Here is a 111,523-nt window from a genome sequence, read left to right on the forward strand (position 1 = left end):
GGGCAGAGCGGGGGGAACAGCAGCCTACGGCCATTGACGGCAGCTCTGATGGAAGCCATCCCCGCTCCGCCTGCACACCCGGAGCCAACACCAGCTCCGGCCGCACCTCTGAAGGTAGGGCGTGATGGCTCGCACGACGCCGCCTGCGTCGCCCTCGCGGACGTCGACCACTTCAAGGACGTCAACGACACCCACGGTCACGCGGTCGGCGACGAAGTGCTCCGGCGCCTCGTCGACCTCATGAGCGAGGGGCTGCCCCGGGACGGGTTCTGCGCCCGCTACGGCGGGGAGGAGTTCGCGCTCGTCCTGCCCGGGGTCGCGCCCGCCGAGGCGGTCCGGGTGTGCGAGGAGGCCCGCGTACGCGTCGACGCCCACCCATGGCACGAGATCGCCGACGATCTGCGGGTGACGGTCAGCGTCGGGGTCGCGTGCCTCGACGGTGGCGACGGCGGGAGCCCGCGGTCGCCGGGCCTGGACGCCGCCGACGCCCTGCTCTACGTCGCCAAGCGCGCCGGCCGGAACGCGGTGGCGTACCGCGACGCCGACGGCGAGGTGCGCCTGGCCGGCGCCGCCGGTGGTCGGCGCGGCATCGGCGCCGCCGCGCGCCGGGCGTTCCCGTCCGCGTGACGGTCTGAGCCGAACCTGAGCAATCGGAGGTCACACGCGTCCCCCGGTCGTGTGGTGCCCGTTGTGTCCGGGTGTCTGCGTGGCGTAGTGGGGCCCGCGCCGAACTCACCGGTACGCGCCGTAGTATCCGCCTGCTGACTTCCCGGCCCGTGGATCCTCGAGGAGTTGCGTGACCGACGACCGCGCCGGTGACCCGGTGCGGGGCTCCCGCCCCGCGACGGCCGGTTCCGACGCGGTTCGCCCGTCCGCCCTCACGGGGCCGGCGTCGGCGCCCTTCCGGATCCCGGTCGCGATGCCCACCGCGTCCCGCCGGCCGACGATGGTGCGCCTGACGCGCCGAACCGGCCCTCGCTTCGGTCTGCGCCCACCGAGCGCGGCGCTCGTGACGGCACCGACCTCGGCCTCGCCGGACGGGGCGACTCCGGGCACGCCGTCCTCGGGCACGCCGTCCTCGGGCACGCCGTCCTCGGGCATCCCGTCGCCCGCGGCCCGGGCGGCGCCGTCGACCCGGGCGCCCGTCGACGCGGTCACCCTCCCGGCGGGTCGGGTGCCGAAGCCGGCGGCCGCCGCGGGACCGGGCGCCCCGGACCCCCCGGCCGGCGCGGTCCGCGAGCCGGCCGGCACGCGTCCGCCGCCCCCGGCGCCGCGGATCGAGCGCCGTCCCGACTGCGACCCGCCGCCGGCCCGCCCGCGCGCCGGGGGGCCGAGCGGGCCTCCGACCGGGGCGTCCCCCGGCGGCCCGACGGCAGGCCCGGATGCTGGAACCCCGGTGGTCGGCCCGGCCGGTCCCGCTCCCGGCCCCGGCGGGAAGCCCGGTCCCGAGCCCACCGTGCGCGCCGCCGTGCCGCCCCTCGTACGCCCGCCCGACCAGCGACCCGCCGGTCCCGCCGCGGCATCGGCCCCGCCCGCTTCGGCGAAGGCCGAGTCACCCGCCGCGTCACCCGCCGCGTCGCCCGCCGCCCGGCAGGTGCTCGCCCTCGCGGTGACGTCCGTTCCCGCGGGAGCGCCCGCTCCGGAGGACGCGGAGGCGTCGCCGGCCTCCGAGCGTTCGAGCACGGGAATCGACCCGCCATCGGGGGACCGTCGTCGACCGGCGGCCGAGGCACGGGAGGGCGAGGCCGACTACGCCGCGACGTCCGCGGTACTCGCGTCGGCGGGCGCCCGCCTCGCGGCCTGGCGCCGGGGCTGGACCGGTCCGCGCGTGCTGCGGCTGATGACCGCGACGTGCGCGGTGCTCGTGGTCGTCGTGTGCGGGCTGGGGTGGGGCGCCGCGTCGTGGGTCGAGGCGGCGGTGCGTCAGATCGGCGCGCTCGACCCGAACTCGCCCGCCATCCAGAACGCCGCCGCGCAGGCCGGCGACCAGAACTTCCTCGTCGTCGGCTCGGACAGCCGGGCCGGCGCGCCGCCCTCGGAGGACGCCGGCGACACCGCCGACGTCCCGGGCGCCCGCACCGACACGATCATGATCGTGCACGTCCCCGAGGACCGCTCGGGCGTCACCGTCGTCTCCTTCCCCCGCGATCTGGAGATCACCCGACCTGCCTGCGAGCGCTGGGACCCCGTGAGCGGGGCGTACTCCCCCGAGATGCTGCCGCCGACCCCGCGGGTCAAGCTCAACTCCGCGTACGCGGCCGGCGGCCCGCGCTGCGTGACGCGCGCGGTCCAGGAGCTCTCCGGGCTGGCGATCAACCGCTTCCTGGGCGTCGACTTCCAGGGCTTCCAGGGCATGGTCGACTCGGTGCGCGGCGTGCCGATCTGCGTCGAGCGGCCGGTGCGGGACTCGATCCTCGGGCCGATCGTCACGCAGGCCGGCCCCACGGTGCTCACCGGGCAGCAGGCCCTCGACTACGTCCGCGCCCGCCACGTCGAGGGCGACCCGTCCAGCGACTACGGCCGCATCCAGCGCCAGCAGCGCTTCCTGGGGGCCCTGCTCCGCTCGGTGCTGTCGGCGGGCACGCTCCTCGACCCGGGCCGGCTCAACGCGCTCGTCGAGGCGATCTCCCGCTCGACGTTCGGGGAGAACATCGGGTCGGATCAGCTGCTCACCCTGGCGCAGTCGCTGGGCAGCCTCGACCCGCGCGCGGTCACCTTCGTCACCGTCCCCACGACGGGCATCGCCAACGACCGGGGCAACGAGGTCCTGCGCCCCGTCGAGGACAGGGCGTTGTTCAGCGCGATCATCGAGGGTCGCCCGCTGCCGGGTGCTCCGGGTGTTCCGGGGGCTCCGGGCGCTCCGGCGGCGCCCGCCGCGCCGGCCGCGGCACCCGTCGACGTCCGCCTGCTCGACGGTCGCTCCCCCGTCGACGAGGGCTCCGACGACGGTTCCGGCGAGGACGACTCGGGGAACGGCGGCTCGGACGGCAGCTCGGACGGCAGCGGCTCCTCGTCCGGCCCGTCCGCCTCGTCGATCGCGGAGCGGCTGCGCTCCGCGGGCTTCGGGGTCGTCACCGACGACAGCGGCTCGCCCGCCGGCGCCCGCGGCACGACGGTCCGCTACTCGCCGGACCAGGCGGTGGCCGCGCAGGCGCTCGCCGCCGCGGTCCCCGGGGCGACGCTCGAGCCGACGTCGTCGGGGACCGGCACGCTGACCCTCGTCCTCGGCGACGACTTCGACGGCCGCGTCCGCTCGGGCCCCGGGCCCTCGGGCGCCACCCCCTCGGCACCCGTCAACCCGACGATCACGGCCGCCGACGCCTCCTGCGCCTGACGCCCCGAGTCAGCGGTCGGGCCATCGCAGGCGTTGATGGCCCGTAACTCCCCACGCTCGACGCTCGCGGAGTGTCAGCGGCGTGGCGTCGCTGACGTTGAGTGTCCGTATCGCCACGCGCTCGCCGGCGCCGAGGAGATGGCCAGGGCTCGGAACCGTGACCGTTTCGGGCCTGCGCTCGGAGGCTGAGCTGGGTTCCGCCCGGCGAAGAGTTCCTAACGGATGTCGAGCGGTTCGCGGCTTCTGGTCCTGCTGCTGGACAGGCCGGTCGATGGAGCGCTGTGCGACTCCTTGCTTGGCCGGCCCGTCCCCTGATGGTGGTGTTGCGCGCTGCCTGCCCCTCGCTGTTGACTTGCTGCACAGCTCACGGCCTTGCGCGTCGGTGATCTCGTGTCCGTCGAGGTCGCGCAAGGTGTAGTGCTCGCCGCGGCGCCAGCGGGCAGCGATGCGGCTCACCAGCACCGCGGCGAGGGTGCACAGCGCGCTGTTGCGGTGTTTGCCGCGGTCACGCAGGCGTTGGTAGCGCGCGGCGAGAGTGGGGTCGGTCTTGCGGGCATGGTCGGCGGCGGCGAACAGCGCGAAGCGCAGCACGTGGTCGCCGGCCTTGGTCGGGCCGTCGTGGCGATCGACGGTGCCGGATTGGTTGATCTTGGGGACGAGGCCGGTGTAGCTGCGCACCGCGGCCAGATCGCGAAAGCGGGTGGGATCGCCGAGGCGGCCGAGGATCATCGCTGCCAGCACCGCACCGAGTCCGGGCGCTGAGACGACGATGCCGTCGGGTCGGCGGCGTGGTAGTGCGCGGCGATGCGGTCGTCGAGCTGGTCGATCTCGCCGCTGAGCTGGGTTACCAGGCGGGCCTCGATGCCGAGTCCTCGGCGAGCTCGGCGACCTCGATGGCGCGGGCGGGCCACGGCGCGAGCGTGCCGCGGGCGTCGACGAGCAGGGCGTCGGCCTTGTCCTCGCACCATGCCCCGCGGCTGGTGCGGATCAGCAAGCGCGCCAGCCGGGCCCGGCCCAGCCAGGTCAGGGCGTGCGGGTCGGCCGTGCGGGTCGGCATAGCGATCGCGCACGGCCAGGGCGGCCTTGCCGTAGTCGGTGCCCAGCACCGCGCTCCATGCCGGACCGAGCAGCTCCAGCAGAGCGTCGAGCCGGCGCAGGGCCGCGGTACGACGACCGCACCATCGCGCTGCTGCTCGCCGCGGAGTACCACGCCGACAACGCCCCGCCCGACGACCAGCAACCCCACGACGGCCCGACCACGACGGACCGGATGAGGTGCCCGACCGCGGGCTCGATGATCAGTGTGCCGGGCCGGAGGACGGCTCGCCGCGCGAGGACGAGCCGACCGAGAACCATGACGATCACGACACCGCCCGCGACGATCGCCCCGCGCCCAGACCGGCGGTGCCGGGTTCGGTGGAGCAGGGCCTGCTCGAGCAGCTCGGCCTCCCCGAGACCGGCGCCGCGTTCGATCTGCCCGACGGGTGCGGACCGGAGTGGCTGTTCGACCCCGAGGACGACGAGCGGCGCCTGCCCGGGCCCGACGGGCACCTCGAGCTCGAGGGCGGCGAGCAGCGTCGTCGGGGCCTGGAGCTCGACGATCGCTGCGGGGCGCACCGATCTGCGGGTGCGGCGCCACCGCCCCCTCGTGACCGTGCGACCGTTGAGCCGGGCGCGGCGTCGGGCGAGCTCGCGGGGCGCGGCGTCGACACCGGCGTGGGGCCCGGGTGGCTCCAGGGCGTCGACACCGTCGGGGCCGTCCAGGGCGGACGGGCGCTGACGGAGCTCGGTCAGCAGTCCGGCAGTGCGGCACCCTCTGCGTGCAGGGCCGCGAAGCGCGCTGCGCCGCAAGGTAAGCGCCTGCCTACACACCGGGCGGGCCCTGTGGGCCCGGTGGGCCCGAGAGCGTTCTCGGGGTCACGGCAGGAACGACGTCGACTTGTGTGCGCGTCATCCGCGCGGCCCCCGCGTGGGTAGGGCCGCCACGTACGGGGTGTCCACACCGAGCTCGCCCAGACTCGCGGCGCCGCCGGGGTGACCGAGGGGCTCTGCGCGACCGGGCAGCCGCTGCGCGAAGAACGCGAGCGAGTCCTCGACGTAGGCCCGCTCGGCGTCGTCGAGCGCGGCGTCCTCGACGAAGATCGCATCAACCGGGCACTCCGGCTCGCAGGCGCCGCAGTCGATGCACTCGCCGGCGTTGATATAGCACTTCCGGTCGCCGACATAGATGCAGTCGACCGGGCACACGTCCAGGCAGGCGCGATCGGTGACGTCGACGCAGCCTGCGCCGATCACGAAGGCCATCAGCTGCTCCGGACCCGCAGGGCTGAGAGGGCCCGGAAGACGAAGTGCGGCGTGTGGGCCGGGGTGGCCTCGAGGCGCAGGTCCGGGCGGCGGGCGACCAGCTCCTCGAAGGCGATCCGGGTCTCGAGCCGCGCCAGTGGCGCGCCGAGGCAGAAGTGCGCGCCCTTACCGAAGGACAGGTGCGGCGCCGGATCGCGCGCGGGGTCGAACTCGTCGGGGCGGGAGACCTTGTCGGGGTCGTGACCGGCGGCGGCGAAGTGCACGAACACCAGGTCCCCGGCGGGGACGTCGACGTCGCCGATCCGGACGTCGACCGTGACGCGGCGCGGCAGGCCGAAGATGGAGGTGTCGAAGCGGAGCATCTCCTCGACCATGGCGGGGATGTCGTACTCCCCGGCCACCAGGCGCTGCCAGCGCTCCGGCACCGCGAGCAGGTGCGCGAGCCCGTTGGCGATGAGGTTCGCCGTGGTCTCGTGGCCGGCGCTGATCAGGCCGGGGAAGAGCGAGAGCATCTCCAGGTCGGTGAGCGCGACGTCGCCCTTCTTGCGCACCGCCCACACCGCGGAGATCAGGTCGTCCTGCGGGTCGTGCTCGCGCGCGGCGATGAGGTCGGCGACGTACTGGTGGTACTCGAGCGCCGCGTCCGCGTAGCGCAGCTGCTCCTCGACGGGCATGCCCCGCTCCTCGGCGCCGAGCAGGCGGTTCCACTCCTCGGAGAGGTCGTGACACCGCTGGACGGCGTCGGCGGGGATCCCGACGAGGCGGGTGATCACGGTGAGCGCCAGCGGGTAGGAGAACCCCGAGACCACGTCGAACGGCTCGTCGGTGGGGAGCGCGTCGATCAGCTCGCCAGCGAGGGCACGGATGTCGTCCTCCATCCGCGCCACGCGACCGGGGGTGAAAGCGGCGTTGACGATGCGCCGCAGGCGCGTGTGGTCGGGCCGGTCCATCCCGATGAGGGTCGCCGTGAGCGGGACCTTGCCCGCGAAGCGCTCCATGACCGCGGGGTTGTAGCGGCCGGTGATGGCGTTCTCGTTGGAGAACACCTCGGGGCGGCGCAGGACGAACTCCGCGTCGTCCTGGCGCGTGACCACCCACATGCCGATGGCGGGGGCGAAGAACACCGGGTCCTGCGCCCGCTGCTCGCGCAGCCAGGGGTACGGGTTCTCGAGCATTGCCGGGTCGAAGGGGTCATACGCGGCGCTGACCGGACAGCGGGCGGGCGCGGCGGACTCGGTGGCGGATCCGGTGGCGGTGTCGGCGGTCATGGCGGTTCCCTTCGCAGGTGCGACGTGATCTGATGCACTTCTCAGCTCTTTGGATACACTTCGGGAGCAAGTCTGGACAAGACGAGCGGAGGTGGAGATGCGCCGGAGATGCCGGTCAGCGCAGCGCGGCCTCGACGAGCCGGAAGCGCTGGATCTTGCCGACCGCGGTGCGCGGCAGCTCGTCGACGACGTGGATGCCGCGTGGGCGGCGGGGACCGGAGAGCCGCGCGGCGAGCCAGCGCTCGAGGTCGCCGGCCAACGCGGGCGAGGCGTCCCGCGCGGGGACGACGAACGCGACCGGCACCTCGTCGCGCAGCGGGTCGCGCACCCCGACCACGGCGGCGTCGAGCACCCCGGGGTGCTCGAGCAGCACCGACTCCAGCTCGACCACCGAGACGTTCTCCCCGGCAACCTTGATCATGTCGCCGTCGCGGCCCACGAACACGACCTCGCCGTCCGCGTCGAGACGTCCGAGGTCGCCGGTGGTGAGCCACGCGACGCCGGACGGATCGGGCGCGGAGAGCGCCGCCGCCGTCGCCTGCGCGTCGCCCCGGTAGCCCGCGAACAGCGACAGGCCCGGGCGGCCACCGACCTGGATGCGCCCGATCTCCCCCGGCCCCGCGGGCCGGTCCGCCACCCGGTCGCGCAACCGCACGTGACAGCCGGGGGTGGGAACCCCGACCGTCCTCGGTACGGGGTCGAGCCGGCGGCTCATCAGCACCGCCGGCGCGGTCTCGGTCATTCCGTAGATCTGGCGGGGCCGGCACCCGACCAGGGCCGCGAACCGCTCGTACTCGTCGTCGGTGAGGTTCTGGGAGAACCACAGGTTCTCCAGCGGCCGCCGCAGCGGGGTCACCGTCGCCCGAGCGAGGACCATCCGGATCGGCGCCGCGAACAGCGAGGCGTGCGTCGCACGCGCCGCCTCGGCCTGTTCGAGGAAGCGCGACGCCGAGAAGCCGTCGACGAGCACGACGGCGCCGCCGACCGAGACCGAGGCGGCGATCGAGTAGTACTGGGCGTTGGCGTGGAAGAGGGGCAGCACCACCAGGAACCGCGAGTCGCGGCGCAGGCCCGCCGCGGCGGCCATGACGTCACCCGCGAACGCGTAGTTCGCCTGCGTCACCTCGACGATCTTCGGCGCGGACGTGGTGCCCGAGGTGAACATCAGCGCCAGGACGTCGCGTGGGGCCACCGGGACGGCGGGGGGCTCCGGCGCCCCGGACGTCGGGTCGGTGAGCGCCGTGAACGCCGGATCACCGGGGTCCACCTCGACCACGGGGGCCACCGCCCCGGACTCGCGGTGGATCGCCGCCTGGTCGCGCCCGCAGATCGCGAGCACCGGGCCGACCCGCTCCTCCTGTCGGGCGATCTCCACCGCGGTGCTGCGAGGGTCGCAGGGCAGCAGGATCCAGCCGGCGCGGGCACCGGCGAGCATCACCGCGACGAAGGCCGGACAGTTCGGGAGCAACAGCGCGATCCGGTCCCCCTGCCGCACCCCTCGGGCGTGGATCGCCCCGCGGACCGCCTCGACCACCGCGTCGAACTCGCCGTAGGTCCACGACGCCGCCGCTCCGGCCGAGGGCGCCCACTCCAGGAACGTCGCGTCCCTCGCACCGTTCACCGCGCGGTCCCAGCGCCGGGAGAGCGTCGAGAAGTCCGAGAGCACGTCCACGACCACAGTGTCGGCAGGCGAATGTGGCCCGGACCACGTCTCCACGGGCGGAAGCGGGGCGCGCAGACTCGTCCCCACGGGACAGGAGCCGGCTCGTGACGCTGCCGACGCTGCCGTTCGACGTGCTGGGCACGCTGGTGGAGCTCGGCACGGAGCTCGCGGCCGAGGAGGTCGACCTTCCCCGGGTGCTCGACCTCACAACCCGCAGTGCCGCGCGGCTGGTGGGCAGCGACATCGCCTGGCTCTCGCTGTTCGACGAGGCCACGGGGGCGATGCGGGTCGCGGTGACCCACGGCGTGGTCGAGGCCACGTTCGCCGAGATGCGCGTGGCCCGGGGCGAGGGCCTCGGCGGCGCGGCGCTCGCCCGGGGCGGGCCCCTCGTCGTCACCGACTACCCCGCCTGGGCCCCCCGCGGCCCGGTGCGGGAGGCGATGCTCGCCGAGGGGGTGGCCTCCGTCGTCTGCGCGCCGATGATCCGCCAGGACGAGACCGTCGGGGTGCTCTACGCCGCCAACCGCAGCCCCACCGACTTCGCGTCCACCGACGAGGCCGTCGTCGCCGCCCTCGCCGCCCAGGCCTCGGTTGCCATCGCCAACGCGCGCCTCTACCGCGCGCTGCTCGACAGGACCGCCACGCTCGAGGCGACCGTCGACATCCACCGCGCCCTCGGCGACGCCGCCGTCTCGGGCGCGGGGATCGACCGGGTCGTCCATGCCCTCGGCGAGCTGACCGGCCGGCAGCTGCTCCTCGAACAGGAGATCGTCGCGCCGCACGCGCTGCGGCAGGGCCCGTCCGGCGCGGGTGCCACCACCGGCCGGGTCGCCGCCACCGTGCCGATCCGGCGCCACGGGACCGACCTCGGGCGGCTCACCGTCTTCGGCGACGCCCCGCTGCGTGTGCTGGAGCGCAACGCGTTCGCCCACGGCGCGACCGTGCTGGCCCTGGAGCTGATGCGCCACGAGGCCGCCCGGGACGTCGAGCTGCGGTTGCGCGGGGAGCTGCTCGAGCAGCTGCTGGAGGCCCCCGGCGAGGCCGACCCCGAGCTCGCGGCGCGCGCCGCACGGTCCGGGTTGACGCTCGGCGCGCCGTGCGCGGTCCTCGTCGTCGAGTCAGCTGGCCCGTTCCGGCGGCCCCGGGTGCCGCGCGATCCCGGCGTGCTGTGCGGCCGGCGGGGTGACCGCTTCGTCGTCGCCCTCCTGGGTGAGGGGCACGACGTCGCCGCCCACGCCGAGCGCCTTCTGCGTCCCGACCTCCCGCCCCCCGCCGACGACCGGCGCGGCGAGACCCCCACCTGGGTCGGGACCAGCGTGGGGCGCACGAGCGTCGCGGCCGGCTTCCGGGAGGCCTCGGCGTGCGCGGCGCTCGCGCGCCGGGCCAGCCCGCGCCGCTCACGGGCGGTGCACTCGAGCGCGCTCGGTCCGCTGCGGTTCATGCTCGACATCGCGGACCTGACGAACGTGCAGGCCTTCGTCCACGGCACGCTCGGCCCCGTCGCCGCGCACGAGGAGGCCGGCGGGGCCCAGCTGCTGACGACGCTGCGCGCCTACGTCGAGGAGGACGGACACCTGCAGCGCATCGCCGCCCGGTGTCACGTGCACGTCAGCACGGTCAAGTACCGGCTCGCCCGGATCGGCGAGCTCCTCGACCGCCCGCTGCGGCACTGGGAGACACGATTCGACCTGACGCTGGCCTTCCGGCTGGCGGATCTCCTCCCCGACGCGGAGGTGAAAGAACCATGAGCTCGAGAGGTACGGTCCCGAAGGTGGAGCCCGGGGAGAAGCAGTCCAGCGTCGCGATGCGGGATGTGCACCACGCCCTGCGACGCATGATTCTCGACGGCGAGCTGGAGCCCGGCCTCGAGATCTCGCAGACCGAGCTCGCCGCGCGGCTGCGGTGCAGCCGGACCCCGCTGCGCGAGAGCCTGCGGCTGCTCGAGCGCGAGGGGCTGGTGGTGAGCAACCCGGCCTACCGCCTGGTGACGATCAGCTCGCTGTCGATGGTCGACGTCGACGATCTCTATGCGCTGCGCGTCATGGGTGAGGGGCTCGCGATCTGGCTGACCGTGCCCACCCTCGTCGCCGCCGACTTCGAGGCCCTCGAGCGGGACATCGCGCTCGTCGAGGACGAGCGCGACCTGGAGGCCCACCGGCGGTTCCACGCCCGGATGCGCCGGGCCGCCGGGACCCGGCTGACGGAGCACCTGGACATGCTGTTCGAGCACGCCGAGCGCTACCAGCGCGAGTTCCGGGCGAGCTTCGAGGACGAGCGCGTCTTCGAAGCCAAGTGCAAGGAGCACCGCGGGATCCTCGACGCCTGCCGCGACCGCGACCGCGACCTCGCGCGCGACCTGCTGATCGACCACATCGCCGACACCGCGACCCGGCTGATGACCTCCCGCCGCCACGCTCCGTTCGCCCTGGTGGAGGCGGTCGCGATGGCCCGAGGCACGCGCGCCTGAGCGCTACTTCGCGAGCATCCCGGCGTCGACGGGCAGGCTCACCCCGGTGACGTAGCGGGCCTCGTCGGAGAGCAGCCAGGCCACGGCGTGCGCGACGTCCTCGGGCTCCAGCCACGCCACCGGCAGCAGGTGGCGCTCGGCGTAGACGTCGCGCAGGGCGGCCATCCCCGCCGGCCCGCGCATCCCGGTCCGGCGCTCCGCCTGGTCCTCGTTGTCGATCATCGGCGTCCGCACCGCGGTGGGGTGCACGGTGTTGACCCGGATCGACCGCGGCCCGAGCTCGTGCGCCAGGGCCCTCATCAGCCCGACGACGGCGTGCTTGGCCGTCACGTAGCCGGCGAAGCCGCTCGTGCCCTTCGCCCCGGCGACCGAGCTGGTGAGCACGATCCCGCCGCCGGAGGCCCGGACGTGCGGCAGTACCGCCCGCACCGTGTTCCAGGTGCCGGTGGCGTTGACGTCGAGGGACTCCCGCCACGCCGCGGGTTCCAGGTCCTCGGCGCTCCCGCTCCGCAACAGCCCCGCGTTGGCGAAGAGCCCGCTCACCGGGCCGAGTTCGGCGACCATGGTGGCGACCGCCCCGTCGAGCGCGTCCGGGTCGCGCACGTCCGCCGCCACTGCGACGGCCGCCCCGCCGGCGGCCCGGACCGCCTCGGCCACCGGCGCCGCGAGGGGACGACCGTCGTCGTCGCCGACGTCCAGCGCGGCGATCCGCGCACCGCGCGCGGCGAGGACCCGGCAGGCGGCGCTGCCGATGCCCCCCGCCGCGCCGGTGACGACGACGGTGCCGTGCCCGCTCGTTGGCTCAGTACCTGTCGGCACCCGTGGCCCCGGGGAACTCGGGCTGCCGGCCCTCGCGGAACGCGGCGAACCCCGCCTCGGCGTCCGGAAGCGTCGCGCTGAGGGCCTCGACGTAGAGCGAGTGCTCGAAGATGCTGACGTTCTGGGTGTACCAGTCGTTGAACGCCGCCTTCGTGCCCTGGATCGCGAACTGCGGGCCCCGCGCGAGACGCACGGCGACGTCCTCGGCGGTCGCCATCAGCTCCTCGTGCGGGACGCAGCGCGCCACCAGCCCGATCGCCGCCGCCTCGGCGCCGGTGATCCGGTCGCACATCAGCGCGTGGTACTTCGCGCGGGCCATGCCCATCGACAGCGGCCACACCAGCGCGGCGTGGTCCCCGGCCGCCAGACCGATCTTGAGGTGGCCGTCCATGAGCACCGCCTTCTCGCTGGCGATGCTGATGTCGGCGAGCAGCGCGATCGCGAGCCCGCCGCCGACGGCCGCCCCGTTGATCGCCGAGACGATCGGTTTCCGACAGGCGATCATGTTGCGCACGAGCGCGCGGCCGTCGCGCATGTCCACCTCGAGCGGGCCGTTGCCCGCCTCGAGGTCCCCGCCGGCGCTGAACGCGCGCCCGGCCCCGGTGATCAGGGCGACGTTCATGTCGGGGTCGGCGTCGAAGTCCCGCCAGATCCGGCCCTGCTCACCATGCCCCCGCTCGCCGGAGGCGTTGAGCTTTTCCGGCCGGTTCATCGTGATGCGCAGGACGCGGTCGGCGCCCGGCGCGACCGTCAGGAACTCGTAATCGCCGTACACCCGGTGACCTCCACCTTCCGCCGCGGGCCCTGGCCCTTGTGCCCGACATGGTTGCGCAGGACCCCGATCCCCTCGGCCTCGAGCTCGACGACACCGCCCTGTGGAATCCAGCGGTCGAGCTCCACCCCGCAGCCCTTCCCGACCGTCCCGCTCCCGAGCAGGTCACCGGACCGCAGCGTCTGTTCCTGGCTGGTCCACGCGATGAGCTCGGCGAAGGAGAAGTGCATCGTCCCGAGCGTCCCGGTGGACCACACCTCGCCGTCGACCCTGGCCTCCAGACGCGCCGAGCCCGGGTCGAACTCGTCGGGCGTGGCGATGCACGGCCCGAGGGAGGTGGCGAAGTCCTTGCTAACCCCGGGGCCGATGCCGATGCTCATCTCCCGCGGCTGGATGTCGCGCGCGCTCCAGTCGTTGTAGAGCGTGTAGCCGACGATGTGCCGGTCGGCGTCCTCCGCCCGGATGCGTCGTCCCGGGACGCCGATCACCGCGCAGACCTCGAGTTCGTAGTCGAGCTTGTCGGTGTATGCGGGCCAGGGCACGGTGTCGTCCGGACCGTAGATCTCGTCGACATTCCCCTTGTAATGCGCCGGGATCCGGTACCACTCGTCGGGGATCGCCGTCATGACGCCGGCGGCGATCACCCCGCGGAGGTGCTCCTCCACGACCAGGTAGTCGCGCAGGCTGTTCGGGCGCGGCAGCGGCGACAGGAGCTGCACCTCGCCGGCGGGGTACAGGATGCGGGCACCCTCCGGGCCGGGCTCGCCGGCCGCGCTCGCGCGGGCCGCGGCGTCGCGCGTGGCGTCGAGCGCCCGCTCACCGCCGCGGAGCAGCGTCAGCAGGTCCGAGGACGTCCCGGGCTCCGGGCGCCCGCCGGCGACGGGCTCGTGTCCCCGACCGGCGAGCGCCCGGTCGACGTCCACGACGACACGACCGGGGACGTCCCCGGCCAGCACGCCCGCCCGGGCGACGTGGCCCGACGAACCGGGGATCGCGAAGGTGATCAGCTTCATGCCGACACGGCCGCGGGGAGGAGGGCCGCCGCGACCTGCTCGACGAGCGCGTCCAGCTCGGCGGGGCCGCCCGCGGCGCCCACCAGGTAGCGGTCGGGCCGGACGAGCACCGCGGTGGCGCCCTCGCCGACGATCCACGACCGGACGTCGCCGGTGAAGTCCTCGACGATCCGGGCATCCAGGGCGGCCAGCAGGCTCCGGGACCGCTCGCTGAGCCCGGCGACCGTCGCGGGGTCGCCCACGACCGCGAAGCGGTAGCCGACGGCGTCGTCGAGCAGGCGCCCGTCGGACAGGCGCGGCTGCTCGGAGAGCCGGCCGCCGTGCTCGCCCGCCGCGTCCCACACGCCGGGCCCGAGCCGGGGACGCAGGGCCTCGGCCTGGAAGACCGGTGGCTCCTCCTCGGTCGCCTCGAGGGTCTCGATGGTGTTCGCGAGCTGGGCGGAGAGCTTCGTGTAGGTCGACACGTGCGGTCGGCGCTCGGACTCGTAGGTGTCGAGGAGTCCTTCGTCGGACTCCCCGCGCACCACGCGGGCGAGCTTCCAGGCGAGGTTCTGGGCGTCTCGGATGCCCGAGCACATGCCCTGACCGAGGTGGGGCGGCATGGTGTGGGCGGCGTCGCCGGCGATGAACAGCCGGCCCACGCGCCACGGGTCGGCGGTGATCGAGTGCCACTTGTAGACATCGCAGCGCAGCAGCCGGTACTCGTCGGGGGTCAGCCAGGGCGAGAGGATCTCGTAGGCCTTCTCGGTGCGCTCGAACTCGGCGTCGACGTCCTCGGGGCGCAGCATCAGCTCGAAGCGCACCCGCGGTGCCGCGATCGGCACGAACGTCAGCGGGTTGCGGATGCCGGCCTGGATGAAGGAGTCGCGCCCGGAGAGGGCCTCCTTCGTGACGAACGGGATGATGTCGACGATCAGCTGGCGGTGCGTGGCCTCGTGGTCCTCGAGCCGGCAGCCCATGATCTCGCGGACGTGGGAGTTGGCCCCGTCGCAGCCCACCAGGTAGGAGGCGACGACCGGACGCTCGTCGCCGGTGGCGGTCTCGCGCAGCGTGAGCCGGACCTCGTCGCCGGTGTCCTCGACGCCGGTGACCTCCCACCCGAACCAGGTGTCGGTCCTCGGGTCGTTGTGGGCGTAACCGCGCAGAACCGACTCGAAGTCGGGCTGGTGGAACATGTAGTCCGACTGCCAGCCCTGTTCGGTGAGGCCGCGGTTCATGGCCATCTGCATCACGACGCGCCACTGGGCGTCGTAGTGGCGGTAGGTGCCCACCAGTGAGAAGTCCTTCTCGAGGTGCGCGAGACCGAGCGTCTGGAACGCCCGCATCGTCTCGTCGTCGACGTGCGTCGCGCGGGGTCGGGCCATCGGCAGGCGGCTGCGGTCGATCACGGCGGTCCGCAGCCCCTCGAGCGCCAACAGACGCGTGAGCGCGAGACCCGTCGTCCCGCACCCGATGACGGCCACGTCGACGCGGTCGGTGTCGGTGTTCATGGTCATCCTCGATTCGGCTGGTGGGGGGTGAAGCGGGTGACGCGCGCCCGCGTGCGCTGCTGGTGGGCGGCCTCCATCACCGACAGGTCCGGGTCGAGGCTCGTCCCGGACGTGCCGTAGAGGGCGCGGCCGTCGTCGCCCGGCCAGCAGGCGATCGCGAACCCGTCGACGTCGATGCGCTCCACGACCTCTCCGTTCGCACCGCCGCGGAGCCGGACGAACGTCTGCGCGGTCGTCGCGGCCACCCAGACGGAGTCGTCGCCCGCGGCGCAGATGCCGTCGGGACGGTAGGTCTCCCCGAGGCGCTCCCCCAGGTCGAACCACGGCCGACGGTCGGTGAGGGCACCGTCAGCGCCGACGGTGAAGGCGGTCAGCCGCGCGGCGAAGGTCTCAGCGACGACGAGGGTGGCGCCGCCGTTGACGAGCGCGAGGCCGTTGGGGAAGGCCAGGTCCTCGGCGGCCACGCCCGCCCGGCCGTCGGGGTCGAGGCGCAGGAGACGTCCGGGGAGGTCGGGGGTGTGCACCTCGTCGACGTAGACCGAGCCGTCGGGCAGGGCGATCAGGTCACCGAGCCGCCCCTCGACCAGACCGGTCAGGTCGGCGTGGACCGACCAGGTCGTCCCGTCGAAGCGGTCGACCCGCCCGGCGAACATCCGGGCCCCGACGAGGTCGTCCCCGGGCAGGAACCCGGTGCCGTTGACGGCGGTGTCCAGGGTGTGCGTCGTCGTCCCGTCCGGCCCGAGGACGACGAGGCGGCTGCCTTGGGTGTCGGAGACCCAGAGCCGCCCGTCGTGCAGGCGCGGCGACTCCGCCCAGACGAGGTCGTCGGCCAGGACGACCCCCGCGGGCACGGCGGCGGTGCTCACGGCTCCCACCGCGCCGGGGGCAGCCCGTGCTCGGCGAAGTCGTCGGGGGTCAGGTGCGGCCCCCAGAGGCTGACCCACTTGTGCCCGTCGAAGGTCCACTCCCCCGGCACGTGGCCGGCGTCGTCGTAGATCCGCTCCATGTCGGCGTAGAACTCGACGACCAGGCCGCTGGGCTCCTGCACGTAGGTCGCGATGTTGCGGCCCATGCCGTGGCGCAACGGTCCCCACAGCACGGAGTCGCCGCGCGCGTCGACGAGGTCGGCGATCGCGCCGATCTCGACGATGGTCGGGTACTCCCACGCGGCGTGGTGGATGCGGTTCTGCGCGCCGGGAAAGATCCCGACGCCGTGGTGGTCGACGTTGCAGCGCAGGAAGACGCCGTCCTCGCACCGGTCGGAGACCCGGAAGTCGAAGAGCTCGACGAGCATCCGCTCGGTGCGGCGGGGGTCGGGCACGAAGAAGTTGACGTGCCCGAGGCGCGTCGGGCGCAGCACCCCGGCGGTGCGCGTCACCGGCGCCGGGCTCATGCCGCGGTAGATCTCGAAGACGAAGCCGGCCTCGTCGCGGAACGCGAACCCGTCCTGGACCGCCCGGCACAGGGGACGGTCACCGACGATCGTCAGGCCGGCCTCCTTCACCCGCCGCGCGGCCTCGGCGACCGCCTCGGCGTCGGCGGCGACGAGCCCGACGTGGTCGAGGGCGTCCTCGTCGGCGGCCGTGTAGTGGAGGCTGTGGTGGGGGCCGCCGTGGGTGAACCAGAGCTCGTCGTCGGTGCGCTCGGTGAGGTGCAGCCCGAGGATGCCGGTGGCGAACTCCTGCGCGGCGTCGAGGTCGGTGACCCGCTGGGAGACGTGACCGACGTCGACGATGACGTGCCCGCGCATCAGACGGCCACACCCGCGACCTTGTCGGCGACGCAGTGGTTCGTCTGCGTGCCGAGCCCCGCGATGGTGGCGCTGACGACCGAGCCGTCCACGAGGTAGGCGGGCGGCGAGGCGACGTGACCGACCCCGGAGGGCGTCCCGGTGGCGATGAGGTCGCCGGGCACGAGCGTGATGATCGTGCTGATGTAGGAGACGATCTGCGCGACCGAGAAGGCCAGGTGGTCGGTGGAGGAGCTCTGCCGGGCGACGCCGTCCACCGTCAGCTCCATCGGCAACGACAGGGCGTGCCCCACCTCGTCGGGGGTCACGAGGTACGGGCCGACCGGCGTGGACGCCTCGAACGTCTTGCCCTGGAGGAACTGCGAGGTCCGCAGCTGCCAGTCGCGCATCGAGATGTCGTTGACGATGGTGTAGCCGGCCACCGAGGACAGCGCGTCGTCCACGCCCACGTGCCGGGTGGGCTGGCCGATGACGACCCCGAGCTCGATCTCCCAGTCGACCTTGTCCGAGACCGCCGGGAGCGCGACGTCGTCGTTCGCGCCGATCAGCGCGCGGGCGTACTTCGCGAAGAGCACGGGGTGGTCGGGGAGCTGCAGGTCGGCCTCGGCCGCGTGGTCGGCGTAGTTGAGGCCGACGCAGAACACCTTCTCCGGGTGCGGGGTCAGCGGCGCGAAGTCCGCACCCGCAAGCGGCACGCGCCCGCCGTCCACCGCGGCCACCCTCGTCGCCCAGTCCTCCCCCGACGCCACGAGCGCGCCGACGTCCGAGAACGGCAGCAACACCAGCTCCTCCCGGTCGACGCGGGCGGCCCGCGTGCCGTCGTCGGTCCTGATCGTCGCCAAGCGCATGTCCGGACTCCTGTCGTCAGATCTCGAGGTAGTGGGCGAAACCGACGACCTCGTCGAGGTGGTCGGAGAACGTTGCCCGGTAGGCCGGGAACTCGGGAGCGTCCCGGAACGCCAGGTGGGCCTCCACCGAGACCCAGTGGTTGCGCAGCACGAACTCGTCGGGCCGCTCGACGCAGCGCAGCGCGCTCACCCCGAGGCAGCCCGGGCCGCGCTCGACGATCGCGAGGGCCGCCGGGAGGGCCTTCGCCATCGCGTCCTCGTGGCCGGGCCTCGCGCGCAGCGTCGCCAGCTCGACGACACCGCCCTCCACGGCACCGCTGTCGGCCTCGCCGAGGCTCACAGCCGGCCCCAGCCCGCGTCGATCCGGTCGCGCAACAGATCCACCGCGGTCGCCCACACCGTGTCGGCGTGCTCGGGCTCGAGGCGGTAGGCGCCCCCGCCGGAGCCGTCGCCGAGGAACTCCCGGGCCCGCTTCGGGTCGGAGGTCTGCATGATCGTGTGCGGGACGAGCTCCTTGGCACCGTCGGGCGGCTCCACCCCGGCAACCCGGACCGCGGGGAAGTTCTCGACCCACGACGCGTGGGCGGCCTCGGCGATGCTCGTCGCCGTGGCCCAGACCCGCGGGTCGCCGAACCAGTTGTGGAACTGGACCTCGGCGTCGTCGCGCGCGGAGCCCCACTCCTGGCCGAGCTGTGCGGCGGGCGCGTTCCCACCATGGCCGCTGAGGATCAGGATGCGCCGGAAGCCCTGGCCGTACAGCGAATCCAGGAGGTCCCCCACCAGGGCGATGTAGGTCGCCATCCGCAGGCTGATCGTGCCGGGAAAGGCACTGAAAACCGGCGTCAGCCCGAACGGCATCACGGGCAGGACCGGGACGCCCAGAGGCTCCGCCGCCTCGATCGCTCCCAGCTCGCACAGGATTGCGTCGGTGCCGACCGACAGGTAGGCGTGCTGCTCGGTCGAGCCGAGCGGCACCACCACACGGTCGTCGTGCTGCAGGTACTCCTCGACCTGACCCCACGTCCGGTCCCACAACCGCACGACGTCTCACCTCCTTGTCTGCATCTTCGGCTTAGGTGCATTGATTACTGCACAAAGTGGATTCAAACTATGGCGATGCGGAGACGCCGTCAACACTCGTTGGGCAACGGGGCGACCGCCCTCGCCGGACCCCGCCCCCTGCCCGACGACGTCTCGCCCGACCGGGCTCGGGAGCGCAACGGCCCCATCGACCCCGACTGGCCCCGCAAGATCGCCCGAGGCACGCCGCCGCGACCACCAGCCGCACCTCGCGACCAGCACCGCCGTCGGCCGCACCCCCCCCGGACCTCGCGTCCGATAACCCGCCGCCGTTCTGAGCAGCCAGGACCCACGCCGAAGACGGGAGCGGCGACCTCACCCCCTCTGACGAGGGGTTTTCCTGATCTCGTTCATCCCCGGTTCATGCGACGGTCGGATGTGCGTCCGCGGATCCGCGTAGGTTGCGGCGTATGCGCACGGCCTACCACGAGAAGCTCGACGCCCTGTCCGGCGAGCTGGCCGAGATGTCCCTCCTGGCCGGCGAGGCCATGAAGAAGGCGACGAGCGCCCTCCTCGAGGGCGACCTCGACCTCGCCGAAGAGGTCATCTCGGAAGACAAGAAGATCGACGCCCTGCGCAGCCAGGCCGAGGAGCAGGCGTTCGGCCTCCTCGCCCTGCAGGCGCCGGTCGCCGGTGACCTCCGGTCGGTCATCGCCGCCATCCACTCCGCGGGCGACCTCGAGCGGATGGGCGACCTCGCCCTCCACGTCGCCAAGGCGGCCCGCCGGCGGCACCCCGCCAAGGTCCTGCCCGAGGACGTCGCGCCCTACTTCGCCGAGATGGGCCGGGTCGCGCTCGACCTTGCCCAGGACGCCCGCCAGGTCATCCTGACCCGCGACGTCGAGCTCGCCTTCACCATGGAGTCCGACGACGACGCCATGGACGACCTGCACCGCCACCTCTTCACCTTGCTGCTGAGCAAGGACTGGCCGAGCGGCGTCGCCCCCGCCATCGACGTGACCCTGCTGGGGCGCTTCTACGAGCGGTTCGCCGACCACGCCGTTGCGGTGGCCCGCCGCGTCGTCTTCATGGTCACCGGCAAGATGCCCAACACTCCCGAGGCGTGAGCGCCACGAAGGCCCCTCCCGCCGTCGGCGGGGGGGCTTCGCTTCGTGATCAACGGGGAGTTCGCGCGCATAGAAGCAGCGAACAGCGCGTTCGCTGCGACCACGCGACCTCAGCCGAAGCGGCCGGAGATGTAGTCCTCGGTGGCCTGCTCGGTCGGGTTCGAGAAGATCTTCTCGGTGTCGTCGATCTCCACGAGCTTGCCCGGCTTGCCGGTGGCCTCGAGGTTGAAGAACGCCGTCTGGTCGCTCACCCGCGCGGCCTGCTGCATGTTGTGGGTGACGATGACGATCGTGTACTCCTTCTTGAGGTCCGCGATGAGGTCCTCGATCGCCAGCGTGGAGATGGGGTCGAGCGCCGAGCAGGGCTCGTCCATCAGCAGCACGTCGGGCGCCACCGCGATCGCGCGGGCGATGCACAGACGCTGCTGCTGACCACCGGAGAGGCTGCCGCCGGGCTTGTCGAGCCGGCCCGAGACCTCCTTCCAGAGATTCGCGCCGCGCAGCGAGGCCTCGCAGACCTCGTCGAGCTTCTTCTTGTCTCGCACGCCCGAGAGCTTGAGACCGGCCACGACGTTGTCGCGGATGGACATCGTCGGGAACGGGTTCGGGCGCTGGAACACCATGCCGATGGTCTTGCGCACGGCGACCGCGTCGGACCCGCGGGCGTAGATGTCCTCGCCGTCGAGGAGCACCTCGCCCTCGACGCGCGCACCGGGAATCTCCTCGTGCATGCGGTTGAGGGTGCGGAGCACGGTCGACTTGCCGCAGCCCGACGGACCGATGAAGGAGGTGACGCTGCGCGGGGCGACGGACAGGTTCACCTCCGCCACGGCGTGGAAGTCGCCGTAGTAGATGTCGACGTCTTTCAGGTCGAGACGCTTGGCCACGGGGATTCCCTCTACTTCGAGATGGCGGAGAAGCGCGACACGACGCTCGCCCCGAGCTGCAGGATCATGATGATGAGGATCAGCGTGAGCGCCGCGCCCCAGATGCGGTACTGACCGGCGGGCTCCGGATTCGACAGCTCCGAGAACATCAGGAGCGGCAGGGACGCCATGTTGCCGGAGAACGGGTCGAAGTTGATCGACTGCGAGTACCCGACCAGGACCAGCACCGGCGCGGTCTCGCCCATGACGCGCGCGAGCGCCAGCATGATGCCGGTGACGGTGCCGGACAGCGCGGTCGGCAGCACGATCCGCAGGACCGTCTTCCACTTCGGCACGCCGAGGGCGTAAGCCGCCTCGCGGAGCTCGTCGGGTACCAGGCGCAGCATCTCCTCGGTGTTGCGGACGACCACCGGCAGCATCAGCAGCACCAGGGCCAGCGACACCATGAAGGCGCTCTGGGTGCCGCCCAGGATCGAGATGAAGGCAGCGAAGATGAACAGCGCGGCGACGATCGACGGCACGCCGGCCAGGATGTCGACCATGAAGCTGGTCGCCTTCGCGAGTCGCCCGCGGCCGTACTCGACGAGGTAGACCGCGGCGAGGATGCCGATCGGCACCGCGATGACGGCGGCCAGCAGCGCCTGGATCAGCGTGCCGTAGATCGCGTGGTACACGCCGCCCGCGAACGACTCGGGCAGCACGCCGTTGAGCGAGCGACCCCACCAGTCGGCGGAGAGGATGGCGCCGATGCCGCGACCCACCACCGTGACGATCACCCAGACCAGGGGGACGACGGCGATGAGGAACGCGAGGCTCACCAGCACGGTGGCGAGGTTGTTCTTGATCTTCCGGCCCGTGCTCAGGGCCTGGAACGTGGGCCCGGCGGCGGGCCGGTCCGGGGAGTCGAGCCCCGTGGCGGTGCTCATCAGCCGTTCACCTTCCCGCCGGCGACCACGCGGGCGATCGCGTTGACCACGAAGGTCAGGACGAACAGGACGAGGCCGGCGGCGATGTACGCGCCGGTCGGCAACGGCTGACTGAACTCGGAGGCCGCCGAGGCGATCAGCGACGCGAACGTGTAGCCGCCGTCGAACAGGCTGAAGTTCGAGGGTGTCGTCGCGGCCCGGATGACGATGAGGACCGCGATCGTCTCGCCGAGCGCGCGGCCGAGACCGAGCATGGAGCCGGCGATGTAGCCGCTGCGGCCGTAGGGGAGCACGGCCATGCGGATGACCTCCCACCGCGTGGCACCCAGCGCCTGGGCCGCCTCGATGTGGAAGCGGGGGGTCTGCGAGAACACCTCGCGGGTGACCGCGGTGATGATCGGCAGGATCATGACCGCCAGCACCACGCCGCCGGTGAAGATCGTCCCGGTGAGCACCGGCAGGTTGCCGGGCGCGAACAGGAAGAGCCACCCGAGGTTGGCCTGGAGCCACTCGGCGATCGGCAGCAGGGCGGGCGCGAGGACCGCGATGCCCCACAGGCCGTAGATGATCGACGGTACGGCGGCGAGCAGGTCGATGACGTACGCGAACGGGCGCGAGACCCGTGTCGGCGCGTACTGGGTCAGGAAGAGTGCGATGCCCATCGCGATCGGCATCGCGATCAGCAGGGCGAACAACGAGGACAGCAGCGTCACCACGAGCAGGTCACGGATGCCGAACTGGAGGTTCGCGGCGTCGCGGGTGCTGAACACCGGCGACGTGAAGAAGTTGGCGTTGTTGGCCAGCAGCGAGGGCACCGCCTGCACGAGCAGGAAGATGCCGATCGCCGCCACGGCCGCGACGACGAGGAGGCCGGACCCCGTGGTCAGTCCCCGGAAGATCCGCTCACCGCGTCCTTGGATCGGGGACCCCTGGGACCGTCCGCGCGCAGGATCGGGATCGGTCACGGTGTCGATGGTGGACGACCCGGCCGCGGAACTCTCGTCCTGAGAGCTCCGCGACAGGGCCTGCTCCGTGGTGCGTTCGGTCACAGCCGGGGTTCCGTCCGCCTCGTCGTCGCTGGTCAATCGGTCTGGTCGGTCCCTTACTGGATGGCCCTACTGAATCGCACTGACCGCGGTGGTCAGCCGCTGCTTGAACTGCTCGGGCAGCGGCACGTAGCCGGCCTCCGGGAGCGCCTGCTGGGCGTTCGGCGACAGCGCGGTCTGCATGAACGCGCGGACCGCCGCGGCGGTCTGGTCGTCGGCGTAGTTCGAGCAGACGATCTCGTAGGTGGCCAGCGCGATCGGGTATGCGCCCGGCGCGCTCGCCTGGTAGAGGCTGTCGAGGTTCAGCTCGAGGTCGTTGCCCTGGCCCGCGACCTGGACGTTGTTGACCGCGGTGGCCACCGACTCGGTGGTCAGCGGCACCGGCTGCCCACCACCCGAGTTGATGATCTGCGCCATCGCCAGGCCGCCGCGTTGGGCGAAGGAGGCCTCGACGTAGGTGATCGAGTTCGGGGTGTTCCTGGTGGCGTCCGCGACGCCCTGGCTGCCGCGCGCACCGGCGCCGACGCCGCCGTTGAAGGTCTGGCCGTCCTCCCTGCCGTACGCACCGTCGGAGGCGGCGATCAGGTACTTCTGGAAGTTGTCGGTGGTGCCGGACTCGTCGGAGCGGAAGTTCACGACGATCGGCGCGGCGGGGAGCTGCTTGCCCTGGTTGAGGGCGGCGATGGCCGGGTCGTTCCAGGTGGTGATCTGGCCGTTGAAGATCCGGGCCGTGGTGGGGCCGTCGAGCACCAGGTCGGTCACGCCTGCGACGTTGTAGGCGATCGCGACCGGGCCGAAGACCAGCGGGAGGTGCCACGCCGGCGAGGCGCAGCGCGCCTGGGCCTGCGGGGCCTGCTCGTCGGAGAGCGCCGAGTCCGAGCCGGCGAAGTCGGTCTGCCCGCCCACGAACTCGTTGCGCCCCGCGCCCGAGCCGCTGGGGGTGTAGTTCAGCGTCTGCCCCTGGCAGGTCTGCTGGTAGGTCGCGACGAAACGCGTCATGGCGTTGTTCTGTGCCGAGGAACCGCTGGCCCGAAGATCGGGCTTGCCGCCGCACTGCACGCCCTCGACCGCGGTGACTCCGCCGCCACCAGCGTTCTCGTCGCTGCCGCACGCGCCGAGCACGAGCGCCGATGCGGCGATCAGACCGACCGCCGCCACGCGCCGCTGATACCTCACAGGGTGTCCTCCGAGTCCGTTGTGCCCACCTCCGCGTGGGCGCGTCGCGGCGCGGTCTCGCACCACGACGGCAGGCTAGGCAGGCAGGGTGGACATGCGGAGCTAGCAAGATGAACGCAGGATGAACGGGCCCGGTGGCGTACAACCGAACGAGTGGTCACCTGCGACGACAGTCACAGTGGGTGATCAACGCTGGTAGGAGAAGTCCACCGCGTCGCGTTCGAAGCCGAGCCGGCGGTAGGTCGCGATCGCCGGGGCGTTGTCACCCTCCACGTACAGGAGGGTGATGCGCAGACCGCGACCAGCCAGGTGGTGGAGGCCCGCGAGGGTGAGCGCACGTCCGAGTCCCCGCCCCTGGGCGGCCGGGTCGACGCCCACGACGTAGACCTCACCGAGGCGCTCGGGGACGGTCGCCGACACCTCGTGAACCTTGGTGATGTGGAAGCCGAGCAGGTCCCCGGTGGCCCTGTCCCACCCCAGCAGCACGCCCGCGGCCTCGAACCACGGCTCGGCCTCGATCTCCTCGACGTCCGCGCGGGTCCACCCGCTCTGCTCCGGGTGCCACGAGAACGCGCGGTTGTTGACGGCGACGACGGCGTCCTCGTCGCGCCCGACCCGCAGCGGCTCGATCGCGACGCCCTCGGGGACGACGAGGTCGGGCAGCGGCGGGGCCTCGTGGCCCGGTGCCGGGCGGCGCATCCGCCAGAGCTCCCGGACGCGACGGCGCCCGACACGCTCGGCCAGGGGCCCGGCGCCCGGGTGGTCGCCGTGCGCCCAGAAGCGCACTGCCGGCGACTCCGCGACGACGGCGTCGACGGCCACCGCCCCGATGCCCTGGCGACGGCGCTCGGGGAGCACGGCCAGCTCGGCGACCGGGTCGTCGGCGTTCTCGGTGTCGAGCAGGGCGTACCCGACGAGGTCGGTGCCCTCGTGCACGAGCAGGTGCTGCGAGGAGGCCCGTCCGACCTCACCGCCGAGCGCGGCGATGTCCCGGCGCGCCGGCTCGGCGAAGGCGTCGAGCCCGTCGGCGGCCGCGACGGCACCGACCAGGGCACGGACCTGGTCGGCCTCCTCGGGCGTCGCCGTCGACGTCCACCGGGTCGTGAGCACGGTCGGGACCGTAGCGCCGTCCGTCACGGTCCCGGGTCAGACACCCCGGGCCCAGGCGGCGGGCCGGACCACGCGGGTGTCGTCCCACGACCCCGTCGACCGCGGCACCGGCGTGGCCGGCAGGCGACCCGACGAGGGTGACGACGGTCCCGCGGGGTCTCGACCGGAGGCGTCCTCCTCGTCCGGCTCGGCGCGCTCGCTCGTCTCGTCCCCGGCGCGCTGGCTCGTGCCGAGCACCCCGCGCATCGGGCGGACGAACTTGTAGCCCACGTTGCGCACGGTGCCGATGAGCTGCTCGTGCTCGGGCCCGAGCTTCGCTCGCAGGCGACGGACGTGGACGTCGACGGTGCGCGTGCCACCGAAGAAGTCGTAGCCCCAGACCTCCTGCAGCAGCTGGGCGCGGGTGAACACCCGGCCGGCGTGCTGGGCGAGGTACTTGAGGAGCTCGAACTCCTTGTAGGTGAGGTCGAGCGGGCGCCCGCGCAGGCGCGCGGTGTAGGTGGACTCGTCGATGACGAGCTCGCCGAGCACCAGCGCGCCCTCCACACCGGCGCCGTCCGAGGCGCGGCGGGCCCGCAGGAGACGCAGGCGGGCGTCGATCTCGGCCGGCCCGGCACCGGGCAGCAGCACCTCGTCGACGCCCCACTCGAGGGACACGGCGACGAGGCCGCCCTCGGTGAGCACGGCGATGACCGGGACGTCCAGGCCGGTGGAGCCCAGCAGGCGGCAGAGGCTGCGGGCGGCGGCGAGGTCGTGGCGGGCGTCGACCAGCACGGCGTCGTGCGGGCCGGCATCGAGCAGGGCCGCGACCTCGGGGGCCGCGGTCCGGAGTCCGTGGGGTAGCAGGGCCAGCGACGGCAACACTGACGTCGGCTCGGGGTCGGCGGTGAGCAGCAGCAGCTCCACGCTTGTCTCCCTCCGCGATCGTGGGACGGACGATAGACCAGTTCACCGCGCTGTCACCCGCCCGCGCGCTCAACGTCACTCGGCCACTCGGTTGCGCGCGCCGAGCGGCCCACCACCGACCCGGACCTCACGATCTCCGGACTACGCTGAAGGAAGACGGTCTGGTCGACAGGGGGTCGGGTGTCCAGCTGGGTGCTCGTAGCCGCGGGTGCGGTCCTGGTGGTGATCCTCGTCGCCGGTGTCGTGCTCGGTCTCGTGCGGGCTCGCCGCCGCCTCGCCGCCGAACGGACGGCGCCCCCGGCCGACGACCCCGGCCCCGAGGGCACGCGCCGCGACCTGCGGGCCGTCGGTCCGCGCCCGGGCGCCACGGTGAGCGGTGTCCTCCCGCGCGATCTGGCCGCCCCGCCAGGCGGTCTCGCCCTGCTGCAGCTCTCCTCGCAGTTCTGCGGCGACTGCCGCGCCTCGCGCGCCGTGCTCACCGACGTGGCCTCGGAGCACCACGACGTCACGGTGCGGGAGGTCGACGTCGCGATGCGCCCCGAGCTGGTGCGGCTGCTGGGCATCCGCCGCACCCCGACGACGCTGGTCATCGACCCGTCCGGCGTGGAGCTCGCCCGCACCATCGGGGTGCCGCGGCGGGCCGACCTGCTGGGCACGCTCGCCCCGTACCGGCGCACCGGCTGACCAGCACGAGATCACTCTCGGTGGATGCCCGATTCTTCGGTACCGTGGCGCCCGTGAACGGAGGGCTCACCCAGCGGCGCACGGTCGACTTGTGCCGCCTCGACTCCAGCCTCTGTCGCTGACCCCTCCCGGCCGACGTCGCGCCGGACCGTTCACCTGACCGCGTCTCCACGCGTTTCCGCAGGTCCCGGTTCGCGAGCGTCGCCGAACGCGCACCCGTCCGAGAACCCGAGAACGCATCCGAGGAGTACCGCACATGAGCCGCCAGGACGCCCTGGTCAGTGCCGACTGGGCCGAGCAGAACCTCGACGCCCCCAACACGGTCTTCGTCGAGGTCGACGAGGACACCACCGCGTACGACGGGGGGCACATCCCCGGCGCGGTCAAGCTCGACTGGAAGACCGAGCTCCAGGATCCGGTGCGTCGCGACTTCGTCGACAAGGCCGGCTTCGAGAAGCTGCTGTCGTCGAAGGGCATCTCCAACGACGACACCGTCATCCTCTACGGCGGGAACAACAACTGGTTCGCGGCCTACGCGTACTGGTACTTCAAGCTCTACGGCCACCAGGCCGTGAAGCTGCTCGACGGTGGCCGCAAGAAGTGGGAGCTCGACGGGCGCAAGCTCGACACCGAGGTCCCGCAGCGCCCGCAGTCCAACTACACCGCCAAGGAGCAGGACACCGGGATCCGCGCCTTCCGCGACGAGGTCGTCAACGCGATCGGGTCCAAGAACCTCGTCGACGTCCGCTCGCCCGACGAGTTCTCGGGCAAGCTCCTCGCGCCCGCCCACCTCCCGCAGGAGCAGGCGCAGCGCGGCGGCCACATCCCCTCGGCGCTCAACGTGCCGTGGTCGAAGGCCGCCAACGAGGACGGCACCTTCAAGTCGGACGAGGAGCTGCGCAAGCTCTACGAGGAGCAGGGCCTCGACTCCTCCCGCCCGACCATCGCCTACTGCCGCATCGGCGAGCGCAGTTCGCACACGTGGTTCGCCCTGCACGAACTGCTCGGCGAGACCGACGTGAAGAACTACGACGGCAGCTGGACCGAGTACGGCTCGCTCATCGGCGTGCCGATCGAGACGGGCTCGGGAGAGAGCGGGAGTGGTAAGTCCTGATGTGCAGCGCCCCTGACCAGAACGCCGAGCTGCCCGCCGGCACCGACCTGACCAAGGAGTCGGTGCTGGTCGGCAAGGTGACCTCCGGCGGCTCGCCCGTCGCGGGCGCCTACGTCCGGCTCCTCGACGGCACCGGCGAGTTCACCGCCGAGGTCGTCGCGTCCGCGTCCGGCGACTACCGCTTCTTCGCGGCGCCGGGCAGCTGGACCGTCCGCGCGCTCTCGCGCTCGGGCAACGGCCAGTCCGAGGTCGCCGTCCATGGCCCGGGCCTGTTCACCACCGAGGTCCAGGTCGCCTGACCCGGTCACCTGATCGCACCGCCCGCTCGCCACGCCCACCCGGGCTCGGCGGGCGGGCGGTGTCGTGTCGTTAGGGTGGGCCGGTGGCGTGGTTCTACACGGTGGTGCTCGCCGCGTGCAGTGCCGGCATCCTCGGCGCCGGCGTCGCCCTGACGCGGCGGCTGTTCCGCGACGAGCTCATCACCGGCTCCGATGATGTCCAGGAGACGCGATGACCGAGCCCGAGGGCACCAGCGGCAACGAGGCCATCCGAGCCGCCGAGGAGCGCGCGCAGCACACCCGCGACGCGAACCTCCCGCAGTGGCCGGAGCTGCCGATCGAGAACGACACCGCCAACCTGCGGCTCGGCCCCGAGCTCAACGACGCGCTGCTGGGGCTGCTGCCGATCGTCGGGGTGTGGCGCGGCGAGGGCGAGGTCGTCTACCCGACGATCGACGGCCCGTTCCACTTCGGGCAGCAGATCACGGTCGCCCACGACGGTCGCCCGTTCCTGACGTGGGAGGCCCGCGCCTGGATCCTCGACGGGCCGGGCGGCGCCGTGGTGCGTCCGGCCGCTCGGGAGACCGGCTTCTGGCGGGCCCAGGAGGACGGCACCATCGAGCTCCTGCTCACCCACCACACCGGGATCGTCGAGCTCTACTACGGCGAGAGCCGCACCCAGACCTCCTGGGAACTGCAGACCGACGCGATCGCCCGGACCTCCTCGGCGAAGGAGGTCGTCGGCGCGACCCGCCTCTACGGCATCGTCGACAACGGCGACCTCGCCTACGTCGAGGAGCGCGCCATGGAGGGCCAGCCCATGCAGCCGCACACCTCCGCCCGCCTGCGGCGCGTCGTCGGCTGAGGTGGAGGTCCTCCCGGCCGGGCCGGAGGCGCTGCTGATCGACCTCGACGGACTTCGTGCCGTGGCCGCGGTGGGCGCCGCGCTGCGCGACGCCCTCGACCGCGGCGACCTGCCCGGCGTCGTCGACGTGGTGCCGGCCGCCCACACCGTGCTGGTGACCGCACCCGGAGCGCGGGACGCGCTGCGCGCCGTGCGGACACTGCTCGAGCAGGTGGATCCGGACGACGCGCCGTCCCGCCGCGAGGCGGGCACCGTGGAGCTGCCGGTGATCTACGACGGCGAGGACCTCGAGCTCGTCGCCCGGGAGGCCGGCTGGTCGGCCGACGAGGTGGTCGCCGCCCACACCGCCGCCGAGCTCACGGTGGCGTTCGGCGGGTTCGCGCCCGGCTTCGCGTACCTCGCCGGCCTCCCGGAGGCGCTGCAACAGCCGCGGCTCGACACCCCGCGGCCGCGCATCCCGTCGGGCTCGGTCGGCGTGGCCGGCGAGTTCGGCGGCGTGTACCCGCGCACCTCCCCCGGCGGATGGCGCCTCATCGGGCGCCTCGCGGAGGACGCGCCGACGCTCTTCGACCCCGATCGCGACCCACCGGCCCTGCTCGTGCCCGGCACGACGGTCCGCTTCCGGGACGCGGGGCGACCGTGACCCGCGAGCTCGTGGTCGAGCAGGTCGGACCGCAGGCCCTGGTGGTCGACCGCGGCCGGCCGGGCTGGGCGCACATCGGCGTCCCGCCGGCCGGGGCCCTCGACGCTCCGGCGCACGCGTTGGCGCAGCGTCTGGTCGGCAACCCGCCCGACGCCGCCGGGCTGGAGATCCTCCTCGGGGGGCTCGGGGTGCGCGCCACCGAGGCGATGACGGTGGCCCTGACCGGCCCGCCCGGCGGCGTGCGGATCCGTCGCGGGGACGGGCGGGAGCGGGCGACGGCGTCGCACCAGCCCGTCCATCTCGCCGCCGGCGACGTCGTGATCGTGCCGGCACCGACGTCCGGCCTGCGCGGCTACCTCGCCGTCGGGGGCGGCGTGGCCGTCGACGAGGTGCTCGGCAGCCGCAGCGCCGACACGCTCTCGGGGCTCGGGCCCGCGCCCCTCGCGGTCGGTACCCGCCTGCCGATCGGACCGCCGACCGCGATCCCTGCCGTCGGCACGGGTGCGGTCGGGGTGTCCGCGGCCCTCGACACCGTGCGGGTGCGCCTGCACCTGGGGCCGCGCGCGGACTGGGTGGACGACGCCGCCGAGCGCCTGCGCGCCGGGACGTGGACCGTGGCCCCGACCGGCGACCGGGTGGGCGTCCGGCTGGAGGGGCCGCCCCTCGACCGCGCCGCCGCGCGTCGGGGCGAGGAGCTGCGCAGCGAAGGGCTGGTCGGCGGCGCGGTGCAGGTCCCGCCCGACGGGCAGCCGGTGGTGTTCCTCGCCGATCACCCGACGACCGGCGGCTATCCCGTCGTCGGCGTGGTCGACCCGGCGGAGCTCGCGGCGTTCGCCCAGCTCCGACCGGGGTCGTCGGTGCGGTTCTCGCCGGTGGCCACCCCGCCGCCGGGCGTCTGATCGGCGCCGGGCAGGAGACCGAGACCGCGCGCCACCACCGTCGCGAGGTCGCGTTCGTCGATCCCGACGAGCCGAGCCACCTGTGCCGGGCTGAGGCCGGCGCGCAGCAGGGCGGTCACGTCGCCCTCCGCGGCGTCGCCGCCCGAGGTGTCGAGCGCGGCGATCGCAGCCTGCGGGTCGCGCAGCAGCACCCCGAGCAGGCGGTCCTTCGCGGACTCGGTGTCGGACGCGGGTGCGGCGACTTCCGTCGCCTGGTCCGGGGCGGTGTCCCCGGTGTCCCCGGTGTCGGTGCTGTCCTCGGTGTCGGTGCTGTCCTCGGTGTCGGTGCTGTTCTCGGTGTCGGTGCTGTCCCCGGTGTCCCCGGTGTCCCCGGTGTCGGTGGTGTCGGCGGCCGGGCCGTCGAGCGCGGCGTGCCGGGGCCGGTGCGGCGGCTGGTCGCCGGTCGCCGGCCCGGTCGCGGGCGTCTCCGCGGCGGGCTCGACCGGTTCCTGCCCGGCCGGTTCTTGCCCGGCGTCCTCCAGCTCGGGCTTCTCGGTCTCCTCGGCGTCGGCGCGCGCGAGCTCCGCCGCGAGGCGGGCGCGGATGGTGTCGACGTCGAGCGGGGCGGTGTCGGGCTCGGCGTACCGCGTCGCCGCCGCGGACTCGGGACGGCCGGACACGTCGGACACCGGCTGCCGGGTGGACACCCGCACGCGCTCCTCGGTGGTGAGGGTCGGGCCGGTCCACGGGGCGTCCGGGTTCGGCCGGCTCGACTCCAGCGCCGGCGGCGGCCACGCCGCGGCGGCGGCCGCCCGGCGGGCACGACGGCGCCGCACGGCGGACAGCACCAGCAGCAGGATCGCGATCACCACGAGGACGGCGGCCACGACGATCCAGGTGATCGGGGACTCGAGCACGCCCATGACCGAAGACGGTACGCCGACCGGCGTCGTCCCGCGGGTCTCGATGGTCACGGAACGTCGGATCGTGTCACCCGTCTGCCGCACGCTCCGGGGCAGACGGGGTCACCTGGGTCGGTCCGGACGCGGACCGGGCGCCCTCGGTGACATCGACATCGACACCTACCTCGGCGGCGGTCTCGGCGGCGGTCTCGGCGGCGGTCTCGGCGGCGGTCTCGGCGGCGGTCTCCGACGGGTCGACCGTCGGCACCGCGTCCGCCGTGTCGGCGGCCGCGTCCCCCGTGGCGGCCACGGTCACCGTGTCCTCCACCGGCGAGCCGACAGCGCCGTCCGCACCGACCGGCGGCGCGACGGGGGGCGCGGCGCCGTAGGGCGTCGGGGGGCGAGGCCCCGGGGCGGGCGGTCCGACGGTACGGCCGGGTCCGCGCCACGGACCGGCGGGCCCGCCGGGACCGGGGTGCGCCCCGGGCCGCGGCGGTCCGGGCGGCACGGCCGACGGGCGCACCGGGCCGGACACGATGTCGTCGAGGCGCCCGCGCAGCCGCACCAGCTCGTCGACGACGGCGTCACGCTGGGCGCGCAGGTCGGCGAGTGCGGCGCGCGACTCGGCGTGCTCGGCCAGCAGGGACTCGGCGGCCTTGCTGCGGACCAGCTGGGCCTCCTGCTCGGCGGCCTGCAGGATGCCGCGGAGCCGGTCGTTGAAGGCGCCGACCATGTCGGGGTTGCCCATCCCCGGGTCGTCCGGGGGCGGCACGGGCCGTCCCTCCGGGACCGTGTCGGAGGCGCGGCTCTCGAGCGCCGACGTGTCGACCGCGCCGGGCCCGCTGCGCCGGCGCTCCCGCACCGCGAGCTGGGCCCGGAGCTGGGCGTTCATCCGGCGCAGCCCGGCGACGTGCTCGTCGACCTGGCGCCGGTCGTATCCCCGCAGGACGACGTCGAAGTGCGGGCCGGGGCTGTCTTCTTCGACGCCCGAGAGGTCCAGGTAGTGCTCGGCGTCGGGCGGTGTGCGTCCCTGCTCACCGGTCGTCATCGTCACCTGCCTGCTGCCGGGTCCTCTCCGCGGCCGTGGGGTCAGGCGCGGAACCCTGTCGATCGTAGGGACCGGGGCCCGGCCACGCACGGAACCGGACCCTCACGGAGCGCGGCGAGGGCGGGGGTCACGGGGTGGTCAGGACGCCTACCATCGAGGGCGTGGACACCGAACTGCGGCAGACGCTGCACCGTCGTGGCCTGCGCATGACCCCGCAGCGTCAGCTGGTGCTCGACGCGGTCTCGGAGCTCGGGCACGCGACGCCCGAGGCCGTCTGTACACGGGTGCAGGAGACGGCGCCGGCCGTGAACATCACCACCGTGTACCGGACGCTCGACCTGCTCGAGCAGCTCGGTGTCGTCAAGCACACCCACCTCGGGCACGGGGCGCCGACGTACGCGACCTCCGAGCACGAGCACGTCCACCTCGTCTGCCACCACTGCGGGCGGGTCGACGAGATCGAGGCGGACGCCCTCGACGACCTGGCGGCCGCCCTGCGCCGGTCCCACGGCTTCCGCCTGGACGCCACGCACGTCGCGCTCTCCGGCGCGTGTCGGGACTGTGCCGCTCGTGCCGACGCCCAGCTCGCGGAGGAGGCCACCCCGTGACCAGCCCGTCCTTCGACGAACCCGGGGCCGTCGCCCCCCAGCCCCGCGACGGGGCCGACGGGGCCACCGAGGACCTGGTCGACGCCGCGGTCCCGGCCCACTACGGCGACCCGTTCAACGAGCAGCGCGCGATGGCCCGCCGCGCCGGCGTCGTCGACCGCTCCCACCGGGGCGTCCTGCGCGTGACCGGCCCCGAGCGGCTGAGCTGGCTGCACCTGCTGCTCTCCCAGCAGGTCGCGGACCTGCCCGACGGCGCCGGCACCGAGGCGCTCGTGCTGGACGCCCAGGGCCGCGTCGAGCACCACGCCGTCCTCGCCCACGTCGACGACACGGTCTGGCTGGACGTCGAGCCCGGGCGCGCCGCGGCGCTCGCCGACTACCTCGAGAAGATGCGCTTCTGGTCGCAGGTCGAGGTCGCCGACGCCACCGGCCAGTGGGCCGTCCTCTCCGTCGTCGGCCCCGCCGTCGACGAGGTGCTCACCGCGGCCGGGGTCGAGGCCCCGCACGGCGACCACACCGCGCTGGCCCTGCCCGGCGGCGGAGACGGAGCGCAGCGGAGCTCGACCCAGGCAGGCGGCATCGTGCGCCGCATGTCCTGGCCGGGCCCCGACAACGAGGCGGCCGCGGACCTGATCGTGGCCCGCGCCGAACTGGGGTCGTGGTGGTCGCGGCTGCGCGGCGCCGGCGCCCGCCCCGCGGGCCACGACGCCTTCGAGGCCCTGCGGGTCACCGCGCTGAAGCCGCGCCTCGGCCTCGACACCGACGAGCGCGCGATCCCCCACGAGATGGGCTGGATCGGCCCCGCCGTCCACCTGCAGAAGGGCTGCTACCGCGGCCAGGAGACGGTCTCGCGCGTCGCCAACCTGGGACGCCCGCCGCGCCAGCTCGTGCTGCTGCACCTGCAGGCCGGCGACGACCCGCTGCCGCCCCCGGGCACCCCGGTGCTCGCGGAGGAGGGCGGTCGGCCCGTGGGCCGGATCGGCACCGCGGTGCGCCACCACGAGCTCGGCACCGTGGCGCTCGCGCTGCTCAAGCGCTCGGCCGTGGCGGCCGTCCCCGGCGGCGGCCCCTTGTGGGTCGCCGCCGACTCCGACCGGAGCTCGGACGACAGCCAGGTCGTGCCCGGCCCGGCGTCGGTCGACCCCGACTCCATCCCGCCCGACACCGGCGAGCCCCCGGGGCGCGCGGCGATGCGGCGCCTGAAGGGGTGACGCGCCTCCTCCGGCCGTCCGACGTGGCCGCGGCCGCCGCGGTGCTGGACGGCGTGGCGGTCCGCACCCCGCTGACCGACCTCGCGCCCGGCTTCGCGGTCAAGCGCGAGGACCTGCAACCGGTCGGTGCGTTCAAGCTGCGCGGCGCCTTCCACGCCGCGTGCCGTCTCGCGCCCGAGCAGCGGGCGGCCGGGCTCGTCACCCACTCCTCGGGCAACCACGGCCGGGCGCTCGCCTGGGTCGCGCGGCACCTCGGCGTCCCGTGCACCGTCGTGGCGCCCGACGACGCGGTGGCGGCGAAGGTCGGCGCGATGACCGACCTCGGCGCCCGGCTGGTCCGCGTGCCCGCCGACGAGCGCGAGTCCGCGGCGGCCGCGGTGGTCGCCGAGACCGGCGGGACGCTGATCCCGCCCTACGACCACCCGCACGTCATCGCGGGCCAGGGCACGGTCGGCGCCGAGATCCTGGCCGACCGGCCGGACGTCGAGCAGGTCGTCGTCCCGATCGGGGGCGGTGGGCTGATCAGCGGGATCGCGGCGGCGCTGCGGGAGTCGGGCGTCCGGGTCCTGGGCGCCGAGCCCGTGCTCGCCGGCGACGCGGCGGCCAGCAAGCGCGCCGGCGAGCGGGTGCGGTTCCCCCGCGAGCAGGTGGCCGCGACCGCCGCCGACGGTCTGCGCGCCACCGTCCTGGGCGAGCTGACCTGGCCGCACGTACGCGACCTCGTGGCCGACGTCGTCACCGTCGACGAGGACGCCATCGCCGACGCGACCCGGGCACTGCACGCCGCGGGGGTGCCGTGCGAGGCGAGCGGCGCGGTCGCCACCGCGGGCCGGCTCGCCCTCCCGACCGCCGAGCGCGCGCGGCGCACGGTCGCCGTCGTCAGCGGTGGCAACGTCGACCCGCAGTGGCTGGCCGGGGTGCTGGGCGATCGGGCCGACCGGTCGGCGGAGCCGACGTTCGGGTGACACCCGACCGTCGGCGGCGTCCCCTGCCGACCGGCGCACGCGCGACACGCACCTCTCGACGCGTCGACCCGAGTGCGGGATGACACGCCCCACCCGCCCGCGCGACCATGAACACATGATCGAGTTCCGTCAGGGCGGTCGTCGGCGCCTCGACCGCGTGCTCGACCCCGCCTTCCTCGCCGACCTGTCCACCTGCCCGCTGGACGACGTGCGCGCCAAGCGCGACGACGCCGCGCAGGAGGAGACCGACCTGTCCTACCTGCGCCGTCTCCTGCACGCGCGGATGGACATCGTCCGGTTCGAGCAGCGTCGCCGGGTCGCCACCGCCCGCGGCGAGGACGGCCCGTCGCTGGTCGACGAGCTGCCGCGCATCCTCGCCGACAACGCGCTCGGCCCGTCGGCGGGCCGCGGGCGGCACCACACCGTCCAGCCCTCGCGCGCCGAGTCGCACCGGCGCCACGTGGAGGCCCTGCTCGCCGACACCGGCCTCTCGGATGTCGCGACCCTCGCCGACGACGACCTCACCGCCGCCGCCATGGCCTACGCCGCCGAGGAGGGCTCGGTGTCGGAGCACCGCGGCCGCGTGCAGCAGGTCATGGACGCCTGCAACGACGAGATGGGCCGGCGCTACCGCGACGGCTCGGCCTCGGTGGACGACCTGCTACGCCGCGAGCGCGAGGGTGCCTAGCGGCATGTGAGGCGCACCTAGTTCGCTCTCTGGTGGGCCGCGCGGCCGGCCCAGAAGTCGCGCAAGCGCCGGTAGCTCGCCATCGCCTTCTCCGCGTCGCCCGCGCGCAGGGCCTCGAGCGCCTCGGCGACGTCCTCCGCGGACGTGTCGGCGGCCAGTGTCTGGTCGTCCATGAGCGCCACGAGCCCGCCGTAGTCCAGCTCGACGAGCGCGCCCGGGTCGAAGTGGCGCAGCCAGCGGGCGGTGTCGCGCAGGACCTCGGAGGGCCCGTCGTCGCCGAGGGTGTCGGCGAGGAGGTCCGCGGCGGCGTCGGCGCGGGTCAGGGCGTCGGCCATCGGCACCCGCCAGTAGCAGCGGCGCGTCGGGGCCTCCGGCGCGGTGACGGCATCGTCGCTGGGCAGGACGAGGATCCGCTCGGCGGGCTCCACCAGCGCGAACCACGGCAGCGGGACCGTCCAGGTCGCCGAGACAATATGGGTCGCGGAGTCGCCGAGCTCGGCGACGACGGCCTCGGCGCGCGAGCGCACCACCGACTCCTCCGCGGTCAGCGCGGCCGTGCGCAGCACCGGAGTCTCGCTCGACAGGAAGCCGACGAGCGCCGCGGCAGCCCGCGGGCGGGTCTCGAGGGGGCAGACGAGGGTCTGCGGCCCGATCGGCTCCTGCCCCGCGGCACCCCCGGGGCCCTCGGCGAGCAGGACGTCCGCGGGGGCGTCGATGGCGGTGCCGTCGATCCGCTCGCCGGGCAGCAGACGAGGCGGGACGCCCAACTGTGCGCGAAGACACACTTCTCGATCGCGACGGCCCGCGTCCACGACGGGGACGGCTCCACGGGCCAGCCCGGCCCGAACCCGCTGGGCCAACGGCCCGCGCAGCGCACCGAGCGGTTCGTACACGCGCAGGTAGCAGACGAAGGGGGCGGGCACGGCCGCCGATCGTGCCATGTCACGTCGCGACCCCGATCGGACACACGGTATTGTCGTGGGCACGAGAGTTACCTCAGATTTCAGGGGGCCGCCGGAGACGCTCCGGCCGCCCCCGCCCTGTGCGAGGGGGTCCAGCCATGGGACGCGGACGAGCCAAGGCCAAGCAGACGAAGGTGGCCCGAGAGCTCAAGTACAGCTCCCCGAACACGGACTTCGACGCGCTGCAGCGAGAGTTGGGCAGCGGCGACGACCGCTTCTCCCCCCGCTCCGACGACGACGAGCCCGTCGACGCGCGCTGGGGCGAGTACAGCTACGACGAGCGGTGACCTCCGCTCTGCGCTGACACGGGGTGATCCGCTCGGGGACGGCGTGCTTCGCCGGTTCCCGGGCGGGTGACCGCGCCCGTCCACCGCTCACCAGCGAGCGGCACCCGACGAGTGCGAGGAGCACCCGTGACGAAGGCGTCCAGCAAGGGCGACGAGGTCCAGTGGAACGGGGGCCCCGGCCAGGCCGAGGCCACCGTGGAGGAGGTCCACACCGAACGCGTCGAGCGCACCGTGAAGACACAGCACGCCGATAGCGGCACGAAGAAGACCCGCAACGGCTCGGACGACAACCCGGCCCACGTGCTGGAGCAGTCCGACGGCCAGCGGGTCCTCAAGCTCCACTCGGAGCTCATGCCCGACGACTGAGGCATGCTTCGGAGGGCGCCGAAGGTCGGTAGACAGCGCGACGAAGAAGCGCTGGGTGCCGCACCTTCTTGGCGCGACGGGCTAGAAGCGGGGGTGGTCGCCCCGCAGGACCGCGTGCCCGGCGTCGACCGGCGCCCCGTCGGCCTCCGTGGTCGCCCGCACCTCGCCGAGCACCCACGACGGCACGTGCTTGGCGGTCAGCACCGCCATGGCGCGGTCGACGTCGTCGGGCGGCAGGACGACGACCATGCCGACGCCCATGTTGAAGGTCTTCTCCATCTCCTCGCGGGTCACGCGCCCGCGGGAGGCGATGAGCTTGAAGACCGGCGCCGGCGTCCACGTCGTGCGGTCCAACTCGGCGGTGAGACCCGCGGGCAGGACCCGGGCGAGGTTGGCGCACAGGCCGCCGCCCGTGACGTGGGCGAACGTGCGGACGTCGGTCTCGGCGGCCACGGCGAGGCAGTCGCGGGCGTAGATGCGGGTGGGCTCGAGGAGCTCGTCGCCGAGCGTCCGGCCGAACTCCTCGACGTGGCCGTCGAGCGACATGCGTCCGATCTCGAGCAGCACCTGCCGTGCGAGCGAGTAGCCGTTGGAGTGCAGGCCCGAGGAGGCCATGGCGACGACCGTGTCGCCGGGACGGACGCGGTCGGGCCCGAGCATGCCGTCGACCTCGACGATCCCGACGCCGGTGGCCGACAGGTCGTAGTGGTGGGGCTCCATTACCCCGGGGTGCTCGGCGGTCTCGCCGCCGAGCAGCGCGCAGCCGGCCAACCGGCAGCCTTCGGCGATCCCCGAGACGATCTTCTCGACCTTCTCCGGGACGAGCTTGCCGATCGCCAGGTAGTCCTGGAGGAACAGCGGCTCGGCACCACACACGACGAGGTCGTCGACGACCATCGCCACCAGGTCACGGCCCACGGTGTCGTGCTTGTCAGCGGCCTGCGCGACGGCGAGCTTGGTGCCGACGCCGTCGGTGGACGCGGCCAGCACGGGCTCGCGGTACTTGCCGCTGCGCAGCGCGAACAGCCCCGCGAACCCCCCGATGCCGCCGAGGACCTCCGCGCGCGAGGTCGACTTGGCGAGCGGCCTGAGGCGGTCGACCGCACGCTCACCGGCCTCGACGTCCACTCCGGCCGCCGCGTAGCTGGCCTGCGGTGCGTCCGGGTTGTCGGGGGCGTGGGTCATCGGTGGGGATCCTCGCTGGGCATGCGGCAGGGGTTCGGGAGACGACGCGGAGCAGGAGCTCGACCGTCGAGACCGTCCTCTAGGGACGACTGAGGGCGTCCTCGGCACCGTAACCCGGCGTGCCCAGCATGTCGGGTCGAGCTCCGCTCCGCTCCGTCTCCCGCGGCATCCCGGCACCGTTGGTGCCGTGGCCGTGGTGGACCACCGGCCCGCCGGAGCCGCCGTCGCCGCAGCTGGCGCCGGTGACGTCCTCGAGCAAGTGCTTGCCCACCATCGCGTCGGACGGCAGCGGGATGGGGTACTCGCCGGAGAAGCAGGCGGTGCACAGGCGCGAGCGCGGCTGGTCGGTGGCCGCGACGAGCCCGTCCTCGGAGATGTAGCCAAGGCTGTCGGCGCCGACCGAGCGGCGCACGCCCTCGTCCTCGAGGCCGTTGGCGATGAGCTCGGCGCGCGAGGCGAAGTCGATGCCGTAGAAGCAGGGCCAGCGCACGGGCGGGCTGGCGATGCGCACGTGCACCTCGACCGCGCCGGCCTCGCGCAGCATCCGCACCAGGGATCGCTGGGTGTTGCCGCGGACGATCGAGTCGTCGACGACCACGAGGCGCTTGCCGCGGATGATCTCGCGCAGCGGGTTGAGCTTGAGGCGGATGCCCAGCTGGCGGATCGTCTGCGAGGGCTGGATGAACGTGCGACCCACGTAGGCGTTCTTCACCAGACCCTGGCCGTACGGGATGCCGGAGCGCTCGGCGTAGCCGATGGCCGCCGGGGTGCCCGACTCGGGGACCGGGATGACGAGGTCGGCCTCGGCCGGGTGCTCGTCGGCCAGGCGGCGCCCGATCTCGACGCGGGCGGAGTGCACCCCGCGACCGGCGATCGAGGTGTCGGGGCGGGCGAGGTAGACGTACTCGAAGATGCAGCCCTTGGGCTCGGGGGCGGCGAAGCGCGAGCTGCGCAGGCCCTCGGCGTCGATGGCGATGAGCTCGCCGGGCTCGACCTCGCGCACGAGCGAGGCGCCGACGATGTCGAGCGCCGCCGTCTCCGAGGCGACGACCCAGCCGCGGTCGAGGCGCCCGAGCACCAGCGGGCGGACCCCGTGGCGGTCGCGGGCCGCGTAGAGCGTGGTCTCGTCGGAGAACACCAGGCTGAAGGCGCCCTGGAGGTCGGGCAGCAGCCGCAGCGCCGCCTCCTCGACCCCGAGGTCGGCGGCCGCGTCGGCGAGCAGGCCGGTGACGACGTCCGAGTCGGTGGTGGCACCGTCGAGGGCGGAGCGGGGGCGACGGTTGCCACCACCGTTGCCGTTGCTGTTGCCGTGCCCCGCGCCCACCGCGGTGAGCGCGTCGCGGCGACGTACCAGCTCGGCGGTGTTGACCAGGTTGCCGTTGTGCCCCAGCGCGAGGCCCGTGCCGGCCGCGGTGGTGCGGAACGTCGGCTGGGCGTTCTCCCAGGTCGGCGAGCCCGTGGTCGAGTAGCGGGTGTGGCCGACCGCGAGGTGGCCCCGCAGCGACGACAGCGACTGCTCGTCGAAGACCTGGCTGACCAGCCCGAGGTCCTTGAAGACCACGATCTGGCGGCCGTCGCTGACCGCCATGCCGGCGGCCTCCTGGCCACGGTGCTGGAGAGCGAAGAGCCCGAAGTACGTGAGCTTCGAGACCTCCTCGCCGGGCGCCCACACGCCGAAGACGCCGCACTCCTCCTTGGGCCCCTCGTCGAAGGCGGGGGGCTCGTCCGGGGGCGAGGTGGTGGTTGACGTGGGCCGTGGATCGTTTCCGGCTTCGTCCACCGGGACGGCTCCTTGTCGACGGGGTGCCACGAGTCGTGCCGGCCCCAGACTACGCGTGGCGGGGGACCCGTGGGCAGGACGCGCCGCGATCCGCGTCTCAGCCCGCGCCGTCAGGCACCTAGGAGATCGCCGCCGGGGCGCGCCGCCGGGTCCCCGAGCGGGGCCCCGCACCGCACCATGCGGGCGATGTCGGCGGCGGGCAGCGCGGGCGCGAACAGCCACCCCTGGCCCTCGTCGCAGCCGAGCGCGCGCAGTCGCGCCGCCTGCGGCCCGGTCTCCACGCCCTCCGCGGTGACCGTGAGGTCGAGGGCGTGCCCGAGCGCGACGAGGGTGCCGACGATGCGCTCGTCGACGAGGTCGGAGAGCTCCTCCTCGCGCAGTCCCTCGCCGAACGAGCCGTCGAGCTTGATCACGTCGACGGGCAGTTTGCGCAGGTAGGACAGGTTCGAGTAGCCGGTGCCGAAGTCGTCCACGGCGATGCGCACGCCCATGGCGCGCAGCCCGTCCAGGGCCTTGAGCGGGGCGCCCTCGTCGATGGTCAGCGCGCGCTCGGTGAGCTCGACCTGTAGCCGGTCGGGCGGCAGGCCCGTGCAGTCGAGCAGCGCGGACACCTCGGTGACCAGCCCCGGCTCGGCGAGCTGGCGCTGGGCGACGTTGACACTGACGAACGGCGCGGCGTCGCCGAACTCGTCGTACCAGGCCCGGGCGTCGCGGCACGCGTACTCGAGGACCCGCCTGCCGAGCTGGACGATGATGCCGGTCTCCTCGGCGGGGCCGATGAACAGCGACGGCGAGAGCATCCCGAGGCGCGGGTGCTGCCAGCGGACCAGGGCCTCGACCCCGCGCATGCGGTGGTCGGCCAGCGAGACCAGCGGCTGGTAGAGCACGAAGAACTCGTCGTGCGCGACCGCCGAGGGCAGGGCCGCCGACAGCGTGAACCGGGCGGTCTCGGCCTCGTCGCGGCCGGGGTCGTGGACGGCCCAGCGCCCGCGGCCCTCGGCCTTCGCGGTGTAGAGCGTGATGTCCGCGGCGCGCATCAGCTCGGATGCGGTGGTCTCGCGGACCGCCTGCTCCACGACGCCGATGCTCGCGCCGACGACGAGCTCCTGGCCGGCCAGCGGCAGCGGCGGGGCCAGGGCGGCGAGGACGCGGTCGGCGAGGCCGACGAGGCGATCGACGCCGTGGGAGTCCTCGACGAGCACGACGAACTCGTCGCCGCCCATGCGCGCGACCAGCTCGCCCTCGGTGACGCACGCCCCGAGCCGGCGGGCCACCTCCTGGAGCATGCGGTCGCCGACGCTGTGGCCCAGGCTGTCGTTGATCGTCTTGAAGCCGTCGAGGTCGAGGAAGCAGACCCCGACCCGGCGCAGCGAGTCCGGCGCCTCGCGGGTGAAGACGCGCTCCAGGCGCTCGGTGAACTTCGCGCGGTTGGCGAGCTTCGTCAGCGGGTCGTGGTACGCCTGGTACTCGAGGTTCTCCTGCAGCCGGTGCCGCTCGCTGACGTCCTCGAGCATGGCGAGCTGGTAGGTGGGCCGCCCCTCCGTGTCGCGCACCAGCGACAGCGTCAGGTGGCCGACGATCTCCTTGCCGCTGCGTCGGAAGAACCGCTTCTCGAGGCGGAAGTTGTCGATCTCCCCGCGCAGCAGGCGCTCGTAGAGCCGCCACACCGAGGGCGCGTCGTCGGGGTGGGTGAGGTCGCCGACGGTCAGGCGGCGGAACTCGTCGGCGGTGTGCCCGAACATCCGCGTCATCGCGGGGTTGACCTCGAGGATCCGGCCGTTCATGTCACCCAGGCCGATGCCGATCGCGGCCTCGTGGAACATGGCGCGGAACCGGGCCTCGCTGGCGTGCAGGGCCTGCTCGGTGTGATGCCGCGCCGCGAGCACCGCCCGGCGGATCGCCTCCTGCTCGTCGAGGGTCCGGTCGCGCAGGGCGGCCGCGTAGCCGCCGGCGAGCGTGCCCGTCAGCGCGTGGACGGCCGGGAGCACCGCCGGGTCGAGGAGGGTGGGGAGCTGTTCGGCGAGCAGCAGCACGGTGCGCTCGAGCGTCTCCGGCCCCGTGAAGTGCGCCGACACGAGGCGCCGGCCGACCTCGGCCCCCGCGTCGGGCCGGGGCGGATCGACGAGGACGGCGTCGATCACCAGCGCGGCGAGCTCGCGCAGGTGCGCCTGCAGCTCGTCGGCCGCCATCGGGACGTAGCTGGTCCCCTCCACCTCGTCGGCCCACGCCGTGGCCAGGGCGTCGACGGGGTCGGACGGGCCGCCACGTCCTTCTCGATGGTCCGCCTCAGTTCCGCTGCGCGTCCCGTCCCGCTCAGTCACGACGCCCCACGGCCGCATAACCGGTGAAGCGCTCGGGGTGCTCGAGGGCGGCGGACGGGTCGTCGGGCCGCCACTCGGGGAGGAACACCAGCCCCGGCTCGACGAGCGCGAAGCCGTCGAGGAGCGCCGCGACCTCGTCGCGGGTGCGCATCCGCATCGGCGTCGCGGTGCGCCGGTAGAGCGCCTGGTGGTCGTCGGCGCGGTCGGGGGCGCCGTCGGCGCTGGCGTGGCTGACGACCAGGTGGCTGCCCGGGGGCATCGCCTCGCGGTAGCGGGCGAGCACCTCGCCGGGACGGCGCTCGTCGCCGACGAAGTGCAGCAGCGCGACCACCAGCACCGCGACCGGGCGGGAGAGGTCGATCAGCGATCGGGTGACCGGATCGTCGAGGACGGTCCCGACCTCGGTGAAGTCGCCCTGGACGACGCCGGTGCGCGGGTCGTCGGCGAGGATCGCGCGGGAGTGCGCGACGGCCACCGGGTCGATGTCGACGTAGACCACCCGGGCCTCGGGGTTGGTCGCGTGGGCGACCTCGTGCACGTTGCCGACCGTCGGGATGCCCGACCCGATGTCCAGGAACTGGTCGATCCCCTGCTCCGCCAGGTGGCGCACGGCGCGGCGCAGGAAGGCGCGGTTGGCCTGCATGATGCGCGGGAGCTCGGGCCAGTCGGCGATCGCGCGGGCGGCCATGGCCCGGTCGACCGCGAAGTTGTGGCCTCCGCCCAGGTAGTAGTCGTAGACCCGGGCGGCACTGGGACGGTCGATGTCCACGTCCTCGGGAGCCCAGCTCGGCCGCTGCACCGGGCCTCCCCCCTGTCGGGCACGTGTCCGTCGGTAGTGGGCATCGTACGGGCGCAACCAGGACGGCTCAGCCGTCTTCACCCCTTTGGTGAACGTCCACCACCGGGAGCCACCACGCGATCTCCGCCGCCCGGTGCCCTGAGGCGGATACCCGTTCTGCGGCCTCTTCCCAGCGCAGGAGGCCGAGCGCGAGGCCGAGCCAGGTGGCCGGATCGGTCTCGACGACGTTCGGCGGCGTCCCCCGGGTGTGGCGCGGCCCCTCGACGCACTGGACAGCGCCGAACGGCGGGACGCGGACCTCGACCGAATGCCCGGGAGCGGTGTGCTCGAGGGTGCGCAGGGACGACCGGACGGCCGCGGCCAACACGGGGCGGGGCGGGCGCTCGTGCGCCTCGGGGTCGCGGACCCAGGGGGCGACCGCGAGCAGCTCCGCCCGCACCTGCGCGGGGTCCGGGGCTCGGCGGGGCACGGTCGACCAGGATAGAGACGTGCCCCGTCTGCGCCCGCTCGTCCTGGTCCTCGCGCTCGGCCTGGTGCTGGTGCAGGCGCGGCGGCTGAAGCTCGCGACGACCATGGAGACCGACCACGCCGCGTACTGGCGACGCCGCCGGCGCAGCCCGGGCGAGGTGCTGCTCGTGGCGCTCGGCGACTCGCTCGCCCAGGGCATGGGCGCCGTGCACCCGGAGCGGTCGTGGGTAGGTCGGCTCGCCGACGCGATCGAGGCGCGCGAGGGCGTACGCGTGCGCGTCCTCAACCTCGCCGTCGTCGGGGCGACCGTCGCCGACGTCCTCGCCTCGCAGCTGCCTGCCGTGCCGACCGGGGCGGCCCTCGTCGCGCTCGCGATCGGCACCAACGACGCCGCCCAGGGCGTCGCGCCCGAGGACTTCCGCCGCGACCTCGACGCCGTCTGCGCGGCGCTGCCCGCCGGCGCGCTCGTCGCCGACGTCCCGGACCTGCAGCGCGGGGCGCCGCGGCGGCGCGGGATCCGGCTCGCGGCCGTCGCGCGCGAGGTGATCGCCGCCCGCCCGGCCCTGCGCCCCGTCGCGCTCGAGGCCGCGACGCACCGGATGCGGCTCTGGGAGGTCGGGCCGGACCTCGCCCACCCCAACGGTCGCGGCTACCGCCGCTACGGCCGCGCGTTCGTCGCCGCCGTGGAGATGTCAGCGGCGTGGCGTCGCTGACGTTCAATGTCCGTAACGCCACGCGCTCGCTCGGCGGGGAGAGCGGGCTGGGAGAACAACGAGTGATCAACGGGCACGGCGCGCGTGCTCAGCCCAGGACGGCGGGGAGGGTCGCCTCGCCGAGGGCGCGGAGCTCCGCGAGCGGGAGGTCGTCGACGCCCTCGATGCGTAGCCTGTCCCCGCCGACCTCGCCGAGTCGCGCGGCCGGCTGGCCCGCCTCCACGCACCGGCGGGCGAGCTCCGGCTCGTCGCCCGGCGCCACGGTGACGAGCATCCGCGCGCCCGTCTCGGAGAACAGCACGGTCGCGGGGTCGAGGCCCGGCGCCGGCGGCAGGGTCACCGACGCGCCGCGACCGGTGGCGAGCGCCGCCTCGACGAGCGCCTGGGCGAGGCCGCCGTCGGAGAGGTCGTGGGACCCGGAGAGCAGGCCGTCGGCCGCCGCCCCCGCCATCAGCGCGGCGAGGCGGGCCTCGGCGACGAGGTCCGCGGCGGGCGGGCGGCCGCCGAGGTGGTCGTGCACGACACCGGCCCAGGTCGAGCCGTCGAGCTCGTCGCGGGTCTCGCCGAGCAGCCACACCGCGTCGCCGGGCTCGCCGAGACCGTGCGGCACGGCCCGCGCCACGTCCTCGAGGATCCCGAGCACGCCGACCACCGGCGTCGGCAGGATCGCCGCGGTGCCGGTCTGGTTGTAGAAGCTCACGTTGCCGCCGGTCACCGGCAGGCTCAGGGCCGCGCAGGCGTCGGCGAGACCCGCGACGGCCTCGGCGAACTGCCACATCACGGCCGGATCCTCGGGGGACCCGAAGTTCAAGCAGTCGGTGACCGCCACCGGCACCGCGCCCGACGACGCCACGTTGCGCACCGACTCGGCGAGCGCGAGCTGGGCGCCGGTCCGCGGATCGAGCTGGCAGAAGCGCGCGTTGGCGTCGATCGACACCGCGACGCCGCGCCCGCCGGCCTCGTCGACGCGCACCACGCCGGCGTCGGCCGGGGTCGCCGCCGTCGTGTTGCCGCGCACGTAGCGGTCGTACTGCTCGGTGACCCAGGTCCGCGGCGCCAGCGCGGGCGAGGCGACGAGCGCGCGGATCTGCTCCGCGATCTCGTTCGGCGAGGTGGGCCTCCGACCGCCGACCGAGTCGGCCTGCAGCGCGTCCTGCCAGCCGGGGCGGGCGTAGGGGCGCTCGTAGACCGGGCCGTCGTGGGCGACCGTGCGCGGCGGCACGTCGACCACGGTCTCGCCGTGGTGGGTGATGCGCAGGCGGTCGCCGTCGGTGACCTCGCCGATGACGGTGGCGGTGACGTCCCAGCGCCGGCACACGGCCATGAACGCGTCGACGTTCTCGGGCGTGACCACCGCGCACATCCGCTCCTGCGACTCGCTGGAGAGGATCTCGGCGGCCGTCATGTCGGCGGCGCGCAGCGGGACGGTGTCGAGGTCGACGTGCATGCCGCCGTCGCCGGCGCTGGCGAGCTCGCTCGTCGCACACGACAGCCCCGCGCCGCCGAGGTCCTGGATGCCGACCACGAGACCAGCGCCGAAGAGCTCGAGGCAGCACTCGATGAGCACCTTCTCGGCGAACGGGTCACCGACCTGCACACTCGGCAGCTTCTTGCGCCGCGCCCCTCCTTCAGAAGGCTCGGTCTCGGCGAACGTCTCCGAGGCGAGCACCGAGACCCCGCCGATGCCGTCGAGACCCGTGCGCGCGCCGAAGAGCACGATCTTGTTGCCCGCCCCCGAGGCGAAGGCCAGGTGCAGGTCCTCGTGGCGCAGCACGCCGACGCACAGGGCGTTGACCAGCGGGTTGCCGGAATAGCTCGGGTCGAACACGACCTCGCCACCGATGTTCGGCAGGCCCAGGCAGTTGCCGTAGAAGCCGACACCGGAGACGACGCCGGGCAGCACGCGCGCGGTGTCCGGGGCGTCGAGCGGGCCGACCCGCAGCCCGTCCATCACCGCCACCGGGCGGGCGCCCATGGCCATGATGTCGCGGACGATCCCGCCGACACCGGTGGCCGCCCCCTGGTGCGGTTCGACGTACGACGGGTGGTTGTGCGACTCGATCTTGAACGTGACCGCCCAGCCGTCACCGACGTCGACCACCCCCGCGTTCTCCCCGATCCCGGCGAGCAGCCGCGCGCGCATGGCCTCGGTGGTCGTCTCGCCGAAGCGGCGCAGGTGGACCTTCGAGGACTTGTAGGAGCAGTGCTCCGACCACATCACCGAGTACATGGCCAGCTCGGCCTCGGTGGGCCGGCGGCCGAGGATGTCCCGGATGCGGGCGTACTCCTCGTCGCGCAGGCCGAGCGCCGTGTGCGGCTGGGTCTCGTCGGGCGTGGCGACGGCGTGCTCGACCGTGTCGACGGGCGGGACCGACGACGGAGCGGGAGGAGAGGACTGCACGGGCGCTGGATCGGCAGCGGTCACGCCGACGAGGGTAGGCGTCCCCGGCGAGCGGCGACCGGGGCCGTACGGGGAGCCGGCCACGGGCGGTCAGCGAAGCCGTGTGAGGGCTGTCACTCGATGTGCGACACGACGCCGCGCGGCGAGCGTGTCCTCGCCCACGTTGTGCGGTCGGTGAACACCGGGGCCGTGATGTCACCGACTCCATCGACCGACATCGACCACACGCCCACCGTGTGCACCGCCACATGGCCTATTTCTCACCGCTCTTCGCTCGATCGGATGGCCGTTCGTGGTACGCCGCCGACGTTTCGCCGCGACACGGCGAGGGTGTGCCACTCAAATCCCGGGGGTGTCGGACCCTCGATACATCATGGAGCCATGACCACCGCCTCCGTCTCCTCGGCGACCGGATCGGCCTCCGGTGACGCGGCCGGCACGCCGGGAGCCGGCGACGCCCTCGCCCGGCTCCACCTCGTCCTCGACCGCGAACTCCTCGGGGTCCGCCGCCATGACCTCGAGTTCGCGGGCCGCGTTCCCGAGAGCGTGCGCCCGCACGTCGACGCGTCCGCCGGGATGCTCGAGTTCCTGATCGGCGACGGCGACGGCGGGGTCGTCGCGCTCGCGCTCGCGCCCGGTGCGAGGGGCGACACGATCGTGCCGCTGCTCCCCGCGGCCCAGCCGTCCGAGCCCGGCGGGCGCGACGTCTCGCTGGACGAGCCGTTCGACGAGGTCGTGGGCGAGGCGGTCGAGGACGTCTCGCGCCTGCTGACCCACGTCGAGCGCCCCGACGAGATGCGCGGCATCGTGCTGCACCTCGGCGGGCGGATGCTCCTCGTCTACGCCGACCTCTGGGAGCTCCGCGTCACGCTGCTGCCGTGAGCTGGGACAGCACCGAGGTGAACAGCCCCAGGCCGTCGGTACCCGGACCCGTCAGGGCGTCGATGGCGTGCTCGGGGTGCGGCATGAGGCCGACCACGCGGCCGTCGGCCGAACTGATGCCCGCGATGTCGCGCAGCGCGCCGTTGGGCGCGGGCTCGGTGTAGCGGAACACCACGCGGCCCTCGGCCTCGAGCGCGTCCAGCGTCGCGGCATCGGCGACGTAGCGGCCCTCGCCCGACTTCAGCGGCACGGTGATCTCCTGGCCGACCGTGAACCCCGAGGTCCAGGCGGTGTCGGCCTCGACGCGCAGCCCGACCTCGCGGCAGAGGAACCGCAGGCCGTGGTTGCGCACGAGCGCGCCGGGCAGCAGGCCCGCCTCGCAGAGGATCTGGAACCCGTTGCAGATGCCGAGCACGGGCATCCCCGCGCGCCCGGCCTCCACGACCGGGCCCATCACCGGTGAGCGGGCGGCGATCGCGCCCGCGCGCAGGTAGTCGCCGTAGGAGAACCCGCCGGGCACGACCACCGCGTCGACCCCGCGCAGGTCGGCGTCGTCGTGCCAGAGCGGGACCGCCTCGGCGCCGGCGTAGCGCACGGCGCGGGCGGCGTCGACGTCGTCGAGGGTGCCGGGGAAGGTGATGACCCCGATCCGACTCATGGTCGAGCTCCCCTGTCGGCGTGCTCCCCTGGATGCTCGGTCTCCGAACTCACGACGACACCCTCCGCACGACCCACTCCTCGATCACCGGGTTGGCCAGCAACGTGCCGGCGATGCGCTCCAGTTCGGCGTCGCCGACGGTGTCGTCGACCTCGAGCTCGAAGTGCTTGCCCTGGCGGACGTCGGCCACGCCGTCGACCCCCAGGCGACCCATCGCACGGGCCACGGCCTGGCCCTGCGGGTCGAGGATCTCGGCCTTCGGCAGGACATCGACGATCACGCGTGCCACGCCGTCCAGGTTACCGGGACGCTCGCGGGGTACCGGGGTGGCGTGGAACTCGCACACCTCGGCCACGCGTGCGTCGTCGCCGATACCGGCTCGGCCCGCCTGCTGTTCGATCCCGGCGTCTTCTCGCATGGGTACGAGACGCTCGAGGGCCTCGACGCCGTGCTGATCACCCACCAGCACGTCGACCACCTCGACGTCGACACGCTGCCCGCGCTGCTGGCGCGCAACCCCGGCGCGGAGCTGATCGTCGACCCCGGGACCGCCGAACAGCTCCGCGAGCACGACATCGCCCACACCGTCCGCGAGCCCGGCGAGACGTTCACCGTCGGCGGCGCGAGCATCGAGGTGATCGGCCGCGACCACGCCGTGATCCATCCCGACATCCCGCGGATCCGGAACAACGGTTACCTGCTCGACGGCACCGTCCTGCACCCCGGCGACGCCTTCACCGTGCCCGAACGCACCCCCGACGTGCTGCTCCTGCCCACCGCGGCGCCGTGGCTCAAGGTCTCCGAGGCCGTCGACTACCTGCGCGCGGTCGCCCCGCGGCTCGCCGTGCCGATCCACGAGGCCGTGCTCGCGAACCCCGAGCTGCACTACGGCATGTTCCGCAACCTCGCCCCGCAGGGCACCGAGGTCCGCGTCGCCCCGCGCGGGACGCCCTTCACCACGTGAGCACTTTCCCGGGCTATGGCACCGGAAAGTGCTCACGTAGGTCTACGCGGTGATCGACCAGTGCTCCGGGTCACCGGCGACACGGGGGCGACGCGGGCCGCGGCGGGGCACGAGCTCGCCCGCTCCGAGCGGCGTGGCTCCGCCGGCGAGGGCGGCGTCGACGAGCGCCTCCGCGGTCGCGAGGGACACGCCGACGGGCAGGGCCAGGTGCACGAGGTCCGGCTCGAGGCGCCGGCGCGCCGGGCGCCGCGACGCGATGCCGGCGACGGGCCCGCGCCAGGACCTGGTGACGGCGCCGTCCGGGCCGAGGCGGTGGACGCCGGCGTCGTCGACGAGCAGACCGAGATCCGCGGCGGCGAGCGCCGTGCGCATGCCGGCCGAGACCGCCCAGCCCGGCGCGGCGAACCCGTCGACCGCGAGACCGAGGGCGTCCCGGGAGCGCAGGGCGGCGGTGAGACGCAGGCCGGCCTCGTGCGCGGGCAGGCGCCGGTAGGGCCGACGGTGACGCGCCGCCGGGGCGGCAGCTGCCCTCTCGGCGCGCTCCCCTGACCGCTTCGTGCCGCCTCCCACGTCAGGCCGCGTCCCGTGCAGCAGGACCGCCTCGCCGACGCGGCGGCGGGCGGTGGCCCAGGTGGCGACCTCGGGGTGCGGGCGTGGCCCGACCAGCCAGGTCGCGGGCACGCGACGGGCGTCGAGGGCGTCCGCGAGTGCGACGGCCGCGTCGAGCGGCGCGCCCGGGCCCAGGCCGGACACGGAGACGAGCACGCGGGCGCGAGGGCGGGCGGCACGAAGCGAAGCGGGAGCTGCCGCGCCGGAGGCGGGACGCTGGTTCACGTCCCCCATGAGGCCAGCCGGAGATGCCGTCCGAGCGACGGGGGGATGAACGGGGCGGCTCGGGTCGGCGACGGGCCTCGCCCGAGCGCACCGCTCAGACGGCGGGGGGCCACTCCCGGCCGGTGAGGCGTGTGTAGGCCTCGATGTAGCGCTCGCGCGTGGCCGTGATCACGTCGTCCGGCAGGGGTGGAGGAGCCTCGCCCGAGTGGCGGTCCCATCCGGAGGCGGGCGACATGAGCCACTCGCGGACGTACTGCTTGTCGAAGCTCGGCGGCACCGAGCCGGGCGCGTAGCCCTCGGCGGGCCAGAACCGCGACGAGTCCGGGGTGAGCACCTCGTCGCCGAGCACCAATGCGCCCGCCGGTGAGAGCCCGAACTCGAACTTGGTGTCGGCGAGGATCAGGCCTCGCGACGCCGCATAGGCCGAGCCGCGGGCGTAGATCGCCAGGGTCTGGTCGCGCAGCGCGCCGGCCAGCTCGCGGCCCACGGACTCGGCGACGACCTCGAAGCTCACGTTCTCGTCGTGCTCGCCGACGGCGGCCTTCGTCGCGGGCGTGAAGATCGGCGAGGGGAGCATGCTCGCCTCGGTCAGGCCGTCCGGGAGCGGGACGCCGCAGATCGCGCCGTCGCGGCGGTAGTCGGTGGTGCCCGAGCCCGCGAGGTAGCCCCGGGCGACGCACTCCACCGGGATCATCTCGAGGCGGCGCACGAGCAGCGCGCGCCCGCGGACCTCCTCGGGAATGCGCTCGTCGCGCGCGGCGATCAGGTGGTTCGCCACCGGCGGCGCGGCGACGTCGGCCGAGCCCGGCTCCTCCTGGCTGAGCAGCTCGAACCAGAACACGCTCATCGCCGTCAGGACGCGGCCCTTGTCCGGGATCGGCGTGCTCAGGACGTGGTCGAACGCCGAGATCCGGTCCGACGCGACGAGCAGCAGGGTCTCGTCGTCGACCTCGTAGAGGTCCCGCACCTTGCCGGAGGCCAGGTGCCGGTACGAGCTGATCGAGACCACGGACGGGCAGGTTACGGGAGACGGAGAGCAGAGCACGCCGCGAGGGGAGCTCGATCCTCGCTACAGGATCGGCGCCGGCGTGTAGACGGCCGCGTCGGGACGCTCGGCGACGACCGCGTCGACCCGGCGGGCGACCTCGGCGATCTGCGCCTCCGCGGCGCCGACGAAGGCCCGCGGGTCGCCCACGGCGGCGTGGAGGTCGGCCGACGAGAGCCCGAGCCGGGCGTCGGCGCCGAGACGGGTGAGCAGGTCGTTGCCCTCGGTGCCCTTCTCCCGCATGTCCAGGGCGACCGCGCGGGCGTGCTCGGAGATGATCTCGTGCCCGGTCTCGCGGCCGACCCCGGCACGCACGGCGGCCATGAGCACCGCGGTGGTGGCGAGGAACGGCAGGTAGCGGTCGAGCTCGCGGGCGATCACCGCCGGGTAGGCGCCGAACTCGTCGAGCACGGTGAGGATCGTCTCCAGCAACCCGTCGATCGCGAAGAACGCGTCGGGCAGGGCGACGCGGCGCACGACCGAGTCGGAGACGTCCCCCTCGTTCCACTGCCCGCCCGCGAGCTCGCCGACCATGGCCGCGTTGCCGCGCAGCACCACCGCGAGCCCGTTGACGCGCTCGCAGGAGCGGGTGTTCATCTTGTGCGGCATCGCCGAGGAGCCGACCTGGCCGGGCCGGAAGCCCTCGGTGACCAGCTCCTGGCCGGCCATGAGCCGGATCGTGGTCGCCAGCGAGGAGGGACCGGCCGCGAGCTGGACCAGCGCGGTGAGCACGTCCTGGTCGAGCGAGCGCGGGTACACCTGGCCGACGCTGGTGAGGACCTCGGTGAACCCGAGGTGCGCGGCGACGCGGCGTTCGAGCTCCGCGAGCTTGTCGGCGTCACCGCCGAGCAGCCCGAGCATGTCCTGCGCCGTGCCGACCGGGCCCTTGATACCGCGCAGCGGGTAGCGCTCGATCAGCTCGGTCACGCGCCGGTGGGCGACGAGGGTCTCGTCGGCGGCGCTCGCGAAGCGCTTGCCCAGGGTCGTGGCCTGGGCGGCGACGTTGTGGCTGCGCCCGGCCATGACGAGCTCGGCGTGCTCGCCCGCGCGGCGGGCGAGCCGGGCGAGCACCGCGACCGTCTTGTCGGCGACGAGGCGCAGGGAGTCGCGGACCTGCAGCTGTTCGACGTTCTCGGTGAGGTCGCGGCTGGTCATGCCCTTGTGGGCGTGCTGGTGCCCGGCGAGCTCGTCGAACTCCTCGATGCGCGCCTTGACGTCGTGGCGGGTCACCCGCTCGCGGGCCGCGATCGACGTGAGGTCGACGCGGTCCACCACGGCGCGGTAGTCCTCGAGCACACCGTCCGGGACGTCCACTCCGAGCTCGCGCTGGGCGGTGAGCACCGCGATCCACAGCTCGCGCTCGAGAACGATCTTGCGCTCGGGCGACCACAGCCCGGTCAGCTCCGGGGAGGCGTACCGGGCGGCGAGCACATTCGGGACCGTCGGAGCACTCACTCGGCCGAGCCTACGGGCCGGTCGGCGCACACGACGGTGACCGCACCCGGTCCGGGCATCCGGGCCTACTACGGTCGAGGCACCCGTGAGCAGGGCCGGAGCGGGCCAGGGGCAGGGAGGGGGGATGGGATGGAGCCGGTGGAACCGGTGGACTCGGACGCGTCGGGCCCCCTGCGGGTGCTGCTCGTCGAGGACGACGACGCCGACGCCGTCCTCGTCACCGAGCACTTCGCCGACGCCGACCTCTCCGTGGACCTCGCGCGTGCCACCTCGCTGGCCGAGGCCGAGACCCTCCTCGAGGAGACCCTCGACTGCGTCCTGCTCGACCTCGCCCTCCCCGACGCTCACGGCTTCGAGGGCCTGCGCCGCCTGCTGCACGTCGACGGCCCGGCGGTGCTCGTGCTCACCGGCCGCCGCGACGAGGCGCTCGGGGCCGACGCGATGGGTGTCGGCGCGCAGGACTACCTGGTCAAGGACGCCGTCGACGGCCCGACGCTCGCGCGCGCCGTGCGCTACGCCGTCGAGCGCCGGCGCAGCGACTCGGTGCGCCGGGCCCTGCGCGACGCCCAGCTGCGCGCCGACGAGAACGCCCGCCTCGAGCGCGGCCTGCTCCCCACGCCGCTGCTCGACGACCCGGCCGTGCACATCCTCGCCCGCTACGAGCCCGGTACCGAGCAGACACTGCTCGGCGGCGACTTCTACGACGTCGTCGAGGGCTCCGACGGCCGCCTGCACGCGGTGATCGGCGACGTCTGCGGGCACGGGCCGGACGAGGCCGCGCTCGGGGTGAGCCTGCGCATCGCGTGGCGCACCCTCGTGCTCTCGGGCATCGACCCCGACCGGGTGCTGCCCACGATGCACGAGCTGCTCGTCAGCGAGCGCAACCACCCGACGCTGTTCACCACGCTGGCCACCGCGACCGTCGACGAGGCGCGCGAACGCCTGACGCTGCGGCTCGCCGGCCACCCGCCCCCCGCGCTCGTCGGCGAGGGCGACGACACCCACCTGCTGTCCACCGAGCGCCTCGGCGTGCCGCTCGGGATCGGCGCCGGCCGCACCTGGCCGCCGCTGGAGGTCGAGCTCCCGCCCAAGTGGGCGCTGCTGCTCTACACCGACGGGCTCATCGAGGGCCGTCAGGAGACCGGCGAGGTGCTGTGGACCGACGGCCTGCAGGCGCTGCTGCGGGAGGTCACGGCGGGGCCGGCGCCGTGGCGCGACGACCCGGCGGCGATGCTGGACGCCGTGATGGAGCGCGTGCGGACCCTGTCGACGGCGCGGACCGACGACGTCGCGGCGGTGCTGCTGGTGTCCGACCGGTGACGGCTCCGACGGCGACCGAGGCACCGGCTCCCGAGACGGCGCCCTCCCGCCGGGGCCGACCCCTGCTCCCGGGTCCCCGCCGGAGCGACAAGCGGGGACTGAGCCGCTGGTCGCTGGGCCGCATCCTCGCGGTCACCGGCGCGATCGTGGCGGTGCTGCTGGTGATCGCGAGTGTCATCGGCGTCACCACCCTGTCGGTCCTGAGCGACCGGCGCGTCGAGCTGGTCGACCGGCTCGACCCCGCGCTGCTGGCCGCTCAGCAGCTCGACGCCGCGACGGTGGACCAGGAGACCGGCGTCCGCGGCTACGCCCTGGCGCCGAACCCCGAGTTCCTCGCGCCCTACGAGCGCGGCCGGGCGGACGAGGCGCGGCTGATCGACGAGCTCCGCAGGCTCGGGGCGGCGCAGACCGACCTGCTCGAGGACACGGCGAACATCGAGAGCGCGACCACTCGCTGGCGGGCCGAGTACGCCGACCCGGTGCTCGCCGCCGTCGCCGCGGGGAGGCCCACCCCCTCGCCGGAGGTCGGCAAGGCCGCCTTCGACGAGGTCCGGGCAGCGCTCGAGGCCCAGCGGACCCGCCTGCTGGCCGAGCGGGACGACGCCCGCGACAACCTCGAGGGCGCCGCGGCCCTGCTCACCACGGTCGGCGTCGTGACCCTCACCGGCCTCGGGCTCGGCATCGCCGGCCTGCTGCTGTGGCTGCGCCGCGTGGTCGTCGTGCCGACCCACCGGCTCGCCCGGGAGGTCCGCGAGGTGGTCAGCGGCGACCTCGACCACTCGGTGAACGCCGCAGGCCCGCGCGAGATCACCGAGCTCGGCGAGGACGTGGAGGCGATGCGCGTGCTCATCGTCCGCGAGCTCGCCGACACCGAGAAGGCGCGCCAGGAGCTCGACTCCCGCAGCCGGGAGCTGGCGCGCTCGAACTCCGACCTGGAGCAGTTCGCCTACGTCGCCTCACACGACCTGCAGGAACCGCTGCGCAAAGTCGCCAGTTTCTGTCAGCTTCTCCAGCGCCGGTACCAGGGTCAGCTCGACGAGCGCGCCGACCAGTACATCGAGTTCGCCACCGACGGCGCGAAACGCATGCAGGTGCTGATCAACGACCTGCTCGCGTTCTCCCGCGTCGGGCGCCAGGGCGAGCCGATGCGGCCGGTGGATCTCGGCGAGCTCGTCGACCACGCCGGCGAGAACGTGGGGCGCGCGCTGGAGGACGCCGACGGCCGGGTCGAACGCGGCGACCTGCCGACCGTCCTCGGCGAGCCCGCGCTGCTCACGACCGTGTTCCAGAACCTCCTGGGGAACTCGCTGAAGTTCCGCAGTGACGACCCACCGGTGCTGCGGGTCGACGCCGAGCGCGATCCCGACGACCCCGAGCGCTGGCTGATCCGCTTCCGCGACAACGGCATCGGGATCGACGCCGAGTACGCAGAACGAATCTTCGTCATCTTCCAGCGACTGCACGCCAAGGACGCCTACCCCGGCACCGGGATCGGGCTGGCGATGTGCCGCAAGATCGTCGAGCACCACGAGGGCGCCATATGGCTCGAGCCCTCGGAGGGCCCGGGGACCACGTTCGTCGTCGCCCTGCCCGTCCTGTCCCCGACCAGCACCGACATCGACACGGAGGTCGTGCCGTGACCGATCCGATGACCGAGATCCACGTCCTGCTCGTCGAGGACGACGCGGGCGACGTCCTCATGACGCAGGAGGCGTTCGAGCACCACAAGCTGCGCAACCAGCTGCACGTCGTCTCCGACGGCGTCGAGGCGCTGGCGTTCCTGCGCGGCGAGGGCGAGTACGCGGGCTCCCCGCGCCCCGGCCTGATCCTGCTCGACCTCAACCTGCCGCGGAAAGACGGGCGCGAGGTGCTGGAGGAGGTCAAGAAGGACGAGGCCCTGCGCAGCATCCCGGTCGTCGTGCTGACCACCTCGCAGGCCGAGGAGGACATCCTGCGCAGCTACAACCTGCACGCCAACGCCTACGTCGCCAAGCCGGTCGACTTCGAGCGGTTCATCGAGGTCATCCGCCAGATCGACGACTTCTTCGTCTCGGTGGTGAAGCTGCCGCGGTGAGCGAGTCCATCGACCTGCGCTCGGACACCGTCACGAAGCCGTCGCCCGCGATGCGGGAGGCGATGGCGACCGCCGACGTCGGTGACGACGTCCTCGACGGCGACCCCACCCTCGCGAAGCTGCAGGACCGCGTCGCCGACCTACTCGGCGTCGAGGCCGCGCTCTGGACGCCGACCGGCTGCATGGCGAACACGATCGCCCTGATGCACCACCTGACACGCGGTGACAGGTTCCTCGCGCCCGTAGGCGCGCACGTGCTCGAGGCGGAGCTCGGCACGTCGGCGTGGCTCGCGGGGGGTCTCCCGGCGCCGCTGGAGCACTCCGGCGGCCCGGGACGCCCGACGCCGTCGGCGGTCACCGCGGCGGCGGGCACGGCCGGGCCGTACTTCGGGCTGCGCACCTCCCTGCTGTGCCTGGAGAACACGCACAACGGCGCCGGCGGGGCGGTGACGCCCGTCGACGAGCACCGTGCGCTGGTGGCGGGGGCCCGCGAGGCCGGGCTGGCGGTGCACCTCGACGGCGCCCGGATCTGGCACGCCGCGGCGGCGCTCGACGTGCCCGTCGCCTCGCTCACCGCGGGCGTCGACACCGTGAGCGTGTGCCTGTCCAAGGGCCTGGGCGCGCCGATGGGCTCGGTGGTCGCCGGCTCCGCGGCGTTCGTCGACGGGGCCTGGCGGCTGCGCAAGATGCTCGGCGGTGGCGTGCGCCAGGGCGGCGTGATCGGCGCGGCGGGCCTCGTGGCGCTCGACCAGGCCGGCGACCTCGCCGCCGACCACGCCCGCGCCGCCCGGCTCGCCGTAGGCCTGCAGGCGCTCGGCTGGCCGGTGATCGCGTCGGACACGAACATCGTCCTCGTACCGACGACCTCGCCGGCCCCCCTGCTGGCGTCGCTGCTCGAGGTCGGCGTGCGCGCGGTCCCCTTCGGTCCCGGCGTGCGCTTCGTCACCCACCGTGACGTCGACGACGCCGACATCGCCGCCGTGCTCGACCGCGCCGCGTCGGTGCCTCTCCCGGCCTAGCGCCTCCCGGGGTCGGCGTGTTCCAGCGATGCGGCATCCCTGGCATCTGACGCCAGGATCGCCACATGCTCGCTTGCGCGACACGCCGGTGACGTCAGCCCGGCGCGGACTCCGTGGGCCGGTCGGGCGCGGACTCCGTGGGCCGGTCGGGCGCGGACTCGAGGACGTCGAGGCGCCGGCGCAGGTCGCGCAGCTCGGCGAGGAGCTCCGCGTGCCGCAGGTCCGCCGGATCGGCGCGGGGCGGCGCCGCCACGGCCTCCGACGCGTCGCGCGCCCCGACCTGTTCGAGGAACCACGTGGCGATCGCGGCGGTCACGGTGCCCAGGACCGCGATCCCCGCGAGCATCAGACCCGCCGCGACGAGCCGACCCTCGGTCGTCACCGGGGAGAGGTCGCCGTAGCCGACCGTCGTGATCGTCGTCAGCACCCACCACAGCGCGTCGCCGAACGTCAGGATCGACGCCTCCGGGGCGTCGCGCTCCGCCTCGAACACCCCGAGCGCCGCGATGAAGCTGAGCAGGGAGACCGAGACGAGCAGGTAGCTGCCGACCCGGCCGCGGAAGTCGTCGCGCAGCACCCGCCCCAGGACCGAGACGGCGGCGACGAGACGCAGCAGCCGCAGGAACCGGAAGAAGGGCGCCGCGACGACGAGCAGGTCGAGCGGGTGACGGACGATGAACCGCCCCTTGCGTCGCGCGAGCACGATCCGGACGACGTAGTCGACGACGAACAGCGCCCACGCCACCCAGAGCGCCGCGTCGAGCCACCACCACCACGCCTGACCCGGACGGGTCGCGAGCACCTGGACGGCGTAGACGACGAGGTACAGCACCGCGAGCCCCGTCAGCGGGTAGTCGGTGCGCCGCTCCCAGGCCTCCAGCCGCGCCTCGTGGTCCGGTTGCATGACCACGGAGAGTAAGTCCCTAGAGCGTCGGGAGCCAGCGACCGAGTCGGTCGATCGCCTCGCGCACGTCCGCGGTCGCGCCGGCGAACGACAGGCGGATCCAGGAGTGGCCGTCGATCGGGTCGAAGTCGATGCCCGGGGCCACGGCGACGCCGGTCTCGGCGAGCATCCGTTGCCCGAACGCGAGGGTGTCGTCGGTGAGGTGGGCGACGTCGGCGTAGACGTAGAACGCGCCGTCGGCGGGCGCCAGCCGGGTCACGCCCAGCTCGGGCAGGCCCTCCAGCAGCAGGCGGCGGTTGTGGGCGTAGCGCTCGACGTGCCCGTCGGCCTCCGCGAGCGACGCCGGGGTGAACGCGCCCAGCGCCGCGTACTGCGCGGGTACGGGCGGGCAGACGGTGAAGTTGCCCGCGATCACGTCGACCGCCCGCCGCAGCCGCTCCGGCACGAGCAGCCAGCCCAGCCGCCAGCCGGTCATCGACCAGTACTTCGAGAACGAGGTCACGACGATCGCCTCGCGCGAGGTGCTCCAGGCGCTCGCGGTCGGCGGAGCCGATTCCCCGGACCCGTACTCGATGCCGTGGTAGATCTCGTCGCTGACCAGTTGGACCCCGTGCTCCTCGCACCACCGGGCGAGCGCGGCGAGCTCGTCGGGCTCGATGACGCTGCCGGTCGGGTTGGCCGGGCTCGCGACCACGAGCCCCTTCGGGAGGCTCTCCAGCTCCTCCAGCATCGCCACGGTCGGCTGGAACCGGGTCTCCTCGCCGCAGGGCAGCTCGACGACCTCGCAGCCGAGCGCGGTGAGGATGTTGCGGTAGCACGGGTAGCCGGGGCGGGCGAGCACGACGGTGTCGCCGGCGTCGAACGCCGCGAGGAAGGCGAGCAGGAAACCGCCCGACCCGCCGGTGGTGACGACGACCTCCTCCCGGGCCGCCGTGTCGTCGTCGTACCGGGCGCGATGGTGCGCCGCGATCGCGTCACGGAGCTCGACGGTGCCGAGCGAGCTGGAGTACCCGAGGATCTGCTCGTCGAGGGCCCGCGCGGCCGCAGCCCGGACGTCGACGGGGGCCGGCGTCGAGGGCTGGCCCGCGGAGAGGTTGACGAGGTCGCCGTGCGTCCGCGCGCGCTCCCCCGCGGCCGCCCAGACGTCCATCACGTGGAACGGGGGAACCGTCGCCCGCACCGCCGGGCCGAGGCGCGCCAGAGTCGTCACCTCGCCACCCTGACACGACCTCAATATCCGACGTACGGCTCGCCCTTCGCCTCCGCCACCACGCCCGGCACCTGGGACACCGAGCCGTAGCGCTCGATCGCGTACCGGACGCCGGCGATGATGTTGTCGATCGGGTTCCGGATGTCGCCGTGACCGGGCAGCTTGTGCGCGTCGAACGTCGGACCGATGGTCTGCATCAGTCCCTGCGACGGGGTGCCCTTGGCGGCGTTGGAGTCCTCGTTGTTCACCGCGTTCGGGTCGCCGCCGGACTCGCGCTCGATGATCGTCGCGATGGCGGCCGGATCCATCTTCTCCGGCGGGACCCCGTTGGCCTGCAGGATCGCCATCGCCTGACGGATCCAGTCGCGGACCTCGCCGGGCGGGACGGTGCCGGAGCCGCCCGGGAGCGGGGGCCCGCTCGTGCCACCGCCGCCCCCATCACCGCCCCCATCACCGCCCCCATCACCGCCCCCATCACCGCCCCCATCACCGTCCCGACCGCCGAGTCCGCCCCCACTGCCTGCCGACGGCGTCCGGCTGGCCCCGCCGCCGCTGCCCGAGCCGTCGCCGGCCCCGCCCGTGGCCGCCGGCGTCTCGACCGGACGCCAGGTCAGCGGGAACCCGGGCGGCGGGGCCATGGTCGCGGCGTCGGGCCCGGCGAGCGTCGTGAACGCGGTGAGGCCGTCGGCGATCCCGCGCAGGCGGCTCGCGGCGCCCGCCAGCTCGGTCTCCGCCCGCGCCACCGCGACACGGGCCGCCTCGGTCGGCCCCCGCAGCGCCTCGCCGGCCATGCGGTCTCCGAGATCCGGCGGCGCGTCCGGCGTGGCGGCCGCCCGGTTTCGCGCCGCGCCGGCCAGGGCGAGCGCCTGCGACACCTGCTGATCGACCTCCCGCTGCACCCTCTCGAGCGTCGCCCCGATCTGCTCGAGGGTCGTGCCGGCGTCCGTGATCGCCGACCGGTCGCGCTCGCCGGCCGTGCCGAACGCGTCGACCCACGCACCGAACGCCGCCGCCCCCTCGCCCTCCCAGCGCCCCTCGACCGCCGCCGCCCCGCGATCGAGCGTCCGCACCGACGCCTCGACGCCGTCGCCGATCGACGCCATCTGGGCAGCCGTCGCCCGGAGCGCCCCCAGGTCTACCGTGCGCAGCCGAGCCGCGATGCCCGCCAACTCGGCCGCGGCGGGCTCGGCTGCGAGCTGGCCCTCGACGTCGCCCGGCATCGTTCAGTTCCCCGTCGGCGTGAGGGAGTCGGTGACCGCGCGTTCGGTCTCCTGTATGTGGCGCATCGTCGCGTCGAGTGCTCGGTCGGCCTCGCCCAGACGGTCTCCGGCGGCATCGAGATCGGCGGTCAGCGAGCGCGTCAGCGCCGTGACCGCGTCCGCGAGCGCCGCCGACGCCGCCAGCCCGCCGAACGACGGTGGCGCGGCCCCGAGCCGGTCCGCGAGCCCCGACATCCGGACGGACTCGCCCGCGACCGCCGTGCGCGCCTCCTCGAGCGCGCCGGTGTCGTAGGCGAGGCCGGCCATGCGTCGACGGTAGGGGCGCCGGCCCGGGCGCGGGTGCCGTTCGGGAGAACTCGCGTCAGTAGCCGACGTAGGAGTCGCCGCGCGCCACGGCCTCGACCCCGGGCACCTCCGACACCGATCCGTACCGGGCGATCGCGTACCGGACGCCGGCGATGATGTTGTCGACCGGCTCGGTGATCTCCCCGTGGCCGTCGAGCTTGTAGGAGTCGAACGTCGGCCCGATGGTCTGCATGAGGCCCTGCGAGGGCGTGCCCTTGTCGGCGTTCGAGTCCCAATTGTTGATCGCCTCGGGGTCTCCGCCGGACTCGTGGTCGATGATCGTCGCGATGTCGTCCGGGTCCATCTTGTCCACCGGCACGCCCTCGGCCCGCAGGATCGCCATCGCCTCGCGGATCCAGTCCCCGACCTCGCCCTTCGGCCCGCCCTCCGGCGTCGCACCGTCAGCGCCCCCGGCGCTCGGGTCCGTCGTCTCGCCGGAGCCGGTCGACGCGCTCGTCACGGCTCCGCTCTCCGCGGCGCGGCCGCTGGAGTCGCGGTCCTGGGAGTCGCGGTCCTGGGAGTCGCGGTCCTCGGAGTCGCGGTCCTCGGAGTCGCGGTCCTCGGAGTCGCGGTCCTCGGAGTCGCGGTCCTCGGAGTCGCGGTCCTCGGAGTCGCGGGCGGCGTCGGACGGGTCGTCATCGGAGGAGCCGGCATCGCCCGCGGGGTCACCCGCGTCGGACGCGTCGGAAACCGCAGCGTCGTCGGAGTCGGCGTCGGCGTCGTTGTCGGCGTCGTTGTCGTCCAGGTCAGCCGACGTGCCGGTGGACGAGGCGCCCTCCCCGGACGCTTCGGAACCCGAAACATCGTCCGCACCGGCGTCGCCCGACCCGGCGCCCTCCCCGGACGCTTCGGAACCCGAAACATCGTCCGCACCGGCGTCGCCCGACCCGGCGCCATCGGCGCCGTCGAGGTCGGCCGAGGTGCCCGTGAACGAACCATCGCCGGCAGACGAGGCGCCCTCCCCGGACGCTTCGGAACCCGAAGCATCGTCCGATTCCACGTCACCGGCGCCGTCGAGGTCGGCCGAGGTGCCCGTGAACGAGTCGTCCCCGTCGGACGCTTCGGAAAGCGAAGCACTCTCAGCATCGAACCCGGAGTCGTCGCTGCACCCGTCGCCCGAGGACGAACTCCCCGAGGAATCCAGCGACGAGGTGTCCGTGAAGTCGGCCGACTCGTCACTCCCTGCCGCGATGTCGATCCCCTGGGCATCGCCGCCGCTCGGGTCGCTGAACGCGGGGACGGTGGCGCCCGGCGCGACGCCGGACAGGGTGCGGGTGTCCGGGGTCGGCAGCCGGGAGAAGGCCGTGAGGTCGCCGGCGAGCTCGCGCAGGGCGGCCGCAGCGTCGCCGAGCATCGTCTCGGCGCGGGCGACGGCGGCGCGCGCGGCGGCGGTCGGCTCGGCCATGGCCTGCGCGGCGAGCTGGTCGGCGAGCGGGGCGCGAGCGGGATCGGCGAGCGCCGCGGCCCGGGCCCGGCGGGCGGCGTCGAGCGCGCGGGAGACCTGGACGTCGACCTCCCGTCGCATGGCCGCGAGCTCCTGGCCGGCGCCGTCGACCCGGGCCCGGATGCGGCCGGTCGCGTCGAGCGTGGGGCCGCCGGCGCGTCCGACGTCGTCGAGATAGCCGGTCAGCGCGTCCGCGCCGCGCCCCTGCCAGGCGAGCCGGACGTCGTCGCCGTGACGGCCGAGGGACCGCAGCGACCCGTCGACGCCCTCGGCCATGGCCGCCAGTCCGCGACCCACGCCGTGCAGGGCTTCCGGATCGACGCGCTGTGCGCGGGCGACCAGCGCGCTCAGCTCCTGCCCGCCCGGCTGCGCGGCGAGCTCGCCGACGGCGTCGAACGGCACGTCGTCACGCCGCGGCCAGCGACGACGCCGCGTCGCCGTCGGCCACCTGCATCGCGGTGAGCGCCGCGTCGATCGCGCGGTCGACGCCGTCGAGACGCGACCCCGCCGCCCCGAGCTCGGCGTCGAGCGCCCGCACCACCTCGTCCAGCGCGCCGACCATCGCCCCGGCCGTCGCGAGATCCCCGAGGCCGACGCGGGGCACCGACACCCGGTCGACCATCGCCGGCACCCGCCGCGCCTGCGCCGCCACGCCCGCGCGCGCCTGCTCGAGGGCCGCCGGGTCGAGGACGAGGTCGGGCATGCGGCGGAGAGTAGGTCGACGCCGGGCGCCGGTGGTGCGCTTTCGGAGAATCAGGCGCGCACCGGCATCGCGACCCGCCCGGCGGCGGCGTCGCGGGCGACGTCGGTGCGGTGGTGGCCGCCGGGCAGGTGCACGGTGGCGAGACGCTCGTAGGCGTCGGAGCGTGCGGCCTCGAGGTCGGCGCCCGTGCCGACGACGGACAGGACGCGCCCACCGCTCGACACCACGGCCCCGTCGTCACGGCGCCGGGTGCCCGCGTGCAGCACGCCCGGGCCGTCGGCGCCACGGAGGACGTCGCCCGTCCGCACCGCGCCCGGATAGCCCTCGGCGGCGACGACGACGGTGACGGCGGCGCCGTCGGACCAGGTCGGAGCGGGCTCGTCGGCGAGGCGCCCGTGCGCGGCCGCCGCGAGCAGCGAGGCCGCCGAGCTGCGGAGCAGGGCGAGGACGACCTGGGTCTCGGGGTCGCCGAAACGGCAGTTGAACTCGATCACCTGGGGCCCCGACGACGTCAGCGCGAGCCCGGCGTAGAGCAGTCCCGAGAACGGGGTGCCGCGGGCGTCGAGCTCGGTGACGACCGGGGTGACGATCCGATCGACGACCTCGTCGGCCAGTCCCTCGGAGGCCCACGGCAGCGGCGCGTAGGCGCCCATCCCGCCGGTGTTGGGGCCGGCGTCGTCGTCGCCGAGGCGCTTGAAGTCCTGGGCCGGCAGCAGCGGGACCACCGTCGTGCCGTCGACGACGCAGAACAGCGACGCCTCGGGGCCGTCGAGGAACGACTCGAGCAGCACCGGGTGCCCGGCCTCGAGCACGGACGCGGCGTGGCGCCGGGCGGCCTCGACGTCCTCGGTGACCAGGACGCCCTTGCCGGCGGCGAGCCCGTCGTCCTTGACCACCCACGGCGCGTCGAAACGGGCGAGGGCGGCGTCGAGGTCGCCGGGGTTGTCGACGGATTCGCTGCGCGCGGTGGGCACGCCGGCGGCGTTCATGACGTCCTTCGCGAACGCCTTCGAGCCCTCGATCCGTGCGGCGGCGGCACTCGGTCCGAAGCAGGGCACGCCGGCGGCACGCAGCGCGTCGCCGACCCCCGCGACGAGCGGCGCCTCGGGGCCGACGACGACGAGATCGGCGCGCCAGCGGCGAGCGAGGGCGACGACCTGCTCGGGGTCGGTCGGGTCGGCGAGGCCGGGGTGCTCGGCCAGCCCCGCCGTGCCGGCGTTGCCGGGGGCCGCGGCCAGCGCGGTCACCTGGGGGTCGCCGGCGAGGGCGTGCAGGAGGGCGTGTTCACGGGCTCCGGACCCGACGACCAGGACGCGCACGCCCGACACGCTACGGGGCCCGTGTGCCGCGCGAGGGGGCGGCGTGTTGCGCCGGCGAGAATGTGGCGATCCTGGTGTCAGACGCCAGCGATGCCGCATCGCTGGAACACACGGCGACCCCGCGAGTTCACCGGCGCGTCGGGCGGGGCGAGTGGCGGGTCGGCGCGGGAGCCGGGATATTGCGCGCGATGACGACGTCGGGGCCGTTCTCGTTCACCCGTCGCTCCGCGCTGTGGGGCGGTCTCGTCGCCGCCGGAGCGCTCGCCGCCGGCTGCGCCGACACGCCGGTCGGGGCAACCGCCGCGCCGACCACGCCGACCGCGCCGACCGCGCCCCCCGGCCCGCAGCCGAGCACGACGCCCGGTGGCCCCGGCACCGCCCCGAGCGGCCCCGACCGCATCATGGTCGTGGGCCACCGCGGAGCGTCGGGCCACCGGCCGGAGCACACGCTCGCCGCTTACGAGCTCGCGATCCGCATGGGTGCCGACGCCGTCGACGTCGACCTCGTGCCCACCCGCGACGGCGCGCTCGTCGCTCGCCACGAGCCGGAGATCGGCGGCACCACGAACGTCGCGGCCCGGCCGGAGTTCGCCGCGCGCCGCACCACGAAGGTGATCGACGGGACGCAGGTGACCGGCTGGTTCACCACCGACTTCACGCTCGCCGAGCTCCGCACGCTGCGGGCGGAGGAGCGCATCCCCGAGATCCGCCCCCACAACACGCTCTACGACGGCCGCTACGGCGTGGTGACGTTCGACGAGGTGCTCGACCTGCTCGACCGCCTCACCGCCGAACTGCGCCGACCGGTGGGCGTGCTGCCCGAGATCAAGCACTCGACGTACTTCGCGAGCCTCGGCCTGCCCGTGGAGCCGGCCCTCGTCGACACGCTGCGTCGCCGCGGGAAGGACGGCCCGGACTCCGGGGTGATCATCCAGTCGTTCGAGACGGCGAACCTGCGCGCGCTCGAGCGCCAGGTCGGCTGCCCGCTGCTGCAGCTGCTCGACGCGGCCGGGACCCGGCCCGCGGACCTCGTCGCCGCGAACGACCCGCGGACCTCCGATGCGCTGATGACCCCGCAGGGCCTGCGCGAGGTGGCCACGTATGCGACCTGGCTCGGCCCGACCAAGGAGTGGATCGTCCCGCTGGGACCCGACGACGCCGGCGAGACCCCGACGCGGCTCATCGACGACGCGCACGCGGCGAACCTGCGCGTCATGCCCTACACGTTCCGCAACGAGAACGGGTTCCTGCCGCTGCAGCGCCGCCGCGGCGGGCCAGCCGGAGACGGTGTGACCGCGCCGCCCGACACGTACGGCGACGCGTTCGGCGAGTACGAGCAGTTCGTCGCGCTCGGCGTCGACGCCGTGTTCAGCGACGATCCCGACACCGCGCTCGCCGCGGTCACCTGACTCAGGGCGCCAGCCGGCGGTCGACGTAGCACCAGCGCCACGTCTCGTTCGGCTCGTGGGAGCGCATGACGGCGTGCCCGGTGTCCTCGTGGTGCTTCGAGGCGTGCCGGTACGGGCTCGAGTCGCAGCACGCGACGTGCCCGCACTCGAGGCACTTGCGCAGGTGCGCCCAGGCCGTGTGGCCGGCGGCCGTGCAGTCCGGACAGATCAGCGTCTCGCCGTCCCGCGCGACGGCATCGGGCTCCGGATCCGAGGCGAGGCCCTCGGTGCCGATGACGAGGAGGTGTTCGCAGGCGCCCACCCGATCGAGTCTAGGCGACGGGAACGGCAGGGCAGGGCGACGAAGGAGCGCTGCCGGGCCGTCTCCTCGTCGCCGCGACGACGAAAGCGCCGGGAACGGCAGGGCAGGGCGACGAGGACGAGCCTAAGCGCGGGGCACGTCGCGCAGGACCGTCTCCTCGCGCCCGGGCCCGACACCGATCGCCGACACCGGCGCCCCGGAGAGCTCCTCGATCCGCCCGATGTAGTCGCGGGCCTTCGCCGGGAGGTCGTCGAAGCGTCGGGCCGCCGAGATGTCCTCGAACCAGCCCGGCATCGTCTCGTAGACCGGCTTCGCGGCGACGACGTCCGACTGCGTCATCGGCATCTCGTCGACGCGCTGGCCATCGACCTCGTAGCCGACGCAGATCGGCACGTTCTCGAGCCCGGAGAGCACGTCGAGCTTGGTGAGGAACAAGTCGGTCAGGCCGTTGACCCGCACCGCGTACCGGGCGATGACGGCGTCGAACCAGCCGCAGCGACGGCTGCGCCCGGTGGTGACCCCGACCTCGCCGCCGGCCTTGCGCAGGTACTCGCCGTCGGCGTCGAACAGCTCGGTCGGGAACGGCCCCGAGCCCACGCGGGTCGTGTACGCCTTGAGGATCCCGATCACGCGGCCGATGCGCGTCGGGCCGATACCCGAGCCGGCCGACGCACCGCCCGCGGTGGGGCTCGACGAGGTGACGTACGGGTACGTGCCGTGGTCGACGTCGAGCAACGTGCCCTGCGAGCCCTCGAGGAGCACGGTCTCGCCGCGTTCGAGCGCCTGGTTCAGCGCGAGGCGGGTGTCGGCGATCCGGTGGGCGAAGCCCTCGGCGTGCCCGAGCACGGTGTCGGCGACCTCGTCGACGTCGAGGGCGCGCCGGTTGTAGATCTTGACGAGGATTTGGTTCTTGAGCTCGAGCGCCGCCTCGACCTTCTCGCGCAGCAGCTTCTCGTCGAGCAGGTCCTGCATCCGCACGCCGACCCGGGCGATCTTGTCCTGGTAGGCCGGCCCGATGCCGCGGCCGGTGGTGCCGATCCGGGACTTGCCCAGGAAGCGCTCGGTCACCTTGTCGATGGCCACGTGGTACGGCATGATCACGTGCGCGTCCGCGGAGATCAACAACTTGCCCGTGTCGACGCCCTTGGCCTCCAGGCCCACGAGCTCCTCGAGCAGCACCCCGGGATCGACCACCACGCCGTTGCCGATGACGTTGGTGACACCCGGCGTCAGGATCCCGGACGGGATGAGGTGCAGGGCGAAGTTCTTGCCGTCGGGCAGCACCACCGTGTGGCCGGCGTTGTTGCCGCCCTGGTAGCGCACGACCCACTGGACCTGCTCACCGAGGATGTCGGTGGCCTTGCCCTTGCCCTCGTCGCCCCACTGGGCGCCGATGAGCACGATGGCCGGCATGTGACACTCCCTGATCTGGTGGTCGAGCTCCGCATTCGCTGCGTCTCCGACCTCGACTGCGGTACGCGCACGGGAGTGCGGGTCGCCCCGTGCAACGGAAGGGTAGTCCACGCGTGTCCCACACCTCGTGCTCGCGGGTGCACGTGCTGACCTGCGGGGAGCCGGCACGCGCGCGCTGGGCGGGTTCGCTCGACGGCTGGCGCCCCGTCGACCTCCCCGTCGTGCCCGCCCGCGGCGACGTCGACCCGCTGCTCGACGACCTGCCCGCAGCCGCGCGCCTGATCGTGGCCGGCGACGACGCCGCGCTCGCCGCGGTGCTGGTCCGCCTGCTGCGCCGCGAGCGCCTCGACCTCGAGGTCGCCCTGCTGCCCGCGCCCGACTCGGCGGCCGCGCGGGTGTGGGCCCTGCCCACCGATCCCGCGGCGGCGCTCACCCTCGCCCGCGACGGGTCGGCGCGCCCGGCGCCCCTGGTGCGCGACGACCACGGCGGCGTCGTCGCCGGACGCCACGGCGTCGGTGCCGTGCACGGTGAGGTCTACTGCGAGGAGCACCGGGTGCTGCGCGGCGACGCCGCCGAGATCGCCGTCCAGCCCGACCCGGCCGGGGTGCGCGTGATCGTCATCGGATCGCGCCGCCTGGGCGGTCTGCGCGCCGGGCGGGTCACCGAGCGGGCGGGGCGGGCGGTCCAGCTCGGCTGCCGTCCCGCGGTGACGGTCGTCCGCGACGGCGTCCCCGCGGACCGTGCCGTGTCCCGGCGCAGCTGGTACCGCCACACCGAGGACTGGCGGCTCGTCCGGCCCTGAGGCCCGGTGGTCGGCCGCCGTCGGACGATCAGCGGGTGCGCCCACCGGACGGTCCGCCCGCCCGACTGCGCTGAGCGACCACTCAGCTACCGCCCGTGCCCACCCGCCGTGGGTGAGGTGTGCCCCGGCGGGGTGGGGGTATGCCTCTTCCATGCTGGCGGTGGTGGTGCTCCTGCCGATCGTGCTCATGGTCGTCGCGTGTCTGCTCGAACGCTTCGAGGCCCACGCCGTCGCCGGGAAACCCGCACCCCGGACCCGCCGTCCCCTCGCGATCGAGCCCCCGGGGCGGTCGCTGACCCTCGTGCCGGGTGAGGACGAGGACAGCGAGCACGAGCCGACCCCGGCCGCACCCGCCCCGCTGCGCGCCGCCTCCTAACCGCGCGAACGGGGACTTCGGGCGCATAGAAGCAGCGAACACCACGTTCGCTGCAGCTCACGGCGGCTCGTCCCGCCCCAGCCGCGTGCTGGTCGTCGCCGTCACCGCCTCGTCGCGGTCCATCCCGGATGCGGTGAGCAGGTCCACGAGCGTCGAACGGATCTGGGCGATCACGACGTCCGCCGAGTAGCCCCCGCCGTGCGCCGGCACGGTGGCGACCGTGTCCAGCAGCGCGCTGCGGGCGCCGTCGGTGGACTCGCCGGCGGTCAGCTCGCGGCGCAGCTCGGCGGTGTCCCCGGCCAGGCGGCGCAGGACGGCGACGAGGTCGGCGTCGGCCTCCTCGCCGTCGCGGATCGCCGCGTGCCCGCGGCGAGCGAGGACGCGGGCGTTGCGCAGCGCCAGGTCGACCGGGCGCACGGCCGCCCGCAGACGCGCGAGCTCTCCGCGGTGGCGGCGGCGCAGCGGGGCGATGGCGGTGATCTCGAAGCCGGCGTCGACGGCGTCCGCGAGCGCGTCGACTCGGCCCTGCGTGGCCCGCGCCCGCTCCAGCACCGCCGCGGCGGCCTCGAGATCCGCCGTGTCGAGCGCGTCGGCGGTGCCGGCCAGGACCTCCTCGAGCTCGGTGAGCAGCGCGGACAGGCCGCGGCGCGCCCGGGTCAGCGGGTGCGAGGGCAGTGTCGCCGCCATGGCCAGGCCGATCGCCGCCCCGATGATCGTGTCGATCCAGCGGGAGAACGCGGCGGTCGTCCCGGGCGGTTGCAGCGTCGCCACCAGCACCGCGGACACCGCGGCCTGGTTGAGCAGCAGGGCGCCCACGTCGAACAGCAGCGCCGCCAGCAGCGTCAGCCCGACGACCACGCTGATCTGCCACCAACCGGGGCCGATGAGCACCACGATGAGGTCCCCGACCGCGACGCCCACGCTGACCCCGGCCGCGAGCTCCACCGAGCGGCGCAGCCGGTTGGTCAGCGAGACGCCGAGGACGAGCACGCACGCGATCGGCGCGAAGAACGGCAGTGGGTGCCCCACGACGTCGCGTGCCACCAGGTACGCGATCCCGGCCGCCAGCGCGCACTGCAGCACCGGCAGCCCGGAGTCGCGCAGACGCCGGGCCCGGAGACGCGCCAGGGCGCGCAGACGCCGACGAAGCCCACGGAGCTCGACCACCCGGCTGTCCCGCGGCGTCCGTAGCCGGCTCAGACCAACCCGAGAGCGGCCACGGCCTCCGGGTCGCAGTCGTCGAGGAGCTGGGCGCAGCGTTCCACCTCGTCGGTCTCGCCGATCGCCTTCGCCGCCTTCGCCAGCGCCGCGACCGACCGGAGGAAGCCCTGGTTGGGCCCGTGGTCCCACGGCACCGGCCCGAAGCCCTTCCAGCCGTTGCGGCGCAGCTGGTCGAGCCCTCGGTGGTAGCCGGTGCGGGCGTAGGCGTACGCGGCGACGTGCTCGCCGGCCGACTCGGCGCGCTCGGCGAGCTCCGCCCAGGCCGCCGAGTAGGTCGGGTGATCGGCGACGACCGCCGCGGGGTCCTCGCCGCGCTCCAGCCGCGCGGCGGGCCCCGGCGTCTCGGGCAGGTAGGTGGGCTGCGGTCCGAGCAGGTTGTGCCCGTGCCCCGCACCAGGTCCGGTCGGGATGGTCATACCGCCATCATCCGCCCGGACCGCGACCGGTCAGCGACCCAGGGTATGCCCGGTCGAGCGCAGGTTCTCGCAGGCCGTGGCGACCCGCTCGGCCATCGCGACCTCGGCCTTCTTGTTGTAGCTGCGCGGGTCGTAGGTCTTCTTGTCGCCGACCTCGCCGTCGATCTTCAGCACACCGTCGTAGTTGGTGAACATGTGCGCCGCGATCGGGCGGGTGTAGGCGTACTGCGTGTCGGTGTCGACGTTCATCTTCACGACGCCGTAGTCGAGTGCCTCGTGGATCTCCTCGAGCAGCGAGCCCGAGCCACCGTGGAACACGAGGTCGAACGGCTTGGAGCCGTCGGCGAGGCCGAGCTTGCGCGCCGCGACCTCCTGGCCCTCCTTGAGCACCGAGGGACGCAGCTTGACGTTGCCGGGCTTGTACACGCCGTGCACGTTGCCGAACGTCGCCGCGAGCAGGTAGCGCCCCTTCTCGCCGCCGCCGAGCGCGTCGACGGTGTGCTCGTAGTCGCCCGCGGCGGTGTAGAGCTTCTCGTTGATGTCGTTGGCGACACCGTCCTCCTCGCCGCCGACGACGCCGATCTCCACCTCGAGGATGATCTTCGCCTTGACCGCCTTCTCCAGCAGCTCCTGGGCGATCTGGAGGTTCTCGTGCAGCTCGACCGCCGAGCCGTCCCACATGTGCGACTGGAACAGCGGGGGCTTGCCGGCATCGACGCGCTCCTGGCTGATCGCGATCAGCGGGCGGACGAACCCGTCGAGCTTGTCCTTCGGGCAGTGGTCGGTGTGCAGCGCCACGTTGATCGAGTACTTCTCGGCGACGACGTGCGCGAACTCGGCCAGCGCGCTCGCGCCGGTGACCATGTCCTTCACCGACTGGCCGGAGCCGAACTCCGCGCCGCCGGTGGAGAACTGGATGATCCCGTCGCTCTCCGCCTCGGCGAAGCCGCGCAGGGCGGCGTTGATCGTCTCCGACGAGGTGCAGTTGATCGCCGGGAAGGCGAAGGCTCCCGCCTTCGCCCGGTCGAGCATCTCGTTGTAGACCTCGGGGGTCGCGATGGGCATCGTCGTGCCTCCCAGGGGCGTCGACAGGGGGCCGGGCACCGGGGCGGACGCGGTGCCGGCCGGACGTCGGCGCAGTATGACGCAGCCGTGGGATCCGGCGCTGCCTCGTCCGGTGTGACCCGGTTCCCGTCGGGTGGGTCGCCTGGGCCACGCGGGTGATCCGCAGACGGACCCTCGTCCCCACCGGGACCACAGGTGGTGAACGGCTATCGTCGATGACGTGGCCCATCCCGGGGAGAGCGCCGTCGAGCGCACGCTCGGCAGCCTGCGGGCCATCGACGCCGTCGCACCGGCGGATGCGTCGGTGGCTCATCCCTCGGCGCGACCCTCGTCGCCGCCCCGACCGGGTCCGGGAGGTCCGGGAGGTCCGGGAGGTCCGGGAGGTCCGGGAGGTCCGGGAGGTCCGCCGGGTGCGCCCGTCGCCACCCAGGACCAGGCCCCCCGCACGCTCGAGGACCTCTACCGCGAGCACCGGATGCGGTTCGTCCGCCTGGCGGTGCTGCTCGTCGACGACCCGGCGACCGCCGAGGACGTCGTGCAGGAGGCGTTCACCGGGTTGCACCGGCACTGGGGGCGCCTGCGCGACGAGCACGCGGCGCTGGGCTACCTGCGCACGGCGGTGGTCAACGGATCACGGTCGGTGCTGCGACGCCGGCGCACCGCGCGGGAGTACACCCCGCCCCACACCGCCGACGCGCGGTCCGCGGAGTCGCTGGCGATGCTGTCGGCCGAGCACCAGGCGGTGGTGTCCGCGCTGGGCAAGCTGCCGCGCCGCCAGCGCGAGGTGCTGGTCCTGCGCTACTACGGCGGCCTGTCCGAGGCGGAGATCGCCGAGGCCACCGGCATCAGCAAGGGCACGGTGAAGTCGACGGCGAGCCGCGGCCTCGAGGCGATCGGCAAGCTCGTCGACGGCGGGTGACCCCGAACGCCCCCTGGGTGTGATCGCCGCTCGCCACTATCATCGGGCGGGATGGACGACGAACGGCTGCTGTCCGAGGCCCTGCGCGCGCACGCCGCGGGCGGGGTGTCCTCCCCGGGCACGCCGAACGCGCCCGCCGCACCTGCTGCTCAGGACGAGAGCGGGTCCGCCGGCAGCGGCTCCCGCCTGCGCGACCGCTTCCGCCCCTTGGGCCGCAGGCGCGGCGAGACCGCCGATCCCGCGCCCGAGACGGTCGCCCACCCGACCTCCTCGGCCCAGCCCTCCGCACCGCCCTCCGCACCGCCCTCCGCACCGCCCTCCGCACCGCCCTCCGCACAGCCGGCACCGCCCGCCGCCCCCTACCCGGCGCCCCCGCGCGGCGGACCCCCGATGGCCCGGCCGGCCCCGCGTCCCGGGGCCAACGAGCGGCCCTGGGAGCAGGGCGCGCCGCCCCCGGGTGGTCGTCCCGCGCCGCCACCGACGGGTCCGGCGAACAGGCCGCCCGGGCCGGGGGTCCCCCACCCGAGGCCCGCGCCCGGTGCCACCGGGGCCGGCCCCTCGGTCCCGGCCCCGGTCCCGGCCCCCGGTGGCGGGGACGGGGACGGTCCGACGCCCTGGACGCCGGCGCGGATCGCCTGGTGGTCGAGCGTGGCGCTGCTCGGCGGCGCCATCGCGGGCGCGCTGGCGGCCGTGGGCACCCTCGGTCTCCCGGGTTGAGCACACCGGATCCCCGAGACCGTTCCCGGTGACCCGGAGGCTCCCGCCCAGGTCCGCCGCGTACGGTTCGTAGACGTGTCGCCCACAGTCGCCGCCGCCACGACCACGGTGCAGGCCCTCGGCCCGGAGTGGCTCGACCCGCAGTACATCATCGAGTCGCTGGGACCCTGGGCCCTCGTCGGTGTGTCTCTGATCATCTTCGCCGAGTGCGGACTGCTGGTCGGCTTCTTCCTGCCGGGCGACTCGCTGCTGTTCATCACCGGGCTCGCGGTGGTCACCGGCCTGATCGAGACGCCGCTGTGGCTGGTCTGCGTGCTGCTGGTGGTGTGCGCGTTCCTCGGCAACGCGCTGGGCTACTACATCGGGCTCAAGGCGGGCCCAGCGATCTTCGACAAGCCCGACTCGAAGCTCTTCAAGCAGGAGAACGTCGAGCGCACGCAGAAGTTCTTCGACAAGTACGGCAACCGGGCCATCGTGCTGGGGCGCTTCGTGCCGATCGTGCGCACGTTCATCACGGTCATGGCCGGCGTCGGGCGCATGGACGCGCGCCGCTACCTGACGTTCTCGCTGATCGGTGGCGTCGCCTGGGCGGCCGGGGTGACGCTGCTCGGCGCCGCGCTGGGCCAGTTCGACGTCGTCAAGAACAACATCGAGATGATGCTCATCCTCGTGGTGGCGCTCTCGCTGGTGCCGATCGCCATCGAGATGATCAAGGCGCGCCGCGAGAAGAAGCTCGGCGCCCAGGGGCTGGCCGAGGACGTGCTCGACGGCGCGACCGAGGAGCCCACACAGGTCATCGACACGCGGAACCGCGAGCGCTAGACGCTCGCGTGCGCGCGGATCCACGCGTGCATGGCGATCCCCGCGGCCACGCCGGCGTTGATCGAGCGCGTCGAGCCGAACTGGGCGATCGAGAGCACGGCGTCGGCGCCCGCGACGGCGTCGGGCGTGAGGCCGACACCCTCCTGGCCGAACAGCAGCACACAGCGCCGGGGCAGCTCGGCCGTCTCCAGTGGGGCCGCCCCGGGGGCGTTGTCGACCGCGATCACCGCGAGGTCCTCCGCCCGCGCCCAGGCGAGGAGCGCCGCGACGTCGGGGTGGTGGTGCACGTGCTGATAACGGTCGGTGACCATCGCGCCGCGCCGGTTCCAGCGCCGCCGGCCCACGACGTGCACGGCGGCCGCGGCGAAGGCGTTGGCGGTGCGCACGATCGTGCCGATGTTGGCGTCGTGGTGGAGGTTCTCGATCGCGACGTGGAACGGGTGCCGCCGCGTGTCGAGGTCGGCGACGACGGCCTCGCGGCGCCAGTAGCGGTAGCGGTCGGCGACGTTGCGTCGGTCGCCGGCGGCGAGCAGCTCGGGGTCGTAGCGCGGGTCGTCGGGCCAGGCGTCGGGGCCGCCGGGCCAGGGTCCGACGCCGACCGGCTCCGGGCCGGTGCGCCACTCGGTGGGACCGGGCTCGTCGTCGTCCGGGCTGCCCAAGGGTCCGGCTCCCCTCTCGGCGTGCTCCCCTGGACGCCGCGTATCCGTCTACAGCCCCAGGTCGGCCAGGCCCAGCAGCGAGCGGCAGGGCAGGCCGCGCGCCTCGACGGCCTCAGTCGCCCCGGTGGCGCGGTCGACGACGGTCACGACGCCGACGACTTCCGCGCCGGCCTCGACCAACGCGTCGACCGCGGTGAGCACGCTGCCCCCGGTGGTCGAGGTGTCCTCGACGGCGAGGACGCGGCGCCCGGCGACGTCCGGGCCCTCGATGCGCCGCTGCATGCCGTGGGTCTTGGTCGCCGACCGCACGACGCAGGCGTCGACGGGCCGGCCGGGGGCGTGCATCACGGCGAGGGCGACCGGGTCGGCGCCCATCGTCAGCCCGCCCGCGGCGTCGTAGCTCCAGTCGGCGGTGGCCTCACGCACGAGACGCCCGATGAGCGGGCCCGCCTCGTGGTGGAGGGTTGCGCGGCGCAGGTCGACGTAGTAGTCGGCCTGCTGCCCCGACGACAGCGTCACCGTGCCGTGGACGACGGCCAGCTCCGCGACCAGCTCGGCGAGCCGGGCGCGCGACTCGGCGTCGACCGCGGGACTCATGGCTCGCGCTCCCCTCTCGGCGTGCTCACCTGGATGCTTCGTCTCCGGCGCTGTTCATCCCCGACCCGACGCCGTGCGCGCCGCGAGGGCCCGCAGGATGCCGCGCGGCACCACGCGTGTGACGCCGACGATCGCCTTGTACACCGCCCCCGGCACGGAGAGCGCCTTCCCCGCTTCGAGGTCGTCCAGGCCCCCCGCGACGACCGTGTCCGCGTCGAGCCAGAGCCAGTCGGGTCCCTGGCGCTCCTGGCCGGCCCGGGCGTGGAACTCGGTGCGTGTGAACCCCGGGCAGAGTGCCATGACCCGCACGCCGGTGTCGCCCAGCGACAGCGCGAGGTTCTGCGAGAGCGCCGTGACGTAGGTCTTGCCCGCGGTGTACACCGACCCGCGTCCGGGCAGGAACCCCGCCACGCTCGACACGTTGACGACGTCGCCGCGCCCGCGCGCCACCATCCCGGGCAGGACGGCCGCGGTCAGCTCGAGCACAGCGGCCATGTTGACCTCGTAGTTCGCGCGCAGCGCGCCGGGGTCGGTGTCGACGAACTCGGACCCCGTGGCATAGCCCGCGTTGTTGACCAGCAGCGCGACGGGCGTCTGCCCGAGGGTCAGGCGCTCGATCACCCGACGGCGCCCGGAGGCGACGGCGAGGTCGGCCACCAGCACCTCGACGCCGACGCCGTGGCGGGCGCGCAGGCGCTCGGCGAGGCTCTCCAGGCGGCCGGCGTCGCGGGCCACGAGCACCAGGTCGTGGCCGGCGACGGCGAGGTGCTCGGCGAACGCCGCCCCGATCCCGGAGCTCGCGCCGGTGACCAGGGCGGTGCCCTCGCGCGCGCCGCGGGCTCCGCGCCGCCCGGCGACGGCCCCGGCGAACGTCGTCCGGCGCATCCCGGAGGACACGCGCAGCGCCGTGAAGGGGACGAGGCGCGAGGTGCCGACCAGCGCCTTCATGCCCACGCCGGGGATCGAGACGGCGCGCCCGGCGGCGTGGTCGGCGAGGGCGGCGCCCGCCACGGTGTCCGCGTCGGGCGGGGGGACGCGCAGCGGGACGGCGTGTCTCGTGCGCCGGCCGATGCCGGGGGAAGTCGGGCACACGACGGTGAGGGCGAGCCCCTCGCGACTGTGCTTCTGCGCGAGCGACTCGGTGAGCGTGGCGACGTAGGCCTGCGCGGCCCCGTCGAGCCCGCCCGCCCCGGCCAGCGGCAGGTAGGCGCCGGGGCCGGCGGTCGTGATCACGCCGCTCGGACCGGGGTGCCCGCGGGCGATCATCCCGGGCAGCGCGGCCCGGATCAGCACCAGCGCGGTCGCAGCGGTGCGGTCGAGCGCCGCGCGGACCACGGCGGGGTCGGCGTCGGGCAGGCCCTCGGTGCTCCCGGGCGCGGGGCCGACGACGAGCAGGTCGATCGGGCGGGTCGGGGCCTCGAGGCGGCGGGCGACGAGATCGACGTCGTCGGTGTCGGCGAGATCGCCGGGCAGGACCTCGGCCCTCGGCTCGCCCAGCTCGTCGGCCAGCGCCTCGAGGGCGCCGCGCTCACCACCGGCGAGGACGAGCTCGTCGCCCGCGGCGTGCAGGCGCCGGACGAACGCACGGCCGAGGTCGGTGTCCGGCGACGTGACCAGGGTCCGGCGCGGTACGGGTCCGCTCACCGCCCGGAGGACGAGCTGCTGCGGGCGCCCGGCCCGAACTCGTCGTCCTCGACGTCGTAGGGGATGTCCGCGGGGCGGTCGCGGTGGGTCTGGCGGGGCTCGGACGACGCCGGCGGGTCGGTGTCCGCGTCGTCGTCCGGCTCACCGGCGTCCGGCGTGGGCTCGGGCCCGTACCCGTCGTCACCGCCACCCGCGGCGTCCTCGAGCGCCACGGACACCTCGACCAGCGCCTGCAGCAGGCCCTGGACGCGGTCCGGGTCGGCGCCCGGGTCGATGGTGGCGAGCACCCAGGTGTCCTCGGCCCACACCAGCGGCACGTCGTCGCCGACGAGGTCGGCGGCGCGGGCGACGTCGGAGGTGATCAGCGGGCGGGCCTGGGCCACCGAGGTGACGAAGGCGTAGCGCTCGCCGACCTGACCGAGCGAGTCGAGCCCGGCGTCGTCGGGCAGCGGGGCCGACGGCAGCCGCAGCTCGATCGCCACCGGCAGCGTGGCGACCCCGCGGACCGCGGCGACGATCCCGGTGATCTGCCCGGCCTGCTCGTGGTCGAAGACGTGGGCGAGGCGACGGCCGCCGGGGCCGGGGACCGCGCCGGTCGCGAGGTCCAGCGCACGGCCGTGGCCGCCCTGGTGCACGGCGCCGTAGCGCCAGCGGCTCGGCAGGACGGGGTCGACGTCGACGAACTCCCAGCTCTTCTGCTCGGCCCACCGGCGCCGGTCGCGACGGTGCCCGCTGGTACGCGCACGGTCGGAGAGCAGCAGCAGCGCCCCGCCGCCCGCGGCGAGCACCGCGATGACGAACCAGACCCAGGCAGGCACGCACGAAGGGTACGACGACCACGTCCCCCCATCGTGCAGGCCGTCACCGGCGCGCCGTCCCATGTGAGCGAAATCCCCGGCTGTACCCGTGAACCCCCGCCCACACGGGAGCCCGGAATCCGGTGGTGGCGCGCGATTACGCTGGTCGACCGTGAGCGCCACGCTGGTCGCGCGGGACCTCGCCGCCGCGCACGGCGCCCGGGTGCTGTTCTCCGGACTCGACCTCGTCGTCGCTCCCGGCGACGTCATCGGGCTCGTCGGGGCGAACGGCGCCGGGAAGTCCACCCTGTTGCGTCTGCTCGCCGGGCTCACCGCGCCCGACCAGGGCTCGATCGCCCTCTCCCCCGCGTCCGCCACCATCGGCCACCTGCCGCAGGAGACCGCGCGGGTCCCCGGCGAGACGGTCCACGGCTTCCTCGGCCGGCGCACCGGCGTCACGGCCGCCGCCGCGACGTTGGAGACGGCGACGACGGCGCTGTCGGACGGCGTGCCCGGGGCCGACGACGCCTACGCCGCGGCGCTGGAGCACTGGCTCGACCTCGGCGGCGCCGACCTCGAGGAGCGCACCGCCGAGGTCGGCGCCGACCTCGGGCTCGCCGCGGACCTGCTCGACGCCCCGATGACCTCGCTCTCGGGCGGGCAGGCCGCTCGGGCGAACCTCGCGTCGCTGCTCCTGGCCCGCTTCGACGTCTTCCTGCTCGACGAGCCGACCAACGACCTCGACCTCGCGGGCCTCGAGCGGCTGGAGCGCTGGGTCGCGGGAGACATCCAACGGAGCACGCCGACAGGGGAGCGGAGCTCGCCCCATCGCACGAGCCGGCAGGCGGGCACCGTGCTCGTCAGCCACGACCGCGAGTTCCTCGCCCGCACCGTCACCTCGGTGCTCGAGCTCGACCTCGCCCAGCAGCAGGTCACGCAGTACGGCGGCGGGTACGAGGCGTACCTCGTCGAGCGCGAGACCGCCCGCCGCCACGCCCGCGAGGCCTACGAGGAGTACGCCGACAAGCGCTCCGAGCTGACCGCGCGGATGCAGACGCAGAAGCAGTGGGTGGACAAGGGCGTGCGCAACGCCCGCACGAAGGCAGGAGACAACGACAAGTTCATCAAGCACCACCACGCGGCGACCGCGGAGAAGCAGGCCGCGAAGATCGCGCAGACCGAGCGGCGGCTCGAGCGGATGGAAGTCGTCGAGGAGCCCCGCAAGGAGTGGGAGCTGCGGATGTCGATCGCCGCGGCGCCGCGCTCGGGCACCGTCGTGGCGACGCTCGACAGGGCCGTCGTGCACCGACCGAAGAGCCCAGCTCCCCTATCGGCGTGCTCCCCTGAGGGCTCCGTGGGTGGGGCTGACTTCACCCTCGGGCCGGTCACGCTCCAGCTCGACTGGGCCGACCGCGTCGCGATCACCGGGGCCAACGGCGCCGGCAAGTCGACGCTGCTCGCGCTGCTGCTCGGCCGCCTCGCCCCCGACGAGGGCCGCGCCTGCCTGGGGTCGGGCGTCGTCGTCGGGGAGGTCGACCAGGCCCGGGGGCTGCTGACCGGCCGGGCCGCGCTGCTCGACGTGTTCTCCCGCGAGCCGGAGCTGGACCGCTGGCCGACCGCGGAGATCCGCACGCTGCTGGCGAAGGTCGGCCTCGGCGCCGAGCACGTGCACCGCGGCGCCGACACCCTCTCGCCCGGCGAGCGCACCCGCGCCGCCCTGGCGCTGCTCCAGGCGCGCGGGGTCAACCTGCTCGTGCTCGACGAGCCCACCAACCACCTCGACCTCACCGCGATCGAGCAGCTGGAGTCCGCGCTCGCCTCGTTCGAGGGCACGCTGCTGCTGGTCTCCCACGACCGGCGTCTGCTCGCGGGCGTCTCGATCACCCGGCGGTGGCATGTCGACGCGGGGCAGGTGCGCGAGCGCATGTGAGCAGAATTTCTGCTCGCACGCGGGAACCGCACCCGCTGATGAGAACGTTCTCATCCCGGCGTCACGAACGGCTCACCCGCACCGGAGAGGGTGAGCCGCATGGCTCGACCGACGCTCGCGGCTGCCCTGCTGATCGCGGCGCTCGCGGTCGGCGCGACCGCGTGCGACACGTCCTCCGAGGTGCCGCTGCCGGCGCCCGTGTCGGTGCCCTCCGTCCCGGGCGGGGCTCCCGCCCCGGCGCCCGAGCAGGACGACGACGGGACCGTGGCGCCGCCGCCCGCCGGGAACCAGGAGGACGGGGATGACGGCCCGGACGACGGACCCGACGGAGTCGACGACGGGCCCGCCGGCGACGACGACGACGGTGACGACGGCTGATCAGCCCGCCCCCACCTCGCGGCTCGTCCGCTTCCTGCGCGCCCGTGGCGCGCGTGTCCGGATCGTCGCGTGGGTCCTGCTGTTGGTGCTCGGTAGCCTCGCCGTGGTCACCGTCGTCACCTGGCAGCTCCTGATCGGCGCCACCGACGCCCGCATGGACACCGCCCTGCGCACCGAGATCGAGGAGTTCGCCGCGCTCACCGCCTCCGGCCGCAACCCCACCGACGGAGCGCCGTTCGCCTCGGTCGACCAGGTGCTCGAGACCGCGATCACCTACAACCTGGCGCGGCCCAACGAGAAGTTCCTCGGCTACCTCGACGGCGTGTTCCGCTACCAGAGCCGCCAGCAGAGCCCGGTGCTGCTGGCCGGCGACCCGGGGTTCGCCCGGCTCGCCGGGTCGGTGCCGGAGCCGGTCGAGGCGCGCTACGAGAGCGCGGCCGGCGAGGTGCGCTACATCGCGGTGCCGGTGACGCTGGCCGGCGACCCGGCGCGCGGGGTCATCGTCGTCGCGTACTTCGCCGACCAGGAACGCTCGGCGGCCAACGACGCCGCGCTGCTCATGGTCGCGGCCGGGGCGGTGACCGCGGTGCTCGCGGCCCTCGCCGCCTGGCTGATCGCGGGTCGCATCCTGCGCCCGGTGCGCGACGTCGCCGACACCGCGCGCGCCATCACCGAGACCGACCTCTCCGCCCGCATCGACGCCACGGCGGACACCCGAGACGAGCTCGGTTCGCTGGTCCGGGCGGTCAACGCCATGCTCGACCGCGTCGAGGACGGCGCGCAGGCCCAGCGCCGTTTCGTCGACGACGCCGGCCACGAGCTGCGGACCCCGATCACGATCGTGCGCGGCCACCTCGAGGTGGTCGACGTCGACGACCCCGCCGACGTGCGCACGACGATCGGGCTGGTCGACGACGAGCTCGAGCGGATGAACCGCATCGTGTCCGACCTGCTCGTGCTCGCCAAGGCCGAGCAGCCCGCGTTCGTCCGCCCGGCGCCGACCGACGTGCCCGCGCTGCTCGAGGAGACGCTGCGCAAGGCCTCGGGGCTGGCGGACCGGGAGTGGGCGCTCATCGGCGCGGATCCGTTGGTCGCCGATCTCGACGCGCAGCGCGTGACACAGGCCCTGCTCGTCCTCGCCGACAACGCCGCCCACCACACCGTGCCGGGCGACCGCATCGTGCTCGGCGCCGCTGTCCACGCGACGGCGGACGCGACGACCCTGCGCCTGCGGGTCGCCGACACCGGGACCGGCGTCGCCGTCGCCGACCGCGAGCGCATCTTCGCCCGCTTCGCCCGCGGCAGCGGCCCGGTCCGGCGCTCCGACGGCGCCGGCCTGGGGCTCGCCATCGCCAGCGCGATCGCGGGAGCGCACGGCGGGCACGTCGAGGTCTCCGACGGCGTCGGCACCGGGCTGCCCGGCCAGAGCGGGCCCGGCGCCACGTTCACCGTGGTCCTGCCCCTGCGTGCCGAGTCGGAGGTCCGGTGAGCAGCATCCTCATCGCCGAGGACGAACCGCGGATCGCCGCGTTCGTGGAGAAGGGCCTGCGGTCGGCCGGGTTCGCGACGACCGTGGTCGACGACGGCGTCGCCGCCCGCGACCAGGCCCTCGGCGGCCACCACGACCTGCTCGTGCTCGACATCGGGCTGCCCGGGCTCGACGGCTTCGCGGTCCTCGCCGAGCTGCGCGCCTCGGGCTCGCGGATGCCGGTGGTCGTGCTGACCGCCCGCGACAGCGTCGCCGACACCGTCGCCGGTCTCGAGGGCGGCGCCGACGACTACATGGCCAAGCCCTTCCGGTTCGAGGAGCTGCTCGCCCGGGTGCGCCGCCGGCTGGCGGACGCGGGGCCGGGCGAGGTGACCGTGCTGCGCCACGGGTCGCTGTCGCTGGACCTGCGCACCCGGCAGGCCACGGTCGACGGGGCGACGGTCGACCTCTCGGCGCGCGAGTTCGTCCTCGCCGAGACGTTCCTGCGCCACCCGGGCCAGGTCCTCTCCCGCGAGCAGCTGCTCTCGCGGGTCTGGGGCTACGACTTCGACCCCGGCTCCAACGTCGTCGACGTCTACGTGCGCTACCTGCGCCGCAAGCTCGGGGCGGAACGGATCACGACGGTGCGGGGCATGGGCTACCGGCTGAGCTGAGGCGCCGGGCGGGGTGCTCCTGACGGTCAGGAGCACCTCATGGCCCGGGGCAGCGGCGCGGCCGGACGGGTCGGAACGATTACTGGCTGGGGCCCACCGGGTCAGTCGTCCCAGCCGTCGTCATCGTCGTCGAGGTCGTCGAGGTCGTCGAGGTCGTCGCGGTCGTCGCGGTCGTCGCGGTCGTCGCGGTCGTCGCGGTCGTCGCGGTCGCCCACGAACCCGGCCGGGGCGGCGGGGATCGGCAGGTCGGGCTCCGAGCTCGAGGCGGGCACGGACGGCACCGACACGGCGACGGGCACCGGCGCGCTCTCGGTCGCGCCGCAGCCGGTCAGGGCCAGCGCCCCGCCGAGCGTGCCGAGGACGAGCAGCGAACGGGTGCGGGTGATCGGGGTCATGGGGCCCTCCGGGTGTCTCGTGCGGGCGTCTCCCGCCGGCACGAACCAGAGTCGGCGGCGTCCGTGAGGCCCCCGGGAGACGCTCGTGAGGGCCTTCTCATGCAGCCCGCAAGGCCTCCCGCGCCAGCCCCATCACGGCCCCTCCACCCGCGGCGGCGAGCGTCGACCTGCTTGACACGCCGCCGACCCCGATGTTTGCATCAACGCACCCATTGCAGAGCTGCAAGGAACAACCGATGGATGAACGCGAGCACCTGGCGTCGAGCTTCGGCGACATGCGGCGCGCGATGCTCCCCGCGTTCCTGCTCGACCTGCTCGGGGCCGTCGAAGGCGGTGACGAGCTGTCGCTCGCCCAGCTCGCGACCCTCTACGTCCTCGACGCGGGCGAGCCGGTGTCCCTCGGTGCCCTCGCGGAACGGATCGGGCGGTCGCACTCGGCCACGAGCCGGCTCGTCGACGCCCTCGTGCGGCGCGGGCTCGTCGAGCGCCAGGAGCACCCCACCGACCGGCGGGTCCGCCGGATCGCGATCAGCAAGGACGGCGACGCCCTGCTCCGCCGCCTCGAACGCACCCGGGCCGACGCCCAGCTCGAGATCATGAATCGCCTCGACCCCGCGGACCGGGCCCTGGTGGGACGCGCGATGGCCCTGCTCGGCCGAGCCGCCGAGCAGGAGAAGAGGCCGTGATGACCGATCTGGTGCTGCCCCTGGAGGCGATCGACCCGGACGACCCGGCGACGCTCGGGCGGGTCGGCGGCAAGGCGTCCACCCTCGCCGCGCTCGTCCGCGCCGGCCTGCCCGTCCCCGGCGGCCTCTGCGTCACGACGGACGCCGACCAGAGCGCAGTCGGCACGGCGCTCGACACTCTGCTCGCCGACGGCACCGACGTGCTCGCCGAGAAGGCCCGCGCCGCCGTCCTCGCCGTCCCGGTCCCCGACGACGTCGCCGACGCCGTGCGCGCCGCGTGCCCCGACGGGCCGGTGGCCGTGCGCTCGTCCGCGACGGCCGAGGACCTGCCCGACGCCAGCTCCGCGGGCCAGCAGGACACCGAGCTCAACGTGGTCGGTGCCGCCGCCGTGCTCGACGCGAGCGGGTGTCCACGCTGATCGGCGAGGCGGAGCGAACGCTGCCGGCGCCGGCCGGCGCGACCCGCGAGCAGCGGGTCGACCGGGCGTGCTGGATGCTCACCGACGGCGTCGCGCCGATGGCGCCGCGGATCGCGCCGGCCCCGATCGCGGGGCTCCTCGCGCTCGGGCTCGCCGCGAAGCTCCTGGGCGACCGCGCGCGGCCGGGGGAGCTCGGCACCGTCCTGCGCGGGCTGCCGCACAACGTCACCACGGAGATGGACCTCGCGCTGTGGGACCTCGCGGTCGGCGTGCGCGACGACCCCGCGTCCCGCGCGGCGCTGACCGCGGGCGATCGACCGAGAGGTCTCGACGCCTTCCTCGCCGTCCACGGACGCCGCGCGGTCGCCGAGATCGACCTGGGCCTGCCCCGGTGGTCCGACGACCCGGCCCACCTGCTCGGCGTGCTCGCCCACCTACGTGCGCCTCGACGACCCAGAGCGCGCCCCGGACGCGGTGTTCGCCCGCAGCGCCGCCGAGGCCGAGGCGACCATCGACACCCTGGCGACCCGGGCCGGTGGCCCGCGCGGGCGGGTCGTGGCGGTCGCGCTCCGCCGGGCCCGCGAGCTCGTCGGGCTGCGCGAGCTGCCGAAGTACTGGCTGGTCACGGTGCTCGCGGCCGCCCGGGCGGAGCTCGCGGCGGTGGGTAGGGAGTTGACCTCGACGGGCCACCTCGACCACCCCGACGACGTCTTCTTCCTCAGCCCCACCGAGGCTCGCGAGGACGTCGACCGCCGGGCCCTGGTGCGCGGTCGGCGGACCGCCTACGACCGCGAGCTGCGCCGCCGCCACGTCCCCCGGCTCGTGTTCTCCGACGGCACCGAGCCCGAGGCGCTCGGCCCCCGGGTGGACGCCGCTGTTCCTCACCGCCGGCGGGCTCGTGATGGAGATGGGCGGGTCGAACGCCCACGGCCACGGCACCGACGACCCGGACGGCGTCCTGACCGCGGCGAGCACCCGCCCCTGAGGCGCTGTGAACGAGCGAAGGGCCCCTTCGGTCGATCTCGTCGACCGAAGGGGCCCTTCGCTCAGTACCTGCTCCGGCGTCAGGCCGCGCGCGACACCACGAGCGCGCCCGTGCCGCCGTCGGCGGACTCGTCGAGGTCGACCTGCACCGTGTCGCCCTCGCGGACGTCGCCGGCGAGCAGGGCCTTGGCGAGCTGGTCGCCGATCGCCGACTGCACGAGCCGGCGCAGCGGCCGCGCGCCGAAGATCGGGTCGAAGCCCTGCAGCGCCAGCCACTCGCGCGCCGCGTCGCTGACCGCCAGCGTGAGGCGGCGTGCCGCCAGCCGGGCGCCGAGGCGCTCGAGCTGGATGTCGACGATCGAGGTCAGCTCCTCGGTCGACAGGGCGTGGAAGACCACGACGTCGTCGAGCCGGTTGAGGAACTCCGGCTTGAACGAGCGCCGCACGACCTCCATGACCTTCTCCCGGCGCCCCTCGTCGTCGAGCGACGTGTCGACCAGCGCGGCCGAGCCGAGGTTCGAGGTCAGCACGAGGATCGTGTTGCGGAAGTCGACCGTGCGGCCGTGACCGTCGGTGAGGCGCCCGTCGTCGAGGACCTGTAGGAGCACGTCGAAGACGTCCGGGTGCGCCTTCTCGACCTCGTCGAGCAGCACCACCGAGTACGGGCGGCGCCGGACGGCCTCGGTGAGCTGGCCGCCCTGGTCGTAGCCGACGTACCCGGGCGGGGCGCCGACGAGGCGGGCGACGGAGTGCTTCTCGCCGTACTCGCTCATGTCGATGCGGATCATCGCTCGCTCGTCGTCGAACAGGAACGCGGCGAGCGCCTTGGCCAGCTCGGTCTTGCCGACCCCGGTGGGGCCGAGGAACAGGAACGACCCGGTCGGCCGGTCCTCCTCCGCGATCCCGGCGCGGGCGCGGCGGACGGCGTCGGACACCGCCCGGACGGCCTCGGCCTGACCGACGACGCGGCGGCCGAGCTCGTCCTCCATGCGCAGGAGCTTCGCGGTCTCGCCCTCGAGCAGGCGCCCGGCGGGGATGCCGGTCCAGGCCGACACGACGTCGGCGACGTCGTCGGGCCCGACCTCCTCCTTGAGCATCACCGGCGCCGCCGACGTGGCGTCCGCGGCCTCCAGCTCCTTCTCCAGCGCCGGAATCTCGACGTAGCGCAGCTTCGCGACACGCTCGTAGTCGCCGTCGCGCTCGGCGCGCTCGGACTCGCCACGCAGCCCCTCGAGGCGCTCCTTGAGCACCCGGGAGCCGTCGATCGCGTCCTTCTCCGCCTGCCAGCGGGCGGTCAGGGCGTCGAGCTCCTCGCGGCGCTCGGCGAGCTCGGCGCGCAGGGCGGTGAGCCGCTCGCGCGACGCGGGGTCGGACTCCTTGCCGAGCGCCATCTCCTCGATCTCGAGCCGGCGCACGGCACGCTCCACCTCGTCGATCTCGACGGGCCTCGAGTCGATCTCCATGCGCAGCCGGGAGCTGGCCTCGTCGACGAGGTCGATCGCCTTGTCCGGCAGGAAGCGCGCGGTGATGTAGCGGTCGGAGAGCGTGGCGGCGGCGACCAGCGCGGCGTCGGTGATCCGCACGCCGTGGTGCACCTCGTAGCGCTCCTTGAGCCCGCGCAGGATGCCCACGGTGTCGTCGACCGTCGGCTCGCCGACCAGCACCTGCTGGAAGCGGCGCTCCAGGGCGGGGTCGGACTCGATGTGCTGGCGGTACTCGTCGAGCGTCGTGGCGCCGACCATGCGCAGCTCGCCGCGGGCGAGCATCGGCTTGATCATGTTTCCGGCGTCCATCGCCGACTCGCCGGTCGCGCCGGCGCCGACGATCGTGTGCAGCTCGTCGATGAACGTGATGACCTGGCCCGCAGAGTCGGTGATCTCCTGCAGGACGGCCTTGAGCCGCTCCTCGAACTCACCGCGGTACTTGGCGCCCGCGACCATGGACCCGAGGTCCAGGGCGACGACGCGCTTGCCGCGCAGCGACTCGGGCACGTCGCCGGCCACGATGCGCTGGGCGAGGCCCTCGACGATCGCGGTCTTGCCGACGCCCGGCTCGCCGATGAGCACGGGGTTGTTCTTGGTGCGCCGCGACAGGACCTGCACGACGCGGCGGATCTCGGCGTCGCGGCCGACGACCGGGTCGAGGTCGCCGGAGCGGGCGCGCTCGGTGAGGTCCTGGCCGTACTTCTCGAGGGCCTGGAAGGTGCCCTCCGGGTCGGCGGACGTGACGCGCCCGGAGCCGCGCACCTTGGTGAACGCCTCCTTGAGGGCCTCGGGCGTCGCGCCGTGGCGGGTCAGCACGTCGGCGGTGCGCCCACCGGCCGCGGCCAGCCCGACGAGCAGGTGCTCGGTGGAGACGTACTCGTCGCCCATGTCGGCGGCGAGCTGCTGGGCGTGCTGGAGCACGCGGGCCATCTCGCGGTCGAACTGCGGCGCGGCGACGCTGGAGCCGCTGGCGCTCGGCAGGCTCGTGAGGACCTTGCCGACGTCGGAGCCCACGGCCGACGGGTCCGCCCCGACCGCGCGCAGCAGCGGCTCGGTGAGGCCGTCGGTCTGTTCGAGCAGCGCCGCCGCCAGGTGGGCCGGCGAGACCTGCGGGTGACCGTCGACGGTGGCCGCCCGGACGGCGGCCGACACCGCCTGCTGGGTGCGGGTGGTGGGGGTGAAGTCCATCGGGGTTCCTCCTGGTCGGGGTGGGCGAGCGGCCCACCAGCCGCCCTTCGTAACTTGAGTCTACCTAGCTCAACTCTGCGGCAGCGCCGTTTCTTCCCTTCACCTCGTCACGGTGACCGGTCACCCACTGCAACGATCGTGAACCACACCAGATCGAACCGTCGTCGCTGCTCAGCGTGCCGAGGGTCGCCGTCCGGCGCACCTGACGGGCCGGACGTCGAGACCTCGTTGGGGACCCTGCGTGACCATCCATGACGTGCTGTCATAGTGGTGCGGTCGCGCGGGTACGCGGTTCCCGCGCCGGGGGGTCGAGGAGGGACGTCGTCCATGTCCGCGGAGCCGCTGTCCGGAGGTCCGGACCCGACCTCCACGACGGCGCCCGCACCGTCGCCGGGTCGCCGCGGCCGACGCCTCACCCCGGTCCGCACCGTCCCGCCGCCGCCCACGACACCGATCGTGCGGCCCGGACGCCACGCAGCGCCCGACGACGCCGCGCCCGGTGGCACCGCGCCCGGCGACGCCGCGCCAGGTGGCGCCGCGCCAGGTGGCGCCGCGCCAGGTGGCGCGAGGGACGCCCTGAGTGCCTCCGACGCAGTCAGGGACGCCCTCGCTCCACGCACCGCGCCCGGCGACGCCGCGCCAGGTGGCGCGAGGGACGCCCTGAGTGCCTCCCACGCAGTCAGGCACGCCCTCGCTCCACCCGGCGCGCCCGAGACCCGCGAGACCCCCGAGAAGTACGCCGCCCGCCGGGTCCGCCAGACGTGGACCGAGGTCGAGCCGCAGGCCGACGAGCTCGCCGACTGGTTCGCGGCCCTGCTGTTCAGCCTGGCGCCGGAGTCCCGCGCGCTGTTCCCGGCGCGCGTCACCGAGCCGGCGCGACGACTGCTGCGCTCGCTCGTGCTGCCGATGAGCACCGTGGACCGCCCCGGCGAGCTGCGCCCGATGCTCGAGCCGCTCGTGCGCGAGCACCGCGCGCTGGGCCTGCGGGCCGACCAGTACGAGGCGCTCGGGGTGGCGCTGATCGGGGCGATGCGGCGGTTCGGCCGGACCTGGGACGAGACGACCGAGCACGCCTGGGTGCGCGCGTTCTCGCTGGCGGCGGGGCCGATGGAGCAGGCGGTCCGCGCCGCGGCCGATCGGGTGGTCGCCGAGGGCACCGTGGTGGGCCACCGGCGCCTGAGCTGGGACCTCGCGGTGGTGCACGTCGCGCCCGACACCCTGGTGCCCCACCGCCCGGGCCAGTACCTCACCGTCGAGATCCCGCAGCGGCCGCGGATGTGGCGGCCGCTGAGCCCGGCGACGGCGCCGCGCCCCGACGGGCTGCTGGAGTTCCACGTCCGCGCGGTCGAGGGCGGCTGGGTGAGCCGGGCGATGGTGGCGCACGGGTCGCCGGGTGACCGGTGGCGCCTCGGCCCGCCCACCGGGCGCCTGGGACTCGATCCGCGCAGCACCCGCGAGGTGCTGATGGTCGCCGGCGGCACCGGCGGCGCCCCCGTGCTCGCGCTGTGCGAGGACATGGCTCGCTGGGCGCAGCCGCGGCCGTGCACGGTGTTCCTCGGCGGGCGCGTGCCCGACGACCTCACGGTGCTCGACCGGCTGGACGCGCTCGCCGACCGCCACCCCTGGCTCCAGGTCGCCGCGGTGTGCGAGGACGACCCGCTCGACGAGCAGACCCAGCCCGGGACGCTGCCGGACGCCGTGGTGCGCGGCGGGGACTGGTCGCAGCACGACGTGCTGCTCTCGGGGTCGCCGAGCATGATCCGCGCGACCGCCTCGGCGCTCCTCGTCGACGGCGTCGGGCTGGACCGCATCACGTACGACCCCTTTACGGAGTAGGTCACTCCCGACGCCGCGGGCCGGGCTGCCACACGACGACCGACTGGGTCCGACGGGCGGGCAGGCGGTCGTTCGCGCCGCCGTCGGCCGCGTTGCGGGCGGCGTGCTCGGCGGCGGCGCGCCAGCCGGCGAGCTCCTCGGTGACCTCCGCGAGGCGGTCGGTCAGCGCCCCGACCTCGCGCTCGAGCTCGATGATGCGCTTGATCCCGGCGAGGTTGACGCCGTCCTCCTGCGAGAGCCGCTGGACCTCGCGGAGCACGGCGATGTCGCGCACCGAGTAGCGCCGGCCACCGCCGCTGGCGCGGCCCGGCGTCACGAGCCCGATACGGTCGTACGAGCGCAGCGTCTGGGCGTGCATCCCGGCGATCTGGGCGGCCACCGAGATCACGAACACCGGGGTGTCCTCGTCGGCCCAGGCGGGCAGCGGCGGTATCGCGGAGGCGCCGAGCGGGGACGGCCAGGGTCCCCGCTCGTCGCGCCCGCTCACGACGCCGTCTCCCTCCGTGCGGGGGCCTCGGCACGCCGGGTGAGCTCGGCGCGGGGGTCGTGGTCGGCGGTGGCCTTGGCGTAGGCGTCGAGCGCCTCGCGGGCCTGGGAGCTCAGGCGCTGCGGGACCGAGAGCTCGACGGTGACCAGCAGGTCTCCCGTGCGTCCGTCCTTGCGGTGCACTCCGCGGCCGCGCACGCGCAGCGTGCGTCCGCTCTGGCTGCCCGCGGGCACCTTGAGCGAGACCTTCCCGTCCATCGTCGGCACCGTGATCGTCGTGCCGTCGACCAGTTCGGGGAACGTCACCGGCACGGTGAGCGTCAGGTCGTCGGCGTTGCGCTCCGAGCGTCCGAACAGGTTGTCGGAGTTGACGTGGACGACCACGAACAGGTCGCCGGCCGGTCCGCCGCGACTGCCCGGCTGTCCCTGCCCGGCGAGGCGGATGCGCTGGCCGTCGTCGACACCGGCCGGGATGCGCACCGTGAGGGTGCGCGACCGGGTGCTCACGCCGTCGCCGCCGCACTCGGGGCACGGGTCGTCGACGATCGACCCGGTGCCCGAGCAGTCGCGGCACGGCTCGCTGAACGCGAACGCGCCCTGGCTGCGCGAGACCACACCGGCGCCGCCACAGGTCAGACAGGTGCGGGGGCTGGTGCCGGGCTTGGCGCCGTTGCCGCCGCAGGTGTTGCAGCGCGTCGGCGACGCCAGGCGCAGCGGCAGCGTCGTGCCGCCGACCGCCTCGGAGAAGTCGATGCGCACGTCGGTCTCGACGTCCGCGCCGCGCTGCTCGCGGGGGCGGGTGGTGCCCGCGCCGGGCATGGGGCCGCCCGGGCCGCCGGTCGGGGCGCCCGCCCCGCCGCCGAACAGCCCGCCGAGCAGGTCGCCGAGGCCTCCGGCCCCGGGCTGCTGCGCGCCGCGCCCGCCGAAGAGATCGCCGACGTCGAAGCCGCCGGAGAAGCCCGTGCCCCCGCCACCGGCCCCCGCGCCGGCCCCGCGTCCGGCGCCGAAGCCACCGAAGCGTCCGCCGGAGAACAGCGTGCGGGCCTCGTCGTACTGCTGGCGCTTCTCGGGATCCGAGAGCACCCCGTACGCCTCGCCGGCGGCCTTGAACCGGGACTCGGCCTTGGCGTCGCCGGGCTTGGCGTCGGGGTGGTTCTCGCGGGCGATCTTGCGATACGCCTTCTTGATGTCGTCCGCGGAGGCGTCCTTGGCCACGCCCAGCTCGCGGTAGTAGTCCTTCTCGACCCAGTCACGGGCGCTCATGGCGGGACTGCTCCTTCCGCGGTGTGGGGGGTGTGGTGGTCAGGGTCGCTCTCAGGAGGTGGTGCCGGCGTCGGCCGGCTCGGTCGGCGCCGGGGGCGCCGCCGGGGCGGACCCGTCGGAGTCGGTGACCCCGACCATGGCGGCCCGCAGCACGCGGTCGCCGAAGCGGTAGCCGCGACGCATCACCGTGGTGACGGTCGGGCCGGAGACCTCGGAGGAGGTCTCGTGGGCGACGGCCTCGTGCACCGACGGGTCGAACGCGTCGCCCTCGGCCCCGAAGGGCTCGAGCCCGGCGCGCCGCAGCGTCTCGGTGAGCCGGTCGGCGACGACCTTGAACGGGCCGGTCAGGTCGCCGTGGTTCTGGGCGCGCTCGACGTCGTCGAGCACGGTGAGCAACTCACCCGCCACGGCCGCCTTGGCGCCCGCGACGGTCGACTCGCGCTCCCGCTCGGTGCGACGCCGGTAGTTGGCGAACTCGGCGGACACCCGCTGCAGGTCGGCGGTGCGCTCGGCCAGCTCGGCGCGCACACGCTCGAGCTCGGGGTCGCCCGCGCCCTCCCCGTTCGCCTCGGGTGCGGCCGACGACGAGGCGGCGGACTCGGCCGCGCGGGCCTCGCCGGCGATGGTCTGGGCACCGTCGGGTGCCGCGGTCTCGCCGTCGTCGGTGGCCCCGTCCGGCTGGGCGGTACCGCCGGGAGCGGCCTGCCCGGAGGTGGGCACTCCGCCGACGCTGGAGTCGGTGGCGTCGGTGGCGTCGGCACTCTCGTGGCCGCCGACCGGATCCTGCACTGTGACCTCCTCGTGAGGCTGGGCCCGGCATCACCGTGCCGGGACCGGGGACGTGTGGTCGAAAGCTGGCGGACTCGGACGAGCCGGCCGGCGGGGCCGCGACGTGGGCCGTGCAGTCGGGTCGAGCTCCGCTGCCCTCTCGGAGAGTGCTCCGTAGGAGGTCCCCGCGGCCCCGCCGGATCGGGTCAGTCCTTCTTGTCCTTCTCGTCGTCGACGATCTCGGCGTCGACCACGTCGTCCGCCTGCGCCGAACCGCCCGCGGCGCCCTCGGCACCGGCGGCACCACCGGCGGCCGCGCCGCCCTCGGACTGCTGCTGGGCGTAGAGGGCCTGGCCGAGCTGCTGCGACTCGGTGGCGACCTTCTCCGAGGCGGCCTTGATCGCCTCGGTGTCCTCGCCCTTCAGGGCCTCCTTGAGCTCGCCGACCGCGTCCTGGACCTTCTCCTTGACGTCCGACGGGAGCTTCTCGTCGTTGTCGGTGATGAACTTCTCGGTCTGGAAGACCAGCGTCTCGGCCTGGTTGCGGGCCTCCGCGGCCTCGCGGCGCTGACGGTCCTCGTCGGCGTGGGCCTCGGCGTCCTGGACCATCCGGTCGATCTCGTCCTTCGAGAGGGCCGAGCCGCCGGTGATGGTCATCTGCTGGGACTTGCCGGTGCCCTTGTCGACCGCCGAGACGTTGACGATGCCGTTGGCGTCGATGTCGAAGCTGACCTCGATCTGCGGCACGCCCTGCGGGGCGGGCGGCAGATCGGTGAGCTCGAACATGCCGAGCTTCTTGTTGTAGGCCGCGATCTCGCGCTCGCCCTGGAAGACCTGGATCTGCACCGACGGCTGGTTGTTCTCGGCCGTCGTGAAGACCTCGGACTTCTTGGTCGGGATCGTCGTGTTCTTCTCGATGAGCCGGGTCATCACGCCGCCCTTGGTCTCGATGCCGAGGGACAGCGGGGTGACGTCGAGCAGCAGGACGTCCTTGACGTCCCCGCGCAGGACACCGGCCTGCAGCGTGGCGCCGACGGCGACGACCTCGTCGGGGTTGACGCCCTTGTTGGGCTCCTTGCCGCCGGTGAGCTCCTTGACCAGGTCGTGCACCGCGGGCATGCGGGTCGAGCCACCGACCAGCACCACGTGGTTGATCTGGCTGACCGAGATGCCGGCGTCCTTGATGACCTGGTTGAACGGCTTGCGGCAGCGGTCCAGCAGGTCGGAGGTGATCCGCTGGAACTCGGCGCGCGAGAGCGTCTCGTCGAGGAACAGCGGGTTCTTCTCGGCGTCGACGGTGATGTAGGGCAGGTTGATGCCGGCGCTGGACGAGCTGGAGAGCTCGATCTTCGCCTTCTCCGCCGCCTCGCGCAGGCGCTGCATCGCCATCTTGTCCTTGGACAGGTCGATGCCCTGCGAGCTCTTGAACTTGTCGACGAGCCAGCTGATGATCCGCTCGTCCCAGTCGTCGCCGCCGAGGTTGTTGTCGCCGTTGGTGGCCTTCACCTCGACCACGCCGTCGCCGATCTCGAGCAAGGACACGTCGAACGTGCCGCCACCGAGGTCGAAGACGAGGATCGTCTGGTCGTCGTCGCCCTTCTCGAGGCCGTACGCCAGCGCGGCGGCCGTGGGCTCGTTGACGATGCGCAGGACGTTGAGCCCCGCGATCTGGCCGGCCTCCTTGGTGGCCTGCCGCTGCGCGTCCTCGAAGTAGGCCGGGACGGTGATCACCGCGTCGGTGACCTCCTCGCCCAGGTAGGCCTCGGCGTCGCGCTTGAGCTTCTGCAGCGTGCGGGCGCTGATCTCCTGCGCGGTGTACTTCTTGTCGTCGATCTCGACGGACCAGTCGGTGCCCATGTGACGCTTGACCGACCGGATGGTGCGGTCGACGTTGGTCACCGCCTGGTTCTTGGCCGACTGGCCGACCAGGACGTCGCCGTTGCGGGCGAACGCGACCACCGACGGGGTGGTGCGGCTGCCCTCCGAGTTCGCGATGACCGTCGGCTCGCCGCCCTCCAGGACGGCGACCACGGAGTTGGTCGTGCCGAGGTCGATGCCGACCGCTCGCGCCATGCTCGTGTCTCCTCTCGAGACCCGTTGATTCCGGGGTGGGTCGTTGAGTGCTGTGCGCTCAAGTACTTGCCCTGCGAGGCCATCCTCGCAAACGCGACCTGAGTCCGCTGCGCTCAAGTGTGTCACTCGGCCCAACGGAGCATGTCACGGACTTGTTCCCGGGGCGCTCAACTTCGCCGAAAATCAGCGGGCGAGGTCGGCGACCCGCGAGCGTCGGAGCGGACGACCGTCCCGTCAGGCCCGATCGGAGCCGGTTCCCGGTCGGGTGGCCAGCGGCAGCAGCTCGCCCTCGTCCCACGTCACGACCCGGGTGCCCAGCGGCACGCCCGTCTGCTGGGCCTCCATCATCTGCCCGTTCCCGAGGTACATCGCGACGTGGTGGATGGTGTCCGGGTCCGACTCGTCGTACGCCCAGAACAGCAGGTCCCCGGGCTGCGCCTGCTCCACCGGCACATGCGCCCCGGCGTGGTACTGATCACGCGAGACGCGCGGCAGCACGATCCCCGCGCGCTGGTAGGCGCGGAGCATGAGCCCGGAGCAGTCGTAGCTGCTCGGTCCGGTGGCACCCCAGACGTAGGGCTTGCCGGTCTCGGCGGTGGCGAACTCGATGGCCGTGCGCGCCACGCCCGGTGGGAGCGCGGCCGCCACGCCGCCCGAGGCCTCGTCGGCGGGCACGCACTCCTGGATGGCGCCGGCGACGCCCGCGAGATCGGTCACGAGGCTGTTCGCCAGCGACTCCCACTTCGCGTAGGCGTTGGGGAACGCCGAGCGCTGCACGACCTGCGCGGCCTGCGTGACCGGCATCGTGTCCCACCCGGGCACGGCGAGCAGGCGCTCGAGGAACGTCCGCGTCGCGTACACGGGGTCGCGGACCTGCGCGGGCGAGCCCCAGCCCTGGCTCGGGCGCTGCTGGAACACGCCGAGCGAGTCGTGGTCGACCGCGACGTCCATGCCGACGGTCCCCATCTGGGACTCCTGCATGGCCGTGGCGAGGGCGACGATCCAGCCCCGCGGCGGCACGTTCATGCCCTTCGCGACGCCGATGATCGTCGCCGCGGTCTGGCGCTGCACCTCGGTGAGTTCGGCCGATGTCTGCGGGGCGTCGGCCGTCGTGCTCCCGCCCGTGCCGGCCTCGCAGGAGGTGCTCCCCGCGTCCTCCCCGACGCCGGGCACGAACTGGTTCGCGACGAGCAGCCCGCCGGCGAGCACGACGACCATGAACGCCGCGAGCCCGGCCACCGGCAGCAGCAGGCGCAGGATCCGGAATCCGGGCGGCAGCCGGGGCGGCGTGATCACGGCTCAGGACGCCCGGTCGTAGCCGGAGACACGCCAGTCACCCGGCCCCACCTGCACGAGCAGCAGCTCGAGGCGCACGGCGTCGGTGGGCACCTGGACGCGCACGGCTTCCGGGCGCACGTCGACGGCCTGCGGCGGGCCGGTGACGCGCGAGCCCGGCACGTTCGCCGGGTCGACCGAGGAGAGCACCGCCAGGTACTCCTCGGTGGTGTACGGCGCGAGCCCCGCGCTCCACTGCGCGGACGTCGTGCCGGGCGGGTGCGTGGCCCACGCCTGCGTCCAGCGCTCCGCGACCGCGAGCGCGACCGGCGGGACGGCGCTGAGCGGGAGGCTCTGCGGCCGCAGCTCGGTGATCGTCGGCTGACCGGGTGCCGCGGTGGCGGTGCCGGGGGACGCCGAGGGCGCCGGCCCGAGGGCGCGCCCCGCGTCGTGGCCCGGACCGCCCAGCGACCCGCTCAGGTAGGACAGGCCCACGGTGAGCGCGATGACGACCGCCACCACCAGGAACAGGCGCGCCGGGGAGTGCAGGGGCCACTCCCACAGCGCCCGGTAGGCCGCCGCGCGCCCGCGCCTAGTCCGGATCGGCACCTGCGCCTCCCTCGCCGGCGGAGCGCGGGGCGGGGGCCGACCGCGACGAGCGGCGCGACGACCCGGCGCCGATCGGGCGGCTGGGGCGGTAGATCCGGTAGACCGGGGCGCCGTCCACCAGCTCGGCCTGCACCGGGCGGCTCGGGCCCCCGGCCTCCCCGGTCCGCGCGGCCACGCTGCGATAGAGGCTGCGGTCGGCGTCGCTGATCTGGGCGCGGGCCGGGGTCGCGTCGCGGTCGCCGCGCGGGGTGCCGCCGGGCACGGCGCCTGCTCCACGGGGCAGGGCGCGCTGGGCGGCGGTGCGCGAGGCCAGGGCGGCGGCCGGGTCCGCGTCGTGACCGGGGGAGCCGCCCGCACGCGAGCCGACCCGCTCGCTGTCGACGCGCACCGGCGCCGCGGGGTCGGCCACGGACGCGCCCGCGACCGTGGGGTCGGCGCGCGAAGGCGTGCCGCCCTCCGGGCGCCAGCCGTCGCCCGCGCCGGCGGCCTCGCGGCGTTCGGACCACCAGTCGTCCTGCCGCGCGGGCGAGCGCGGCAGGAAGCGGGAGAACACGCCCCCGCCGGCGGGCGGTAGCACGCCGCTCATCTGGTCGCGGGTCAGCGAGACCATCGCCGAGAGTCGTCGGAACGGTCGCGCGAGCGCCCACAGCACGATCGTCACGACCCCGGTGACCAGCAGCGCGAGCCACGTGTCCACCCCGGCCCCGGGCCGGAACAGCGCGATGACCATGAGCGAGTGCAGACCGGCCATCGCGCCGACGAGCAGCGTGTTGACCAGCGCCGCCCCGCCGACCCGCAGCGTCGCGGGCAGCACCTCGGGCTTGAGCAGCGCCACGACGGCGAGCGCTGGGGCGATCATCACGAGCAGCCGGATGATCAGCATCGACACGAGGATGAGCAGCTTGCTCATCAGCTGGAACAGACCGATGCACACGGCCTGGATCAGCGCGAGCATCCCGGCGCCGGTCCGCGAGCCCTGCCGGCCCTGGAAGTAGCTGTACCGGTCGCCCGCGCGGTCGGCGACGCTCGTGTACGCCTGCTTCTTCGCGTCGGCGGTGGCCTGGTTGTCCTGGCCGTCGGCGATCTCCTGCTTGGTGAACGTCTGCGCCCGCAGCAGCTCCCGGCCCATGTCGCGGGCCTGGGGCACGTCCGCGGACCCGAACTCCCCGCGCAGCCAGTTGTTGTAGACGATCTGGTCGGTGAGGACGGTCGGCAACGTGTTCGCGTCGCCGACCCCGACCTGCGAGAGGAACCCGCGCTGCATCGCGGTCACGCCGTCGAGCAGCACCCCGTCGAGCACGCTCGACCAGCGCACCGGCGCGGCGTACGCCGCAGCGGCCACGGCCAGGGCGATCACCGCGATCCCCGCCCGTTGGGCCTGCCGCGACAGGTCGCCGCGCATGGCGAGCACCAGCAGGATCGCCGCGAGCACGATCAGCGCGACGCCGACCCACGTCGTGAAGACGGCGTTGTACATCGCCGCCGTGCCGGCCTGGACGATCCCGTCGAGCGGCGACAGGAGCCCGGAGCCGCGCTCGATGAGGTAGTGCGCCCAGTTCACGCCGCCGACGACGAGCTTGGCGAGGTTGAAGAACTGGTTGCCGAGCCATGTGTCGGTGGCGGCCGCGGGGTCGCGGGCGGCGCCGGGGCCACAGCCGAGGTCGTAGGTCCACCAGATCTGCCCGGCGTAGCCGACCTCGTGGTAGACGCTGCCCGGGGCACCGACCCCGAGCGGGGCGGGGTCGAGCGAACCGACGAGCCCCGTGCCCGGACGGTCGGGATCGGGCGGGGCCTTGCAGTCCAGCGGGGCCGCCGACGCCGGGAGCGCGAAGAGCACGAGGCCGGTGATCAGCGACATCACGACGACGGTCGCCCGACGGCGCCCCGTGCTGCGCACCCGAGAGGTGCGAGCGATGCGGCGTCGCTGGCGTCCCACGCCAGGATCGCCACATCCTCGCTGCGGCGACACGCCGATGTCGCCGTCCTGCGCGCGCCGGGAGCGCCGCCATCCCGCGACGAGGGCGGCGACGAGGATCGCGACGGCGAGCGTCACCCCGGGGCCCCCGGGCCGCGGCGGCCGGCGTTCGCCCACCGGCCGGGGTCCTGCACCTCGCTGCCCTCGCGCCAGCCCGGGTTGCGGTCGGCGGCGGTGGTGACGGTGGCCTGGTCGGCCAGGTCGGCCAGTTCGCCCACCGCGTCACCCGTCGCGGCGTCCTGGCCGGTGCCCTCGTCCATGACCCAGGCCTCGGCCCACTCGTCGTCGCCGACGGGGGGCTCAGTAGCGGCCCGCGCGACGGGGCCGCCCAGGTCGTCGTCGAGGTCGGGCACCAGGTCGTCGAGGCGGGCGTCGAAGCCCGAGCCCTCGATCTCCTGCACGTCGGACCGTTCGTCCAGCACCGTGCCCTCGACGACGGTGCGCTCGACCAGCGGGTCGCGAGACGGCGTCACGGGCGACACGCGGGCGGTGCCGGTGGGCGCGCGGGGGGGCGCCGGCCGGGCCGGGCCCTGGGGCGCGCCGGGCGTGGGGGGCAGCGGCCCGGCGGGGGGAACGATCGGCACCGGGCCGGTGCGCTCGGCGTCGGTTTCGGGCGGGACGGGCTGTGGGCCGGGCCGTGGTCCCGCGGTCGACGCCGGCGCCGGCAGCGGGCGGACCCGGCGCGCATCGGGGTTGGTGTCCAGCGTGTCGCGCAGGTGCTCGAGGTGCGGTCCTTCGAGATCGATCCGGATCTTCTCGACACCGCCGTGCCCGTCGGCGAACACGAACTGGCGCGGGGTGTCGTCGGGCCGATCGTCGTGGCGGGGCCGCGGCGAGAGGGTGCCGAGCATCTCCTCGTAGCCGACCTCGGTCGGGACGCGCAGCAGGCGCAACGCCTCGGCCTGCGCCTCCTCGTCGTCGGTGCGGCCGACGAACACCGCGTTGACCAGCGACGCGAACCCCGGCACGCGTAGCAGGTCGCCCGCGAGCTGCGAGGCGAAGAGCGCGCGGACGTTGAACTTGCGGGAGTCGCGGGCGAGGCGGTCGATGAGCACCTTGCCGGTGGGGATCTGCGAGAGGAAGTGCGTCTCGTCGAGGGCGACGCCCTTCCGCAGGTTCCGGTCGGCGGTGTAGATCGTGCGCTGCGTCAGCCAGGAGGCGAGGTTGAGCAGCTCGACCGCCAGCGACTCGCCGTCGGTCCACTCCTCGCGCGGGCTGCCGGGGCGCGGCAGGGACATCCCCTGCATGGTCAGCACGGTGAGGCGGTAGTCCTCCTCGCCCTGCCAGGGGTCGTCGCGCGGGTCGGTGTTCCGGTCGGGGAACAGCAGCGCGGCCTGGGGCAGCTCGCGGCGCTCCTCCAGGAAGTCGGCGACGACGTCGGCGTGCTCCTCGCCCTCGCGCGCGTGGCGGCGCAGGACGGCGATGACCTGGCCGGGGTCGCGGTCCGGTGCGCCCCCGACCTCGCGGACCGCGCGCAGCAGCACGATCCGGGTGTGGGGCAGGCGCGCCACGTCGTAGGGCAGCAGGCCGGTGAGGACGTCGAGCACGAGCCGGCGTCGGGTCGCGGCGGCCAGCGAGCGCTCGCGGCGCCAGGCCTTGTCGGGGTCGTCCTCGTCGAGGAAGTGGTCGCGCCGCGGCTCGGCCACCACCCGGTAGGGGTTGAGGATGCCGGGGTCGGCGCCCAGCAGGTGGATGTGCCGCGAGAACGGGGCGAGTTCGGGGAGCTTGGTCAGCTCGGCCAGCGGACCGGACGGGTCGAGCACCGTCCAGCGGGCCCCGGCGCGCAGCGTCTTGTAGACGAGCAGTCCGGTGAGGAACGACTTGCCGGAGCCGAGACCACCCACCACCGCGGTGAGGCCCGAGGCGCGCCGGACCTCCTGGGCCATCCACGGGTCCCACGCCACGGGGCGGCGGGTGGCCGTGCACGTCTCGCCGATCATGATCCCGCGCCGGTCGCCGACCGACGCCGACGCGGCGGGCACCCCCGCGGCCACCCAGGTCACCGAGCCGCGACGGCGGTAGGCCGTCGAGGCGAGCGGTTCGCCCGGGATGAACTCCCGCGCGTACGCGTACTGGGCCTCGGGGTGCTCCATCGCGACGCGCGGGCGGTAGAGGTCGAGCACCTGCTGGGCGCGGGTCAGCGCCTCGCCCTCGTCGCGACCCGACACCGCGACGCGCCACCACCCGTAGACCCTGGTGTTGAGCTGCGTGAGCCCGCCGGAGAGCTCGTCCTCGATCTGCAGCACCCGGTCGGCCTGGCGCGCGAGCGACATCGGGGGGTCGAGGTCGTGGTCGTGGGTGTAGTGCCGGATCTGGCTGCGCACCTTGCCCATCTGGCGCTGCAGCTCACCCGAGACCTCCTCGGGCCTGCGCACGTAGATCCGCGCGGACCACTCGACGGGGAAGGGCAGGCGGTCGCTGCGCTGCATCCACGGGTCGTCGGCCTCCGGGATGCGCAGCGCGTCCATGAGGCCCACCGACAGGACGGCGACGTGCCGCTGCACCGGCTGGGTGCCGAAGCGCCCGAGCACCTGCACGGTCGGCGCGTACGGCTCCTGCTGCAGGGCGACGCCGTCGGTGAACGCCGCGAGGTCCTCGGCCTCCCAACGCTCGCCCGACGCCGGCGCCACCGTGCGCGGCGCGGGCAGGCCCAGCGAGCACGACCGGTGCATCAGCCAGGCCATGTCCTCGGCGGTCGCCGGCACCGCGTCCAGACCGGCCCGCGAGACGAGCGCCTCCACGTGCGCGATCTCGGACTCGAGTGCGGCGAGCTCCGCGGTCGCCGCCGACGGCACCAGGCGCCCGAGGACCGGCGCGGCGCCTTCGAGCCAGCGGTCGACCACCGAGCGCCCGGAGACCTCGACGCCGAGGAAGACCTCCTTGTCGGACATCGACAGGCCCATGAGGTGGCGCTGCTCGCCCTCGAGGAAGCTCTCCCAGCTCAGCGCGCCGGAGACGTCGGGCAGGCGGCCGGGCGCGTTGTGGTCGAAGGTCTCGGCCCAGAGCGCCACGGGATAGGGCCGCGAGGTGACCCGCACGTGCAGCCACCGGCCCTGCAGCTCGCCGAGCTGCGTGGCGATCTGGCGGATGAGCGTCTCGCGCTGGGTGTCACTGCGGAAGCTCCACGGCTGCGGAGCCAGGCGGTACCAGGCCGTGACGGCCGAGGCGGTGCGCGCGAGGTTGCCGTCGATGGCCCGCAGCGAGATCGCGGGTCGGTAGCCCGCCGCCGGCGACTCGCCGACCAGCGAGCGACCCCGCCGCGAGCCGTGGCCGCCCTGACCGTTGCCGTTCGCCCGCGCCGGGCGCAGGCTGCTCGAGCCGCCGGCCTCGAGGGCCTCGGGTGGGGAGTCCGCGCCACCGCGGTCGAGAGCACGCCGGGACCTACCGCGGCGCAGCACCGGGATCTCCTCGTCGCTCCCCACGCGTGCCCGGACCGAACGGCGCGGCAGGGGCGGTCGAGTCGGTCGGGCCGCTCGGGCCGGCCGGTTCGTTCGACATCGGCCAGCCCGGGCGCCGCCGCGGGCGCACCGGTCGCCGCTGGGTGCGGTCGGGGTCGGGGTCGGGCACGGCCTTGCGGATCACGGACCCCGCGCGGCGCGCCGGCACGGCCTCGCGCCGCTCGGCGCGCGGACCGGTCCAGGCCGCCATCGCCGCGTCACCTGCGCGCTGGTCCGGCACCGGGGGCAGCTCGGCGGGCTGGTCGGCGCCACTCGTGCCCGCGGCACTCGGTGCCGCAGGTTCTCCGACGTCCGCGCTCGACGGCGGGCCGAAGGCCGCGTCGGCCGTGCGGGCCTTCTCCGGGCGGGCACGCCGGCGGGGGCCGGACGAGCTCGCCCGCCGCGGGCTCTCCTCCCGACGCGCGGCGCGCGTGTGCGAGGGGCCGGCCTTCCGCACGGTGGGCGTCAGGTGGTCGCCGTCCGTCCCGGGCGTGACCGGCTCCCGCGGCTTCTCCGGCTCCTGCGGCTTCTCCGGCTCCGGGGCCTTCTCGGGGGTCTCCGCGACCGGCTCGGGCGCGGGCACCTCGTCGTCGCGGGGCGGCGGACCCCAGGCGGCGTCGGCGGCGGGGTCGACCGCGACCGGGCGGGCGGGCTTCGCCGCCGTGCGGTCGCTGCCGCGCGGGAGGGCGACGGCGGTGGGGGCACCGGTGAGCCTGGGGCGGTCGCGGTGCACCCGCACGTGCCCGGTGGTCAGGGCCCCGCCGGTGACGCGCCGGCGTGCCCGGGGCCCGCGCAGCTCGTGGACGAAGAGCGTCAGCCACTCCAGCAGGGGACGCTCGTCGTTGATGCGCCGCGACACGAAACGGGTGATCGCCACCGTGATCAGCAGCGCCCAGGCGACCGAGAAGAAGCCGAGGTCGATGCCGAGGCGGCGCTGCACGAACATCACCACGAGCATGACGATCAGCCCGACGCCGTAGGCGGAGTAGCGGGCACGCCACGGGAACGTCGCGCGCGGCGGACCCAGCCAGACGGCGTCGACGCGGTACACCTCGTCGTCGGTGCGGATGTGCACCCGCGTCACCCCGTGATGAGCTGGGCGAAGAACGCACCGACACGCGCACCCGCACCAGGCGTGAGGGCGATGCCGAGGGCGACCAGCCCGATGATCAGACCGATGCTGCGGCGCGCGACGCCGGCGTTGTCACCGCGTCCACCGATCCACAGCATGATGATCGCGATACCGAGGAGGATCAGCGGGACGATGTTGTCCTGGATCCAGCCCTGGAGCCCGCCGGTCCCCGGGGCCTGCGCGAGCAGGTCGGCGCCGAGGAACGTGACGGTCATGGCGGTCCTCCCGCGAACGTGCTGGTCGATGTGCCGGAACCCGTTCTCGACCGGTCGAGTAAACACGGCGCCTGCAGGGAATCCAACAATCCTCGCGCCGGGGTCGTCACACCCCCCGACGGCCGCCGAGCACCCGCTTCCCACGCCCTCCCCCACAGGCGTGCTCGCATCGTCAACCCTCCGCGACCGACGGGTCATGAGGACCCGCTCTCCTGGTCCGGAAGAGCCTATCGTGATCCACACGGCACGGGCGGTCATCACGCTCCGGCGTGGCGCGGTCGCGTTCACATTCGCAAAGCATCGCTCGATCGAGGTCGACCCGACTCGCCCGTGGCGAGTTACCGGCGAGTAGCTTCGGTCACCCTTCGCAGCGCCGACGGCACGACCGGCGGTTACAGTGCCGCCGACGCAGTCGTTGTCTCAACCGGGTTCACCACCACGGACCCGGGTCACGGGGAGGTCCCGTCGTGGTCGTCCGTTTGGTCCTGGGGCTCGCCCTGACCCTGGTCGTGGCGGTCGTGGCCGCGCGCCGGGCATGGTGGCTCTACACCCTGATCGCCTCCGGCCAGCCCGACGCGAAGCGCGCCGACGGCCTCGGCGCACGCGTTCGCGCCCAGTTCGTGGAGGTGTTCGGGCAGCGCAAACTCCTGCGCTGGTCCATCCCCGGCCTCGCCCACCTCTTCACGATGTGGGGCTTCATCATCCTGCTGACGGTCTACATCGAGGCCTACGGCGTCCTGTTCGACCACGACTTCGCCATCCCGCTCATCGGGACCTGGGGCGCGCTCGGCTTCCTGCAGGACTTCATCGCGATCATGGTGCTGGTCTCGATCATCGCCTTCGCGATCATGCGCGTGCAGCAGGCGCCGGAGCGCCGGGCCCGGACCTCGCGCTTCTACGGCAGTCACACCGCCGGCGCGTGGCTGATCCTCTTCCTGATCTTCAACGTCGTCTGGACGCTGTTCGCGTTCCGCGGCGCCGCCTCGGCCCTGGGCTACTTCCCGTACGACTCGGGCGCCTGGGCCTCGATCGGCGTCGGCCAGCTGTTCTCCGGCATCCCGGTCGGCGTCCTCGAGGTCCTCGAGTCGGTGTTCCTGCTGCTGCACATCGGCGTCGCGCTGGGCTTCCTCATCGTGGTGCTCTACTCCAAGCACCTGCACATCTTCATCGCGCCGATCAACGTCTCGGCGAAGCGCCTCCCGAAGGCGCTGGGCCCGGTGCCGCCGATCGAGCACGACGGCAAGCCGATCGACTTCGAGGATCCGCCCGAGGACGCCTCGTTCGGGCGCGGCAAGATCGAGGACTTCACGTGGAAGGGCATGCTCGACTTCGCGACCTGCACCGAGTGCGGTCGCTGCCAGAGCCAGTGCCCGGCGTGGAACACCGGCAAGCCCCTGTCGCCGAAACTGCTGATCATGGACCTGCGCGACCACATGTTCGCGAAGGCGCCGTACATGATCGGCGGCAAGGAGACCCCCGAGTCGCCGCCCGCCGGCGTCGAGGCGAACGACCACGCGCACGTCCCCGAGTCCGGCTTCGAGCGCTACACGGCCAGCGACGACACGCAGGCCTCGCGCCCGCTCGTCGGCACCGCCGAGGCGCTCGGCGTCATCGACCCCGAGGTCCTGTGGTCGTGCACCACCTGCGGCGCCTGCGTCGAGCAGTGCCCGGTCGACATCGAGCACGTCGACCACATCATCGACATTCGCCGTAACCAGGTCATGATCGAGTCGGAGTTCCCGGCGGAGCTCGGGGTGCTGTTCCGCAACCTGGAGAACAAGGGCAACCCCTGGGGCCAGAACAACTCGTCGCGCATGGACTGGGCGAAGGACCTGCCCTTCGACGTGCCCGAGTTCGACGGTGAGCTCGCCCCGGAGACCGAGTACCTGTTCTTCATCGGCTGCGCGGGCGCGTTCGACGACAACGCCAAGAAGACGGTGCGCGCCGTCGCCGAGCTCCTGCACATCGCCGACGTGAACTACGTCGTTCTCGGCAAGGAGGAGAGCTGCACCGGTGATCCGGCGCGGCGCTCGGGCAACGAGTTCCTCTTCCAGATGATGGCCATGCAGACCAAGGAGATGCTCGACGCCGTCTTCGAGGGCCGCGAGCCGGGGACGCGCAAGATCGTCACCACCTGCCCGCACTGCATGAACACCCTCGGGCGCGAGTACCCGCAGCTCGACGGCCACTACGAGGTCGTCCACCACACCCAGCTGCTCAACCAGCTCGTCCGCGAGAAGAAGCTGGTGCCGGTGGCGCCGGAGTCCTCGCCGGTCCCAGCCGGAAGGAATGTCTCGGCGAAGCTCGACATCAACCCGTCGACCAACCTGCAGTACCACGGCCCGCACAACGACGGCACCGAGCGCGGCCTGACCCCGGCATCAGGGGAGCACGCCGATCGGGGCGACGGCACGCCGGGCCACGACGGCGACCAGGCCGCCCCCGCCGCGGTCGCGCTCGCCGAGAAGGGGTCGAGCAACGGGCACGCTCCGGCGCGCAAGACGGTGACCTACCACGACCCGTGCTACCTGGGCCGGCACAACGAGGTCTACAGCCCGCCGCGCGAGCTGGTCGAGGCCGCGGGCGCCGAGCTCAAGGAGATGCCCCGCCACGCCGACCGTGCCCTGTGCTGCGGCGCCGGGGGTGCGCGGATGTGGATGGAGGAGCACATCGGCAAGCGCATCAACATGGAGCGCGTCGACGAGGCCATCCAGACCGAGACCGACACGATCGCCACCGGCTGCCCGTTCTGCCGCGTGATGCTCACCGACGGGCTCACCGAGCGCCAGAGCGAGTCGAAGGCGGTCGGCACCGAGGTCATGGACGTCTCGCAGATGCTCCTCGCGGCCGTGAAGCGCGGTCGCCCGGAGGCGACGACCGAGACCGACCACGAGGGCGACTCCGACCCCGACACCGCGGCCAGCTCCGCCAACGTGCAGAACCCGTCGTCGGAGACCTGATCCCGGCGCGCCCCTGACGAACGAACGGCGCCGGGGGTGTGGCAGCGAACGCGCTGTTCGCTGCTTCTATGCGCGCGAAGTCCCCGTTCGCGGCGACCGATAGGGTCCGCGCGTGCTGCTCTCCGATCGCGACATCCGCGCCGAGGTCGCGGCGGGACGCGTCGGGCTCGACCCGTTCGACGCGACGCTGCTGCAGCCCTCGAGCGTCGACCTGCGCCTCGATCGGCACTTCCGCACGTTCAACAACCACGCCTACACGCACATCGACCCCTCGCTGCAGCAGGACGACCTGACGCGCATGGTCGAGCCGGCGAGCGACGAGGCGTTCGTGCTGCACCCCGGCGAGTTCGTGCTCGGGTCGACCTACGAGGTCATCACGCTGCCCGACGACGTGGCAGGCCGCCTCGAGGGCAAGTCGAGTCTCGGCCGTCTGGGCTTGCTGACTCATTCCACGGCCGGGTTCATCGACCCCGGATTCTCCGGTCACGTGACGCTCGAGCTGTCGAACGTCGCCAACCTGCCGATCCGCCTCTGGCCCGGCATGAAGGTGGGGCAGCTGTGCCTGTTCCGGCTCTCGTCGCCGGCCGAGCACCCGTACGGTTCGCCGGTCTACGGGTCGCGCTACCAGGATCAGCGGGGCCCGACGCCGTCGCGCGCGTACGTCAACTTCCGGCGCGGCCTGCCGGAGGACGGCGTCTAGGCTCGGGAGGGGGACAGCGCGACGAGGGAGCGCTGCCGGGCCGTGTCCCCGTCACCGGGATGACTCAGTCGACGAGCCCGCCGGCGCGGTGCACGCGGTTGCGGCCGGCGTTCTTCGCCGAGTACAGCGCGCGGTCGGCCTCGCTGAGCAGCGCTTCGCCGTCGCCCGCGTGCTCGGGCAGGCCCGCCACGCCGAACGAGGCCGTGACCAGCTGCTTGTCACCGCGCCGGAAGTCCTCCTCGACGCGGACCCGGAGGCGCTCGGCCAGCTTGACCGCGTCGTCCGGCCCGCCCCGAGTGACGAGGACGGCGAACTCCTCGCCGCCATAGCGGTAGGCGGTCTCGCCGTCGCGCATGGCCGTGCGCAGGGTGCTCGCGACCTCCTGGAGCACGACGTCGCCCTGCTGGTGGCCGTAGCGGTCGTTGAGCTCCTTGAAGTGGTCGAGGTCGAGCATGATCACCGACATCGGTGACGAGTGCCGCTTCGCGTTGGCGACCGCCGAGTCCAGGTCCGCCCCCAGCCGGCGCCGGTTGGCGAGCTGGGTGAGCGGGTCGAACTGCGACAGGCGCTCGGTGGCGGCGTGCAGGCGGCTCGCCTCGATCGCCGAGCCGGACAGCGTCGCCAGCATCTCGACCGCCGACAGGCGCTGGCCGTCGACCTCGCCGTCGGGCGAGTCGTAGCACTCGAGGATGCCGATCACCCGCGCACCGACGACCAGCGGGACCGCGACCGCCGCGTCCTCGCCGGTGTCGGGGTCGCCGCGCGAAATCTGGCCGTAGCGCGCCGAGCGCCCGACGACGCCTACCCCCAGGTTGCAGTGGGTCTCCATCGGCGACACCGCGCCGCGGTCGGAGTCGTACGCGAGCTCGAGGCCGTTGCCGTCCTCCTCGAGCAGCCACAGCAGCACGCGCCCGTCGGTGACCGCGACCGCGGCCTGGACCGTGGAGTCGATGACGTAGCGGGTGTTCAGACTGCCCGCGATCTCGCGGGTCATGATCAGGATGGTGCGCAGCCGGTCGGTCTGGGCCTGCAGGCGCTCGGCCTGGGCCGCGGCCTCCTCCCGCTGCCGGCGCAGCGCGACGGTCATGTCCGCGAGACCGTCGCGCAGCGCCACGAGCTCGGCGGACCCCGTGACCGGCTCGGGTGGCGACAGGCGGCCCTCCCCGATGCCCCGCACCGACGCGAGCAGGCCGTCGACGGGCGTGACGACGTGGCTCTGCAGTCGCTGGCGGCCCCGGAGGGCGACGACGAGCGTGCCGGCGCCGATCAGCGCGATGAGCACTCCGATGACCCACTGCGCCGCGATCGCGGACCCGTCCGCGGTCTCGATGGCGTCGAGGACGTCGACGCGGGTCGCGTCCTTACGGGCGCGGTAGTCGTCGAACAGCGCCGTACCCTGCTTCAGGAAGGTCTCCACACCCCCGGGCGGCGGCAGGCGACGCGCCTGGTCGGCCCATTCGGTGCGCCACCGCTGCTGGGCGAGCAGGAGGGCCAGCACGTCCTGGCGGAGCTGCGGCTCCTCGAGGAGGTTCACCATCTGGCTGTCCGCCGCCGCCAGCGCCGGGGCCGCGTCGGTGGCGCTGTCGGCGAAGAACTGGTCACCGGTCGCGAGGTAGCCCCGCAGCGAAGCGTCCATGTCGAGCATCGCCTGGTGGGAGTCCTCGAGCGCCAGGAGCCCGTCCTGGAGGCGCTGGTCGGCCGGCGCCGTCACCGCCACGGACCAGACCAGCCGGAAAACGACGAGCAGCACGATGAGGAGGGCAGCGATCGACACCGTGAGGCCCAGACGCTGGACCTCGTGAATCAGTCTCGGTGACCGCCTCACCGACCCCCGCCCTCCTGGTGCGCCGACTGTCCACCAGGACCATCAGGCTCACGAGGCATGACGTTAGCCGGGAGGGGTAATTGGCTCTACTTTTCGTGCTCTCCTCATCACTGAGTGATGAGCCAGGACCCGCTGATCGCTGAGGGTGACCTTCGTCAGGCGGACAGCGTGCGATGCGTCGGAAGGCGCACGACCCGCGGGCCGTTCCCCGGCTCGGGGCGCTCCCGCACGAGGCGGTGCGCGGCCGCGGCCGCGCGCACGTGTTCCGGCTCGGTGTCGGGGGCGTCCTGCGTGCCGACCAGCGCGGCGATGGCCGCCTGGTTCGCGGTGTCCACCGAGGACCGGCCCTCGACCGGCACGGCGACCACCGGCACCCCCCGCCACACGGCGGCCTGGGTGGCGGCGAGCGCGGTGGACGAGCCGCCGCGGACGAGCACGACGGCCGGGACGTCGTCGGCGACGAGGGCGTCGAGCCGCGGCAGCATCGCGGCGACCTCCGCGGCCGGCCCGGAGTCGGGCGTCTCGACGAGCAGCACGCGCCCGGCGAGCGCGCCGAGGTCGTCGAGGACCTCGTCGACCGCCATCGGGTCGGGCCCGGTGGCGACCAGGACGGGGCGTACCTCGGGGTCGCGCTCGCCGAGCGCGGCGAGGGCGTTGGCGTCCTCCGCGGACGCGATGATGACGAACATTTCCGGGAGGGAGCGCTCGTGCTGCTCACGGGCAGTCATGGCGTCCTCCTCCCCGGGGGTCTCCGATGGCATGTCGCTGACCAGCCAACACGACGAGCAGTCCCAACAGGAGTGCCTGTTCTCGGATCTACCCTGTCGACCTAACATCTCGTCACTCAGCGTGCGATCAACGCGCACCCGGCTTGTGATCCCACCGTGATCGAGCGGTGAACGACATGCATGTGATTGCGCCCCGCGCCGGATCGACCGACCCCGGACCAGCCCCTCCGCCCGGATGCCGGGGCGGCGTGTAGGCTTCCGAGAGCAACGCGCGAGTGTAGTTCAATGGTAGAACATCAGCTTCCCAAGCTGAGAACGCGGGTTCGATTCCCGTCACTCGCTCCAACCTTGTTCTTGCAGGTCAGCGGCCCGCTCACCGGTCACTCGGGGCGGGCCTTCTTCATGTCTGGACCCTGCTCGGGCCACAGTCGGGCCACAACCCGGTCGGGACGAGAGCGCCCGCGGCACCGTCCTCGTCGTCATTCGGTCTCGGCGGCCGGGCCACGCTGCTCGCGCCGGACTGAAGGTCGTCCGGGTTCTCGTCGACCGCGTCCCGACACCACCAACGAATCCCGCGCCCAGCTCCGTGACGCAATCGCCTCGATGCCCGAGGTCGACCGGGTCGAGGCTCTGGGCGAAGCCACTGAATCGTCTCGCTGCTCAGCGGCTGGCCGTGGCAGCCGTCCACGGCGCCCGTCGAGCGGGCGCCACCTGGGCCAGATTGCGACGGCCACACGGACGACCGCCGAGCAGGCCCGCGACGACTACGTCGCGGCCATGGACCGCCAGGAGCAGATCGGCGTGGACGTCACCGCGTACCGCGAGGTCCTGTAGGAGCAGCACGAAACACCAGGCAGCACCTTTACGGGGGCCGACACGCTTGAACCGGTCAGCCGGACAGGTCACCTCGTCACGTGTCCAGCAGGGGGAGAAGCCCGATCAGGACTCGCCGGAGGACCTCCGGCAGCTGGTCGTCGTCCGGGTCCGACGGTGGCGCGTGGAGGGCGCCGATGTGTGGGTGATCGCCGGCGGCGGCGACGTGAGCCATGTACTCGGCGTTCCGCGCCAGGTCGGCGCGCGAGTGCTCGCTGATAGCGAAGGACGCCACGAGCGAGTTGAGGACCCCGAAGGCGACCAGTTTGGCGTCGTCGTCCGCGGGATGCGATGCGAGCACGGCGAGGTAGTGCTCGAGGAGGTCCACGGTGTTGGGTCCCGCGGAGGGCGCGGTCATCACCAGTTCGGGGAGCCAGGGATGGCGGCGGTGGATGCCGCGGGCTTGCATCCCGATCTCGACGAGATCGGCCAGCCAGTCCTCGCTCGGAGCGGCGAGGTCGTACTCGCCAGCGACACGGTCGGCCATGAGGTCGAGCAGCTCGTCGCGGGTCTCTACGTAGCGGTACAGCGTGCCCGCGCCCGTACCGAGCTCGCTGGCGACCCGGCGCATCGACACCGCCTCCAGTCCTTCCCGATCAGCCAGCAGCACGGCCGCTCCGGCGATCTCGGCGCGGCTGCGCCGGGCCGGCCTCCCCACGCCCGCGTGCTCCGGCCGCAGCCACACCGATCGCGACACCGAGCCACCCCTCGTGAGAACAACGTTTGCGAACACCGTAACAGCGCACCTACTATCTGAGTACAGCGTTCGCGATCGGTGGACGCGAACTTGGAGGGAGGCAACGGTGACGGGATCGTTGAACATCGTCGGGTTCGGGCTGGCCGTGCTCGGAGTGGGCATCGGCGTCGGACTGGTCTTCACGTCCATGATCAACGGGATCGCCCGTCAACCCGCCGCGCAGCGTCAGCTCCAGCCGTTGGGCCTGCTCGGATTCGCCGCGATCGAGGCCCTCGCGATGCTCGGACTGGTCCTCGTGTTCGCCGCACCCAGCTGAACCCAACCGATTGACCCTGTCACAGGAGCGACGATGAGCAGCGAAGATCACGTGACGGCTCACTTCACCGACAACGGCGACGTCCGCCTCGCCTACGAGGACTGGGGCGGCCCACGCGGGGAACGCGACGGGAAGCCGCTTCTCATGGTTGCCGGGCTCGGTGGCGGCCGGCGCGCCTACCCGCCGGAGTTCCTCAGAGAGCTGATCGAAGCCGGCTTCCACGTCGCCACCTACGACCCCCGCGACGTAGGCCTGTCCACCCGCTTCACCGACACCGGACCACATAGTCCCCTCGCCGGATTGCTCGGCCGCGGCAAGGCGGCCTACACCGCCGAAGACGTCACCGACGACGCCGTGGCCGTCCTCGACGCCCTCGGCTGGCCTCAGGCGCACCTATTCGGCTTATCCAACGGAGGACTGATCGCCCAGCGCATCGCTCTACGGCACCCCGATCGCATCGCCAGCCTCACGGTCATGAGCTCGATGCCCAGCGACGCCAGCCCGATCACAGGCCTGCGCCACGTCCACCTGTCGTTCGTGCGCCAGACCAGCCGGCTCGACTACCCCGACACGCGTGAAGGCGACATCGAGACCGCCCTCGCCGTGGCCCGCATCTGCGCATCTCCTGGCTACCCCTACGACAACCAGGCCACCCGCGCATGGCTGGAACAGGCACCGACTGACGGTGTCCGCGACTCGACGTCCCAGGCTCGTCAGCTCCGCGCTCCCTGGACCGGGCCGCGTCTGCGTGAACTTCGCGCGCCGACCCTGGTCCTGCACGGCGACCAGGACCCGGTCGTCCGTCCATCCGCAGCGCGAGCCATCGCCCGCGCCGTCACCGACGCGCAGCTCGTTGTCCTGCCCGGCGTCGGCCACGATCTGCCCAGGCCACTTTGGGACCGGCTCACTACGCTCATCCGCGACAACGCAGCTCGGGCCGAAGCCTGAGCTTCGCCGGCCGCACTTTCACTGGCCCTGTCCAGTCCCAGGAGATGGTTGACAGTTCGGTCTCAGGACATCGTTGACACCTGGCCTAGGAAACATGGGTCTGCCCGGTCTTCCTCGGGCGGTGGGCCTTGATGCTGCGAACGGGTTGGGTGGTG

The 111,523-nt window shown here is 73.9% G+C and carries 110 protein-coding genes and 1 tRNA gene; 45 read left to right on the top strand and 66 right to left on the bottom strand.

Annotation, left to right across the window (positions count from 1 at the left end; all coding sequences use genetic code 11):
• The first annotated feature begins 33 nt into the window (after positions 1–33).
• Positions 34–627 (top strand): GGDEF domain-containing protein, encoded by a 594-nt coding sequence (locus AC2A1K_RS18710; protein WP_483897815.1) that lies wholly within the window; start codon positions 34–36, stop codon positions 625–627.
• 169 nt (positions 628–796) lie between these two features.
• A complete protein-coding gene (locus tag AC2A1K_RS18715) occupies positions 797–3,334 on the top strand; it encodes an LCP family protein (RefSeq protein ID WP_483897816.1) in 2,538 nt (845 codons plus the stop codon).
• Positions 3,335–3,343: 9 nt separating this feature from the next.
• Here the strand turns inward: AC2A1K_RS18715 and AC2A1K_RS18720 are convergent, their stop codons facing one another.
• From AC2A1K_RS18720 to AC2A1K_RS18745, 6 genes are all read right to left on the bottom strand, one after another.
• The gene (locus AC2A1K_RS18720) at positions 3,344–4,105 is read right to left on the bottom strand and encodes a transposase (protein WP_483897918.1); all 762 of its coding nucleotides are present in this window, start codon (positions 4,103–4,105) and stop codon (positions 3,344–3,346) included.
• A 73-nt stretch (positions 4,106–4,178) separates the two neighbouring features.
• Positions 4,179–4,391: a hypothetical protein gene (locus AC2A1K_RS18725; protein WP_483897817.1), complete on the bottom strand. Its 213-nt coding sequence runs from the start codon at positions 4,389–4,391 to the stop codon at positions 4,179–4,181.
• Positions 4,358–4,951, bottom strand: a complete 594-nt coding sequence (locus AC2A1K_RS18730) for a hypothetical protein (protein ID WP_483897818.1) — start codon at positions 4,949–4,951, stop codon at positions 4,358–4,360. The genes AC2A1K_RS18725 and AC2A1K_RS18730 overlap by 34 nt, the downstream gene beginning before the upstream one ends.
• Before the next feature lie 333 nt (positions 4,952–5,284).
• Positions 5,285–5,638, bottom strand: coding sequence for a ferredoxin (fdxA, locus tag AC2A1K_RS18735; protein ID WP_483897819.1), 354 nt, complete (start codon positions 5,636–5,638; stop codon positions 5,285–5,287).
• A complete protein-coding gene (locus AC2A1K_RS18740; RefSeq protein ID WP_483897820.1) occupies positions 5,638–6,906 on the bottom strand; it encodes a cytochrome P450 in 1,269 nt (422 codons plus the stop codon). Before AC2A1K_RS18740 ends, fdxA begins: the two co-directional genes overlap by 1 nt.
• Positions 6,907–7,021: 115 nt before the next feature.
• Complete coding sequence (locus tag AC2A1K_RS18745) at positions 7,022–8,578, bottom strand: class I adenylate-forming enzyme family protein (protein WP_483897821.1); 1,557 nt, start codon at positions 8,576–8,578, stop codon at positions 7,022–7,024.
• Positions 8,579–8,673: 95 nt separating this feature from the next.
• Here AC2A1K_RS18745 and AC2A1K_RS18750 point away from each other — a divergent pair, with 95 nt between their 5' ends.
• On the top strand, positions 8,674–10,317 hold the full coding sequence (locus AC2A1K_RS18750) for a helix-turn-helix domain-containing protein (protein ID WP_483897822.1): 1,644 nt from the start codon (positions 8,674–8,676) through the stop codon (positions 10,315–10,317).
• Positions 10,314–11,036, top strand: coding sequence for a GntR family transcriptional regulator (locus AC2A1K_RS18755; protein WP_483897823.1), 723 nt, complete (start codon positions 10,314–10,316; stop codon positions 11,034–11,036). The genes AC2A1K_RS18750 and AC2A1K_RS18755 overlap by 4 nt, the downstream gene beginning before the upstream one ends.
• A gap of 3 nt (positions 11,037–11,039) precedes the next feature.
• Here AC2A1K_RS18755 and AC2A1K_RS18760 read toward each other — a convergent pair whose 3' ends face one another.
• The 9 genes from AC2A1K_RS18760 to AC2A1K_RS18800 are packed head-to-tail and all read right to left on the bottom strand — an operon-like array spanning position 11,040 to position 18,769.
• Positions 11,040–11,855, bottom strand: coding sequence for an SDR family oxidoreductase (locus AC2A1K_RS18760; protein ID WP_483897824.1), 816 nt, complete (start codon positions 11,853–11,855; stop codon positions 11,040–11,042).
• Positions 11,839–12,630: an enoyl-CoA hydratase/isomerase family protein gene (locus AC2A1K_RS18765; protein ID WP_483897825.1), complete on the bottom strand. Its 792-nt coding sequence runs from the start codon at positions 12,628–12,630 to the stop codon at positions 11,839–11,841. Before AC2A1K_RS18765 ends, AC2A1K_RS18760 begins: the two co-directional genes overlap by 17 nt.
• Positions 12,606–13,640 carry a fumarylacetoacetate hydrolase family protein gene (locus AC2A1K_RS18770; protein WP_483897826.1) on the bottom strand — a complete coding sequence of 345 codons (1,035 nt, stop codon included), beginning with the start codon at positions 13,638–13,640 and terminating at the stop codon, positions 12,606–12,608. The genes AC2A1K_RS18765 and AC2A1K_RS18770 overlap by 25 nt, the downstream gene beginning before the upstream one ends.
• Positions 13,637–15,130, bottom strand: coding sequence for a bifunctional 3-(3-hydroxy-phenyl)propionate/3-hydroxycinnamic acid hydroxylase (locus AC2A1K_RS18775; protein ID WP_483897827.1), 1,494 nt, complete (start codon positions 15,128–15,130; stop codon positions 13,637–13,639). Before AC2A1K_RS18775 ends, AC2A1K_RS18770 begins: the two co-directional genes overlap by 4 nt.
• A gap of 2 nt (positions 15,131–15,132) precedes the next feature.
• A complete protein-coding gene (locus tag AC2A1K_RS18780) occupies positions 15,133–15,996 on the bottom strand; it encodes an SMP-30/gluconolactonase/LRE family protein (RefSeq protein WP_483897828.1) in 864 nt (287 codons plus the stop codon).
• Positions 15,993–16,880 carry a VOC family protein gene (locus AC2A1K_RS18785; RefSeq protein WP_483897829.1) on the bottom strand — a complete coding sequence of 296 codons (888 nt, stop codon included), beginning with the start codon at positions 16,878–16,880 and terminating at the stop codon, positions 15,993–15,995. The genes AC2A1K_RS18780 and AC2A1K_RS18785 overlap by 4 nt, the downstream gene beginning before the upstream one ends.
• Positions 16,880–17,728: a fumarylacetoacetate hydrolase family protein gene (locus AC2A1K_RS18790; protein WP_483897830.1), complete on the bottom strand. Its 849-nt coding sequence runs from the start codon at positions 17,726–17,728 to the stop codon at positions 16,880–16,882. The genes AC2A1K_RS18785 and AC2A1K_RS18790 overlap by 1 nt, the downstream gene beginning before the upstream one ends.
• A gap of 16 nt (positions 17,729–17,744) precedes the next feature.
• Positions 17,745–18,068 (bottom strand): putative quinol monooxygenase, encoded by a 324-nt coding sequence (locus AC2A1K_RS18795; protein ID WP_483897831.1) that lies wholly within the window; start codon positions 18,066–18,068, stop codon positions 17,745–17,747.
• A complete protein-coding gene (locus AC2A1K_RS18800; RefSeq protein WP_483897832.1) occupies positions 18,065–18,769 on the bottom strand; it encodes a creatininase family protein in 705 nt (234 codons plus the stop codon). Before AC2A1K_RS18800 ends, AC2A1K_RS18795 begins: the two co-directional genes overlap by 4 nt.
• 449 nt (positions 18,770–19,218) lie before the next feature.
• Here AC2A1K_RS18800 and phoU point away from each other — a divergent pair, with 449 nt between their 5' ends.
• Positions 19,219–19,875 carry a phosphate signaling complex protein PhoU gene (gene phoU / locus AC2A1K_RS18805; RefSeq protein WP_483897833.1) on the top strand — a complete coding sequence of 219 codons (657 nt, stop codon included), beginning with the start codon at positions 19,219–19,221 and terminating at the stop codon, positions 19,873–19,875.
• A 110-nt stretch (positions 19,876–19,985) separates the two neighbouring features.
• Here phoU and pstB read toward each other — a convergent pair whose 3' ends face one another.
• The 6 genes from pstB to AC2A1K_RS18835 all read right to left on the bottom strand — a co-directional run bounded on the left by pstB (position 19,986) and on the right by AC2A1K_RS18835 (position 25,926).
• On the bottom strand, positions 19,986–20,762 hold the full coding sequence (gene pstB / locus AC2A1K_RS18810) for a phosphate ABC transporter ATP-binding protein PstB (protein WP_483897834.1): 777 nt from the start codon (positions 20,760–20,762) through the stop codon (positions 19,986–19,988).
• Positions 20,763–20,773: 11 nt separating this feature from the next.
• Positions 20,774–21,688 carry a phosphate ABC transporter permease PstA gene (gene pstA, locus AC2A1K_RS18815; protein WP_483897835.1) on the bottom strand — a complete coding sequence of 305 codons (915 nt, stop codon included), beginning with the start codon at positions 21,686–21,688 and terminating at the stop codon, positions 20,774–20,776.
• Positions 21,688–22,653 carry a phosphate ABC transporter permease subunit PstC gene (pstC, locus tag AC2A1K_RS18820; RefSeq protein ID WP_483897836.1) on the bottom strand — a complete coding sequence of 322 codons (966 nt, stop codon included), beginning with the start codon at positions 22,651–22,653 and terminating at the stop codon, positions 21,688–21,690. The genes pstA and pstC overlap by 1 nt, the downstream gene beginning before the upstream one ends.
• 150 nt (positions 22,654–22,803) lie before the next feature.
• Positions 22,804–23,910, bottom strand: a complete 1,107-nt coding sequence (gene pstS / locus AC2A1K_RS18825; protein WP_483897837.1) for a phosphate ABC transporter substrate-binding protein PstS — start codon at positions 23,908–23,910, stop codon at positions 22,804–22,806.
• A 186-nt stretch (positions 23,911–24,096) separates the two neighbouring features.
• The gene (gene mshD, locus AC2A1K_RS18830) at positions 24,097–25,020 is read right to left on the bottom strand and encodes a mycothiol synthase (protein WP_483897838.1); all 924 of its coding nucleotides are present in this window, start codon (positions 25,018–25,020) and stop codon (positions 24,097–24,099) included.
• Between the two features lie 36 nt (positions 25,021–25,056).
• Positions 25,057–25,926 (bottom strand): winged helix-turn-helix transcriptional regulator, encoded by an 870-nt coding sequence (locus AC2A1K_RS18835; RefSeq protein ID WP_483897839.1) that lies wholly within the window; start codon positions 25,924–25,926, stop codon positions 25,057–25,059.
• 180 nt (positions 25,927–26,106) lie between these two features.
• On the opposite strand from AC2A1K_RS18835, the gene AC2A1K_RS18840 reads away from it, so the two are divergent.
• The 7 genes from AC2A1K_RS18840 (at position 26,107) to AC2A1K_RS18870 (ending at position 30,409) form a co-directional block, all read left to right on the top strand.
• Positions 26,107–26,610 (top strand): TlpA family protein disulfide reductase, encoded by a 504-nt coding sequence (locus tag AC2A1K_RS18840; protein WP_483897840.1) that lies wholly within the window; start codon positions 26,107–26,109, stop codon positions 26,608–26,610.
• Positions 26,611–26,866: 256 nt separating this feature from the next.
• Complete coding sequence (locus AC2A1K_RS18845; RefSeq protein WP_483897841.1) at positions 26,867–27,724, top strand: sulfurtransferase; 858 nt, start codon at positions 26,867–26,869, stop codon at positions 27,722–27,724.
• Complete coding sequence (locus AC2A1K_RS18850; protein WP_483897842.1) at positions 27,724–28,023, top strand: DUF1416 domain-containing protein; 300 nt, start codon at positions 27,724–27,726, stop codon at positions 28,021–28,023. The genes AC2A1K_RS18845 and AC2A1K_RS18850 overlap by 1 nt, the downstream gene beginning before the upstream one ends.
• Before the next feature lie 83 nt (positions 28,024–28,106).
• Positions 28,107–28,238: a hypothetical protein gene (locus AC2A1K_RS18855; protein ID WP_483897843.1), complete on the top strand. Its 132-nt coding sequence runs from the start codon at positions 28,107–28,109 to the stop codon at positions 28,236–28,238.
• Complete coding sequence (locus AC2A1K_RS18860) at positions 28,235–28,867, top strand: heme-binding beta-barrel domain-containing protein (RefSeq protein WP_483897844.1); 633 nt, start codon at positions 28,235–28,237, stop codon at positions 28,865–28,867. The genes AC2A1K_RS18855 and AC2A1K_RS18860 overlap by 4 nt, the downstream gene beginning before the upstream one ends.
• A gap of 1 nt (position 28,868) precedes the next feature.
• Positions 28,869–29,510 (top strand): 5-oxoprolinase subunit B family protein, encoded by a 642-nt coding sequence (locus tag AC2A1K_RS18865; RefSeq protein WP_483897845.1) that lies wholly within the window; start codon positions 28,869–28,871, stop codon positions 29,508–29,510.
• Complete coding sequence (locus AC2A1K_RS18870; protein ID WP_483897846.1) at positions 29,507–30,409, top strand: 5-oxoprolinase subunit C family protein; 903 nt, start codon at positions 29,507–29,509, stop codon at positions 30,407–30,409. The genes AC2A1K_RS18865 and AC2A1K_RS18870 overlap by 4 nt, the downstream gene beginning before the upstream one ends.
• On the opposite strand, the gene AC2A1K_RS18875 is transcribed toward AC2A1K_RS18870, so the two are convergent.
• Together AC2A1K_RS18875 and AC2A1K_RS18880 are read right to left on the bottom strand one after the other, a co-directional pair.
• Complete coding sequence (locus AC2A1K_RS18875; protein ID WP_483897847.1) at positions 30,298–31,362, bottom strand: hypothetical protein; 1,065 nt, start codon at positions 31,360–31,362, stop codon at positions 30,298–30,300. The genes AC2A1K_RS18870 and AC2A1K_RS18875 overlap by 112 nt on opposite strands.
• 16 nt (positions 31,363–31,378) lie before the next feature.
• A complete protein-coding gene (locus AC2A1K_RS18880; RefSeq protein WP_483897848.1) occupies positions 31,379–32,338 on the bottom strand; it encodes a hypothetical protein in 960 nt (319 codons plus the stop codon).
• 161 nt (positions 32,339–32,499) lie between these two features.
• Here AC2A1K_RS18880 and AC2A1K_RS18885 point away from each other — a divergent pair, with 161 nt between their 5' ends.
• The 4 genes from AC2A1K_RS18885 (at position 32,500) to AC2A1K_RS18900 (ending at position 35,810) form a co-directional block, all read left to right on the top strand.
• Positions 32,500–32,946 (top strand): Fur family transcriptional regulator, encoded by a 447-nt coding sequence (locus AC2A1K_RS18885; protein ID WP_483897849.1) that lies wholly within the window; start codon positions 32,500–32,502, stop codon positions 32,944–32,946.
• Positions 32,943–34,157 (top strand): CAF17-like 4Fe-4S cluster assembly/insertion protein YgfZ, encoded by a 1,215-nt coding sequence (gene ygfZ, locus AC2A1K_RS18890; protein WP_483897850.1) that lies wholly within the window; start codon positions 32,943–32,945, stop codon positions 34,155–34,157. Before AC2A1K_RS18885 ends, ygfZ begins: the two co-directional genes overlap by 4 nt.
• Positions 34,154–35,122, top strand: a complete 969-nt coding sequence (locus tag AC2A1K_RS18895; protein ID WP_483897851.1) for a threonine ammonia-lyase — start codon at positions 34,154–34,156, stop codon at positions 35,120–35,122. Before ygfZ ends, AC2A1K_RS18895 begins: the two co-directional genes overlap by 4 nt.
• Positions 35,123–35,237: 115 nt before the next feature.
• The gene (locus AC2A1K_RS18900; protein WP_483897852.1) at positions 35,238–35,810 is read left to right on the top strand and encodes an RsiG family protein; all 573 of its coding nucleotides are present in this window, start codon (positions 35,238–35,240) and stop codon (positions 35,808–35,810) included.
• A 17-nt stretch (positions 35,811–35,827) separates the two neighbouring features.
• On the opposite strand, the gene AC2A1K_RS18905 is transcribed toward AC2A1K_RS18900, so the two are convergent.
• Positions 35,828–36,733 (bottom strand): DUF8083 family protein, encoded by a 906-nt coding sequence (locus AC2A1K_RS18905; RefSeq protein ID WP_483897853.1) that lies wholly within the window; start codon positions 36,731–36,733, stop codon positions 35,828–35,830.
• Between the two features lie 137 nt (positions 36,734–36,870).
• On the opposite strand from AC2A1K_RS18905, the gene AC2A1K_RS18910 reads away from it, so the two are divergent.
• On the top strand, positions 36,871–37,059 hold the full coding sequence (locus AC2A1K_RS18910; RefSeq protein WP_483897854.1) for a DUF3073 domain-containing protein: 189 nt from the start codon (positions 36,871–36,873) through the stop codon (positions 37,057–37,059).
• A 126-nt stretch (positions 37,060–37,185) separates the two neighbouring features.
• Positions 37,186–37,425, top strand: a complete 240-nt coding sequence (locus AC2A1K_RS18915; protein WP_483897855.1) for a hypervirulence associated TUDOR domain-containing protein — start codon at positions 37,186–37,188, stop codon at positions 37,423–37,425.
• Positions 37,426–37,506: 81 nt separating this feature from the next.
• On the opposite strand, the gene purM is transcribed toward AC2A1K_RS18915, so the two are convergent.
• The 5 genes from purM to AC2A1K_RS18940 all read right to left on the bottom strand — a co-directional run bounded on the left by purM (position 37,507) and on the right by AC2A1K_RS18940 (position 43,979).
• A complete protein-coding gene (gene purM, locus AC2A1K_RS18920; protein ID WP_483897856.1) occupies positions 37,507–38,610 on the bottom strand; it encodes a phosphoribosylformylglycinamidine cyclo-ligase in 1,104 nt (367 codons plus the stop codon).
• A gap of 79 nt (positions 38,611–38,689) precedes the next feature.
• Positions 38,690–40,390 carry an amidophosphoribosyltransferase gene (gene purF, locus AC2A1K_RS18925; RefSeq protein WP_483897857.1) on the bottom strand — a complete coding sequence of 567 codons (1,701 nt, stop codon included), beginning with the start codon at positions 40,388–40,390 and terminating at the stop codon, positions 38,690–38,692.
• Between the two features lie 110 nt (positions 40,391–40,500).
• Positions 40,501–42,711 carry a putative bifunctional diguanylate cyclase/phosphodiesterase gene (locus AC2A1K_RS18930; protein ID WP_483897858.1) on the bottom strand — a complete coding sequence of 737 codons (2,211 nt, stop codon included), beginning with the start codon at positions 42,709–42,711 and terminating at the stop codon, positions 40,501–40,503.
• A complete protein-coding gene (locus AC2A1K_RS18935; protein ID WP_483897859.1) occupies positions 42,704–43,510 on the bottom strand; it encodes an SAM-dependent methyltransferase in 807 nt (268 codons plus the stop codon). Before AC2A1K_RS18935 ends, AC2A1K_RS18930 begins: the two co-directional genes overlap by 8 nt.
• Positions 43,511–43,577: 67 nt before the next feature.
• Complete coding sequence (locus AC2A1K_RS18940; RefSeq protein ID WP_483897860.1) at positions 43,578–43,979, bottom strand: sterol carrier family protein; 402 nt, start codon at positions 43,977–43,979, stop codon at positions 43,578–43,580.
• A gap of 19 nt (positions 43,980–43,998) precedes the next feature.
• Here AC2A1K_RS18940 and AC2A1K_RS18945 point away from each other — a divergent pair, with 19 nt between their 5' ends.
• Positions 43,999–44,691 (top strand): SGNH/GDSL hydrolase family protein, encoded by a 693-nt coding sequence (locus AC2A1K_RS18945; protein WP_483897861.1) that lies wholly within the window; start codon positions 43,999–44,001, stop codon positions 44,689–44,691.
• Between the two features lie 88 nt (positions 44,692–44,779).
• On the opposite strand, the gene purL is transcribed toward AC2A1K_RS18945, so the two are convergent.
• Positions 44,780–47,092, bottom strand: coding sequence for a phosphoribosylformylglycinamidine synthase subunit PurL (gene purL / locus AC2A1K_RS18950; protein ID WP_483897919.1), 2,313 nt, complete (start codon positions 47,090–47,092; stop codon positions 44,780–44,782).
• Positions 47,093–47,473: 381 nt separating this feature from the next.
• Here purL and AC2A1K_RS18955 point away from each other — a divergent pair, with 381 nt between their 5' ends.
• Positions 47,474–47,974, top strand: a complete 501-nt coding sequence (locus tag AC2A1K_RS18955; RefSeq protein ID WP_483897862.1) for a hypothetical protein — start codon at positions 47,474–47,476, stop codon at positions 47,972–47,974.
• Here AC2A1K_RS18955 and purQ read toward each other — a convergent pair.
• A complete protein-coding gene (gene purQ / locus AC2A1K_RS18960; RefSeq protein WP_483897863.1) occupies positions 47,958–48,632 on the bottom strand; it encodes a phosphoribosylformylglycinamidine synthase subunit PurQ in 675 nt (224 codons plus the stop codon). The two genes, AC2A1K_RS18955 and purQ, sit on opposite strands and share 17 nt — an antisense overlap.
• 49 nt (positions 48,633–48,681) lie before the next feature.
• On the bottom strand, positions 48,682–48,921 hold the full coding sequence (gene purS, locus AC2A1K_RS18965) for a phosphoribosylformylglycinamidine synthase subunit PurS (RefSeq protein WP_483897864.1): 240 nt from the start codon (positions 48,919–48,921) through the stop codon (positions 48,682–48,684).
• 42 nt (positions 48,922–48,963) lie between these two features.
• Between purS and AC2A1K_RS18970 the strand changes: the two genes are divergently transcribed.
• On the top strand, positions 48,964–49,596 hold the full coding sequence (locus AC2A1K_RS18970) for an MBL fold metallo-hydrolase (RefSeq protein ID WP_483897865.1): 633 nt from the start codon (positions 48,964–48,966) through the stop codon (positions 49,594–49,596).
• A gap of 42 nt (positions 49,597–49,638) precedes the next feature.
• Here the strand turns inward: AC2A1K_RS18970 and AC2A1K_RS18975 are convergent, their stop codons facing one another.
• The 3 genes from AC2A1K_RS18975 to purB form a co-directional block, all read right to left on the bottom strand.
• Positions 49,639–50,361 carry a DUF2334 domain-containing protein gene (locus tag AC2A1K_RS18975; RefSeq protein ID WP_483897866.1) on the bottom strand — a complete coding sequence of 241 codons (723 nt, stop codon included), beginning with the start codon at positions 50,359–50,361 and terminating at the stop codon, positions 49,639–49,641.
• Between the two features lie 163 nt (positions 50,362–50,524).
• The gene (locus AC2A1K_RS18980) at positions 50,525–51,439 is read right to left on the bottom strand and encodes a phosphoribosylaminoimidazolesuccinocarboxamide synthase (RefSeq protein WP_483897867.1); all 915 of its coding nucleotides are present in this window, start codon (positions 51,437–51,439) and stop codon (positions 50,525–50,527) included.
• 60 nt (positions 51,440–51,499) lie between these two features.
• Positions 51,500–52,930: an adenylosuccinate lyase gene (gene purB, locus AC2A1K_RS18985; RefSeq protein WP_483897868.1), complete on the bottom strand. Its 1,431-nt coding sequence runs from the start codon at positions 52,928–52,930 to the stop codon at positions 51,500–51,502.
• Positions 52,931–53,059: 129 nt separating this feature from the next.
• Between purB and AC2A1K_RS18990 the strand changes: the two genes are divergently transcribed.
• The 4 genes from AC2A1K_RS18990 to AC2A1K_RS19005 are packed head-to-tail and all read left to right on the top strand — an operon-like array spanning position 53,060 to position 57,343.
• Positions 53,060–54,250 carry a PP2C family protein-serine/threonine phosphatase gene (locus AC2A1K_RS18990; RefSeq protein ID WP_483897869.1) on the top strand — a complete coding sequence of 397 codons (1,191 nt, stop codon included), beginning with the start codon at positions 53,060–53,062 and terminating at the stop codon, positions 54,248–54,250.
• Positions 54,247–55,890 carry a sensor histidine kinase gene (locus tag AC2A1K_RS18995; RefSeq protein WP_483897870.1) on the top strand — a complete coding sequence of 548 codons (1,644 nt, stop codon included), beginning with the start codon at positions 54,247–54,249 and terminating at the stop codon, positions 55,888–55,890. The genes AC2A1K_RS18990 and AC2A1K_RS18995 overlap by 4 nt, the downstream gene beginning before the upstream one ends.
• 8 nt (positions 55,891–55,898) lie before the next feature.
• Positions 55,899–56,324, top strand: coding sequence for a response regulator (locus AC2A1K_RS19000; protein WP_483897920.1), 426 nt, complete (start codon positions 55,899–55,901; stop codon positions 56,322–56,324).
• The gene (locus AC2A1K_RS19005; protein ID WP_483897871.1) at positions 56,321–57,343 is read left to right on the top strand and encodes a threonine aldolase family protein; all 1,023 of its coding nucleotides are present in this window, start codon (positions 56,321–56,323) and stop codon (positions 57,341–57,343) included. Before AC2A1K_RS19000 ends, AC2A1K_RS19005 begins: the two co-directional genes overlap by 4 nt.
• Before the next feature lie 94 nt (positions 57,344–57,437).
• Here AC2A1K_RS19005 and AC2A1K_RS19010 read toward each other — a convergent pair whose 3' ends face one another.
• From AC2A1K_RS19010 to purD, 7 genes are all read right to left on the bottom strand, one after another.
• Positions 57,438–58,247, bottom strand: coding sequence for a potassium channel family protein (locus AC2A1K_RS19010; RefSeq protein ID WP_483897872.1), 810 nt, complete (start codon positions 58,245–58,247; stop codon positions 57,438–57,440).
• A gap of 19 nt (positions 58,248–58,266) precedes the next feature.
• Positions 58,267–59,397: a pyridoxal phosphate-dependent aminotransferase gene (locus AC2A1K_RS19015; RefSeq protein WP_483897921.1), complete on the bottom strand. Its 1,131-nt coding sequence runs from the start codon at positions 59,395–59,397 to the stop codon at positions 58,267–58,269.
• Positions 59,398–59,477: 80 nt separating this feature from the next.
• Complete coding sequence (locus tag AC2A1K_RS19020) at positions 59,478–60,677, bottom strand: transglycosylase SLT domain-containing protein (protein ID WP_483897873.1); 1,200 nt, start codon at positions 60,675–60,677, stop codon at positions 59,478–59,480.
• Between the two features lie 3 nt (positions 60,678–60,680).
• The gene (locus tag AC2A1K_RS19025) at positions 60,681–60,983 is read right to left on the bottom strand and encodes a hypothetical protein (RefSeq protein WP_483897874.1); all 303 of its coding nucleotides are present in this window, start codon (positions 60,981–60,983) and stop codon (positions 60,681–60,683) included.
• A gap of 55 nt (positions 60,984–61,038) precedes the next feature.
• Complete coding sequence (locus AC2A1K_RS19030; protein WP_483897875.1) at positions 61,039–62,868, bottom strand: transglycosylase SLT domain-containing protein; 1,830 nt, start codon at positions 62,866–62,868, stop codon at positions 61,039–61,041.
• Between the two features lie 4 nt (positions 62,869–62,872).
• Positions 62,873–63,169 (bottom strand): hypothetical protein, encoded by a 297-nt coding sequence (locus tag AC2A1K_RS19035; RefSeq protein WP_483897876.1) that lies wholly within the window; start codon positions 63,167–63,169, stop codon positions 62,873–62,875.
• A 50-nt stretch (positions 63,170–63,219) separates the two neighbouring features.
• Entirely contained in the window at positions 63,220–64,488 is a 1,269-nt protein-coding gene (gene purD / locus AC2A1K_RS19040) for a phosphoribosylamine--glycine ligase (RefSeq protein ID WP_483897877.1), read from the bottom strand.
• Between the two features lie 188 nt (positions 64,489–64,676).
• Between purD and AC2A1K_RS19045 the strand changes: the two genes are divergently transcribed.
• On the top strand, positions 64,677–65,897 hold the full coding sequence (locus AC2A1K_RS19045; RefSeq protein WP_483897878.1) for a glycerophosphodiester phosphodiesterase: 1,221 nt from the start codon (positions 64,677–64,679) through the stop codon (positions 65,895–65,897).
• A 1-nt stretch (position 65,898) separates the two neighbouring features.
• On the opposite strand, the gene AC2A1K_RS19050 is transcribed toward AC2A1K_RS19045, so the two are convergent.
• Both AC2A1K_RS19050 and AC2A1K_RS19055 read right to left on the bottom strand, forming a co-directional pair.
• Positions 65,899–66,198, bottom strand: a complete 300-nt coding sequence (locus tag AC2A1K_RS19050; RefSeq protein ID WP_483897879.1) for a UBP-type zinc finger domain-containing protein — start codon at positions 66,196–66,198, stop codon at positions 65,899–65,901.
• 123 nt (positions 66,199–66,321) lie between these two features.
• Positions 66,322–67,611, bottom strand: a complete 1,290-nt coding sequence (locus tag AC2A1K_RS19055; RefSeq protein ID WP_483897880.1) for an adenylosuccinate synthase — start codon at positions 67,609–67,611, stop codon at positions 66,322–66,324.
• A gap of 113 nt (positions 67,612–67,724) precedes the next feature.
• Between AC2A1K_RS19055 and AC2A1K_RS19060 the strand changes: the two genes are divergently transcribed.
• Both AC2A1K_RS19060 and AC2A1K_RS19065 read left to right on the top strand, forming a co-directional pair.
• Entirely contained in the window at positions 67,725–68,414 is a 690-nt protein-coding gene (locus AC2A1K_RS19060; protein ID WP_483897881.1) for a hypothetical protein, read from the top strand.
• 151 nt (positions 68,415–68,565) lie between these two features.
• Positions 68,566–68,790 carry a hypothetical protein gene (locus AC2A1K_RS19065; protein ID WP_483897882.1) on the top strand — a complete coding sequence of 75 codons (225 nt, stop codon included), beginning with the start codon at positions 68,566–68,568 and terminating at the stop codon, positions 68,788–68,790.
• A 57-nt stretch (positions 68,791–68,847) separates the two neighbouring features.
• Here AC2A1K_RS19065 and AC2A1K_RS19070 read toward each other — a convergent pair whose 3' ends face one another.
• The 3 genes from AC2A1K_RS19070 to fbaA are packed head-to-tail and all read right to left on the bottom strand — an operon-like array spanning position 68,848 to position 71,492.
• On the bottom strand, positions 68,848–69,957 hold the full coding sequence (locus AC2A1K_RS19070; RefSeq protein ID WP_483897883.1) for an FUSC family protein: 1,110 nt from the start codon (positions 69,955–69,957) through the stop codon (positions 68,848–68,850).
• Between the two features lie 29 nt (positions 69,958–69,986).
• The gene (locus AC2A1K_RS19075; RefSeq protein WP_483897884.1) at positions 69,987–70,427 is read right to left on the bottom strand and encodes a DUF3151 domain-containing protein; all 441 of its coding nucleotides are present in this window, start codon (positions 70,425–70,427) and stop codon (positions 69,987–69,989) included.
• A 30-nt stretch (positions 70,428–70,457) separates the two neighbouring features.
• Positions 70,458–71,492 (bottom strand): class II fructose-bisphosphate aldolase, encoded by a 1,035-nt coding sequence (fbaA, locus tag AC2A1K_RS19080; protein ID WP_483897885.1) that lies wholly within the window; start codon positions 71,490–71,492, stop codon positions 70,458–70,460.
• A gap of 220 nt (positions 71,493–71,712) precedes the next feature.
• On the opposite strand from fbaA, the gene AC2A1K_RS19085 reads away from it, so the two are divergent.
• From AC2A1K_RS19085 to AC2A1K_RS19095, 3 genes are all read left to right on the top strand, one after another.
• Positions 71,713–72,411 carry a SigE family RNA polymerase sigma factor gene (locus AC2A1K_RS19085; protein ID WP_483897886.1) on the top strand — a complete coding sequence of 233 codons (699 nt, stop codon included), beginning with the start codon at positions 71,713–71,715 and terminating at the stop codon, positions 72,409–72,411.
• 51 nt (positions 72,412–72,462) lie between these two features.
• Positions 72,463–73,128 carry a hypothetical protein gene (locus AC2A1K_RS19090; RefSeq protein ID WP_483897887.1) on the top strand — a complete coding sequence of 222 codons (666 nt, stop codon included), beginning with the start codon at positions 72,463–72,465 and terminating at the stop codon, positions 73,126–73,128.
• 75 nt (positions 73,129–73,203) lie between these two features.
• Positions 73,204–73,950, top strand: coding sequence for a DedA family protein (locus tag AC2A1K_RS19095; RefSeq protein ID WP_483897888.1), 747 nt, complete (start codon positions 73,204–73,206; stop codon positions 73,948–73,950).
• Here the strand turns inward: AC2A1K_RS19095 and AC2A1K_RS19100 are convergent.
• The 4 genes from AC2A1K_RS19100 to AC2A1K_RS19115 are packed head-to-tail and all read right to left on the bottom strand — an operon-like array spanning position 73,947 to position 77,668.
• Positions 73,947–74,609 (bottom strand): TrmH family RNA methyltransferase, encoded by a 663-nt coding sequence (locus tag AC2A1K_RS19100; RefSeq protein ID WP_483897889.1) that lies wholly within the window; start codon positions 74,607–74,609, stop codon positions 73,947–73,949. The genes AC2A1K_RS19095 and AC2A1K_RS19100 overlap by 4 nt on opposite strands.
• A 48-nt stretch (positions 74,610–74,657) precedes the next feature.
• Entirely contained in the window at positions 74,658–75,206 is a 549-nt protein-coding gene (gene pyrE / locus AC2A1K_RS19105; protein WP_483897890.1) for an orotate phosphoribosyltransferase, read from the bottom strand.
• A gap of 54 nt (positions 75,207–75,260) precedes the next feature.
• Positions 75,261–76,850 (bottom strand): SDR family NAD(P)-dependent oxidoreductase, encoded by a 1,590-nt coding sequence (locus tag AC2A1K_RS19110; RefSeq protein WP_483897891.1) that lies wholly within the window; start codon positions 76,848–76,850, stop codon positions 75,261–75,263.
• Positions 76,847–77,668: a type III secretion system chaperone family protein gene (locus AC2A1K_RS19115; RefSeq protein WP_483897892.1), complete on the bottom strand. Its 822-nt coding sequence runs from the start codon at positions 77,666–77,668 to the stop codon at positions 76,847–76,849. Before AC2A1K_RS19115 ends, AC2A1K_RS19110 begins: the two co-directional genes overlap by 4 nt.
• 151 nt (positions 77,669–77,819) lie before the next feature.
• Between AC2A1K_RS19115 and AC2A1K_RS19120 the strand changes: the two genes are divergently transcribed.
• The 4 genes from AC2A1K_RS19120 to AC2A1K_RS19135 all read left to right on the top strand — a co-directional run bounded on the left by AC2A1K_RS19120 (position 77,820) and on the right by AC2A1K_RS19135 (position 82,097).
• Entirely contained in the window at positions 77,820–79,577 is a 1,758-nt protein-coding gene (locus AC2A1K_RS19120; protein ID WP_483897893.1) for an ABC-F family ATP-binding cassette domain-containing protein, read from the top strand.
• Positions 79,578–79,676: 99 nt separating this feature from the next.
• The gene (locus AC2A1K_RS19125) at positions 79,677–79,955 is read left to right on the top strand and encodes a hypothetical protein (protein ID WP_483897894.1); all 279 of its coding nucleotides are present in this window, start codon (positions 79,677–79,679) and stop codon (positions 79,953–79,955) included.
• Entirely contained in the window at positions 79,942–81,444 is a 1,503-nt protein-coding gene (locus AC2A1K_RS19130; protein WP_483897895.1) for a sensor histidine kinase, read from the top strand. The genes AC2A1K_RS19125 and AC2A1K_RS19130 overlap by 14 nt, the downstream gene beginning before the upstream one ends.
• Complete coding sequence (locus AC2A1K_RS19135; RefSeq protein WP_483897896.1) at positions 81,441–82,097, top strand: response regulator transcription factor; 657 nt, start codon at positions 81,441–81,443, stop codon at positions 82,095–82,097. The genes AC2A1K_RS19130 and AC2A1K_RS19135 overlap by 4 nt, the downstream gene beginning before the upstream one ends.
• 101 nt (positions 82,098–82,198) lie before the next feature.
• Here the strand turns inward: AC2A1K_RS19135 and AC2A1K_RS19140 are convergent, their stop codons facing one another.
• Positions 82,199–82,492 (bottom strand): hypothetical protein, encoded by a 294-nt coding sequence (locus tag AC2A1K_RS19140; protein ID WP_483897897.1) that lies wholly within the window; start codon positions 82,490–82,492, stop codon positions 82,199–82,201.
• Positions 82,493–82,728: 236 nt separating this feature from the next.
• On the opposite strand from AC2A1K_RS19140, the gene AC2A1K_RS19145 reads away from it, so the two are divergent.
• Genes AC2A1K_RS19145 through AC2A1K_RS19155 form a run of 3 tightly spaced genes read left to right on the top strand, consistent with a single transcriptional unit; the run spans position 82,729 to position 84,265 of the window.
• Positions 82,729–83,178, top strand: a complete 450-nt coding sequence (locus AC2A1K_RS19145) for a MarR family winged helix-turn-helix transcriptional regulator (protein ID WP_483897898.1) — start codon at positions 82,729–82,731, stop codon at positions 83,176–83,178.
• Positions 83,178–83,597: a PEP/pyruvate-binding domain-containing protein gene (locus AC2A1K_RS19150; protein ID WP_483897899.1), complete on the top strand. Its 420-nt coding sequence runs from the start codon at positions 83,178–83,180 to the stop codon at positions 83,595–83,597. Before AC2A1K_RS19145 ends, AC2A1K_RS19150 begins: the two co-directional genes overlap by 1 nt.
• The gene (locus AC2A1K_RS19155; RefSeq protein ID WP_483897900.1) at positions 83,585–84,265 is read left to right on the top strand and encodes a hypothetical protein; all 681 of its coding nucleotides are present in this window, start codon (positions 83,585–83,587) and stop codon (positions 84,263–84,265) included. The genes AC2A1K_RS19150 and AC2A1K_RS19155 overlap by 13 nt, the downstream gene beginning before the upstream one ends.
• A 396-nt stretch (positions 84,266–84,661) precedes the next feature.
• On the opposite strand, the gene clpB is transcribed toward AC2A1K_RS19155, so the two are convergent.
• Entirely contained in the window at positions 84,662–87,253 is a 2,592-nt protein-coding gene (gene clpB, locus AC2A1K_RS19160) for an ATP-dependent chaperone ClpB (protein WP_483897901.1), read from the bottom strand.
• A 327-nt stretch (positions 87,254–87,580) separates the two neighbouring features.
• Between clpB and AC2A1K_RS19165 the strand changes: the two genes are divergently transcribed.
• The gene (locus tag AC2A1K_RS19165) at positions 87,581–89,089 is read left to right on the top strand and encodes an FAD-binding oxidoreductase (protein WP_483897902.1); all 1,509 of its coding nucleotides are present in this window, start codon (positions 87,581–87,583) and stop codon (positions 89,087–89,089) included.
• A gap of 1 nt (position 89,090) precedes the next feature.
• Here AC2A1K_RS19165 and AC2A1K_RS19170 read toward each other — a convergent pair whose 3' ends face one another.
• The 10 genes from AC2A1K_RS19170 to AC2A1K_RS19215 form a co-directional block, all read right to left on the bottom strand.
• Entirely contained in the window at positions 89,091–89,522 is a 432-nt protein-coding gene (locus AC2A1K_RS19170) for a heat shock protein transcriptional repressor HspR (protein ID WP_483897922.1), read from the bottom strand.
• A gap of 50 nt (positions 89,523–89,572) precedes the next feature.
• Positions 89,573–90,838, bottom strand: a complete 1,266-nt coding sequence (gene dnaJ / locus AC2A1K_RS19175; RefSeq protein ID WP_483897903.1) for a molecular chaperone DnaJ — start codon at positions 90,836–90,838, stop codon at positions 89,573–89,575.
• A gap of 51 nt (positions 90,839–90,889) precedes the next feature.
• The gene (grpE, locus tag AC2A1K_RS19180) at positions 90,890–91,627 is read right to left on the bottom strand and encodes a nucleotide exchange factor GrpE (RefSeq protein ID WP_483897904.1); all 738 of its coding nucleotides are present in this window, start codon (positions 91,625–91,627) and stop codon (positions 90,890–90,892) included.
• A gap of 185 nt (positions 91,628–91,812) precedes the next feature.
• Entirely contained in the window at positions 91,813–93,678 is a 1,866-nt protein-coding gene (dnaK, locus tag AC2A1K_RS19185) for a molecular chaperone DnaK (protein ID WP_483897905.1), read from the bottom strand.
• A 234-nt stretch (positions 93,679–93,912) separates the two neighbouring features.
• Complete coding sequence (locus AC2A1K_RS19190) at positions 93,913–94,896, bottom strand: C40 family peptidase (protein WP_483897923.1); 984 nt, start codon at positions 94,894–94,896, stop codon at positions 93,913–93,915.
• 81 nt (positions 94,897–94,977) lie between these two features.
• On the bottom strand, positions 94,978–95,562 hold the full coding sequence (locus tag AC2A1K_RS19195; protein WP_483897906.1) for a hypothetical protein: 585 nt from the start codon (positions 95,560–95,562) through the stop codon (positions 94,978–94,980).
• Positions 95,546–97,654: a hypothetical protein gene (locus AC2A1K_RS19200; protein ID WP_483897907.1), complete on the bottom strand. Its 2,109-nt coding sequence runs from the start codon at positions 97,652–97,654 to the stop codon at positions 95,546–95,548. The genes AC2A1K_RS19195 and AC2A1K_RS19200 overlap by 17 nt, the downstream gene beginning before the upstream one ends.
• Positions 97,612–100,845 carry an ATP-binding protein gene (locus AC2A1K_RS19205; RefSeq protein WP_483897924.1) on the bottom strand — a complete coding sequence of 1,078 codons (3,234 nt, stop codon included), beginning with the start codon at positions 100,843–100,845 and terminating at the stop codon, positions 97,612–97,614. The genes AC2A1K_RS19200 and AC2A1K_RS19205 overlap by 43 nt, the downstream gene beginning before the upstream one ends.
• A 73-nt stretch (positions 100,846–100,918) precedes the next feature.
• On the bottom strand, positions 100,919–102,049 hold the full coding sequence (locus AC2A1K_RS19210) for a hypothetical protein (protein WP_483897908.1): 1,131 nt from the start codon (positions 102,047–102,049) through the stop codon (positions 100,919–100,921).
• Positions 102,050–102,054: 5 nt separating this feature from the next.
• Positions 102,055–102,321, bottom strand: coding sequence for a hypothetical protein (locus tag AC2A1K_RS19215; RefSeq protein ID WP_483897909.1), 267 nt, complete (start codon positions 102,319–102,321; stop codon positions 102,055–102,057).
• A gap of 467 nt (positions 102,322–102,788) precedes the next feature.
• On the opposite strand from AC2A1K_RS19215, the gene AC2A1K_RS19220 reads away from it, so the two are divergent.
• Together AC2A1K_RS19220 and dcd are read left to right on the top strand one after the other, a co-directional pair.
• Positions 102,789–105,281, top strand: a complete 2,493-nt coding sequence (locus AC2A1K_RS19220) for a heterodisulfide reductase-related iron-sulfur binding cluster (RefSeq protein ID WP_483897910.1) — start codon at positions 102,789–102,791, stop codon at positions 105,279–105,281.
• Positions 105,282–105,393: 112 nt separating this feature from the next.
• Positions 105,394–105,981 (top strand): dCTP deaminase, encoded by a 588-nt coding sequence (gene dcd / locus AC2A1K_RS19225; RefSeq protein ID WP_483897911.1) that lies wholly within the window; start codon positions 105,394–105,396, stop codon positions 105,979–105,981.
• A gap of 64 nt (positions 105,982–106,045) precedes the next feature.
• On the opposite strand, the gene AC2A1K_RS19230 is transcribed toward dcd, so the two are convergent.
• Both AC2A1K_RS19230 and AC2A1K_RS19235 read right to left on the bottom strand, forming a co-directional pair.
• Complete coding sequence (locus AC2A1K_RS19230; RefSeq protein ID WP_483897912.1) at positions 106,046–107,731, bottom strand: GGDEF domain-containing protein; 1,686 nt, start codon at positions 107,729–107,731, stop codon at positions 106,046–106,048.
• 230 nt (positions 107,732–107,961) lie between these two features.
• On the bottom strand, positions 107,962–108,534 hold the full coding sequence (locus tag AC2A1K_RS19235) for a hypothetical protein (protein WP_483897913.1): 573 nt from the start codon (positions 108,532–108,534) through the stop codon (positions 107,962–107,964).
• A gap of 271 nt (positions 108,535–108,805) precedes the next feature.
• Here AC2A1K_RS19235 and AC2A1K_RS19240 point away from each other — a divergent pair.
• Positions 108,806–108,879: transfer RNA gene (locus AC2A1K_RS19240), tRNA-Gly, on the top strand.
• 258 nt (positions 108,880–109,137) lie between these two features.
• Entirely contained in the window at positions 109,138–109,368 is a 231-nt protein-coding gene (locus tag AC2A1K_RS19245) for a hypothetical protein (RefSeq protein WP_483897914.1), read from the top strand.
• 76 nt (positions 109,369–109,444) lie between these two features.
• On the opposite strand, the gene AC2A1K_RS19250 is transcribed toward AC2A1K_RS19245, so the two are convergent.
• Complete coding sequence (locus AC2A1K_RS19250; RefSeq protein WP_483897915.1) at positions 109,445–110,104, bottom strand: TetR/AcrR family transcriptional regulator; 660 nt, start codon at positions 110,102–110,104, stop codon at positions 109,445–109,447.
• A 106-nt stretch (positions 110,105–110,210) separates the two neighbouring features.
• Between AC2A1K_RS19250 and AC2A1K_RS19255 the strand changes: the two genes are divergently transcribed.
• Together AC2A1K_RS19255 and AC2A1K_RS19260 are read left to right on the top strand one after the other, a co-directional pair.
• The gene (locus tag AC2A1K_RS19255; RefSeq protein ID WP_483897916.1) at positions 110,211–110,420 is read left to right on the top strand and encodes a F0F1 ATP synthase subunit C; all 210 of its coding nucleotides are present in this window, start codon (positions 110,211–110,213) and stop codon (positions 110,418–110,420) included.
• Positions 110,421–110,453: 33 nt separating this feature from the next.
• Positions 110,454–111,368, top strand: a complete 915-nt coding sequence (locus AC2A1K_RS19260) for an alpha/beta fold hydrolase (protein WP_483897917.1) — start codon at positions 110,454–110,456, stop codon at positions 111,366–111,368.
• Positions 111,369–111,523 lie beyond the last annotated feature (155 nt).

This window comes from Actinomycetospora sp. 2LY8.5 (assembly GCF_057180585.1).

What these genes read in the sequence shown, in the direction of transcription:
- AC2A1K_RS19190 (WP_483897923.1), bottom strand. Translation starts at nt 94,896, where the DNA reads ATGGTCGTCGTGCTCGCCGGCGGGCTGCTCGTCGCGAACCAGTTCGTG.
- AC2A1K_RS19020 (WP_483897873.1), bottom strand. Translation starts at nt 60,677, where the DNA reads ATGCCGGGCGACGTCGAGGGCCAGCTCGCAGCCGAGCCCGCCGCGGCC.
- AC2A1K_RS19140 (WP_483897897.1), bottom strand. Translation starts at nt 82,492, where the DNA reads ATGACCCCGATCACCCGCACCCGTTCGCTGCTCGTCCTCGGCACGCTC.
- fbaA (WP_483897885.1), bottom strand. Translation starts at nt 71,492, where the DNA reads ATGCCCATCGCGACCCCCGAGGTCTACAACGAGATGCTCGACCGGGCG.
- AC2A1K_RS19000 (WP_483897920.1), top strand. Translation starts at nt 55,899, where the DNA reads ATGACCGAGATCCACGTCCTGCTCGTCGAGGACGACGCGGGCGACGTC.
- AC2A1K_RS19245 (WP_483897914.1), top strand. Translation starts at nt 109,138, where the DNA reads ATGCCCGAGGTCGACCGGGTCGAGGCTCTGGGCGAAGCCACTGAATCG.
- AC2A1K_RS19125 (WP_483897894.1), top strand. Translation starts at nt 79,677, where the DNA reads ATGGCTCGACCGACGCTCGCGGCTGCCCTGCTGATCGCGGCGCTCGCG.
- AC2A1K_RS19075 (WP_483897884.1), bottom strand. Translation starts at nt 70,427, where the DNA reads ATGACCATCCCGACCGGACCTGGTGCGGGGCACGGGCACAACCTGCTC.
- AC2A1K_RS19065 (WP_483897882.1), top strand. Translation starts at nt 68,566, where the DNA reads ATGCTGGCGGTGGTGGTGCTCCTGCCGATCGTGCTCATGGTCGTCGCG.
- AC2A1K_RS19150 (WP_483897899.1), top strand. Translation starts at nt 83,178, where the DNA reads ATGACCGATCTGGTGCTGCCCCTGGAGGCGATCGACCCGGACGACCCG.
- phoU (WP_483897833.1), top strand. Translation starts at nt 19,219, where the DNA reads ATGCGCACGGCCTACCACGAGAAGCTCGACGCCCTGTCCGGCGAGCTG.
- AC2A1K_RS18845 (WP_483897841.1), top strand. Translation starts at nt 26,867, where the DNA reads ATGAGCCGCCAGGACGCCCTGGTCAGTGCCGACTGGGCCGAGCAGAAC.
- AC2A1K_RS18740 (WP_483897820.1), bottom strand. Translation starts at nt 6,906, where the DNA reads ATGACCGCCGACACCGCCACCGGATCCGCCACCGAGTCCGCCGCGCCC.
- AC2A1K_RS19025 (WP_483897874.1), bottom strand. Translation starts at nt 60,983, where the DNA reads ATGGCCGGCCTCGCCTACGACACCGGCGCGCTCGAGGAGGCGCGCACG.
- pyrE (WP_483897890.1), bottom strand. Translation starts at nt 75,206, where the DNA reads ATGAGTCCCGCGGTCGACGCCGAGTCGCGCGCCCGGCTCGCCGAGCTG.
- AC2A1K_RS19055 (WP_483897880.1), bottom strand. Translation starts at nt 67,611, where the DNA reads ATGCCGGCCATCGTGCTCATCGGCGCCCAGTGGGGCGACGAGGGCAAG.
- AC2A1K_RS18775 (WP_483897827.1), bottom strand. Translation starts at nt 15,130, where the DNA reads ATGAACACCGACACCGACCGCGTCGACGTGGCCGTCATCGGGTGCGGG.
- pstA (WP_483897835.1), bottom strand. Translation starts at nt 21,688, where the DNA reads ATGAGCACCGCCACGGGGCTCGACTCCCCGGACCGGCCCGCCGCCGGG.
- AC2A1K_RS19010 (WP_483897872.1), bottom strand. Translation starts at nt 58,247, where the DNA reads ATGCAACCGGACCACGAGGCGCGGCTGGAGGCCTGGGAGCGGCGCACC.
- clpB (WP_483897901.1), bottom strand. Translation starts at nt 87,253, where the DNA reads ATGGACTTCACCCCCACCACCCGCACCCAGCAGGCGGTGTCGGCCGCC.
- AC2A1K_RS18785 (WP_483897829.1), bottom strand. Translation starts at nt 16,880, where the DNA reads ATGCGCGGGCACGTCATCGTCGACGTCGGTCACGTCTCCCAGCGGGTC.
- AC2A1K_RS18900 (WP_483897852.1), top strand. Translation starts at nt 35,238, where the DNA reads ATGATCGAGTTCCGTCAGGGCGGTCGTCGGCGCCTCGACCGCGTGCTC.
- dnaJ (WP_483897903.1), bottom strand. Translation starts at nt 90,838, where the DNA reads ATGAGCGCCCGTGACTGGGTCGAGAAGGACTACTACCGCGAGCTGGGC.
- AC2A1K_RS18790 (WP_483897830.1), bottom strand. Translation starts at nt 17,728, where the DNA reads ATGCGCTTGGCGACGATCAGGACCGACGACGGCACGCGGGCCGCCCGC.
- fdxA (WP_483897819.1), bottom strand. Translation starts at nt 5,638, where the DNA reads ATGGCCTTCGTGATCGGCGCAGGCTGCGTCGACGTCACCGATCGCGCC.
- AC2A1K_RS19165 (WP_483897902.1), top strand. Translation starts at nt 87,581, where the DNA reads ATGTCCGCGGAGCCGCTGTCCGGAGGTCCGGACCCGACCTCCACGACG.
- AC2A1K_RS18770 (WP_483897826.1), bottom strand. Translation starts at nt 13,640, where the DNA reads ATGAAGCTGATCACCTTCGCGATCCCCGGTTCGTCGGGCCACGTCGCC.
- AC2A1K_RS19015 (WP_483897921.1), bottom strand. Translation starts at nt 59,397, where the DNA reads ATGGACGTCTGGGCGGCCGCGGGGGAGCGCGCGCGGACGCACGGCGAC.
- purM (WP_483897856.1), bottom strand. Translation starts at nt 38,610, where the DNA reads ATGACCCACGCCCCCGACAACCCGGACGCACCGCAGGCCAGCTACGCG.
- AC2A1K_RS18755 (WP_483897823.1), top strand. Translation starts at nt 10,314, where the DNA reads ATGAGCTCGAGAGGTACGGTCCCGAAGGTGGAGCCCGGGGAGAAGCAG.
- AC2A1K_RS18990 (WP_483897869.1), top strand. Translation starts at nt 53,060, where the DNA reads ATGGAGCCGGTGGAACCGGTGGACTCGGACGCGTCGGGCCCCCTGCGG.
- AC2A1K_RS19215 (WP_483897909.1), bottom strand. Translation starts at nt 102,321, where the DNA reads ATGACCGTCACGTTCCTCGGCGCCGACCTGCTCGCGCAGGCCCCGGGG.
- AC2A1K_RS18880 (WP_483897848.1), bottom strand. Translation starts at nt 32,338, where the DNA reads ATGACGACCGGTGAGCAGGGACGCACACCGCCCGACGCCGAGCACTAC.
- AC2A1K_RS19090 (WP_483897887.1), top strand. Translation starts at nt 72,463, where the DNA reads ATGGACGACGAACGGCTGCTGTCCGAGGCCCTGCGCGCGCACGCCGCG.
- AC2A1K_RS19045 (WP_483897878.1), top strand. Translation starts at nt 64,677, where the DNA reads ATGACGACGTCGGGGCCGTTCTCGTTCACCCGTCGCTCCGCGCTGTGG.
- AC2A1K_RS18860 (WP_483897844.1), top strand. Translation starts at nt 28,235, where the DNA reads ATGACCGAGCCCGAGGGCACCAGCGGCAACGAGGCCATCCGAGCCGCC.
- AC2A1K_RS19035 (WP_483897876.1), bottom strand. Translation starts at nt 63,169, where the DNA reads ATGCCCGACCTCGTCCTCGACCCGGCGGCCCTCGAGCAGGCGCGCGCG.
- AC2A1K_RS18725 (WP_483897817.1), bottom strand. Translation starts at nt 4,391, where the DNA reads ATGCCGACCCGCACGGCCGACCCGCACGCCCTGACCTGGCTGGGCCGG.
- AC2A1K_RS18910 (WP_483897854.1), top strand. Translation starts at nt 36,871, where the DNA reads ATGGGACGCGGACGAGCCAAGGCCAAGCAGACGAAGGTGGCCCGAGAG.
- AC2A1K_RS19260 (WP_483897917.1), top strand. Translation starts at nt 110,454, where the DNA reads ATGAGCAGCGAAGATCACGTGACGGCTCACTTCACCGACAACGGCGAC.
- AC2A1K_RS19145 (WP_483897898.1), top strand. Translation starts at nt 82,729, where the DNA reads ATGGATGAACGCGAGCACCTGGCGTCGAGCTTCGGCGACATGCGGCGC.
- dnaK (WP_483897905.1), bottom strand. Translation starts at nt 93,678, where the DNA reads ATGGCGCGAGCGGTCGGCATCGACCTCGGCACGACCAACTCCGTGGTC.
- AC2A1K_RS18955 (WP_483897862.1), top strand. Translation starts at nt 47,474, where the DNA reads ATGACCACCGCCTCCGTCTCCTCGGCGACCGGATCGGCCTCCGGTGAC.
- AC2A1K_RS19235 (WP_483897913.1), bottom strand. Translation starts at nt 108,534, where the DNA reads ATGACTGCCCGTGAGCAGCACGAGCGCTCCCTCCCGGAAATGTTCGTC.
- purQ (WP_483897863.1), bottom strand. Translation starts at nt 48,632, where the DNA reads ATGAGTCGGATCGGGGTCATCACCTTCCCCGGCACCCTCGACGACGTC.
- AC2A1K_RS18850 (WP_483897842.1), top strand. Translation starts at nt 27,724, where the DNA reads ATGTGCAGCGCCCCTGACCAGAACGCCGAGCTGCCCGCCGGCACCGAC.